Origin of the sequence: Streptomyces sp. NPDC003035, from assembly GCF_042888285.1 — a bacterium.
Classification (GTDB): Bacteria; Actinomycetota; Actinomycetes; order Streptomycetales; family Streptomycetaceae; genus Streptomyces.
In genome coordinates this window covers 56,438-140,849 of record NZ_JBIAPJ010000006.1, presented here as the reverse complement: position 1 = coordinate 140,849, position 84,412 = coordinate 56,438, and the positions used below count along the sequence as shown (strand labels likewise).

The following is an 84,412-nucleotide window of genomic DNA, read 5'->3' as shown; positions in this document are numbered from 1 at the left end:
GTTTTTGTTACCCCGGCCGGCCGCCTCGTTGCGGGGGCTCGCCCCCACACCCCCCGGGGCCCCCGGGGGGGGGCCCCCCCCCGGGCGGCGCGCCCCTGTGTGTGCCGGGCCTCAGGCCTTGGTACGCGCCGAGTTGTAGAGCTTGGCGGTCAGCTCCTCCAGCTCGGGCCGCGGTACGGAGACCTGACCCGTGACGCTGCCGGCCAGGTCCATGAGGTTGGTCGAGCCGACAGTGGAGTAGTCGGCCCACGCGCAGGTGAAGAACTCCATGGACTTGGGGCCGGGCTGCGTGGACTCCTTCGTGCTGGTCATCTTGACCTTCCCGCACTTCATGAGCGCGCCCTCGAAACCGGACGGCGTCACGCTCTCCGGACCCTCGACGAGCTCGTACTTCAAGCCCATCGTCTCGAGCTGCTTGTTGTCCTTGCCCAGGTTGTCGAAGAAGCTGTCGAGCGTCTTCTCCGGGTCGGCGACCTCGCCGTACAGACCGCTGAACGAGAGCTGCTTGCCCTTGAGCGGCTCCGTGTTGTCCTTGTACTGGGCGTTGTGCTGCGCGGCGTTCTTGATGCCCATGGCCTCGGCACGGGTCTTCTGCTCGTCCTTGAGCGGGCCGTTGGTGTCCGCACCCTGCGCGGGCACCTTCTTGTACGCGTCGACCGTCTCGGGCGCGGCGATCTTGTAGCCCTTCGTGTCGTCGCTCACCGCGCCGTTGCCGGCACCGCCGGCGAACACGAAGTACGCACCCACACCCAGCGCGGCGACCACGGCGACGCCGCCGATGATCAGGCCCGTCTTCTTCTTCGGAGCGGCCGGCGGGGGCGGCGGGTAGCCGCCGGGGCCCTGACCGTACGGGGGCTGCTGCGGGGGCTGGCCGTAGGGGCCCGGCTGCTGGGGCTGGCTGTACGGTCCGGGCTGCTGGGGCTGCTGGGGCTGCTGCGGGTAGCCGTACGGCGGCTGCTGCGGCGGCACACCCTGGGGGGCCTGCTGCGGGTACCCATAGCCGGGCTGCGGCGCTTGCGGCGGCTGGCCGTAAGGACCGGGCTGGCCCGGCTGACCGTACGGCCCGGGCTGCTGAGGCTGACCGCCGTACGGGCCCGGCTGGTTGTAGCTCATGGACAGGTTCCCCTCACAGGATGTTTACGCGTAGCCAACATCCTGTCGGAAGGCCGGGCCCGCAGGGGCGGCGGGGGGCACACCGTTACGGAACAATCGCGTTTCAGGACAACCCCGGGGCACCCCTAAACTGACCCCGTGACCGAGAACACTCAGCAGCAGCCAGCAGCCACCCCCGAACTGCCGACCCAGTACGCGCCGGCCGAAGTAGAGGGGAAGCTGTACGAGCGCTGGGTAGAGCGCGGTTACTTCGAGGCGGACGAGAAGAGCGACAAGCCGCCGTACACCATCGTCATCCCGCCGCCGAACGTCACCGGTTCGCTCCACCTGGGCCACGCCTTCGAGCACACGCTGATCGACGCCCTCACCCGCCGCAAGCGCATGCAGGGCTACGAGACGCTGTGGCAGCCGGGCATGGACCACGCCGGTATCGCGACCCAGAACGTCGTCGAGCGCGAGCTCGCCAAGGAGGGCAAGTCCCGCCACGACCTGGGACGCGAGGCGTTCGTCGAGCGTGTCTGGCAGTGGAAGGCGGAGTCCGGCGGCCAGATCTCCGGCCAGATGAAGCGCCTGGGCGACGGCGTCGCCTGGTCCCGTGAGCGCTTCACCATGGACGAGGGCCTCTCCCAGGCCGTCCAGACCATCTTCAAGAAGCTCTACGACGACGAGCTGATCTACCGCGCCGAGCGCATCATCAACTGGTGCCCGCGCTGTCTGACGGCGATCTCGGACATCGAGGTCGAGTACCAGGACGACGACGGCGAGCTCGTCTCGATCCGGTACGGCTCCGGGGACACGGAGATCGTCGTCGCGACGACGCGTGCCGAGACGATGCTCGGTGACACGGCCGTCGCCGTCCACCCGGACGACGAGCGGTACAAGCACCTGGTCGGCACCGAGATCGAACTGCCGCTCACCGGCCGCCGCATCCCGGTCGTCGCGGACGAGCACGTCGACCCCGAGTTCGGCACCGGCGCCGTCAAGGTGACCCCGGCGCACGACCCGAACGACTTCGAGATCGGCCAGCGGCACAACCTGCCCAACCTCGCGATCATGGACGAGCGCGCGGTCATCACCGCCCACGGCCCCTTCCAGGGCCTGGACCGTCTGGAGGCCCGCTCCGCCATCGTCGGCGCGCTGCGCGCCGAGGGCCGGATCGTCGCCGAGAAGCGTCCGTACGTCCACTCCGTCGGCCACTGCTCGCGCTGCAAGACCACGATCGAGCCGCGCCTGTCGATGCAGTGGTGGGTCAAGGTCGGCCCGCTCGCGAAGGCCGCCGGTGACGCGGTCCGCGACGGCCGGGTCAAGATCCATCCGCAGGAGATGGAGAAGCGGTACTTCGACTGGGTCGACAACCTGCACGACTGGTGCATCTCGCGCCAGCTGTGGTGGGGCCACCGCATCCCGGTCTGGTACGGCCCCAACGGCGAGATCGTCTGCGTCGGACCGGACGAGCAGCCGCCGACGGGCGAGGGCTGGCGCCAGGACACGGACGTCCTGGACACCTGGTTCTCCTCCGGCCTGTGGCCGTTCTCCACGCTCGGCTGGCCGGAGCGGACCGACAGCCTCGCGAAGTTCTACCCGAACTCCGTCCTGGTCACCGGCTACGACATCCTCTTCTTCTGGGTCGCCCGGATGATGATGTTCGGCCTGTACGCGATGGACGGCACCCCGCCGTTCCACACCATCGCCCTGCACGGCATGGTCCGCGACCAGTTCGGCAAGAAGATGTCGAAGTCCTTCGGCAACGCGGTCAACCCGCTGGACTGGATGGACGAGTACGGCTCCGACGCCGTCCGCTTCACCCTGGCCAACGGCGCCAACCCGGGCGTCGACGTCCCGATCGGCGAGGACTGGGTCAAGGCGTCCCGTAACTTCGCCAACAAGATCTGGAACGCCACGCGCTTCGCGCTGATGAACGGCGCGACCGTCGAGGGCCCGCTGCCGGACCCGTCGCAGATGTCCGCCACGGACCGGTGGATCCTCTCCCGTCTCAACAAGACGGTCGCCGAGGTCGACGCGTACTACGACGACTATCAGTTCGCGAAGCTCGCCGACGCGCTCTACCACTTCGCGTGGGACGAGGTCTTCGACTGGTACGTCGAGCTGTCGAAGACCACGTTCTTCGCGGGCGGCGAGCAGGCCAAGGTCTCCGGCCGGGTCCTCGGCGAGGTCCTGGACGTCATGCTGCGCCTGCTGCACCCGATCGTCCCGTTCGTCACCGAGACGCTCTGGACCACGCTCACCGGCAAGGAGTCCGTCGTCATCGCCGACTGGCCGGTCGACTCGGACTTCCGCGACGAGGCCGCCGAGAAGGAGATCGAGCTCGTCCAGCGGGTCGTCACCGAGGTGCGCCGGTTCCGCTCGGACCAGGGTCTCCAGCCCGGCCAGAAGGTCCCGGCCCGCCTGGACCTGACCGGCACCGCGCTCGCCCCGCACGAGGCGGCCATCCGTCAGCTGCTGCGCCTCCAGCCGGAGGGCGATGACTTCTCGGCCACCGCCTCCCTGCCGGTCGCCGGCGCCACCGTCGCGCTCGACCTGTCCGGCACGATCGACGTGGCGGCGGAGCGCAAGCGCCTCGCCAAGGACCTCGCGGCCGCGGAGAAGGAGAAGGCCCAGGCAAACGGGAAGCTCGGCAACGAGGCGTTCCTGGCCAAGGCGCCGGACAACGTGGTCGAGAAGATCCGTACGCGGCTCGCCAAGGCGGACGAGGACATCGCCCGCATCCAGGCCCAGCTGGAGCGGCTGCCGCAGGCGTGAGCCAGGTGAGGGGCCCGGAACCGATCGGTTCCGGGCCCCTTCGCCTGTCCCTCTCCCCCCGGCCCACGCCGGCCCCCGCGACGGTGGCCCGAAAGTCCCGAAAGGGGTGGGTCCACGGTGCTGTCGGTCCCCCTCCGTAGACTGGGGCCGTGAGTGAGCCCAGCGACCAGTTCGACGCGTCCGACCCGTCCGACCCGTTCGACGAGATCGTCGACACAGAGACCGACCGTGACCCCGACCTGGCGGTGATCGAGGCCGGCAGCCGCACGCTGCGCGCGCAGGCCGGTCCGCCCCAGGGCGACCCCGTGCCCGCCCGGCCCGCCGACCCGGAGGTGGACAAGGCGCTGCGCCAGGTCGAGACCGAGCTGGCGACCCGTTGGGGGGAGACCAAGCTGGAGCCCTCGGTGACGCGGATCGCGGCGCTGATGGACGTGCTCGGCGAGCCCCAGCGCGCGTACCCCTCGATCCACATCACGGGCACGAACGGCAAGACGTCCACGGCCCGCATCATCGAGGCCCTGCTCACCGCCTTCGACCTGCGCACCGGGCGGTACACCTCGCCGCACGTGCAGACGATCACCGAGCGGATCAGCCTGGACGGCGCCCCGATCTCCGCCGAGCGGTTCGTCGAGACGTACGAGGACATCAAGCCGTACGTCGAGCTGGTCGACGCCCGCGAGGAGTTCCGGCTCTCCTTCTTCGAGGTCCTCACCGGAATGGCGTACGCGGCCTTCGCCGACGCGCCGGTGGACGTGGCGGTCGTCGAGGTCGGCATGGGCGGTACCTGGGACGCGACGAACGTCATCGACGCCCAGGTCGCCGTCGTCACCCCGATCGACCTCGACCACACGGACCGCCTCGGCGAGACGCCCGGCGAGATCGCCGGTGAGAAGTCCGGCATCATCAAGCAGGGCGCGACGGTGATCCTGGCCCAGCAGCCGGTGGACGCCGCCCAGGTCATGCTGAAGAAGGCCGTCGGGGTCGACGCGACGGTGGCCCGCGAGGGCATGGAGTTCGGCGTGGTCTCCCGCGAGATCGCGGTCGGTGGCCAGCTGCTCACCCTGCGCGGACTCGGCGGCGAGTACGAGGACGTCTTCCTGCCGCTGTACGGCGCGCACCAGGCGCACAACGCGGCGGTCGCCCTCGCGGCGGTCGAGGCGTTCTTCGGCATCGGCGCGGAGCACGCCCGGACCCTGGACATCGACACGGTGCGCCGCGCGTTCGCCACGGTGGCCTCTCCAGGTCGCCTGGAGGTCGTCCGCACTTCCCCGACGGTGATCCTGGACGCGGCGCACAACCCGCACGGCGCGCGGGCGACGGCCGACGGCATCAGCGAGTCGTTCGGCTTCTCGCGGCTCATCGGTGTCGTCTCCACCAGCGCCGACAAGGACGCGAAGGGCCTTCTGGAGGCCTTCGAGCCGATCTTCGCGGAGGTCGTCGTCACGGCGAACTCCAGCCCCCGCGCCACGGACGTGGACACGCTCGCGGCGATCGCCGTGGAGGTCTTCGGCGACGACCGGGTGGTCGTCGAGCCGCGCCTGGACGACGCCATCGAGGCGGCGATCACGCTCGCGGAGGAAGAGGACGAGTACGCGGGCGCGGGCGTCCTGGTGACCGGTTCGATCTTCACGGTCGGGGATGCCCGGCTGCTCCTCGGAAGGCGCTGAATCCGATGCGTACGCTCTGTGCCTCGACGCTGATCGGCGAGTTCTTCGTGATCGGGTTCGCCGGTCTTGTCGCCATGAAGGACGACAGCCTGTCGATGTCCGCCGTGTGGTGGGTCTGCGGCATCGCGATGCTGGTGTCGGTGCTGCTGTGCGGGATGATCACCCGCCCGGGCGGGCTCCAGCTCGGCTGGGCGCTGCAGATCGCCCTCGTCGCGAGCGGCTTCGTGGTGCCGGTGATGTTCTTCCTGGGCGCGACCTTCGCGGTGCTGTGGTGGGCCTCGATCCACTACGGCCGCGCGATCGACGAGGCGAAGGCCCGCTGGGCCGCGCAGACCGAGGCGGGAGCGGAGACAGGGTGACACCTTTCGCCCGCTCCTCAGGGCCTGACGCTGCGTAATCGGCGGCCGTGGGCGCCCTGTAGCCTCTGAACCCCGCACACCGTATTGAAGGAGTCTCTACGTGAGCCAGCGCACGCTCGTCCTGCTCAAGCCCGACGCCGTCCGCCGTGGCCTGATCGGCGAGATCATCGGCCGTATCGAGCGCAAGGCGGGCTGGACCATCGCCGCGCTCGAACTGCGTGAGCTGAGCCAGGACACGCTGGAGCAGCACTACGGCGAGCACAAGGGCAAGCCGTTCTACGAGCCGCTCATGGGCTTCATGCAGTCCGGCCCCGTCGTCGCCCTGGTCGTCGAGGGCGAGCGCGTCATCGAGGGTCTGCGGACCCTCGCCGGCCCGACCGACCCGATCGCCGCCGCCCCCGGTTCCATTCGCGGGGATTTCGGCACCATCGTCCGCGAGAACCTCATCCACGCCTCGGACTCCGAGGAGTCCGCCATTCGGGAACTGAAGCTTTTCTTCCCCGGGCTGGCGTGACCCGCGGCTGACTCCGTGTCAGCCATACACCGCAACAAGCTGGGGCGACCGAAGGAATTTCGGTCGCCCCCGGGCATATGAATGGCGCGACCGGGAACGCATCGCAGGGTCCTACCGTCACCTATACAGAGGTGGACCACCGCGCGGTATCCCGGGAGGCGGCACTACGATGGAAAACTCCACGCCGCAGTACCGGAACACCCACCACCTCGCCGACCTGAGAAGCCGTCAACGCTCCAATTGGGAAGGCCCGACGCATCCTCATGGGAAACAAGGGGAACTCAATGTCGTTCATCGGCCGTGACATGGCTGTCGACCTCGGGACCGCCAACACGCTGGTGTACGTCAGGGGTCGAGGCATCGTTCTGAACGAGCCGTCCGTCGTCGCGATCAACACCAACACCGGCGGTATCCTCGCGGTCGGCTCCGAGGCGAAGAAGATGATCGGCCGGACGCCCGGCAACATCGTCGCCGTCCGGCCGCTGAAGGACGGTGTGATCGCCGACTTCGAGATCACCGAGCGCATGCTCCGCTACTTCATCCTCAAGATCCACAAGCGCCGCTACCTGGCCCGCCCGCGGGTCGTCGTGTGTGTGCCCTCCGGTATCACCGGGGTGGAGCGCCGCGCCGTCATCGAGGCGTCCACCCAGGCCGGCGCCCGGCAGGTGCACATCATCGAGGAGCCGATGGCCGCGGCCATCGGCGCGGGCCTCCCGGTCCACGAGGCGACCGGCAACATGGTCGTCGACATCGGTGGCGGCACCACCGAGGTCGCCGTGATCTCCCTGGGGGGAATCGTCACGGCACAGTCCATCCGGGTGGCCGGCGACGAGCTGGACAACGCGATCATCCAGCACATCAAGAAGGAGTACTCGCTCCTCCTCGGTGAGCGCACCGCCGAGCAGATCAAGATCACCATCGGCTCGGCGTACGACCTCGACAAGGACGAGCACACCGAGATCCGCGGCCGTGACCTCGTCTCCGGTCTGCCCAAGACCGTGGTCATCTCGGCCGCCGAGGTGCGCAAGGCCATCGAGGAGCCGGTCAACGCGATCGTCGACGCCGTGAAGACGACGCTCGACAAGTGCCCGCCCGAGCTGTCCGGTGACGTGATGGACCGCGGCATCGTTCTCACGGGTGGGGGCGCTCTGCTGCGCGGCCTGGACGAGCGGCTGCGCCGCGAGACCGGGATGCCGATCCACATCGCCGAGGACCCGCTGGACTCGGTGGCGCTGGGCTCGGGCAAGTGCGTGGAGGAGTTCGAGGCCCTGCAGCAGGTCCTCGACGCCCAGCCCCGCCGATGACGGATCGACGTCGATCGTCCCCCTGGGCCCTGCGGCCTGGGGGGACCCCCCGTACGGGTGGCAAGAACGCCCGTACAGCCGGTCGCTGACAGCACGACACCAACCGCACAGGACGACGAAAGGCACGGCCGCCGCACGTGAGGGACACACGAGAGAGCCGGCTGCTCCTGGTACTGCTGGTCGCCATCGCGTTCGCACTGATCACCGTGGACATCCGCGGTGGCCAGGAGTCGCCCGTCGACGGCGCCCGACAGGCCGCCGCCGCGGTCTTCGGCCCGGTGGAGAACGGTGTCGCGTCGGCCGTCGATCCCATCGGCAACGCCATAGGAGCCGTGCGCGACTCCGGCGAGCGCCACACCCGGATCGCCGCACTGGAGCATGAGAACGCCGCCCTCAAGGCCAAGCTCGGCAGCGACGACCGCAACCGCAGCCGCCTGCGCGAGCTGGACACCCTCCTCAAGACGGCCGGCGCCGGCCAGTACGGCATCAAGGCCGCGCAGGTCGTCGCCATAGGAGCGGCCCAGGGCTTCTCCTGGACCGTCACCATCGACGCGGGCGCCAACGACGGCATCCAGCGCGACATGACCGTGCTCAACGGCGCCGGTCTCGTCGGCCGCGTGACCACCGTCGGGCCCTCCACATCGACCGTGCTCCTCGCCAACGACCCCGACTTCACCGTCGGCACCCGCATGGAGAAGTCGGACGAACTCGGCTTCGCCACCGGCCAGGGCAACGGCCCGCTCCTCGTCCAGCTCCTCAACGGCAAGGCGAAGGTGAAGGCCGGCGACCGGCTGGTCACCTTCGGCTCGCAGGCGAACAAGCCCTTCGTGCCCGGCGTGCCGGTCGGCGAGGTCGTCCGCGTCGACCCGCTGGGCGGCGGCCTCACCCGTAACGTCTACGTCCGCCCGTACGTCGGCTTCTCCAAGCTCGACATCGTCGGCGTCGTCGTCCAGGCCCCGCGCACGAACCCCCGCGACCTGGTCCTGCCGCCCAAGCCCAAGCCGGCCCCGACCGTCACCGTCACGGTCACCCCGCCGCCGCCACCGGACGGAGAGCAGCAGCCGGCCGGGCAGCAACCAGGGCAGCAGCAGCCCGCGCAGCAGCCGGAACAGGGGCAGAAGCCCGAGAACGAGCAGGGGGACTGAGGCATGAAGTTCAACAGGATCCTGCTCTCCGCCGCACTCGTCGTCGTCGCCCTGGTCATCCAGGTCTCCGTCCTCGCGCGCCTCCAGCTCCCCGGCGCCGTACCGGACCTCGTCCTGCTGACCGTCCTCGGCCTCGCCCTCGTCTACGGCCCCGTCAGCGGTTGCCTCATCGGCTTCGGGGCCGGCCTCCTCGCCGACCTCGCCCCGCCCGCCGACCACGCCGCCGGCCGCTACGCCCTGGTGCTGTGCGTCATCGGCTACCTCGCCGGGCTCGCCCGCCCCGAGAACGGCCGGCTCAAGTCCGCCAGCGGCCCGATGGCCGTGGTCGTGGCCGCCGCGATCGGCACCACCCTGCTGTACGCGGGAGTGGGCGCCCTCGTCGGTGACACCGCCGCCCGCCATGTCGGCCTCGGCTTCCTGCTGTTCACCGCGGCCCTCTACGACCTGCTCCTCGCGCCCTTCACCGTGCCGCTGATCATGGCGCTGGCCCGGCGCGCGGAGAACGACCCGCTCGCCGACACCTCCGGAAGCACCGACGTCGCCTCCGGTTGGCTCTCCTCCGGCACCGGCCTGCGGATCGGCACCCAGCGCGGCGGCCTGCTCGTCAAGGCCGCCCGCACCAGGGCCTCGCGCGCCGGACGCATCAAGGGAGTCAAGCGACTGTGACCGAGGGGGCACCGGCAGCATGAGCAACATCCCGGAGACCGGACGGACCCCCCGGGTCCAGATCCGGCTCGTCATCATCCAGATCCTCGTCTTCTCCCTCCTGCTCACGCTCGGCGGGCGCCTCTGGTACCTCCAGATCCGCAACGGCAAGGAGTACACGGACGAGGCGAAGAGCAACCACGTCCAGCAGGTCGTCCAGCCCGCGGTCCGCGGCTCCATCCTCGACGCCCGCGGTGTCCCGCTCGCCGACAACGAGACCCGGCTCGTGGTCTCCGCCTCGCGCACCGACCTGATGAAGATGAAGGACGACGGCAAGGCCGTCCTCACCCGGCTCGCCGGTGTCCTGGGCATGAAGCCCCAGGACGTCATGAACAAGATCCGGCTCTGCGACTCCGAGACCCCCAAGCCCTGCTGGAACGGTTCCCCCTTCCAGCCGATCCCGGTCACCGACAAGGCCACGACCCAGCAGGCGCTGACGATCCGGGAGGCCTCCGAGGACTTCCCCGGCATCACCGCCGAACTCGCCGCCGTACGCCGCTACCCGGCGCCCGGCAAGGCGCGCACCGCACAGGTGCTCGGCTACCTCTCGCCCGTCACCGACGAGGAGATCGAGAAGGCGAAGGACACCGACTCGCCGTTCCTCCGCTCCGACCAGGTCGGCCGCTCCGGCATCGAACGCACCTACGACAAGGCGCTGCGCGGCAAGGCCGGCGTCACCCGCTACGAGGTCGACAACCTCGGCCGCGTCATGGGCCAGGCGAAGTCCGACCCGGGCGTGCCCGGCTCCACCCTCGTCACCAGCATCGACGCCCGGGTCCAGTCCGTCGCCGAGTACGAACTGCACGCGGCGATGGAGACCGTACGGAAGGAGACCGACAAGATCACCGGTCGCCCGTACGAGGCCGACGCGGGCGCCGTCGTCGTCATGGAGTCCAAGACCGGCCGGGTCGTCGCGATGGCCTCCCAGCCCGACTACGACCCCAACGCCTGGATCGGGGGCATCTCCGCCAAGGACTACGCGCGGCTCACCGACAAGAACTCCAACTACCCGCTGCTCAACCGGGCCATCCAGGGCCAGGCACCGGCCGGCTCCGTCTTCAAGGTGGTCTCCGCGAGCGCCGCCGTGCGCGCCGGCTACCCCTTCAACGACACCTACAACTGCAGCAGCTCGTACAGCATGGGCAACCGGAGCTTCGCGAACTTCGAGTCCAAGGGACACGGCCCCATCACCCTCGGGGACGCCCTCAAGTTCTCCTGCAACACCGTCTTCTACCGCCTCGGCCACCAGGAGTGGAACCGTGACGGCGGAATAAAGCCGAAGAAGAACGCCAACGACTGGTTCTACCGGACCGCCCGTGACTACGGATTCGGCTCCGAGACCGGCATCGACCTGCCGAACGAGGTCACCGGCCGCATCCCGGACCGCCAGTGGAAGCAGAGCTTCTGGGAGGCCAACAAGGACTCCTGGTGCAAGCAGGGCAAGAAGGGCGGCACGTACGTCGAGCAGATCGCGTACGAGAGCTGCCTCGAGGGCAACCAGCTGAAGGCCTTCGACAGCATCAACTTCGCCATCGGGCAGGGCGACGTGCTCATCACGCCGGTCCAGCTGGCCACCGCCTACGCCGCCATCAGCAACGGCGGCACCCTCTACAACCCCACCGTCGGCAAGGCCGTGATCAGCCCCGACGGCAAGAGGATCCAGGAGATCAAGCCCAAGGCCCACGGCAGGCTGCCGGTCGACGCACAGACGATCAGCGACCTCGACAAGGGTCTGCGCTCCGTCGTCGAGCCCGGCGGCACCGCCGCCTGGCGCTTCGGCGGCTGGCCCCAGGACAAGATCCCGATGCGGGCCAAGACGGGCACCGCCCAGGTCTACGGCAAGCAGACCACCTCCTGGTTCGCGACCTACACCGACGACTACACGATCGTCATGACGATCTCCCAGGGTGGTACGGGCTCCGGCGCCTCCGGTCCCGCGGTGCGGAACATCTACGACGCGCTCTACGGCCTCGACGACGAGGGCAACCAGGACCTCAAGCGGGCGCTGCTGCCCAAGCCGCAGCAGACGCTGCCGAAGATCCAGCCCGACGGCTCCATCGACACGCCCGAGATCAAGCCGTACGACCCGAAGTCGCAGCTGGTCGACCCGAACAAGAAGAGGGAAGGCGGGCAGGAGCCACTCGCGGGCCCGCCGCCCGTCTGGAGGGACTGACCCATGACCGCCCCCCACGGCTTCTCCGTCTCCCGGTACGCCCCCGAGCGCGGCACGCTCGCGAAGCTCACCGCCCGTGACTCGGTGCTGCGCCGGCTCGACTGGCCGATGCTGCTCTCGTCGGTCGCCCTGTCCTTCCTCGGCGCTCTGCTCGTGTGGTCCGCGACCCGCAACCGGACCGAGCTCAACGGCGGCGACCCGTACGCCTTCCTGTTCCGGCACTCGCTCAACACCGGCATCGGCCTCGTCCTGATGATCGGCACGATCTGGCTCGGCCACCGCACCCTGCGCGGCGCGGTGCCGGTCCTCTACGGCATCTCGATCCTGCTGATCCTCGCCGTCCTCACCCCGCTCGGCGCCACCATCAACGGCGCCCACGCGTGGATCCAGCTCGGCGGCGGCTTCTCGCTCCAGCCCAGCGAGTTCGTGAAGATCACGATCATCCTGATCATGGCGGTGCTGCTGGCCTCCAAGGTCGACGCGGGCGACCAGGTGCATCCCGACCACCGTACGGTCGCCAAGTCGCTGGTTCTCGCCGCGCTGCCGATGGCCATCGTCATGCTGATGCCGGACCTCGGCTCGGTCATGGTGATGGGGGTCATCGTGCTCGGCGTCCTGCTCGCCTCCGGCGCCTCCAACCGCTGGGTCCTCGGCCTCATGGGCGCCGGCCTGGGGGGCGCGGTCCTGGTCACCGTGCTCGGGCTGCTCGACGAGTACCAGATCAACCGCTTCGCCGCGTTCGCCAACCCCGAGCTCGACCCGGCAGGCGTCGGCTACAACACCAACCAGGCGCGCATCGCGATCGGCTCCGGCGGCCTCTATGGCGCGGGACTGTTCAACGGCCACCAGACCAGCGGCCAGTTCGTGCCCGAACAGCAGACCGACTTCATCTTCAGCGTCGCGGGGGAGGAGCTCGGCTTCCTCGGCGGCGGACTGATCATCGTGCTGCTCGGCGTCATCCTGTGGCGGGCCTGCCGGATCGCCCGGGAGACCACCGAGCTCTACGGCACGATCGTCGCCGCCGGCATCATCGCCTGGTTCGCCTTCCAGTCCTTCGAGAACATCGGCATGGCGCTCGGCATCATGCCCGTGGCGGGCCTCCCCCTGCCGTTCGTGTCGTACGGCGGGTCGTCGATGTTCGCGGTGTGGGTGGCGATCGGACTGCTCCAGTCCATCAAGGTGCAACGCCCGATGACGGCGTGACCGCATGGACCGGTCCTTCGGGGGCAACTAGATTCGAATGATGGCGGAGACGAAGCGCGAGATCGAGCGGAAGTACGAAGCCACCGAGCAGACCGGACTCCCCGACCTCACCACGGTCCCGGGCGTCGCGGCCGTCGTCCACCAGGGCGTCGCCGAACTCGACGCCGTCTACTACGACACGGCCGATCTGCGGCTGGCCGCCGGCTCCCTCACCCTGCGCCGCCGCACCGGCGGCGAGGACGCGGGCTGGCACCTCAAGTTCCCGGTCGCCACCGGGATCCGCGACGAGCTCAGAGCCCCGCTCGCCGACACCCTTCCGGCGGACCTGGCCGAGCTCCTGCGCTCCCGGGTCCGCGACGAGGAGGTCGTCCCCGTCGTCCGGCTCCGCTCCTCCCGGGACGTCCGCCACCTCGTGGACGACGAGGGCGCCCTGCTGGCGGAGGTGTCGGTCGACACGGTCCACGCGGAGCGCCTGACCGAGGTCGGCGGAACGACCTCCTGGACGGAGATCGAGGTCGAACTGGCGGACGACGCCGATCCTGTCGTCCTGGACGTGGTGGACAAGCGCCTGAAGAAGGCGGGGGTACGGCCCTCCGCGTCGGCGTCGAAGCTGGCGAAGGCCCTGGAGGAGACGGCACCGAAGGAGCAGGGGAGCCCGGCCGCCACAGAACGGCACCCCACCGACAACACCGACAACACTGCCGGCGGCCGCGTCCTCGCCTACGTACGCGAACAGATCGGCACGATCGTCGCCCTCGACCCCGCCGTCCGCCGCGACCTGCCCGACTCCGTCCACACGATGCGCGTCGCCACCCGCCGCCTCCGCAGCGCCTTCAAGACGTTCCGCAGGGTCCTCGACCGCACCGTCACCGACCCCCTCGGCGAGGAGCTCAAGTGGCTCGCCGGGGAACTCGGCGTCGCCCGCGACCAGGAGGTCCTCATGGCACGGCTGAACGCCCGGCTCGACGAGCTCCCCGACGTCCTGCTCCTCGGCCCCGTACGCGCCCGGCTCCGCGTCGATGCCGTCTCCCACGGCGACGAAGCCCGCACCAGGGCCATCGCCGCCCTCGACTCCGACCGGTACCTGGCGCTCCTGAACGCCCTCGACGCCCTGCTCGCCGACCCGCCCCTGCGGAAGGCCGCCGCCAAGGACCCGGCGCGCGTCCTCGCCCGGGCCGTCCTCAAGGACTACGACCGCCTCGCCGGCCGCGTCGAGCACGCCCTCGCCCTGCCCGCCGGCCACGACCGCGATCGGGCGATGCACGAGGCCCGCAAGGCCGCCAAGCGCGCCCGCTACGCCGCCGACGCCGCCAGGCCCACCCTCGGCAAACCCGCCAAGCGCTTCGCCCGGCGCGTGAAGGCCGTCCAGCGCCTCCTCGGCGACCACCAGGACAGCGTCGTCGCCCGCGATGCCCTGCGCGCCCTCGCCGTCCGCGCCCACGCGGCGGGGGAGTCCGCCTTCACCTGGGGACTTCTGTACGGGCACGAGGAGGCCACCGCCGCGGCACGGGAACGCGAGCTGCCGGAGGTCTGGGAGGAGGCGTCCGCCCCCGGAACGAGGGCGAAATTGACTCGCTGAGCACCGGGTACGCTTGAGAGTCGCCCCCTGCCAGCTCACGAAGGTTCGAGATGTCTGCTGCCGAGTCTGTCTTCCCGCAGCTCGAAGCTCTGCTCCCGCACGTGCAGAAGCCGATTCAGTACGTCGGTGGAGAGCTGAACTCCACGGTCAAGCCGTGGGAGTCCGCCGACGTCCGCTGGGCGCTGATGTACCCGGACGCGTACGAGGTCGGTCTGCCCAACCAGGGCGTCATGATCCTCTACGAGGTACTGAACGAGCGCGAGGGCGTCCTCGCCGAGCGCACGTACAGCGTGTGGCCGGACCTCGAGGAACTCATGCGGGAGCACGGCGTTCCGCAGTTCACCGTGGACAGCCACCGTCCCGTCGGCGCCTTCGACGTCTTCGGCCTGAGCTTCTCCACCGAGCTGGGCTACACCAACATGCTCACGGCCCTCGACCTGGCGGGCATCCCGCTGGAGTCCAAGGACCGCACCGTCGACCACCCGATCGTCCTCGCCGGCGGCCACGCGGCCTTCAACCCCGAGCCGATCGCGGACTTCATCGACGCGGCGATCATCGGCGACGGCGAGCAGGCCGTCCTCGACATGACCGAGATCATCCGGACCTGGAAGGCCGAGGGCCGCCCCGGCGGCCGCGAGGAGGTCCTCCTCCGGCTGGCGAAGACCGGCTCGGTCTACATCCCGGGCTTCTACGACGTCGAGTACCTGCCGGACGGCCGGATCGCCCGCGTCGTGCCCAACCGTTCCGGCGTGCCGTGGCGCGTGTCCAAGCACACCGTCATGGACCTCGACGAGTGGCCCTACCCCAAGCAGCCGCTGGTCCCGCTCGCCGAGACCGTCCACGAGCGGATGTCCGTCGAGATCTTCCGCGGCTGCACCCGCGGCTGCCGTTTCTGCCAGGCCGGCATGATCACGCGCCCCGTGCGGGAGCGAAGCATCACCGGCATCGGCGAGATGGTCGAGAAGGGTCTCAAGGCGACCGGCTTCGAGGAGGTCGGCCTCCTCTCGCTCTCCTCCGCCGACCACACCGAGATCGGTGACATCGCGAAGGGCCTCGCCGACCGGTACGAGGAGGACAAGATCGGTCTGTCCCTCCCCTCGACCCGCGTCGACGCCTTCAACGTGGACCTCGCCAACGAGCTGACCCGCAACGGCCGTCGCTCCGGTCTCACCTTCGCCCCCGAGGGCGGCTCCGAGCGCATGCGCAAGGTCATCAACAAGATGGTCTCGGAGGAGGACCTGATCCGGACCGTCTCCACGGCGTACGGCAACGGCTGGCGCCAGGTGAAGCTGTACTTCATGTGCGGCCTGCCGACCGAGACGGACGAGGACGTCCTCCAGATCGGCGACATGGCGGTCAAGGTCATCGCGGAGGGCCGCAAGGTCTCCGGCCAGAACGACATCCGCTGCACGGTCTCCATCGGCGGCTTCGTGCCCAAGCCGCACACGCCGTTCCAGTGGGCCCCGCAGCTCTCGGCGGAGGAGACGGACGCCCGTCTCACCAAGCTCCGCGACAAGATCCGCGGCGACAAGAAGTACGGCCGCTCGATCGGCTTCCGCTACCACGACGGCAAGCCCGGCATCGTCGAGGGCCTCCTCTCGCGCGGCGACCGCCGGATCGGCGCCGTCATCCGCGCGGTGTACGAGGACGGCGGCCGCTTCGACGGCTGGCGCGAGCACTTCTCGTACGACCGCTGGATGCGGTGCGCGGAGAAGACGCTGCCCGCCATGGGCGTCGACGTCGACTGGTACACCACGCGCGAGCGCACCTACGAGGAGGTCCTGCCCTGGGACCACCTGGACTCCGGTCTCGACAAGGACTGGCTCTGGGAGGACTGGCAGGACGCGCTCGACGAGACCGAGGTCGAGGACTGCCGCTGGACGCCGTGCTTCGACTGCGGTGTCTGCCCCGCGATGCAGACCGAGATCCAGGTCGGCCCCACGGGCAAGAAGCTGCTTCCGCTGACGGTCGTGAAGTAGGCCGGACGGGTAGGCCGTTCGGGTTCGATCACGTCACACTTCCACGACGGCCCGGCGCGAGGGGAAACCCTCCGCCGGGCCGTCGCGTCATTCCCGGCATGAGCATGGAGAAGCCGCAGCCCCGCCCGCCCGAGCCGGAGGGCTGCCTCACGGCGTTCATCAGGATCCCCGTCCGGATCGTGGTCCTGGTGATCGTCGTGCCCGTCCGGATGGTGTGGGACGTGCTGGTGGTCTGCGCGCGCGCCGTCGACCGGACGCTGCTGCGCCCGCTCGGGCGCGCCCTGGGCTGGATCGGCACCCAGCTGCTCGCCCCACTCGGCCACGCCCTCCTCTGGCTCGGCAAGGCGCTGTTCGTCTGGCCGTGGGTCGCCCTGTGGCGGTACGTGCTCGTGCCGATCGGCCGGTACGGGGTCGCGATCCCCGCCGCCTGGCTGTACCGGGCCGTGCTCACCCCGCTCGGCCACGCCCTCCTCTGGCTCGGCAAGGCCCTGTTCGTGTGGCCATGGGTCGCCCTGTGGCGGTACGTGCTCGTGCCGATCGGCCGGTACGGGATCGGTGTCCCGGCCGTCTGGGCGTACCGGTGGATCCTCGCCCCGCTCGGCAAGGGGCTCGCCTTCCTGGCCGTCGGCCTGTGGCGGTACGGGATCGCGATCCCGGCCGGCTGGCTGTACCGGGCCCTGCTGACCCCGCTCGGGCACGCCGTCCTCTGGCTCGGCAAGGCCCTGTTCGTGTGGCCTTGGGTCGCCCTGTGGCGGTACGTGGTGGTGCCGGTGGTCCGGTACGGGATCGTCGTCCCCCTCGGATGGCTCTGGCGGCGCGTCCTCGCGCCCCTCGGGCGGGAGATCGCCGACGCGTTCCGGGTCTGCTGGCGGGTCGCCGGACACCTCTCCCGCGCCGTCGGCCGAGCCCTCAAGTGGGCGGCCTGGAACCTGCTCGGACGGCCGGTGACCTGGTTCTATCGCGGAGTCTGCACCCCCGTCGGGCACTGGGTCCGTGGCAGCGTCTGGGCCCCCGCCCGCACGGCCGCCGTCGGGGCCGGACGCGCCGCCCGGGCCGCGCTCGCCTCCGCCCGCGCGACCGTGCGGCAGGCCCGCCGCGACGCCTGGCACGCGCTGGTCGGGGGACCCCGGATGACCGAGCCTGGGGAACCGGTGGTGGCCTCTACGCGTACTCTGGGTAGTACAACAACCGCCTCCGGCGCGGCGCCCGCACCCGAGATCTCCCTGCGAAAGCGGGGGTGAGCCGGTCGGGACCCCCAGAGGCCACCCGTATCTCGAGGGCGGCGCTCCACCGCGCCCGCCCCGCACCGAGGAGAAGAACCACTGGGCAAGCGACAGCCCGAAGGCCCGCCGCCCGCACCGGCGGTGCAGCGCATCCGACTGCGCTACACCAAGCGCGGCCGCCTCCGGTTCACCAGCCACCGTGACTTCCAGCGCGCGTTCGAGCGGGCGCTGCGCCGCGCCGAGGTGCCCATGGCGTACTCGGCCGGCTTCACCCCGCACCCCAAGGTGTCGTACGCCAACGCCGCCCCCACGGGTACGGGCTCCGAGGCCGAGTTCCTGGAGATCGCGCTCACCGAGACGCGGGATCCGGAAATGCTGCGGGTCCTGCTCGACGAGTCGCTCCCGGACGGTCTCGACATCATCGACGCCGTCGAGGCCCGGACCTCGGGACTCGCCGACCGGCTCACCGCCTCCGTGTGGGAGCTGCGGCTCGACGGCGTCACCGTCGAGGACGCGGAGAAGGCCGTTGCCGCCTTCCTCGCGGCCGAGACCGTGGAAGTCCAGCGCAAGACCAAGAACGGCATCCGCACCTTCGACACCCGCTCGGCCGTCGCCGATCTCGTCGCGGAGCATCCACAGGCGCGTCCCCAGCCTGATAGGCCGCTGGACAATGCCTGTGCGATACTGCGGCTGGTTGTTCGGCACGTGACACCTGCCGTGCGACCCGACGACGTCCTGTCCGGTCTCCGAGCTGTGGCCGACCTGGCGCCGCCGGTCCCCGCAGCGGTGACCAGGCTGGCGCAGGGGCTCTTCGACGAGGAGTCCGGCACGGTGACCGACCCGCTCGCGCCCGACCGCGAGGCAGTCACGGCCGCTCCACCCACGGCCGCCGCGACCGCCTCAGCGACGGCGCCGGGTGCCGGTACCGCGTAGGGAGCGGTCGTTGTAGCGCAGCCCTGGTACTCGGGAGCCACCTGGGTCGGGCAGCGCACTGACCAGGAGACTTTCGCCAGGCCGTACGTACAACGCGTAGGGAACCGGCGAGCCAGACATCAGCTCCCGTGCGGCGCCCGCGCCCCGGACGGCGGCACCGCGCAGATTCGCGCGATCGTGCCGCCGGACCGGAACAAGGCGCGGCGCCCGGGGGCGTGACGGGAGAACCGCCCGCATGCTCGAGCAAGAAAACAGCGAGAACAACAACGCACCTGGTGACAAGCTGCCTCCGCGCCGCAGGCGCCGAGCGGCTTCCCGCCCCGCCGGTCCGCCGGTCGCGGCGGAGGCCACCGACACCGTGGCCGAGGTCGTCGTGGAGACGCCGGCCGCCGCGCCGGAGCCCACGGAGGAGCCCGCGCCGCGTACGCGCCGCCGTGCCACCCGTAAGGCCACCTCCCCGGAGCCGGTCGTCGCGGCCGAGGCCGCCGCCGCGCCGGTCGCGGAGGAGCCCGCTTCCGCCGAGGAGCCGGCCCCGGCCCGTACGCGGCGCCGCGCCACCCGTAAGGCCACCTCCCCGGAGCCGGTCGTCGCGGCCGAGGCCGAGACCACCCCCGCGCCGGTCGCGGAGGAGACTCCCGCCGAGGAGCCCGCCCCGGCCCGTACGCGCCGCCGTGCCACCCGTAAGGCCACCTCCCCGGAGCCCGTCGTCGCGGCCGAGCCCGAGACCGCCCCCGCACCGGTCGTGGCGGAGACCCCGGTCCAGGAGTCCGCTCCCGTCGAGGAGCCGGCCCCGGCCCGTACGCGCCGTCGTGCGACCCGTAAGGCCACCTCCCCGGAGCCGGCCGCCGAGGCGGCGGGCGAGAGCCTGCCCCAGGAGACCGTCGCGCAGATCACCGCCGAAGAGGCGGAGCCCGAGGTCGTCGCCGCCGAGAAGGCCGCGACCCGTGGCCGTACCCGCCGCCGCGCCACCGCGCCGCAGTTCACCGCCGAGCCGGTCGTCGCCCCGAAGGCCGAGGAGGACACGCCTCGCGGCCGTCGCGCCGCGCGTCCCGCCGTCGCCGTCTTCCAGGCCCCGGTCTTCACCGAGCCCATGTTCCAGACCCCGGAGACCGCGGCCGCCGCCGCTGCCGCCGAGGCCGTGGAGCCGGAGGAGGAGGAAGAGGCCGCCGTCGAGACCGTGGAGGCGGTCGAGGAGGTCGTCGAGCGTCCCGAGCCCGCCGGCCGCCGTCGCCGCCGCCGTCGGGGCGAGCCCGCCGCCGAGCCCGTCGCCGTCGAGCCGGTGCCGGCCATCGTCGCGGACGAGCCCGAGGTCGAGGCCGAGGAGCCCGAGACCGAGGCCGTGGAGGCGGAGGAGTCCGACGAGTACGAGGACCGTCCGTCCCGCCGTCGCCGCCGTGGCGGCCGTCGCCGTCGTCGCGGTGAGCTCGCCGAGACGGAGGAGTCGGACGAGACCGACGAGGCGGAGGAGGCCCGCGCCGAGGACGAGGAGTCCGAGGAGGAGGCCGAGGAGTCCGACGAGTACGAGGGCGGCACGCCGTCCGCCGCCGGCTCCAGCAGCTCGCGCCGCCGTCGCCGTCGTCGCCGCCGCAGCGGGGACACCGGCGACGCCGAGGGTGGCGAGGACGACGGCGTCCGTACGGTCGTCAAGGTCCGCGAGCCCCGCCCGGCCCGCGAGAAGGCCGAGCCCGGCACGGGCGCGGACGAGGTCCAGTCGATCAAGGGCTCGACCCGTCTGGAGGCGAAGAAGCAGCGCCGCCGCGAAGGCCGCGAGCAGGGCCGCCGCCGCGTCCCGATCATCACCGAGGCCGAGTTCCTGGCCCGCCGTGAGGCCGTCGAGCGCGTCATGGTCGTCCGCCAGAACGGCGAGCGCACCCAGATCGGCGTCCTCGAGGACAACGTGCTCGTCGAGCACTACGTCAACAAGGAGCAGGCCACCTCGTACGTCGGCAACGTCTACCTGGGCAAGGTCCAGAACGTCCTGCCGTCCATGGAGGCCGCCTTCGTCGACATCGGCAAGGGCCGCAACGCCGTCCTGTACGCCGGTGAGGTCAACTTCGAGGCGCTCGGCATGGCCAACGGGCCGCGCCGCATCGAGACCGCCCTCAAGTCCGGCCAGCCGGTCCTCGTCCAGGTGACGAAGGACCCGATCGGCCACAAGGGCGCCCGTCTGACCAGCCAGGTCTCCCTGCCGGGCCGCTACCTCGTGTACGTCCCCGAGGGCTCGATGACCGGCATCAGCCGCAAGCTCCCGGACACCGAGCGCGCGCGCCTGAAGACCATCCTCAAGAAGATCGTCCCCGAGGACGCGGGCGTCATCGTGCGCACCGCCGCCGAGGGCGCGAGCGAGGACGAGCTGCGCCGTGACGTCGAGCGTCTGCAGGCGCAGTGGGAGGAGATCCAGAAGAAGGCGAAGAGCGGCAACGCCCCGACCCTTCTCTACGGTGAGCCGGACATGACCGTCCGGGTCGTCCGCGACATCTTCAACGAGGACTTCACGAAGGTCATCGTCAGCGGCGACGACGCGTGGGAGACCATCCACGGGTACGTGCACCACGTCGCCCCGGACCTGACCGACCGCCTGTCCAGGTGGACGAGCGAGGTCGACGTCTTCGCGACGTACCGGATCGACGAGCAGCTCATGAAGGCGCTGGACCGCAAGGTCTGGCTGCCGAGCGGTGGCTCGCTGGTGATCGACAAGACCGAGGCGATGATCGTCGTCGACGTCAACACCGGCAAGTTCACCGGGCAGGGCGGCAACCTCGAGGAGACCGTGACGAGGAACAACCTCGAAGCGGCCGAGGAGATCGTGCGCCAGCTGCGCCTGCGCGACCTGGGCGGCATCGTCGTCATCGACTTCATCGACATGGTCCTGGAGTCCAACCGCGACCTGGTGCTGCGCCGCCTCCTGGAGTGCCTGGGCCGTGACCGGACCAAGCACCAGGTGGCCGAGGTCACCTCGCTGGGCCTGGTCCAGATGACCCGTAAGCGGGTCGGCCAGGGCCTCCTGGAGTCCTTCTCCGAGACCTGCGTCCACTGCAACGGGCGTGGCGTGATCGTGCACATGGAGCAGCCGACCGCCCCCGGCGGCGGTGGCGGCGGCAAGCGCGCGAAGAAGCGCGGCCGTGGCGGTGCCGAGCACCACGAGCACGAGCACGTCGAGGACACCGCGGCCGTCGAGGCCGAGGCGGTGGAGCCGCTGGAGACCGAGACCGAGGCCGAGCTGGCCGCGGAGGTCGCCGCTCCGGTCGCCGTGGAGGAGCCCTTCCGCCCGGACGAGGAGCTGTACAGCAGCGCCGCCGAGGCCGAGGCCGCCGCCACGCGTGGCCGTGGTCGCCGTCGCGCCACCCGCAAGGTGTCCGCGCCGGCCGGCCCGCCGGTCGTCGCCGCGCCCGAGCCCGAGCCGGTCGTCGAGGCCGCCCCGGAGCCGGAGCCGGAGCCCGAGCCGGTCGTCGAGGCCGAGCCCGTCGCCGAGGCCCCGGCCGCCGCCGAGGAGGCCGCCCCGGCTCCTCGTGCCCGCCGCCGTGCCACCCGCAAGGCGACGGCCCCGGCCGGTTCGCCCGCCCCGGCCCCGACGCCGGAGCCGCTCGTGGAGGCCGTCCCGGCCCTGGCGCCGGAGCCGGTCGTCGCGCCGGAGCCCGAGCCCGTGGCCGAGAAGCCGGTCGTCGAGGAGGCCCCCGTGGCCGCCCCCCCGAGGGCCCGTCGTCGTGTCGTCCGTAAGGTGACCGCCCCCGCCGGCTCGCCCGCGGGCGCCGAGGAGGCCGCCGTCGTGGTCGTCGAGACCCCGGCTCCGGTCGAGACCCCGGCCCCGGTCGAGGCGCCCGCCGCGGACGTCGAGGCAGAGACCGGGACCGAGGCCGCCGCCCCGGCCAAGAAGACGGCCGCCCGCAAGACGGCCAAGAAGGCCACCGCGAAGAAGGCCGCCACCAAGAAGACGGCGACGGCCAAGAAGACCGCGGCGAAGAAGACCACTGCGAAGAAGGCCGCCACCAAGAAGACGGCCGCCCCCACGCAGGACTGACGCGGCCGGTGTGGGCCGTCCTCTAGCGGACGGCCCACACCGCCCCAGAGGTCGAAGTCACCGAATTTGACCCCTTGAGGCACCGGCCCGTAACCTTGACCGTCGGCGTGTCGTATGACGCGCCACCCCCCTGAGCACCCTCCTCCCGGTCCGCCGGGAGAGGCCGCTCGTCCACTTCCGGATCATCGCGGGCTCCGGCCCGTGTGAGCGGCTGGCATCAGGGGACCGTTCCCGAGTGAGAGAGAGATCCGCGTGTACGCCATCGTGCGCAGCGGTGGTCGCCAGCACAAGGTTGCTGTCGGCGACATCGTTGAGGTTGACAAGATTTCCACTGCCAAGGTTGGCGACACGGTCGAGCTCTCGACCCTGCTCGTTGTCGACGGCGACGCCGTGACCAGCGACCCGTGGGTGCTGGCCGGTATCAAGGTCACGGCCGAGGTCGTGGACCACCACAAGGGCGCGAAGATCGACATCCTTCGCTACAAGAACAAGACCGGCTACCGCCGTCGCCAGGGCCACCGCCAGCAGTACACGGCGATCAAGGTCACCGGCATCCCCACGGCTGCGAAGTAAGGGACTGAGGAGAGATGGCACACAAGAAGGGCGCATCGTCCACTCGGAACGGTCGCGATTCCAACGCTCAGCGGCTCGGCGTGAAGCGCTTCGGCGGTCAGGTCGTGAGCGCCGGTGAGATCCTGATCCGTCAGCGTGGCACCCACTTCCACCCGGGCGCCGGCGTCGGCCGTGGCGGCGACGACACGCTGTTCGCCCTGCAGGCCGGTTCGGTGCAGTTCGGCACCCACCGTGGCCGCAAGGTCGTGAACATCGTTCCGGTCGCCTGATCGGTTCTTTTGCGGAGGCGGACCTCACTTCCCGGCAGGGAAGCGGGTCCGCCTTTCGCGTGTTACTAGATAGACATTCCACCCAGAAGTAACTGGAGGCACCACCATGACCACCTTCGTGGACCGCGTCGAGCTGCATGTCGCCGCGGGTAACGGAGGCCACGGCTGCGCCTCCGTACACCGGGAGAAGTTCAAGCCGCTCGGCGGCCCCGACGGCGGCAACGGCGGCCGTGGCGGCGATGTGATCCTGGTCGTCGACCAGGCCGTCACCACGCTCCTCGAGTACCACCACTCTCCGCACCGCAAGGCGACCAACGGTCAGCCCGGTGCCGGCGACAACCGCTCCGGCAAGGACGGCCAGGACCTCGTCCTGACCGTGCCCGACGGCACCGTCGTCCTCGACAAGCAGGGCAACGTCCTCGCCGACCTGGTCGGCCAGGGCACCACCTTCATCGCGGGTCAGGGCGGCCGCGGCGGCCTCGGCAACGCCGCGCTGTCCTCCGCCCGCCGCAAGGCCCCCGGCTTCGCGCTCCTCGGCGAGCCCGGCGAGGCGCGGGACATCGTCCTGGAGCTGAAGACCGTCGCCGACGTGGCGCTGGTGGGTTACCCGAGCGCGGGCAAGTCCTCGCTCATCTCCGTCCTGTCGGCCGCCAAGCCGAAGATCGCGGACTACCCCTTCACCACCCTCGTGCCGAACCTGGGCGTCGTCACCGCCGGCTCGACCGTCTACACGATCGCCGACGTGCCGGGCCTGATCCCGGGCGCCAGCCAGGGCCGCGGCCTGGGCCTCGAGTTCCTGCGCCATGTGGAGCGCTGCTCGGTGCTCGTCCACGTCCTGGACACGGCGACGCTGGAGTCCGACCGTGACCCGGTCAGCGACCTCGACGTCATCGAGGAGGAGCTGCGGCAGTACGGCGGCCTCGACGACCGCCCCCGCATCGTCGTCCTCAACAAGATCGACATCCCGGACGGCCAGGACCTGGCGGACATGATCCGCCCGGACCTGGAGGCGCGCGGCTACCAGGTCTTCGAGGCCTCGGCCGTGGCCCGTACGGGTCTGAAGGAGCTGTCCTTCGCGCTGGCCGACATCGTCGCGAAGGCGCGCGCGGCCAAGCCGAAGGAGGAGTCGACGCGGATCGTCCTCCGCCCGAAGGCGGTCGACGACGCCGGCTTCACCGTCACCTACGACGAGGCCGAGGATGTCTACCGGGTGCGTGGCGAGAAGCCGGAGCGCTGGGTCCGCCAGACCGACTTCAGCAACGACGAGGCCGTCGGCTACCTGGCCGACCGCCTCAACCGCCTCGGCGTCGAGGACGCCCTGATGAAGGCGGGTGCCCGCTCGGGCGACGGCGTCGCGATCGGTGCCGAGGAGAACGCGGTCGTCTTCGACTGGGAGCCCACGATGATGGCCGGCGCCGAGATGCTCGGCCGCCGCGGCGAGGACCACCGCCTCGAGGCCCCGCGCCCGGCCGCACAGCGCCGCCGCGACCGCGACGCGGAGCGGGACGAGGCGCAGCGCGAGTTCGACGATTTCAACCCCTTCTAGGTCCTGCCGGACCGCGGGGAGCGGCCGGTCGGCGACGTCGGCCGCTCCCGTAGGATCCTCGGTGTGAGTAGCGTCCCCCCACCCACGCCAGAAGGCACGCTCGGTGTCGTGGTCATCGCCTACAACGACGAGGCGCTGGTCGGCGAAGCGATCCGGTCCGCTCTCGACCAGGGACCCGTGGTCGCGGAAGTCGTGGCCGTCGACGACTCGTCGAGCGACGGCACCGCGAAGGTCCTGGACGAGTGGGCCGCGCGCGACCCCCGTGTGCGGGTCGTCCACCGTACGGAGAACAGCGGCGGCTGCGGCACCCCCCGTAACGACGGTGTGCAGGCGGCCACCGCCCCCTACGTGATGTTCCTCGACAGCGACGACATCCTGCCCGAGGGCGCGGCCGAGGCCCTGGTCACGGCGGCCGAGCGGCACCGGACCCCCGTCGCGGTCGGTGTCTGCGTACGGCGCGAACTGCCCGAGGGCCGCGATGTGCGCTGGCAGCCCGGGCTCTACCGGGAGCCGGCCCTCCTGGAGAGCGTGACGGACCTCGCACCGCTGGTCCACGACACGCTCTGCGTCAACAAGATCTACGCCCGGTCCTTTCTGGTCGAGCACGGCATCCGGTTCCCCGACGGCCGTTTCATCTACGAGGACTTCCTCTTCACCGCCCGCGTCCTGGCCGCCGCGCCGCGCGTCGCGGTGATCCCCGACACGGTCTACGTCTGGCACGTGCGGCGCGCCGCCGAGCAGCTGTCGATCTCCCTGGACCGGGAGGGCGTCGCCAACTGGCAGGCCCGTATCGCCGCCCATCGCAAGGCCGTGGAGACCTTCTCGGAAGCCGGCCGCGCCGAGCTCGCCGCCGCCTGCCGCACCAAGTTCCTCGAACACGATCTGTGCCTGTACGCCCGCGAGTTGAGGCTCCGCGACGCCGACTACCAGTCCGAGTGGTGGGCGCTGACCCGGGACCACATCGGGGCGTTCGACGAGAGCGAGATCGCCGCCGCCGCCGCGCCCGCGCGCTGGGCGGCCCGGTTCGTACTGGCGTCCAAGGAGCCGCGTGACCTGCTCCGGCTGGCCCGGCTGGCCGCCGAGCCGGCCCGTCTGCTCCCGCCGTACGCGCGGAGCGAGGACGTCGCGGTCTGGTCGCTGGACGTCCCCGACGCGGAGCTGGACGGCATGGACACCCTGCCCCTGGCCGAGCTCCCGGTGGTCGTCGACGCGGGTCTGCACACCGGCGGGACCGGCGAGCTGCGCCTCACGGTCCGCGATCTGTACGGCCGGCTGCGCGCGGCCGGCCCCCGGACCATCGAGGTCGCGTTCCTGCCCCGCGGATCGGACGAGCCCGCCCGCACCGAGCGGACGGAACTCGCCGAGGGGGAGGGCGGCTGGACCGCCCGCGTTCCGGCCGGTCTCACCTCCCTGGCCCGGGCCGGCCGCCGCCGGAGGCGCCGGGGCATCCAGCTGTGGGACATTCGGGCCACGGTGACCTGCGCGGACGGCGGGTCCTTCACGACGGCGCTCCGGCTGCCGGACGGCGGCCAGCGTCGCTCGGTCGTCCCGAGCAGCCGGTACGGTGTACTGCTGGTGCAGCAGTACACGACGGCGAACGGCTCGCTCGCCTTGCGGCTCGCACCGGGCGCCCGTGACGGGCTCCGGGCGGTCAGGGCCAGGCTCCGTCGACTCTCCCGCAGTTCTTAGCGAAGGGATTTGGTGCGTAATGACTTTTCTGATCACCGGAGGCGCCGGATACATCGGCTCGCACGTGGTCCGCGCCATGACGCAGGCCGGCGAGCGGGTTGTCGTCCTCGACGACCTGTCCACGGGGTACGCCGAGCGGATCCCGGAGGGCGTACCCCTGGTGGTCGGTTCGACCCTGGACCGTGACGTCCTGGACCGGACCATCGCCGAGCACGGTGTGACCGGTGTGGTCCACCTGGCGGCGAAGAAGCAGGTCGGCGAGTCCGTCGAGCAGCCCCTGCACTACTACCGCGAGAACGTGCAGGGCCTGACCGTGCTCCTGGAGGCGGTGGCCGCCGCCGGTGTGCGCAACTTCCTCTTCTCCTCCTCGGCCGCGGTCTACGGCATGCCGGACGTGGACCTCGTCACGGAGGACACGCCGTGCCTGCCCATGAGCCCGTACGGCGAGACGAAGCTCGTCGGCGAGTGGCTGGCCCGCGCGGCCGGCAAGGCGCACGGCATCTCCACGGCCTGCATGCGCTACTTCAACGTGGCCGGTGCCGCGACCCCCGAGCTGGCCGACACCGGCGTGTTCAACCTGGTCCCGATGGTCTTCGAGCGGCTCGACGCCGGCGAAGCCCCGCGGATCTTCGGTGACGACTACGCCACCCCCGACGGCACGTGCATCCGCGACTACATCCACGTCGAGGACCTCGCCGACGCCCACCTCGTCGCCGCGCGCAAGCTCGCCACGTGGGCGGACGCCGGGGAGACGCGCGACCTGACCGTCAACATCGGCCGCGGCGAGGGTGTCTCCGTCCGCGAGATGATCGACCTGATCAACGAGATCACCGGCCACTCGATCGCCCCCGTCGTCACCCCGCGCCGCCCCGGCGACCCGGCCAGGGTGGTCGCCGCCGCGGACCGTATCGCCTCGGAGCTGGACTGGAAGGCCCGTCACGACGTCCGCGAGATGATCAGCTCCGCGTGGGCCGGCTGGGTCGCCCGTCGCGGGGTCTCCGTCTGACCACTGCCGTCCGAGCGCAGGAAAGAGGGCCGCCCGTCACGGGCGGCCCTCCCTTTTTCGCTCTTCGACCTAGCGGTCCAGCAGCGTGAAGAGGTTCTCCCAGCGGGCCACGATCTCGTCCGTCGAGTAACGCTGGATGTCGGTACGGGCCTGCTCGCCCATGCGGTCGCGCAGCTCCTTGTCCGAGATCAGCCGGTCGAGCTTGCGGGCGAACTCCGCGGTGTTGCCGGGTGGCACGATGAGGCCGTTCTCACCGTCCGTGATGATCTCGCGGACGCCGGGGGCGACATCGAAGGCGACACACGGCACCGCCGTGGCCATGGCCTCCATGAGCGCCAGCGGGAAGCCCTCGCCCCGGGACGACAGCGCGAACAGCGAGCTGTCCTTCAGAGCCCCCGGTACGTCACTGGTACGCCCCATGAACTCGACCGATGAGGTCAGGCCCAGCTGCTCCGTCTGCTTCCTCAGCGCCGCCTCCTCCTCGCCGGAGCCGTAGAGGCGCAGGGTCCACTCGGGGTGCCGGGGCGCCACCTCGGACCAGGCTTCGAGGAGCAGGTCGACGCCCTTCTCCTCGTGCAGACGACCGATGCTGACCACGACCTTGGCCGTGCGCGGTGACGGCTCCTCGGGGAAGAACGGCAGCGGGTTCGGCATGGCCCCGACATGGTCGAAGCGCTGCCGGATCCAGAGGTCCGCGTCCTCACGGGTCAGCGCGAGCATCCGGTCGACGTCCTTGTAGAACTGCTTGACCCGCTGGAAGCGGGACGAGTTGCGGCACGTCTCGAAGGACTCGTGGCTCATGCCGACCACGCGCAGCCCCGAGGTGTCCGCGAGAGCGACCCACTCCATGGCCCAGACCTGCGTCACGATGACGACGGATCCCGGCCGCGCGGCGCGGAAGATCGCGGTGAGCTTGGCGGCCTCCCGGCGCATGCCGGCCGCGCGAGCGGCCCTGCGCCGGCGCTCGACCAGGTCCAGCTTGCCCTTGATGCCCCGCAGCGGCTTCAAGGACGGCGGATGGACGTCGTACAGCGTCGTCGTCCGGTAGGGCAGGTCGTCACCGAGGTCGGCACGCCGCCCTTCCGGGGCGGGAACGACGCCGACCACGTGCACCGCGTGCCCGCGCTCGCTGAAGAGCCGGGCCATCTGGTGCGACCAGCTGGTGATTCCGCCGAGCTCGTCGACGCTGTTGGAGACGAGGATGATGTCGCGGGACGTGGTGGTCCGCTGGTCGGTCGTCGTCGGGGTCATCACTTCGGTCATCAACGGCTCCACCGGGAGAAGAACTGCTGCACGATGGACTGCGCGGCGTTGCCCTGGTCGTACTCGCCGAACTCGGCCACGAAGCGCTTGCGGGCGTCGCAGAACTCCCGGCCCTCGGAGTCGAGGTTCCGCACGGCCTCGTGCAGCTCCTCCTCCGTCCGGAAGACCGGGCCGGGCGCGTGCTCGAGCAGGTCGAAGTACGTGCCGCGGTCCTCGTGGACGTAGGTCTCGTAGTCGTACGTGAAGAACAGCATCGGCCGGTCGAGCAGCGCGTAGTCGAACATCACGGAGGAGTAGTCCGTGATCAGCGCGTCGGCGAGCTCCATCAGCGGCATCACGTCGTGCTCCGACGAGACGTCGATGATCTTGCCCGCCACGTTGGGCGGGAGCACCACGTGGTTGAAGTAGTGCGCGCGCACCAGCAGGACGAAGCGGTCGCCGAACTCCTCGGCGAAGCGCTCCACGTCGAAGGGCAGGGCGAACTGGCTCTCCTTGCCCGACGTACGGAACGTCGGTGCGTACAGCAGCACGGTCTTGTCCGCCGGGATCCCGAGCTTCTCGGCGAGCGGTCCGCGCACGCGGGAGCCCGCCTCCTCCTCACGCTGCCTGGCCTGGACCAGGACGTCGTTGCGCGGGTAGCCGGACCGCAGCAGCGTCTGGTCCTTCAGCCGGAAGGCCTTGGCCAACGTCCGTACGTCGTGCTCCGAACGCACCAGGAAGTGGTCGAAGCGGTCGAGGTGCTTCTGCTGAGCCTCCTGCTGCTGCCGCGTCTTCGCCTTGAGGTTGGGCTGGTCGAAGCCCATCTTCTTGAGCGCGGAGCCGTGCCAGGTCTGGATGTACGTCGTCTCGGGACGCTTGGCCAGACGCAGCGGATAGCTCTGGTTGTCCACCCAGAACTCGGCGCGCGCCAGGGCCTTCAGGTACGGCAGCGACCAGCGGCGTACCAGCTGGGCGTCCTTGGGGAAGTCCTTCGGGGTCCCCGCGTACGACCAGATGGCCTGGAAGTCCAGTCCCTGCCTGCGCATCTCCTCGTAGATCGCGCGCGGGCTGTCGCTGTACTGCTTGCCCAGCTGGCTCTCGAAGACGACCGTCCGCTTCTTGACGGGCAGTCGGCTGTAGACCTCGTGGTAGAGCCGCAGCTTGGTGTCGCCGGAGGTGAGCGTCTTGCGCAGTTCCTTGGCGCGGCGGTACCCGGACTTCACGAGCCGGCCCGGCTTGCCCTGCAGGCCGCGCTGGAGCAGCTCCTCGATCCGCTCGGTGTCGCCCTTGGTGGAGAGGCGGAAGGCGAGGTGGCCCTTGGCGGTGGGGTGAGGCTCTATGTGGTCGCCCACCAGTCGCGTCAGCCGTGGCTTGACGGGAAGCGCGCCGCCGCCCAGGTCGCTCTGCTCGACGGTGAGGCGGGTCTGGGTGCGTACCCCGTTCACCGTGAGGTTGACGCGGACGTCCCACACCGAGTCGATGATGCCGAGAGGCCGCAGCTTGGAGCTGATGTCGGCCGTGGTCGACCAGTGGAGGCTCTCGCCGTCGTGGCGCAGCGTCGTGACGGGGAAGACGAACGTCTGCAGGCTGCGGCGGCGGGCCTGGAACTCCAGCTCCGCCGTGAGCGTGTCGCCGGGCTTGACGATCTCCAGCGGGTTGGTGATCCGGCCGGCGAGCCGCGCGGTGCCGTCGGACTCCGTGTACTCGGTGAGCTCGTTGCGCAGGAACAGCTTGTTGATCGGCTTCTGGTGGTAGCCGAGGTCCGTGACGTCGAGCACCTCCCGGCCGAACGGGTCGTCGAGGTGCTCGTCGCACCAGTAGATACGACCGTCGCGCTGGACGAGAGGCGAGGAGAGCTTGTCACGGTGGATCAGGGTGTCCACGGCGGGCAGCAGGTTGTCCCAGTCGCCCTTCTCCAGAAGGTACGCGCAGATCGCCTGGATCTTGGCGGCCTTGCCGTACGCCTCACGGTCCAGCCCCTGGAGGTACGCGAGGGACACCTCGGCGAACTCGCGGCGGTACGCCTCGTCCCGGAAGGGGAGATCACGCAGATGGAGGACGAGGTCGTGCTTGAGGAACTTGACGTCCTTGGCCGCCCGCATCTCCTCCATGCCGTGCTGGTCGAGGAGCGCGTCGATACGGCGGTGGATCTCCAGCCGGTGCTGGTAGTTCCGCATCTCGTGCCGGCTGTTGGTGACCGACTTGACCTTGGCCTGCTCGTAGACGTGCCAGAAGTAGACCTGGTTGGGGATGAGGGTGATCTTCTTCGCGGCGAGGTAGGCCTCGGCGATGAACATCAGGTCCTCGTAGAACATCCCCTTGGGGAAGCGCAGCGCGTTGTCGACGAGGAAGTCGCGGCGATAGCACTTGTTCGTGGAGAGGGTGTCCCACACGAACAGGTCGGGGAGCTCGGCGACCGAGTCCAGGGTCCGGGTCGTCGAGTAGAGCCACGGGTACCACTCGTTGCGCTTCTCGTTGCGCGTGTCCTTGGTGAGGCGCACGCAGAGACCCGACACCATGTCGGCCTGCGTCTCCTCGGCGGCTGAGACCATGTTGCGGCAGGCGTTGAGCTCCAGGACGTCGTCACTGTCGAGGAACATGACGTAGCGGCCCCGCGCGTGGCCGATGCCGACGTTGCGGGGCTCGCCGCCCGCGCCGCTGTTCTCGGGCAGCTGGTAGGCCCGGACCTGCTCCGGGTGCGCGGCTGCCAGTTCCTGGGCGACTTCGAAGGTGCGGTCCTTGCTGCAGTCGTCGACGATCACGACTTCGACGCTCTGCAGTGTCTGGTCCAACACCGATCGCACGGCCGTAGGGAGACGCTCCGCGTCGTTGTAGGCGATGACGATCACTGAGACGTCAGGCACTGGCACCTCGATCCATTTGTCTTGCGCAGGCTGCCACAACGGTACCTCGCGTTCACTTTCCGACGGTCCGATGCTCCGGGGGCGTCCGGGCCGGGAGGCCGGGCCTGGGCGATCGAGCGACTCTCCTCGATCGGATTCGTCGATTTTAAGGGGCAACCCATTCGGCTCCGTCCCCGTCTAGCAGATGCGTGCAGATAAGGCCTTAGCCTCTTTCTGCGACCGTTTCATGACAGAGGGTGACGGAAAGTACATATGCTGACCAGGTGGGACATCCAGGGGGCGGGGGGCCTTCAGGAACGTGGAGCCCATGGACGGCCCCCATGCTGAATCCCGCACCTGACACGGCCGCTCGCCTCCGGAGGGCCGACGCCGCGTCTCTGGAGACACCGGCCGCCCGTGAACCCCGGTGGAACCGAAGACCCCAGCTCGCGGCGGCATGGTTCGCCGCCCTGGCGTCCATGGGGGCGTACTGCCTGGCCATGGCCGTCCAGGGCACGTACCCCTTCGGCGGCCGGTCCCGCGCGGTGAACGACCTCGGCAACCAGTTCGTGCCGTTCCACGCCCGCCTGCGTGACCTGATGCACGGCGACACCTCCGGCGACCTCGTCTTCAACTGGGCAAGCGGTTACGGCACACCGTTTCTCGCGGACTTCTTCACTTATTTGATGAACCCGTTCTCGTGGCTGGTCGGGGTCTTCCCCCGGGACGGCGTCGAGTTCCCCGTGTTCCTTGTCACTCTCCTCAGCGTCGGGCTCGCCGCGGGTCTGATGACCGTCTTCCTGGGCCGCCTCCACGCGGGCAGTCCCTGGCTCCGCGCCCTGCTCTCCGTCGGCTTCGGACTGAGCGCCTGGATGATCACGGACGGCTTCTCCGACCCCATGTGGATGTGGGGCCTGGTCGCCTTCCCGGTCCTGGGCATCGCGTACGACTGGTGTCTGGACTGCCGGCGCTGGGTGCTCGGCGCCCTGCTCGTCACCGTCTGCTGGGCGGGCAACTTCTACACCGCGGCGATGGCCACCCTCGGCATGGGGCTCGTGCTGCTCGTACGGATCCTGCTCGACGAGCGGCCGGCCGCGGCCGAGCGGCCCGCCGTGGAGCGCGGCCGCGTCCTCGCGCGCGCCGCCTCCATGACCGTCACCGGCATCCTGCTCGCCGCCCCCGTGCTCACGGTGAGCCTCAAAGCGAGCAAGCTGTCCCAGCCCGCGCCCGAGGCCGTCTACAAGGGCGCGCCGGCCGTCACCGAATACCTGGCGCACCTCTTCCCCGGCGGGCTGATCGGCCGGGCACCCCACATCTCCGTCGGCATGTTCGCGCTGCTCCTGGTCGCCACCTACCCGTTCATGGGCAGGGTGCCGCGCAAGGAGCGGCTCGCCTGGCTGGGTCTGACCGTGGCCATGGGTGTCTCCCTGGTCTGGGAGCCCACGATCCTGCTCTGGCACGGACTGGCCATGCCCAACGGCAGCCCCTACCGCGCCGCGATCGCCCTCACCGCCGTGCTCGTGTGCGTCGCCTGGCTGGCCCTCGCCCGCGGACCCCGCCCCGGGGAACTGCTCCGCGGCGCGGCGGTGGTCCTGGTCCTGGCCGCCTGCGTGAGCACCACGCGGTACATGACCCGCGGCCCCTGGCTCCTCGCCGTCGGCGGACTCGTCTGCCTCGCCCTGCTCCTCGCGCTCCACCGCTACCGGTCCGACCGCCGGGTCCACGGGGGAGTGGTCCTCGCCCTGGCCGGATACGTCTTCCTCTCCTCGGCCGTCGCCGTCCTGACCACGACGCGGCTCCGCGACTCCATGGAGTGGTGGCAGCCCAAGCGCACGTACGACAGCCGGTCGCTGGCCGCGTACAAGCAGCTGAAGGCGACGGACGCGTGGCCCGCGACCCGTACCGACCCGGGCCCGCACGCGGTCGCCAACAACGACCCCATGCTGCTCGCCGGCCAGGGCGGCGAGTACTACAGCAGCTATCTGCCGGCGACCACCGCCGACACCCTGCAGCGGCTCGGCACCGGCTGGTACATCCAGGGCCGTCACACGCGCAGCTTCAACGACCCGGTCGGCCGCGCGATCATGGGCGTGAGCAGCTACCTCGAACGCAGGCGCGGAGGCGTCGGCTTCGTCCAGCGGACCGCCACCGCCCCGCCCGTCGTCACCCTGCGTCCGGCCGGCACCGCCCTCGACGGGACCACCGGCGACCCCACGATCTTCGCCCGTCAGGAGCGGGTGCTCGGCGCGAAGCTCTACGAGGTGCCCGCGTTCGTCCCCGCCGCGGCCATAACGCCGGGCGGTACGGACACCGCGCTCGTCCCCGGCCGAGGGTGGCCGCTCAAGGCCGACCGTCCGGGCAGCAGGGGCACGACGTTCACCGCGGCCTGCACCGCGGGCACCGAGGCGTACCTCTACACGCCCTGGCTGAACGGACGGGTCCGAGTGCTCGGCAAGACCGTCAAGGTGGACGGCAAGTACGCGATGACCAGCATGCCGCTGATCCGCCTCGGGACCGTCCCGGCCGACGGCAGGATCACCGCCACGATCCACTCGGCCCGCGGCCAGTTCCTCCCGGAGCACCCGATCGGCTGCCTCGACCGCGCCGCGCTCGACCGGACCGTGCGCCATCTGCGCGACACCGGGCCCAACCGCGTCGAGACCGCCGGCCACAGCATCAGCGCCACCTTCGCGCCCGGCACCAAGGGCACCGCGGTGGTCTCCGTCCCCGCGACGCCCGGCTGGCGCTGCTCGGTCGACGGAGGCCAGGCGCGCGCCCCCCGGACGCTCGGCGGACTGATGGCCGTCGAGCTCGGAGACGGCGCCTCGGAACTGTCCTGTTCCTTCCGCACCCCCGGACTGAGGCTCGGCCTCGCCGCGAGCGGTGCCGCCGCGGCGCTGCTCCTCGCCGTGGCCGTGACCCACACCGTGCGAACCCGTACTCCTCGCCCCTCGCCCAGGAGCCAGCGCTCATGACCAAGATCTCCGTCGTTGTCCCCTGCTTCAACGAGGAAGCGGTGATCGACCAGTTCGACACCCGGATTCGTGAGGTCCTCACCGGCCTGCCCGTCGAGTACGAGCTCTGCTACGTCGACGACGGCAGCGAGGACGGCACCGCCCTCCGGCTGCGCGCCCTCGCCACCCGGTTCCCGAAGGAGACCCGCTACGTCTCCTTCAGCCGCAACTTCGGCAAGGAGGCCGCGATGCTCGCCGGGCTCCGCGAGGCCACCGGCGACGCCGTCGTGATCATGGACGCGGATCTCCAGCACCCGCCGGAGCTCATCGCGCGCATGCTCGAACTGCACGAGCGCGGCCACGACCAGATCATCGCCCGCCGCACCCGCGAGGGCGACAAGAAGGTCCGCAGCGCCCTCAGCAGGCTCTACTACCGTGCCGTCAACAAATGGGTCGACGTCGAACTCACCGACGGCGTGGGAGACTTCCGTATGCTCTCCCGCCCGGCAGTGAACGCGCTGCTGTCGCTGCCCGAGTACAACCGCTTCTCCAAGGGCCTTTTCTCCTGGATCGGCTTCGACACCGTCACGTTCGACTACCAGAACGCCGCGCGCGAGGCGGGGGAGACGAAGTGGAAGTTCGGCTCCCTGCTGAACTACGGCATGGACGGGCTGATCTCCTTCAACAACCGGCCGCTGCGCATCGCGATCTGGCTCGGCCTCACGCTCGTCGGGATCGCCGCGCTGTACGTCGCGTGGATCACGGTGACCGCCCTCACGCAGGGCGTCAGCGCCCCCGGTTACGTGACCCTCGTCGCGATCATCGTCGGTCTCGGCGGCGTCCAGATGGTCATGCTGGGGCTGATCGGTGAGTACATCGGCCGTATCTACTACGAGACCAAGCGCCGGCCGCACTTCCTGGTGAAGGAGACCCACCGCCATCTGGCGGCCCACGGCCGCGACCCTCGCCTGGACGGCGCCGCCCGCGTCCGCGCCGCGGCGACCGACCGGGAGATGTGATGCGCGGGCAGCTCATGCGCGGACAGCTCGGCCAGATCGTCCGCTTCGCCCTGGTGGGCGGCATCAACACCGGCACCTTCTACGGCTGCTATCTGCTGCTGCACCCGTGGATGCCGTACTTCGCCGCCTACTCCCTCGCCTTCGTGCTCAGCATGGTCGGCTCGTTCTTCCTGAACACCTACTTCACCTACCGCACCCGGCCCACCTGGAAGAAGTTCGCGCTCTTCCCGCTCACCAACGTCACCAACTACCTGGTGCAGAGCATCGGCCTCTACGCACTGGTGACCTGGGCCGGGATGGACGACCGGATCGCTCCGCTCGTCGCTGCCGTCGTGGCCATCCCGTTCACCTATCTGCTGTCGCGGAAGATCCTCGTGCCCGGCGGCAGGAAGCCGGCGACCGGCGCCGCCGGTGATGCCGAGGCCGCCTCCGACCCCGTCGCCAGCCGCTGACGGAAACCGCTGAGGGAAGACGCTGACGGAAACCGCTGACGGAAGACCTCGCCACGCCCTCTTCCGGCGCGGCGCGCGCACACCGCCCGCCCGTTCCATCCACCGGAATGGACGGGCGGCGGGCGTCCCGGCTCGCGTAGATTGCCGCGTGACAGCCGAATGAGGACGACGCAGGTGACGGCGGTACAGGTGACAGTGGCAAGGCAGTACGTGACGGAAGCCCGCAGGATCGTCGTCAAGGTCGGCTCGTCCTCACTGACCACCGCGGCCGGGGGCCTCGACGCGGACCGGGTCGACGCCCTCGTCGACGTCCTCGCCAAGGCCCGCAGCGGCGGCGAGAAGGAGATCGTGCTGGTCTCCTCCGGCGCCATCGCCGCCGGCCTCGCCCCGCTCGGCCTCACGCGCCGCCCCAAGGACCTCGCCCGCCAGCAGGCCGCCGCCAGTGTCGGCCAGGGCCTCCTGGTCGCCCGCTACACCGCCTCCTTCGCCCGCTACGGCGTACGCGTCGGACAGGTGCTGCTCACCACCGACGACACCAGCCGCCGCGCCCACTACCGCAACGCCTACCGGACCCTCGACCAGCTCCTCGCCATGGGCGCCCTGCCGGTCGTCAACGAGAACGACACCGTCGCCACCGACGAGATCCGCTTCGGCGACAACGACCGGCTCGCCGCCCTGGTCGCCCATCTCGTCCGCGCCGATCTGCTGGTGCTGCTCTCGGACGTCGACGGGCTCTACGACGGCGACCCGTCCAAGCCGGGCACCTCCCGGATCGCGGAGGTCACCGGTCCCGAGGACATCGCCCATGTCGAGATCGGCTCCGCGGGCAAGGCCGGGGTCGGCACCGGCGGCATGGTCACCAAGGTCGAGGCCGCCCGGATCGCCGCCGCCGCGGGCATTCCCGTGGTGCTCACCTCCGCCAGCCGCGCCGCCGACGCTCTCACCGGCCGCGACACCGGCACGTACTTCCACCGCACCGGCCGCCGCTCGGCCGACCGGCTGCTGTGGCTCGCCCACGCCTCCACCCCGCAGGGCCACCTGACCCTGGACGACGGTGCCGTACGGGCCGTCGTCGAGGGCAAGAAGTCGCTGCTCGCGGCCGGGATCGCGGCCGTCGAGGGGGAGTTCGTGGCGGGCGACCCGGTCGAGCTCCGGGACACCCACGGCCGGGCCGTCGCCCGTGGCCTCGTCAACTTCGACGCCAAGGAGATCCCCCGGATGCTCGGCCGCTCCACGCCGGAGCTCGCCAGGGACCTGGGACCGGAGTACGAGCGGGAGGTCGTCCACCGGGACGACCTGGTCGTCGTCAGGGCCTGAGACGGGGGCGCCGCGCGGTCGGTGACGAGGGCGCGGCGCGGGGTGGCGACGGGGGCGCTTGCACGGGGTGGCGCTGAGGGCGCGGCCCGGGGTGGCGTGGGGTGGGTCTCGGTGTGTGGGGAAACGGCCGAAACTCCGGCCATCCGGTAGAGACCTTTACCAAAACCGCCCCACGTGCCGCCTCGGGCTGGTCAACTTTGTCTCGGGGGCAAGACAAGGCGGGGTACAGCACCACACGCATCAAACAGGAGGCCGCCGGTGAGACGAGCGCGCCCAGGGGCACCGCCCCGCGGGACTGCCGAACGCGCCCTGACCAGTGTCGAGGCCGGAGCCGACTTCGACGAGGGCCAGGACACCGAGACAGCTGAGGCACGCGGTGAGGAGAGGGCGGTGGTCGCCTCGAAACTCTGGCACATCACCCTCAGCGTCTCGGGGGCCGAGGCCCCACTGAAGGAGGTCAGGCGCGCCCTGGAGCAGCTGGCCCACGACCATCCCTTCCTGCTGACCAGTCGCTACGCCAATGATCACGCGGAGATCCGCTACTGGGAAGAGGCCCGTGACCTGCACGATGCCGCGGCGGTCGCGCTGCGGCTGTGGGGCGAGCACCGGCAGACCGCCAAGCTGCCGCCCTGGGAGATCGTCGGCCTGGAGGTCATCGACCGCGAGACCTACCACCAGCGCATCGCCGAGGGATACGGACCCCCACCGGCCGCGCCGGTGGGGGTCCACCCGTACTGACACCCGTACGGAGGGTCGCCTCCCTCGTCGGAGGCGTCTCGGAGTGCGGGATACGTACGGGATACATGCGGGATGTCCGCAGGCGTGCCAGTACCCTGCGGACATGACCTCGCTCACGCCCCTCGACAACCTGTCCCCGGTCACCCGGGCCGCCTACCAGGCCCGCGGGGCCGCCGCCGAAATCGCGCCACTTCCGCGCGCGGCGAAGGACGACGCCCTGCTCGCCATCGCGGACGCCCTGGAGGTCCGCGCCGCCGAGATCGTCGAGGCCAACGCCGAGGACGTCGCCCGCGCCCGCGAGGCCGGCACCAGCGAGTCGATCATCGACCGCCTCACCCTCACCCCGGAGCGGGTCCGGGCCATCGCCGCCGACGTCCGGGACGTGGCCGCACTGCCCGACCCGGTCGGTGAGGTCGTCCGCGGCTCGACCCTCCCGAACGGCATCGACCTGCGCCAGGTCCGCGTCCCGCTCGGCGTCGTCGGCATCATCTACGAGGCCCGGCCGAACGTGACCGTGGACGCCGCCGCCCTCTGCCTCAAGTCCGGCAACGCCGTGCTCCTGCGTGGCTCGTCCTCCGCCTACGCCTCCAACACCGCCCTGGTGAAGGTCCTGCGCGACGCCGTCGGTGGCGCCGGCCTGCCCGCCGACGCCATCCAGCTCGTCCCCGGCGAGTCCCGCGAATCGGTACGGGAGCTGATGCGCGCCCGTGGCCTGGTGGACGTCCTCATCCCGCGCGGCGGTGCCTCGCTCATCCGCACGGTCGTCGAGGAGTCCACCGTCCCGGTCATCGAGACCGGCACCGGCAACTGCCACGTCTACGTCGACGCCCAGGCCGACCTGGACATGGCCGTCGACATCCTGATCAACTCCAAGGCCCAGCGACCCAGCGTCTGCAACGCCGCCGAGACCCTCCTCGTCCACCAGGACATCGCCGAGGCCTTCCTGCCGCGCGCGCTCGCCGCCCTGGCCGACGCCGGCGTCACCGTCCACGCCGACGAGCGGGTCCTCGCCCACGCCGAGGGCTCCAAGGCCACCGTCGTCCCGGCCACCCCGGAGGACTGGGAGACCGAGTACCTCTCCTACGACATCGCCGCCGCCGTCGTCGACTCGCTCGACAAGGCCGTCGAGCACATCCGGCTCTGGACCTCCGGTCACACCGAGGCGATCGTCACCACCTCGCAGGCCGCGGCCCGCCGCTTCACCCAGCTGGTCGACTCCACGACGGTCGCCGTCAACGCGTCCACCCGTTTCACCGACGGTGGCCAGTTCGGTTTCGGTGCCGAGATCGGCATCTCGACGCAGAAACTGCACGCCCGCGGCCCCATGGGTCTGCCCGAGCTGACCTCCACGAAGTACATCGTCACCGGCGACGGCCACATCCGGTAACGCCCCCGATTTCCCCCGTTCGGCCTCGCTCCCGCGGGGCCACGGGGGCCTCGGACGGACAGGGATGGTTCGCACTCTCCCTGCCCAAAACCACCTCCCGGGTCTACTCTGAAAAACGTGCCGGACGACGTGGGGGGCAGGCCGTTCCCGGACGGCGGGGACCCCGAGAACTCTGACAACCGCGGGGGCGCGGACGACGACTTCGCCACCGTGGTGTTCGACGAGGACTTCGTACGGGCGGCCGAGGTCCACGAGCCGACCGCCGTGGAGCGTCTCCTGGCCGCCGCACAGGCCCGCGCCGAGGCGGAGGCCGCCCGCGCCCGCGCCGGCGGGGGACAGGGCGACGACGAGCTCTACGAGGACGCGGACGGCTACGCCCCCTCGGACCCCTTCGGCAGCCCCTACGGCGACGCGTACGGCGACGACGACTCCGGGCCGTACGGACGCCACGGCGGCGCCCTGCGCCCCTACCGGGGCAGCGCCCGCTGGCACCGACCGGTCGCCTGGGTGCTCGCCCTCGTGATGGGCGTCGGCATGGTCGCCCTCGCCTTCACCGCCGTCTACCGCGGCGCCTCCGCCAACCGCCAGGACCAGGTCCCGGCCCCCGCCACCACCGGCATCGACAAGCCGCGCGCCGTCCCTCCCGCGGTCACCGCGCCCTCGGCCTCCGCGGAGTACTCCAGGCCTCCCGTCCCCGCCGTCCCCGCCGCCCCGCGCACACCTTGAACCCCCCGGGTCCGGGGAGCGCCATGCGGGGGAATTCTTCCGAACTTGTCGTGTACCTGGGCGTTTACCAGGGCTTCCGCAGACCTACTCTGAAGGTATGGCAGGGCGTGGCGACCCGCCTGAGGGGCCGGTACCCGACCCCGGCGGTGGTGAGGACGAGTACCGATCCGTCGTCTTCGACGAGTCGTTCGTCCGCGCTGCCCGGCTTCAGGAGTTCTCCGCGGAGGAGCGGATGGGCGAGCACTCCCAGGCCGTGCGCCCCCGCTCCACCTGGGAGGCCGGAAGCGGCTCACGCCAGGCCGTGCTGCTGGTTCTGGTGATCCTCCTCGCCTTCGGAACGGCCATCTATCTCGGTGTGCGCAACCCCTACCAGCCCCCGATGGACCAGCGTGCGGAACCACTGCGGATCACTCTGGTCCCGCTCGCCCCGCAGGACCCGGTGGCGGGCGGTGAGCCCGCCCAGCTGTTCGCCCGCAGCCCCGCGGCCGCGCACCGCAGCGGAGCCGCCGGCATCAACCTCCCGGTCACCGGACGCACCACCCACTTCTCGGAGAGCCAGGTGGTGACCGCCCTGACCATCGCCAAGGACTACCTCGTGGCCTCCTCGCTGGAGCCCGAGGTGCTGGCCGGCGTCACAGTCCGTCCCGCCCGGCTGCTGCTCGACCCCGACCAGCTGGCGCAGTTCGACCGGAGCGTCGAGTCCTCCCTCGACGACGGCCGCCACGCCGTGTCCGGCTGGCTCGTGCGCTTCGACCCGGCCAAGGCCGCCCTGGCCGACCCCTCGGTCCGCGTCCAGGGCACCCTCCGCTTCGCGGAGACGGGCACCGACATGCTGGAGGTCACCGCGGACCACACGTTCACCTACGCCCTGCGCCCCGCCGCCTCCGGCCCCGGTCCGGTGGGCCAGGCATCCCTCTTCACCGTCCACCGGGAGATGCACTTCCGCTTCGACCGCGAGGACCTGCGGATGCACCGTGCGGAGCTGCTGACGAGCACGGTCGAGGCCGGCCCACAGGCCTGCGGCGCCGACACCAGCGGGTCCTTCCGCCCGCTCCTGGCAGGTGAGCGGACCTCCGCCTCCGGCGACCCGACGGTCACCGACCCGTACGCCACGGGCCGGCCCGCCGTCTCCTCGCTCTGCGGGACCCTGGCCCCGAGCGCTCAGCCCTCGCTCTGACCGCCGCTGCCGTCGCTCTGACCGTCGTCGCCCTGACCGCTGCCGTTCCGGCCGCTGCTTCCGCCGCTGTCGCCGTTCTGGCCGCTGCCGTTCTGGCCGCCGCCGAACCTGCTGCGCAGCTTGCCGCCCAGGTCACCCGCCAGGTCGCCCGCCCCACCCGCTATGTCGCCGACGAGCTTCATCAGCGGATCCTTGCTGGTGCGCACCGATTCGGCGTAATGCCCGGCCGATTCCCGGAACGAGTCGGTCACCGAGGTGTCCTTGTCCTCCGACCGCCGCGGGTAGTGCCCGTCCATGATCCGCTGGTAGTCGCGGGTCTCGGACCACTTCTTCAGCTCGGCCGCCCGGACGGTGGTGAACGGGTGGGAGCGTGGCAGCACATTGAGGATCTTCAGGACGGAGTCGCGCAGGTCGCCGCCCTTCTCGTACTCGTCGGCCTGGGCGAGGAACGCGTCCACGTTCATCTCGTGGAGATGGTTGCCGCCGGCGATCTTCATCAGACCGCGCATCGAGGCATGGAGGTCCTGGCCGACCAGAAGGCCCGCCCGGTCCGCCGAGAGCTCGGACTTGCGGAACCACTCCCGCAGCGCCGTCACGATCGCCATGATCGCGACGTTGCCCAGCGGGATCCAGGCGACCTTCAGCGCCAGGTTGGTGAGGAACAGCAGGATCGTGCGGTACACCGAGTGGCCGGAGAGGGCGTGCCCCACCTCGTGGCCGACGACCGCCCGCATCTCCTCCTCGTCGAGCAGCTCCACGAGCCCGGTGGTGACCACGATGATCGGCTCGTCCAGGCCGATGCACATCGCGTTCGGCTTGGGGTCCTGGGTGACGTACATCGGCGGGACCTTCTCCAGGTCCAGGATGTAACACGCGTCCCTCAGCATGTCGTTGAGGTGCGAGAACTGCGCGTCGCTCACCCGCACGGAGTCGGAGAGGAACAGCAGTCGAAGACTGCGCTCGGGCAGCAGCCCGCTCAGGGCCTTGAAGACCGTGTCGAAACCGGTGAGCTTGCGCAGGGCGACGAGCGCCGAGCGATCGGCCGGATGCTCGTAGGCCCGTGAGGAGATGCCGGGGAAGCGCTTGCGCTGCCTGCTCGGCACGTTCCCGTTTCCGTTGTCGGTCTTCTCGGTCATGGATGCCCCCTGTTCGTACGAGACCTTGCTCGTCCCCCTGACGAATCCCAGCCTAGGCGCTGGGGTCACCACGTGCCGGAGCCTGTGGATAACTCAGGCACAGCGGACAACCGCGGGGTACGACCGCCGTGACAACGACTGAGTCGGCGTGAGCGTGCCCGGACGGCCCGCATACGATGTGCGCGAAGTCTCCGCTCCCATCCCCGATCGATTGGTCCTGCTGAAGATGAGCCTCCACAGCACCGCCGCCAACCTGGTCTCGCTCGCCGAGGGTGCCGCCGAGCACGGCGGCAACCACGACAGCCTCAACCCTTACCTCACCGGTTTCGGCGCGCTCGGCGCGCTGCTCCTGCTGCTGTGGATCACGACTCGCTTCAACCGCGACCGCTGAGCCGGCGACCGCGGATCGGACGCCCGAAGTGGTGCCAGTAGGCTCTGCACGCATGGGAGAGCAGGAAGTGCCTACTGGCGGCCGCGGCAAGCGCCGACTCGGCGTGATGGGCGGAACGTTCGATCCGATCCACCACGGACACCTGGTGGCCGCCAGTGAGGTGGCCGCCCTGTTCCACCTCGACGAGGTGGTGTTCGTGCCGACCGGGCAGCCGTGGCAGAAGAGCCACAAGGCCGTCTCGGCGCCCGAGGACCGCTATCTGATGACGGTCATCGCCACCGCGTCCAACCCGCAGTTCTCGGTGAGCCGCATCGACATCGACCGCGGCGGGCCGACGTACACCATCGACACCCTGCGGGACCTGCGCTCCCTCAACAGCGACTCGGACCTCTTCTTCATCACCGGGGCCGACGCGCTGTCGCAGATCCTGACGTGGCGCGACGCCGAGGAGCTCTTCTCGCTCGCCCACTTCATCGGCGTCACCCGGCCGGGCCACGACCTCACGGACGACGGACTGCCCAAGGGCGGGGTCTCGCTCGTGGAGATTCCCGCGCTCGCGATCTCCTCCACCGACTGCCGGGCGAGGGTCGCGCAGGGCGACCCGGTCTGGTATTTGGTGCCGGACGGCGTGGTGCGCTACATCGACAAGCGCCAGTTGTACCGCGGCGAGTGAGCCTCGGAGAGGGGCACCGGTGAACGATCAGAACCCGTACGACCCGTACTACCCGCAGCCGCAGATCATCGGCTACGACGAGTACGGGCAGCCGGTGTACCAGCAGGTCCCACCGCAGGCACAGCAGCCGTACGACCCGTACGCCCAGCAGCGTCCGGTCCAGCAGCCCGCGCAGCAGCAGCCCGTCCAGCAACAGGGGTACGGCTACGACGCCTACGGGCAGCCGATCCAACCCCAGCAGGCACAGCAAGCGCAGCAGCCGCAGCAGACCCCGTACGACCCGTACGGGCAGCAGCACGGATACGACCCGTACACCTCGTACGACACCGGGCAGCAGTGGGCCGTACAGGGAGATCCCGCGCCCGCCGCCCCGCCGCCCGCTCCCGCCCCGCCGCCCGCCCCCGCCACCGTGGCAGCTCCCGCGGGCGTGTCCGGTCAGCGCCCCGCGCCGGACGACAGCGGCGACGACCGGGCCTACCGCACCGAGCAGTTCTCGTTCATCGAGGAGCCCGACGAGGACTCCGAAGACGTCATCGACTGGCTGAAGTTCACCGAGAGCCGCTCCGAGCGGCGCGAGGAGGCCAGGCGGCGCGGCCGCAACCGGGTCGTGGCCCTGGTCGTGGCCCTTGTCCTCGCCGCCGTCGGCGGAGTCGGCTACCTCTGGTCCGCGGGCAAGCTCCCCGGCATGTCCGGCGAGGAACAGAAGCAGAACACCGCGACCGGACCGCAGAAGCGGGACACGATCGTCGTCCACCTCCACGACACCAAGGGCGGCGGCACCAGCACCGCCCTGCTCGTGGACAACACCACGACCCAGCAGGGCACCACCGTCCTGCTCCCCAACGCACTCTCCGTCGCCAACGACGAGGGCTCCGCGACCACCCTCGCCAAGTCCGTCGAGGACGACGGCTCCAGCGGCACCCGCGAGGCCATCGGCAACCTCCTCGGTGCGAAGATCACCGGCACCTGGCGGCTCGACACCCCGTACCTGGAGAACCTCGTCGAGCTGGTCAGCAACATCGACATCACCACCGACACCGAGGTGCCCAGCGGAAAGAAGGGCGAGGCCCCGCTCGTCACGAAGGGCGAGAACCAGACGCTCAACGGTCGCGCGGCCGTCGCCTACGCGACGTACCGCGGGCCCGGCGAGGCCGAGGCGAAGCAGCTCCAGCGCTTCGGGCAGGTCCTCTACGGGGTGCTGCGGAAGATGTCCGACGACCCCAAGGCCGCCACGGTCACCGTCGAGACGCTCGCCCAGATCCTCGACCCGTCCCTGCGGGAGCAGGACCTCGGAGCCTCGCTCGCCAAGCTGGCCGAGCACGCCAAGGGCGGCGACTACAAGACGGCCCTGCTCCCGGTGGAGCAGGACGGCTCGCTGAGCGAGGGCGCGGCCGACAGTGTGGTGAAGGACATCCTCGGCGGCAAGGTCAGCGCTCCTGACGAGGGCAGCGCGGTCCGGGTCTCGATCCGGGACGCCAGCGGCAAGGACGCGACCGAGGCCGCCAGGGTCGTCCTGATCAACGGAGGCTTCGCCTTCGTGGGCGGCGCCAAGGCGGAGACCGTGGAGACCTCGCAGGTCATCTACGGTGACGACGCCCAGAAGACGACCGCGGGTGAGGTGGCCAAGACCCTGGGCCTGCCGGAAAGCGCGGTCAAGAAGGGCAAGTCCGCCGGGAGCGGTGATGTCACGGTGGTTCTGGGCGAGGATTACAAGATCCCCGGGAGCCGAGAGTGACCTGCTCGTAATGGTTTGCGGGGCGGTCGGCGGTACGTGAGACCCTTGATGTGTCTCTGACCGCCGACGAAAGCCTGCTTGTGACCGCCACGGATCGCTCCATCGAGCTCGTCAACGCCGCCGCCCAGGCGGCGGCCGACCGGCTCGCGCACGACATCATCGCGTACGACGTCAGTGATGTGCTGTCGATCACCGACGCCTTCCTGCTCGCCTCCGCGCCCAACGACCGCCAGGTCAAGTCGATCGTCGACGAGATCGAGGAGCGGCTCAACAAGGAACTCGGCGCCAAGCCGGTGCGCCGTGAGGGCGACCGGGACGCCCGCTGGATCCTCCTGGACTACGTCGACATCGTCGTCCACGTCCAGCACAGCGAGGAGCGGGTCTTCTACGCTCTGGAGCGGCTCTGGAAGGACTGCCCCGAGCTGCCGCTGCCCGAGGACGCCCTGAAGACCCGCGGCAAGGCCGCCGAGCACGCCGCCCTGACGGGTGCCGCCGGGGAGACGGACGGTGAGCTGAGCTGAGCACCACCAAGGGCGGCAGCGGCCGTCGCATCGTCCTGTGGCGGCACGGCCAGACCTCGTGGAACCTGGAGCGACGTTTCCAGGGCTCCACGGACATCGAGCTGACCGAGACCGGCGTCGCCCAGGCGCGCCGGTCCGCCCGGCTGCTCGCCTCGCTGAAGCCGGACGCGATCATCGCCTCCGACCTGAAGCGGGCGGCGGCCACCGCCGGCGAGCTCGCCGGTCTCACCGGCCACCCCGTCGCGTACGACTCCGCCCTGCGCGAGACGTACGCGGGGGAGTGGCAGGGGCTGACCCACGACGAGATCGTGGCGCGCTACGGCGAGCAGTACGCCGCCTGGAAGCGCGGCGAGCCCGTGCGCCGGGGCGGCGGCGAACTGGAGACCGAGGTCGCCGACCGGGCCGCTCCGGTGGTCCTGGAGCACGTCGACAAGCTGCCCGAGGACGGCACGCTCGTCGTGGTGAGCCATGGCGGCACGATCCGCACCACCATCGGCCGGCTGCTCGGCCTGGAGGCGCATCACTGGGAGAGCCTCGGCGGGCTCTCCAACTGCTGCTGGTCCGTCCTCGGCGAGGGCGCCCGGGGCTGGCGGCTCCTGGAGCACAACGCCGGCACGCTGCCCGAGCCGGTCCTCGGCGACGACGACTGAGCGGCCTGCGGGCCCGGATTTCACTTTCCGGCAGGTCGCAGGCTAAAGTTCTTCTTGTTCGCAGCGCGGAGCGCGAAGAACACGAGGGGCTATAGCTCAGTTGGTAGAGCGCCTGCATGGCATGCAGGAGGTCAGGAGTTCAATTCTCCTTAGCTCCACAGTCACCGAATCCCGTCCCCGTCAGGGGGCGGGATTCGTCGTTTCCCCTCCTTGCTTCGCTTCGTCGTGTCCGTCAGTGTCCCCGCAGCGCCTCGATCGCTCGACGGCTCTCCTCGTCGTTGGGCGTGTACGCCACGATCCGGCACTCCGGCATCCCGTTGATCGACAGCGACACCGAGGTCATCCGGAGCTCACCCACCCGGTCGTGGCGGAAGGTCTTCACCCGGGTCCCCGGCGGCACCACGTCGCCGCTCCTCCAGAGCCGGGCGAAATCCGGGCTCGCCTCCGAGAGCCGGCGTACGAACGACTCCCAGGCGGGCTCGCCCACGTGCCGTCCATAGGCACCGCGCATCTGGGCCACCATCAGGGGCAGCTCCAGGCGTTTGTCGACCACGGGACAGACCGGGTCGGGAACCGTGAAGAGCGTCCACAGCACATTGCGTATGCCGAGCGGATTGCCCACGAGCTCCTGCGCGGAGGGCAGGAACAGCGCCTCGTACGTGGTGTTCGTCGCCAGCACGTCGTACCGGCTGTTGTAGACCACCGCCGGATGCGGGGCCAGGGCGTCCAGAATCCCCTGGATCTCGACGCTGACCGTCTCGACGGCCTCGGCGCCCCGGTCCGGCGCGAACGGCACCTCCGCCAGGTGGTACAGGTGCTCGCGCTCGGGCCGGTCGAGCCGCAGCGTGCGGGCGACCGCGTCGAGCACCTGGGCGGAGGCGTTGATCGGGCGGCCCTGCTCCAGCCATGTGTACCAGGTCACGCCGACGCCGGAGAGCTGGGCGACCTCCTCGCGGCGCAGACCCGGTGTGCGGCGGCGCAGGCCGGGCGGCATGCCCACGTCCTCCGGGGTCACCCGGGCCCGGCGGCTGCGCAGGAACGCGGCCAGTTCCGGCCGGCGGCGCTGCTGTGTCGGTGCTGCCAAAGTCGTCACACCCCCATGGTCGACTCCCCGTGCCCGCCGTTGCCAGGTGGTGCCGGTACCAGCATCGGCGGGCTCTCGTTACCCGTATCGCATCCTCGTCAGGCTGCCTCGTATGACGACGACCACAACACGTCCCGTACTCAGTAAAGACGGTGGCACCGACAACCGGCCCGGGCTGCTGCTCGGGGTGGTGCTCGCCGCCCAGTTCATGGCACTGCTCGACGTCTTCATCGTCAATGTCGCCGCCCCGACCATCCGTACCGAACTGTCCGCCTCCGGGGCGGGACTTCAGCTCGTCGTCGCCGGATACACCGTCGCCTACGCGGTCCTGCTGATCACCGGCGCACGCCTGGGCGACCGGCTCGGCCACCGCCGGATGTATCTCGGCGGACTCGCCGTCTTCACGGCGGCGTCGCTCGCCTGCGGACTCGCCGCGGGGACGGGCCAGCTCATCGCCTTCCGGCTCGTCCAGGGCGCCGGGGCGGCCCTGATGATCCCTCAGGTGCTGAGCCTCATCCAGCGGAACTTCACCGGGGAGGGCCGCGTCCGCGCGCTCGGCGCGTACTCAGCGGTGCTCGCCACGGGCGCCGCGGCCGGCCAGGTCGTCGGTGGCATCCTCGTCAGCGCGGACCTCTTCGGCAGCGGCTGGCGGCCGGTCTTCCTCGTCAATGTGCCCATCGGTCTCGTCCTGCTGGCCCTCGGCGCCCGGGTGCTGCCGCCCGACGCGCGCACCGGGGCCGGCCGCGCCCGCTCCCTCGACCTGCCCGGTCTCGTCCTGCTCGCCGCCGCCGTCTCGCTCCTCACCCTCCCCCTGGTGCTCGGGCAGGAGCAGGGCTGGCCGGTGTGGGCCTGGATCTCGCTCACGTGCTCCGCGGTCTTCCTCGCGGCCTTCGGCGTGTACGAGTCCCGGCTCGCCCGCCGGGGCGGTGCTCCGCTCATCGCCCCACGCGTCCTGCGGGCGCCGGGCATCGGCCGGGCCGCGTTCGTGATCGCCGTGGCGATGGCCGTCAACGCCGGCTTCCTCTTCACCCTCACCCTGCACCTGCAGGGAGGGCTCGGGCACACCGCCCTGCGTGCCGGGCTGACCTTCGCGCCGGCCGCCGCGGTCTTCGGGGTGGTCGGCCTCACCTGGCGCCGCTGGCCGGCCCGGGGGCAGCGTCACCTGATCCCCGGCGGCTTCCTCCTGGCCGCGCTCGCCTCGGTGGCCATGGGCGGGCTCCTCAGGGACGGTGACGCGGGCGGCTGGGGGCTCTACCCGGCGCTCGCCGCCATGGGCGCGGGGCTCGCGCTCGCCTTCAGCCCCGCCCTGACCGGAGCGCTGGCCCGCGTACGTCCCGAGGACGCCGCCGACGCCGGCGGTCTGCTCGCCACCGTCACCCAGCTCGGCCAGCTGATCGGCGTCGCGAGCTTCGGCACATTCTTCCTCGGCCGACCGCATACGCCGGGGGCGCATGACTCCGCCGACGCGCTGTGGGCGTGCGCCCTTGCGCTGGCCGCCGCATCGATCTTGGGAGCATCGGCCGGCCTGGTACGCCGAGCGCGCTGACCCCCTTGCGTGGCCATGGCAGAATCGGACGGCCGGAGGGGAACGAGGGTCCGGACGGGAGGGAGTGTGCGATGGCCGCGAGCGGTGCCGAGGGTGCCGAGACGGCTGCCGTCGCCGAGTCCGCCGAGGACCGTGCCGCGGTCCACGGGGCCGGATCCCTGCTCGACTGTCCCTCGTGCGGTTCCGCCCAGGTCGTCCATGTGCTCGGCGACGACGGCGGAGTGTCCCTCGTGTGCACGTCCTGCGGCCACAGCTGGAGCTGATTGATGGGTGCCCACAGGCGGAAGTGCGACTGGTGCGGCAGCGGTACGCCCATCGTCCGGGACATGGACCCCGTCAACGCCGAGTTCCAGTACTGGTGCGAGGAGTGCGCGCGGGCGCTGATCATAAAAGGCGACCCCATCGAGACCTACCGCGAGCTCGAGGGAGAGCCGATCTACGGACGGCTGCTCGACGAGCACTGCACCCTCAAGCGCTTCTACTCCTTCGCCACGGCCTGACGCCACCGGCTGAGGCCGTACCCCAGGAACAGGGCGGTCGCGGTCAGCGGATAGACCGCCGACAGCAGCATCTGACCGGGGTTCTGGTCCAGTTCGGGGCGACCCGGGTCGTGCGGGACCCACCACAGCGCGAACGAGGCGAAGGCCAGCGCCACCGCGGCCACCGCCCACCCGGGCCGCACACGATCGCGACGGTCCACCAGCAGGACGAGCAGCGGCACGCACCACACCCAGTGGTGCGACCACGAGATCGGGCTGATCATCAGCGCCGTCACCGCACAGACGATCACGGCCAGGGCCTTGTCCCCACGCAGCGCCGCCCGCACCGCGAGCACCATGGCGGCGCCACCGAGCACGGCCGCGACCACCGCCCACCACATGCCCGGGTCGTCGGTGTGCATCAGCCGCGCGAGCACCCCGCGCAGCGACTGGTTGGCCGTCTCCTCGGCGAAGCCGACCCGGCCGGTCTCGAAGAGCGTCTCGGTCCAGAAGCGGCGGGAGTCGTACGGCAGGATCAGCGCGCTCGTCACGGTCGCCCCGAGGAACACCGCGACGGCTGTGGCCGCCGTGCGCAGCCACTGGTTCCAGCCCTTCTCGCGGCGCCACAGGAGCAGGCCGGCGGCGAGGAGGAGGACGACGAACAGGCCGGGTGTGAGCTTCACCGCAGTTGCCAGACCGATGCCCAGGCCCGCCCAGCGGTTGCCCTCGCGGCGTGTGAAGTCCCACAGCACCGCCACCGCGACGAGCAGATTGATCTGCCCGTACCGCAGCGTCGTCCACACCGGCTCGCACCAGACCACGATCGCCGCCACCCACAGCGTCGCCTGCCAGAGCCGCGCGCGGGACAGGGAGGGGCGGACGAGCTGCAGGGAGAGCTGGACCAGCGCGACCACGAGGAGCAGGTTCCCGGCGGTCGCCAGCGTCCGCATCAGCGGAACGCCGACGAACGTGAGCGGCACGAACAGCAGCCCCGCGAAGGGCGGATACGTCATCGCGAGGTTCGCCGAGGTGGCGCGCATCGCGTAGAGGTCGCCGCCGGCCCGGACGGTCTCCCCCTCCGCCCGGTAGACCATCACGTCGAGCATGTTCACGTGGGCGAGCCGTTGCGCCACCCAGAAGGCTATGAACGACACGAGACACACCGCCGCGGCGGTGGCGAGAGGCCACTGGCGGGCACGGGTTCTGACAAGCACGGACACGGTCACAGAGGGGGACCCTACCCGCCGCCCACGGACCGCCCGAGAAACGATTTGGTGATCCTCCGGGGGGCCGGTTAATGTTCTGTCTGTCGCCGCGGGGGAAACCGGAACGGGGCGGACAGCACGGGGCTATAGCTCAGTTGGTAGAGCGCCTGCATGGCATGCAGGAGGTCAGGAGTTCAATTCTCCTTAGCTCCACAGAAGAGAAGCGGATCATCCGAATCGGATGATCCGCTTCTTCGTGTGTGGGACGGGCCTCAACCCCTGCCGCTCCCCAGCGCCTTACGGCCCGCGCCCGGAGGCAGGGCCGGCCGCTCCTGCGCCGGCTGCTCGATCCGCAGCGCCAGAGCGGGACAGCGGCGTACGGCTCGCTGCGCCCGCCCTCGCAGGTGCACCGGCACGGAGGCGTCGGCGAGCACCGGGTAGCCGTCCGGGCCCAGCCTGATCAGCTCCGGGACGATGTCCGCGCAGAGCCCGTGCCCCTGGCACAGCGTCCAGTCCACGGCCAGCCTCTCGCCGCTCGGAATCGACTCCTCCGCGTCCTGGTAACCAGGGGCGGGGAGCGGCAGCACACCGACGGTCGGGCGGCCGCAGCCACCGTCGAGGACGTGGGCGGCCAGATCGTCCGTGAAGGCCGAGAGCGTCGAGGCGAAGAAGCGTGCCGAGCCGTCCGGATGCTTGCAGGCACCCCGGCCCCTCACCGCCTGGGTGACCTCACGCAACGCCTCCAGGGCGGCCGGCCCGCCACCGTTCAGCACGTCCGAGAGGCCGCCGGCCGCCGCCGGCAGGCCGAGCCGGCACGGGCCGCACTGGCCCGCCGTCTCCGCCGCGAGCCAGTGCGCGACCCGCAGCGACTCACCGAGCGGGCACGTCCCGGGGCCGATCGGCAGGATCGCCCCGGCGCCCAGGGCGCCGCCGACAGCGGCCAGGGACGCCCGCGAGACGACGGCGTTGTCGACGGCCACGGAGTCGATCCAGTTGCCGTGGTACCCGCCCGTGAGCACGCCCTGCGGAAGCGGCGGGGCTCCGGCCAACTGGAGCACATACCGCAGCGGGACGCCCGTCGGGACCTCGACCACCATGGGGCGCGCGACCGCCCCGGAGAGCGTCAGGAGCACCGTGCCAGGCTCTGCGTCCAGACCGGTGTGGCCGTAGCGGCGCGGACCGATCCGGGCGGCCACGGCCAGCTGCGCGAACGTCTCGGCGTTGGACAGCAGTGTGGGCGCACCGCCCACCCCGGACTCCGCCGCGCGCTCGCGGCGGCCGGCCGGCAGCGCGGGGCCGCCGCCGGCCGCCCGGATCACCGCCGACGCCTCCCCGGAGACCATGCGCTCGGGAGTCCGGACGACACGCGCGCGTAGAGGCTGCCCGCGGCGGTCGGAGAGGCCCCGTTCGGCGAGGGCCGAGCGGATGGAGATCTCCGTGGAGTTACGGGTCACGGCCACGATCAGCGTCCGGGCACCGAGCGCCTCCGCCGCCAGCAGGGCGCCGTCCAGGATCAGATGCGGGGCCCGGTTGAGCAGCACGGTGTCCTTCCGGCAGGCGGGCTCACCCTCACTGCCGTTGACGACCACCACGGGGCGCACCCCACGGCGGATCGCCGCCTGGCCGACGGCCCGCAGTTTGCGGCCGAAGGGAAAACCGGCTCCACCGCGCCCGTGGAGGGATATCTCGTCCGCGAGCTGGGCGAGCCGCTCGCCGCTCATCGGATCCAGCGGCCCGTGCACCTTCAGATGCATCTCCAGACCGAGCCGCTCGACCAGGTCGAACCCCTGGGTGAGCTGCGGCAGACCGACCACGCGGACCTCGGGGACGTCGGGGAGCGGGGCGTTCACGGGCGGTCTCCTGCGGGTGCGGTCCAGGGCTCACCCGCGGGCGGCGGGCTGGAGTAGGTCGGCATCGGGGGCGAGGGAGTGGGCCAGAAGCCGGGGCGGGGGGAGGGGTCGGGGACGACGGGGATCTCCTCGGTCATGGGGATGCGCTCGGCGAGCGGAGCGCCGCCGGAGGCGTACGGGGCGTGCGGGGTATGCGGGGTGTGGGGGGTGTGCGGAGCGGGGTCGGGCGCCGGGGTCGCGCGGGACACCGCGCGGTAGGCGGCCGAGAAGCCGGCGGAGGAGACGGGGCCGGTGGTGGGGACGGCCGGGGGAGCCGGGGGAGCCGTCTCGTGGAGCGGGGGCGCGGTCTCGCAGGGCGGGGGAGGGGGCGCGTACAGCCGGCTGCTCGGCACGGGGGGTGGGACGGACGCGAGGGGAGGGAGAGGAGGGTGGCCGGCGGGTCGGTCCAGCCATTCGGCGGACATGGTGGGCCGCTCGTGGCCGCTGTCCTCCTCCTCGGCTCCGGCTGCGGCCTCGGCCGGGTTCGCCCGGCCTGCCGGGTCGTCGCCCCGAGCGGACCGATGGGAACGGGTGGACCGAGTGGACCGAGCGGTGCTTTCCAAAGACGCGAGGAGCCCGGCGAGCCGGTCGGCGAGCTCCCGCTGCGTCGGGGCGGGGAGCAGCCGGAGCGAGACCGCCGCGGCGACGGCGGTCAGTGCCAGGCAGTACATGACGACGACCCAGGTGGCGGCGGGCCTGCCCGCGTACAGACCGTGGACCAGGGCGAAGCACCACGCCGGGTACGCCAGCATGTGCAGCGGTCGCCAGCGGGCCGCGAAACGGCTTCGGCCCGCCAGAGTGCTGCGCAGGGCGCCCGTCGAGGCCGTGACGACCATGAGAAGCCCGGCGAGCGAGCCGAAGCCGATGAGGGCAGAGGTGCCCGTGATGCCGAGGCCGAAGGGGATCAGGGCGCCGATCGGCTCCACATGGCCGAGGGACACCTTGACGGTGCCGTGCAGCAGCAGGAAGCCGAGGGAGGCGACCGCCGTGGCGCGGTGCACGCCCTGTGCGATCAGCCGGTGGCGGGGGGAGAGCAGCAGCCGGTCGGTGGCGATCAGGCCCCAGGCGACCGAGGCGGTGAGGGACACCAGCGACAGGACGCCGCTGGTGAAGTCGAGCGCGGCCCGGAAACCGTCGCTGCCGCCGATGGCGAGCAGCGGAATGATCACCAGTGCCGCGACGGAAAGCCCGCCCTGAACCGGCCGGCTCAAACCGGTTCGCAGGACGGGAGAAGAGCGGATCTTGCGATGAGGGTTCATGGGGGCGACTCCGAATGGTGCGGATAAGCGGTCCCGTTGCCGCATGCTAAGTCGCTCCATACCGGCTGGTAGGTGGTTTGCCGGTTTACAAGGTCGGTGCTCTGTTACTGACTCTGGGGTTGCCCTGGATAGGGGCGATACGCGGAGTAACCCGGGCGGCTCGGGCGGCTCGGAGCCGCCGCGTGGAACGCCGGTGCGGCCCGCTCGGGCCCTGCGGTACCCTGGCGCCATGCGTGCCGTACGCCTTCTGCTTAGCGAGCCGCGCTGATCAGTCCCGACGGATGAAAGATCCGGTCGGAATCGGCGCGGCGTCCCCTCCTGTGCGAGGGGATTTTTCATTTCGTGGCAGTGCAGTTCGCGGGCAGTGGGCAGAGACGATCGATGGAGCTTCAAGGATCATGAGCGAGATGAATTCGGCTGCCGAGACGGCGGCCCCGCATCGTTATACGGCGGTCATGGCCGCCGACATCGAGGCACGCTGGCAGGACTTCTGGGACGCCGAGGGCACCTACGAGGCGCCGAACCCCACGGGTGACCTGGCGGGCGATCCGGCGGTCGCCGCCCGGCCCAAGAAGTTCATCATGGACATGTTCCCGTACCCCTCGGGCGCGGGCCTGCACGTCGGCCACCCGCTGGGCTACATCGCCACGGACGTCTTCGCCCGTCACCAGCGCATGACCGGCCACAACGTGCTGCACACCCTGGGCTTCGACGCCTTCGGCCTGCCGGCCGAGCAGTACGCCGTGCAGACGGGCACGCACCCGCGCGTGTCCACCGAGGCCAACATGGAGAACATGAAGGTCCAGCTGCGCCGGCTGGGCCTGGGCCACGACAAGCGCCGGTCGTTCGCCACGATCGACCCGGAGTACTACAAGTGGACCCAGTGGATCTTCGTGCAGATCTACAACTCCTGGTACGACGACGAGGCGAAGAAGGCCCGTCCGATCGCCGAGCTGGTCGAGCAGTTCGAGAACGGCACCCGTGAGGTACCCCGTACGCCCGGCGCCGCCTCCACGCGCGCGTGGAGCGAGCTGACCGCCGCCGAGCGCGCCGACGTCCTGGGCGAGTACCGCCTGGCCTACGCCTCCGACGCGCCGGTCAACTGGTGCCCCGGCCTGGGCACGGTCCTGGCCAACGAGGAGGTCACCGCCGACGGCCGTTCCGAGCGCGGCAACTTCCCCGTCTTCAAGGCCAAGCTGCGCCAGTGGAACATGCGCATCACCGCCTACGCGGACCGCCTGCTGGACGACCTGGACGCGCTGGACTGGCCCGAGGCCATCAAGCTGCAGCAGCGGAACTGGATCGGCCGCTCCGAGGGCGCCCGCGTCGACTTCCAGGTCGGCAAGGCCGGTGCGATCACCGTCTTCACCACCCGTCAGGACACCCTGTTCGGTGCCACCTACATGGTGCTGGCGCCGGAGCACGACCTGGTCGAGAAGATCGTCCCGGACGCGTGGCCCGCCGGCACCCACGACGTGTGGACGGGCGGACACGCCACCCCGGCCGACGCCGTCGCCGCGTACCGCAAGCAGGCCGCCTCCAAGTCCGACGTCGAGCGGCAGGCCGAGGCCAAGGACAAGACCGGCGTCTTCACCGGCGCGTACGCGACCAACCCGGTCAGCGGCGAGCAGGTTCCGGTCTTCATCGCCGACTACGTGCTGATGGGCTACGGCACCGGCGCGATCATGGCCGTCCCGGCCCACGACACCCGCGACTTCGCGTTCGCGCGCGCCTTCGAGCTGCCGATGCGCTGCGTCGTCGAGCCGTCCGACGACCGCGGCACCGACCCGTCGACGTGGGACGACGCCTTCTCCTCGTACGAGGCGAAGCTGGTCAACTCCGCGAACGACGAGATCTCCCTGGACGGCCTGGGCGTCGTCGAGGCCAAGGCGAAGATCACCGCCTGGCTGGCCGACCGCGGCATCGGCGAGGGCACCGTCAACTTCCGGCTGCGCGACTGGCTGTTCAGCCGCCAGCGCTACTGGGGCGAGCCCTTCCCGATCGTCTACGACGAGGACGGCGTCGCGCACGCGCTGCCCGAGTCGATGCTGCCGCTGGAGCTGCCGGAGGTCGAGGACTACTCCCCGCGCACCTTCGACCCCGACGACGCCGACACCCAGCCCGAGACGCCCCTCTCCCGCAACGAGGACTGGGTCAACGTCACCCTGGACCTGGGCGACGGTCCCAAGAAGTACCGCCGCGAGACCAACACCATGCCCAACTGGGCTGGTTCCTGCTGGTACGAGCTGCGCTACCTGGACCCGCACAACTCCGAGAAGCTGGTCGACCCGGCGATCGAGCAGTACTGGATGGGCCCGCGCGAGGGCATGCCGACGGGCGGCGTCGACCTGTACGTGGGCGGTGCCGAGCACGCCGTACTGCACCTGCTGTACGCGCGGTTCTGGTCCAAGGTGCTGTTCGACCTGGGTCACGTCTCCTCGGCCGAGCCGTTCCACAAGCTGTACAACCAGGGCATGATCCAGGCCTTCGTCTACCGCGACGCGCGCGGCATCGCCGTGCCGGCGGCCGAGGTCGAGGAGCGTGACGGCGGCTACTGGTACCAGGGCGAGAAGGTCAGCCGCGTCCTGGGCAAGATGGGCAAGTCCCTGAAGAACGCGGTCACCCCGGACGAGATCTGCGCCGAGTTCGGTGCGGACACCCTGCGCCTGTACGAGATGGCGATGGGCCCGCTGGACGTCTCCCGCCCGTGGGACACGCGCGCGGTGGTCGGCCAGTACCGGCTGCTGCAGCGGCTGTGGCGCAACATCGTCGACGAGGCGACGGGTGAGGTCACGGTCGTGGACTCCGAGCCTGACGAGGACACGCTGCGCGCCCTGCACAAGGCCATCGACGGTGTCTCGCAGGACATGGCGGCCATGCGCTTCAACACCGCCATCGCCAAGGTGACCGAGCTGAACAACCACCTGACCAAGGCGGGCGGCGCGGTCTCGCGCTCGGTCGCCGAGCGCCTGGTGCTGCTGGTCGCCCCGCTGGCCCCGCACATCGCCGAGGAGCTGTGGCGCAAGCTGGGCCACACCGACTCGGTCGTCCACCAGGACTTCCCGGTCGCCGACCCGGCGTACGTCGTGGACGAGACCGTGACCTGCGTCGTGCAGATCAAGGGCAAGGTCAAGGCACGTCTGGAGGTCTCCCCGTCCATCACGGACGCGGAGCTGGAGGAGCTGGCGCTGGGTGACGCGAACGTGGTCGCCGCCCTGGGCGGCGCGGAGATCCGCAAGGTGATCGTGCGCGCCCCGAAGCTGGTCAACATCGTCGCCTGACGGCCTCGGACGCATAGGGGGCATCCCCTACGGGCAGGTTGGGGGTTCCGATGGAACCCTCGGCCTGCCCGTTCCGTTTACCGTGGAGAACGACAGCCGAGGAAACTCGACCCACGCCGGAGGGGCGCACATGGAAGCCGCGATTGTGATCATGGCGCTGCTCTTCGTCGCGTTGGTGGCACTGGGGGTCTACGCGACCGTGAAGGTGGTCAAGGCCGCCAAGCGGGGCGTCGACCGCACCATCAACCAGGCCCGGCGGACGGTGGAGGACACCACGCTGCGCGCCAAGAGCTATGGACAGGGCGGGGTCGCCGGTGAGCTGGCCCAGCTGCGGCTCTCGCTGCGCACCTCGATGCGCGCGACACAGGACGCCCTGCAGGCGGGCGTCGCCGAGGACGCCTCGCTGAGGGAGTCCCTCGACCTCTTCCGCCGGCTGAGCGCCCACGGCCAGGAGCTGGACGAGGACCTGAAGCGACTGGAGCGGGAGCCGGACCGGTCGAGGGTGGCCGGACAGCTCACCGACCTCCGTAAGCGTACGGAGCAGATCACACAGTCCGCGGAGTCGCTCCGGTGGGCGGCCAGGGACCGGGCGCGGAAGTTCGCCGAGGACGACCTGTCCTCGCTGAGCGCGCAGATCGACATGGAGGCGGGCGCGTTGCGGCACTGGTCGGGGCCCGCCGCCCAGGACCCCGCGGCGGATGATTTCTCGTGGCCCGATGCGAGCGCCGCCGCGCCGGGCGCCGATCAGGGGCAGGTGTGGCCCGCGGACGCGGAGGCCGCCGCGGGTCAGCGACCGGAAGCACGACCGGATGCCCACGCGAATGGGCGACCGGACGCGCAGGCCGCCGGCGCCCAGGGACAGCAGCCGCCGCCGGCGATCACGGCGCGCGATCCGCGCCAGGCCGCCTATCCGTGGGAGAAGTCGGCGCGTCCCGAGACCACCACCTGACATCGCGGGCCGCGCTCGGACGGCGCGGGTGACCATCGATCGAGGGCCGGGCTGCCATGCGGCGGCCCCGACGGGTAACCTCCCGCTCATGTCCCGGCATGTCGCGATCGTCACCGATTCCACGGCCTACCTGCCACCCGAGGCGATGGAGCGGCACGGCATCACCGCGGTCCCGCTCACCGTCGTCATCGGCGACCAGGCCCTCGAGGAGGGGACCGAGATCTCGGCCCGCTCACTGGCCCAGGCGCTTCAGAAGCGACGGCCGGTGACCACCTCGCGGCCGAGTCCCGAGGTCTTCGCGGAGACCTACCGCGCGGCCGCCGAGGCCGGTGCGCGGGGCATCGTCTCGCTCCACCTCTCCGCCGAGTTCTCCGGTACGTACGATGCCGCCGTGCTGGCGGCGAAGAACGCCCCCGTACCGGTCCGGGTGGTCGACACGCGGATGGTGGGGATGGCCCTCGGTTTCTGCGCGCTCGCGGCGGCCGAGGTCGTGGACGCGGGCGGCTCCCTCGACGAGGCGGTCGCCGCCGCGGAGAAGCGGGCGGCGGGTACCTCCGCGTTCTTCTACGTCGACACGCTGGACTACCTCCGCAGGGGCGGCCGGATCGGCGCCGCACAGGCGATGCTCGGCTCCGCCCTCGCGGTGAAGCCGCTGCTCCAGCTCGACGGCGGGCGGATCGAGCTGCGCGAGAAGGTGCGGACGGCGTCGAAGGCGATCGCCCGCCTCGAGGAGATCGCCGTGGAGCGGACGGGTTCCGGAGCGGTGGACATCGCGGTGCACCATCTCTCCGCGCCCGAGCGCGCCGCCGTCCTGGCCGACCGGTTGCGAGAACGCGTGGCGGGGATCGAGGAGTTGCACGTCAGTGAGGTGGGTGCGGTGATCGGGGCGCACACGGGCCCCGGGCTGCTCGCCGTCGTGATCTCGCCCCGCTGACGAGTGCTGTCCCTCGTGTGAGTGACGAGTTTTTCCCCAACCGGCTGCTCGTCCACGGAAATTGAGGCGTCTCAGCGGGTTCGGACAGATGTGCCTACCGTCCTGTCCATGGCTCTTCACACGGATACCGCAGCAGACGACCCCACACGCACACGTGACGTGACGCGCGACGTGCCACACGGCGCGACCGCGGCCGCGTCCTCGGTGAGGAGGGCGGGTGCGACCAGCGGTCCGGGCCGCGCGAGCGGCTCGGACGGGCGGACCCGCGTCGGGGGGCGGGGTTCGCCTCCCGCGCGGGCGCGAGGGCGGGCGCGGGGAAGACACGCGGTCGCGGCGAGCCGTTCCGCCGTACGACGCCGAGGTGAGGCGCTCTTCCCCTCCGCCGCGGCGCCTACCGAGCCCGAACCGGCCGCGGGGTGGGGCGCGTCGGAGGTCATGGCGCCGCCCGGGGCACGGGAGGAGGAAGGCGCGCCGGGAAGGTGGGGACGGCTGAGGCTCGCGCTGCGCGACCGGCTGCCGGTGTGGGTGCAGTCCCGGTGCGGTCTCGAACCGAGGACGCTGGCCGCGCTGGCCGTGGTTCTGGTCGTGGCCGCGGGCTTCGCCGGACGGCACTTCTGGGCCGGACGGCCGGAAGCCGTCCGGGCGCCGGAGCTCGTGCGCGCGGCGCCGCTGCCGGAGAGCGGGGCGTCTCCGGCGGTGCCGGCGGTGCCGGCGGTGTTGGCGGGGTCGGCGGGGCCGACGGCCGGGGCGCCGCCGTCGGAGGTCGTGGTCGATGTGAGCGGCAAGGTGCGACGGCCCGGGGTGCTCACCCTCCCTGCCGGATCGAGGGTCGCGGACGCGCTGCGAGCGGCCGGAGGGGTCAGGCCGGGCACGGACGTCAGCGGACTCAACCGGGCCCGGGTTCTCATGGACGGCGAACAGGTGGTGGTCGGGCTGCCGGCCCCGAACGTTCCGGGTGCGGGTGCGGGTGCGGGTGCGGGTGCGGGTGCGGGTGCCGGGGCGTCGGTCGGTGTCCGGACTGGGCCGCTGAGCCTGAACTCGGCGACGGTGGAGCAGCTCGACACGCTGCCCGGGGTCGGGCCCGTGCTCGCCCAGCACATCGTCGACCACCGCCTGGAGCACGGCGGGTTCCGGTCGGTCGCCGAGCTGCGTGAGGTCAACGGGATCGGTGAACGGCGGTTCGCCGACCTCGCGCCCTTGGTCCGGCCGTGAGGACGTCCCCCGCATCCCGCGGCCTGCGTGAGGAGGGGCCGGCCGACCTTCGGCTCGTGCCACCGGCGTTGGCGGCCTGGGGAGCGGCCGCGCTGGCGGTGGGCGCCACCGGGTGGTGGGTGGTCGTGGGGGTGCTCGGCTGCCTGGCAGCGGCGGCGATCCTGCCCGTGGCTATTCGCGGACGGCCCGGTCGGCGGCTGAGGGTCACCGCTGCCGCGGCGGTGCTGCTCGGTGCCGCGGCCGGTGCCGCGTCGGGCGGTCTCCACGCGGCGGACCTGACACGCGGTCCGCTTCCGGGCCTCGCGGGGGAGTACGCCCGGGTGAGTGTGGACGTGACAGTCACTTCGGATCCGCGACTGACCCGTCCCCGGATCCGAGGCGACCGGACGGCACCGGTCTCTGTCGTCCTGAACGGGGAGGTGACCCGGGTCGAGGCGCCCGGAGGTGCGATCCACCGGACCAGGACGCCGCTCCTGGTGATCGTGCCCGCCGCCGACGCCCAGCGGGAGTGGCTGCGGACCCTGCCCTCGACCCGGCTGCGGCTCGCGGGGCGGCTCGCGCCCCCGATGCGCCCGGGAGACCGGTTCGCGGCGGTGCTGCGGGTCGACGGGGCAGGGCCGCCGCGGGTCACCAGGCCCGCGAGCAGCGTGCAGCGCACGGCAGGGGAGTTGCGGGCGGGGCTGCGGCACGCCACGGAGGACCTCGAACCGGACGCCCGGGCGCTGCTGCCCGGGCTGGTCGTCGGAGACACCTCACGGATCGAGCCGGAGCTGAGCGACGCCTTCGAGGCGACCGATCTCACCCATCTGCTCGCCGTCTCCGGGTCCAACCTCACAGTGGTTTTGCTCCTTCTCGTCGGCCGGCCGGGCGCCGCGATGCGGGCCGAACGGAGCGGGCTCGCGCCCCGGCTCGGCATCCCGCTGCGGTCCACCGCGCTGATCGGGGGAGGGCTCACACTCGCCTTCGTCATCGTCTGCCGGCCGGACCCGAGCGTGCTGCGGGCCGCGGCCTGCGGCCTGGTCGCGTTACTCGCCATCGGTACGGGGCGCCGCAGATCGCTGATTCCCGCCCTGGCCGCGGCGGTGCTGCTGCTGGTGCTGTACGACCCGTGGCTGGCACGGAGTTACGGCTTCCTCCTCTCGGTCCTGGCCACAGGGGCGCTGCTCACCATCGCGCCGCGGTGGAGCGAGGCGCTGCGGCGGCGCCGGGTGCCCGGCCGGATCGCCGAGGCGCTGGCCGCGGCCCTGGCGGCGCAGGCGGTGTGCGCGCCCGTCGTGGCGGTCTTCGCCGCGCGGGTGAGCCTGGTCGCGATCCCCAGCAATCTGCTGGCCGAACCGGCGGTCGCCCCGGCCACGGTCCTCGGGTTCGCCGTGCTCGCCCTCGCCCCCGTATGGCCGTCGGCCGCCGAGCTGGTCGCCGGGATCGCGGCCTGGCCCGCCGAGTGGATCGCGGGGGTGGCCCGCACCGGAGCGGCGCTGCCGGGTGCCGAGACCGACTGGCCGGGCGGCTGGTGGGGCGGGCTGATGCTGGCCGGCATCTTCGGCCTGCTCATGCTGGGCGCGTGGAGACTGCCGTACCGGCGGCGGATCGCCGTGGGCTGTGCCGTGCTGCTGCTCCTCGCGGTGGTCAGGCCGCCACCGCTGGCCCGGGTGGTCACCGGATGGCCGCCGCCGGGCTGGGCGTTCGCGATGTGCCAGGTCGGGCAGGGCGACGCGGCCGTGCTCGCAGCCGGTGGGGACGCCGCCGTCGTCGTGGACGCCGGACCCGATCCGGCTCTCGTGGACCGCTGCCTCCACGATCTGGGGGTCCGCCGCATCCCTCTCGTGGTGCTCACGCACTTTCATGCGGACCATGTCGCGGGGCTGCCCGGGGTGCTGCGCGGGCGGTCGGTGGGGGCGATCCAGACGACGGGGCTGGAGGAACCGAGGGGACAGGCGGAGTTCGTGCGGCGGACCGCCGCGGCGGCCGGGGTTCCGTTGGTCCGGGCCGGTCCCGGGGAGCGGCGGCGACTGGGCCCGCTGGAGTGGCAGGTGCTGTGGCCGCGAGGGGGTCCCGGTGCGGTGGAGCCGGAGGAGTCCGGGCCGAACGACGCGAGTGTCACGCTGCTCGTGCGGACCGCCGCCGGGCTGAGCCTGCTCCTCCTCGGAGACCTCGAACCACCCGCTCAGCACGGCCTGCTGAGGGCGTACCCGGCGCTCGCCCCGGTGGATGTCCTCAAGGTCGCGCACCACGGATCCGCGCACCAGGATCCCGGGCTGATACGGGCGGTCCGGCCGCGGCTGGCGCTGGTGTCGACCGGAAGCGGCAACCCGTACGGCCACCCGTCGCCGCGGACGGTGGAGGCACTGCGGGCCGGGGGAGCGGAGGTGCTCCGGACGGACCGGGACGGAGCGATCGCGGTGACCGGCGCCGGCCGCGAACTGCTGGCCGTTTCGACGGGAAGGAGCTTGTAGAGAGATCCTTGTAAAGGAGTCTTTCTAAAGATAATGAGGAGCAGAAGCAGCAGGGGAACGAAGAGCAGCCCAGGAGTATCCGCCTCACCGACCCCCGGGCCCGGGTCGTTCCAGATGGCGCTGATACCCGACGCGGTCCCGGCCCGGGTGATAGGCGCCTTCCGCACCCTCGACCACGGTTTCCGCCCCCTTGGCGCGCTGGTCGCCGGCCTGCTCAGCACAGCTGCGGGACTGCGCCCGACGCTGTGGATCGCCACCGCCGGAGCCGTACTCGCCGTGCTGTGGCTGCTGCCCTCGCCGCTGCCGGGCACCCGGGAACTGCCCGTGCCGGTCGCGGATCCGGTCCCCGCGGGCCGGCGGTCGGAGGCCGGACACCCGGGCCGGACGGGAGCCCGGCACACTTTCCGCATGAGCACTGACACCCAGCCGGTACCGGATGCGACCGTCGAGGCCTACCTGCGTCGTATCGGAGCCACGAGGCCGGACCGCCCCGACGTGGCGGCCCTGCGGGACCTGCATCTGCGGCACCTGAGGACGGTCCCCTTCGAGAACCTGTCGATCCACCTCGGCGAAGACATCGTCCTGGAGGAGAAGGCGCTGCTCGACAAGGTGGTCGGCGCCCGCAGGGGCGGGTTCTGCTACGAGATCAACGCCACGTTCGCCGTCCTCCTGCGCGAACTCGGCTTCGCCGTAACCCTCCTGCAGGCGCGCGGCTATGGCGAGGGCGGCCGGCTGGGCATTCCGTACGACCACATGGCGGTGCTGGTGGAGGTGGCAGGGGAACGGTGGCTCGCGGACGTGGGGTTCGGTGACCACACCCACTTCCCGCTGGCGCTGGACGAGCGGGGCGACCAGGCGGATCCGGGCGGCACGTTCCGCATCGTCGAGACCGAGGACGGGGATCTGGACGTGCTGCGCAACGGCAGGCCGCAGTGCCGACTGGAGACACGGAGGCGGGTGCTCGCCGACTTCACCGCAGGCGCCTGGTACCACCGCACCTCCCCGGACTCGCACTTCACCCGCTCCCTCGTCTGCTCCCGGCTCGGCGAGGAGGGCCGGATCACCCTCAGTGGCCGCAAGCTCGTCACGCACGTGAACGGCCGGCGGGCCGAGCGGCTGCTCGACAGCGACGAGGACGTCAGGGCGGCGTACCGGGACCGGTTCGGGATCGAGCTCACGGACCTGCCTGTGCCGCCGCCTCGGGCGCCACAGGCGTAACACGCTGCTCGGCCGGCGCGGCTCGGCCGACGCTACGGGGCCTCCAGCCAGCCCTCGTACTCAGCGGCGAGCTCGTCGAGCGCCGAGGAGTCCAGCCGGCCCTCCGGGTCCTCGACGACCACCAGCCACTGCGCGTCCTCGGCGTCGTCCTCCCCGGCCAGCGCGTCCCGCACGAGCTGCGGTTCCTCCGTGACGCCGAAGCGGGCGGGAAGCTCTTCGGCGACCTCCTCGGCGGAGTCGCGGTCGGGCAGTACCAGTACGTGTCGTTCGCTCACCCCGTCATTCTCGGGCATCGCTGTCAGTGGCCCGTGGGATGCTGGGACGCGATGACTCCGCCAAGAAATCAGAAGAATTCCTCCGACGACCTTCTCGCCCCCGTCACGCTCGCCGTGGGCCAGGAGGACCTGCTCCTCGACCGTGCCGTCCAGGAGGTGGTGGCGGCCGCACGTGCCGCCGACGCCGACACGGACGTACGGGACCTCACGTCCGAGCAGCTCCAGCCCGGGACGCTGGCGGAGCTGACGAGCCCGTCGCTCTTCGCCGAGCGCAAGGTCCTGGTCGTGCGGAACGCGCAGGACCTGTCCGCCGACACGATCAAGGACGTCAAGGCGTACCTCGACGCGCCCTTCGAGGAGATCACGCTCGTGCTGCTCCACGCGGGCGGCGCCAAGGGCAAGGGCCTCCTGGACGCGGCGCGGAAGGCGGGCGCGCGGGAGGTGGCCTGCCCGAAGACGACGAAGCCGGCGGAGCGGCTGACGTTCGTACGGCAGGAGTTCCGGGCGCTGGGGCGGTCCGCGACGCCCGAGGCGTGCCAGGCGCTGGTCGACTCGATCGGCAGCGACCTGCGGGAGCTGGCGTCGGCGGTGTCGCAGCTGACGGCCGACGTCGAGGGGACGATCGACGAGGCGATCGTCGGGCGGTACTACACGGGCCGGGCGGAGGCGTCATCGTTCAACGTCGCGGACCGCGCGGTGGAGGGACGGGCGGCGGAAGCGCTCGAGGCGCTGCGCTGGTCGCTCTCGACGGGTGTCCCGGCGGTCCTGATCACCAGCGCGCTGGCACAGGGCGTCCGGGCGATCGGCAAGCTGTCGTCGGCGCGGGGTGGCCGGCCGGCGGATCTGGCGCGGGAGCTGGGGATGCCGCCGTGGAAGATCGACCGGGTGCGGCAGCAGATGCGGGGCTGGACGCCGGACGGGGTCTCGATCGCGCTGCGGGCGGTGGCGGAGGCGGACGCGGGTGTGAAGGGCGGGGGGGACGACCCGGAGTACGCGCTGGAGAAGGCGGTGGTGGCGGTGGCGAGGGCGGCGCGGCTGCGTCGGTAGGGACGTTTCCCCCACCCCACCCCTTCCCGAAACCCCGCCGGGGGCTGGGGGCGGGACCTGTGCGGGGCTCCACCCCGCGCCCGCGCCCCCGTGCCGGTGGATGCGGCCGCTTCGCGCCGCCGTGGCAGGGCGCTGCAGACCACGCCGCAGGCCCCCCGCCGAGGAGCGGCTGCTTCGCGCCGCCGGTGCCCCGCCCCCTCCGGGTGTGGCTGCTTCGCGCTGCCGCTGGCCGCCGTCCGTTGTCCCGCCCACGGTAGGAGCGTGCGCGGCCAGTAGCCCCGCGTCAGCTGCGTGGCGCCGCCTGCCCGCCATCCCCCACACCCCACGCACGACGAAGGCCCCGCCGCCTCCTGGGGAAGGAGGGGGTGGGGCCTTCGTCGTGTAGATGGTGGGCTCGCGCACGCGTGGCGAACGCGTATCGCGCGCGAGTCCGGGGTGCCGGGTTGGGAGCGGGAGAGAGGGCCCGCTGGGTCCCGTCCGGCGTTACATCAGAGGAGCTCAGCCCTGCAGAGCGGCAACCTTGGTGGCCAGCGCCGACTTCTTGTTGGCGGCGGCGTTCTTGTGGATGACGCCCTTCGAGACAGCCTTGTCGAGCGCGCGGGAGGCGGCGCGAGAAGCCACGACGGCCTTCTCGACGTCACCCGCGGCGACGGCCTCGCGGGCCTTGCGGATCGCGGTCTTGAGCGAGGACTTGACGGCCTTGTTGCGCAGGCGCGCCTTCTCGTTCGTCTTGTTCCGCTTGATCTGGGACTTGATGTTCGCCACGAAAGAGCCTTTTCAGGTTCGGTGTTGTTTCTGAGGTGTGCCTCATCGCTGAGAGGGCGTACGAGACACAGCTGTCCACGGTATCAGGGGGCGTAACCTCCGCCCAAACCGAGCGGACCTCCGCAGTCGTGGGACCATGGAGCCTACGTATCGATCCGACCATCGCCCCGAGACGAGACCTTGCGTGCCCGCGACTCCTACCCACGTGCCTGAGCCGAGCCGTACCGACCCGGCGTTGATCCGCAATTTCTGCATCATCGCGCACATCGACCACGGCAAGTCCACCCTTGCCGACCGGATGCTCCAGCTGACCGGGGTGGTCGACCAGCGGCAGATGCGCGCCCAGTACCTCGACCGGATGGACATCGAGCGCGAGCGCGGCATCACGATCAAGTCCCAGGCGGTCCGTCTGCCCTGGGCCCCCAACGAGGGTCCGGACCAGGGCACCACGCACATCCTCAACATGATCGACACCCCCGGGCACGTCGACTTCACGTACGAGGTCTCGCGGTCCCTGGCGGCCTGTGAGGGCACGGTCCTGCTGGTCGACGCGGCCCAGGGCATCGAGGCGCAGACCCTCGCGAACCTGTACCTGGCGATGGAGAACGACCTCACCATCGTCCCCGTACTGAACAAGATCGACCTGCCGGCCGCCCAGCCGGAGAAGTTCTCGGAGGAGCTCGCCAACCTCATCGGCTGCCAGCCCGAGGACGTGCTCAAGGTCTCCGCCAAGACGGGTCTCGGCGTCGAGGCGCTGCTCGACCGCGTCGTCCGGGACGTTCCGGCGCCCGTCGGTGTCGCCGACGCCCCCGCCCGCGCGATGATCTTCGACTCGGTCTACGACTCCTACCGCGGCGTCGTCACGTACGTACGAGTCGTCGACGGGCAGCTCAACAAGCGCGAGCGCATCAAGATGATGTCGACCGGCGCCACCCACGAACTCCTCGAGATCGGCGTCTCGTCCCCCGAGATGACGCCGGCCGACGGGATCGGCGTCGGCGAGGTCGGCTACATCATCACCGGCGTGAAGGACGTCCGTCAGTCCAAGGTCGGTGACACGATCACCTCCCTGCACAAGGGCGCCACCGAGGCACTCGGCGGGTACAAGGACCCCAAGCCGATGGTGTTCTCCGGCCTCTACCCGCTGGACGGCTCGGAGTACCCGGACCTCCGCGAGGCCCTCGACAAGCTGCAGCTCAACGACGCCGCGCTGGTCTACGAGCCGGAGACCTCCGCCGCCCTCGGCTTCGGCTTCCGCGTCGGTTTCCTCGGCCTCCTCCACCTGGACGTGATCCGGGAGCGCCTGGAGCGCGAGTTCGGTCTCGACCTGATCGCCACCGCCCCCAACGTGGTCTACCGCGTGGTCATGGAGGACGGCAGCGAGCACACGGTCACCAACCCGAGCGAGTTCCCCGAGGGCAAGATCAACGACGTGTACGAGCCCGTCGTACGCGCCACGATCCTCGCCCCGAGCGAGTTCATCGGCGCGATCATGGAGCTCTGCCAGACCCGTCGCGGCACCCTCCTCGGAATGGACTACCTCTCCGAGGACCGGGTCGAGATCCGCTACACCCTCCCGCTCGCCGAGATCGTCTTCGACTTCTTCGACCAGCTGAAGTCCAAGACGCGGGGTTACGCCTCCCTCGACTACGAGCCCACCGGCGAGCAGGCCTCCAGCCTGGTCAAGGTCGACATCCTGCTGCACGGTGACAAGGTGGACGCCTTCTCCGCCGTCACCCACAAGGACGCGGCGTACGCTTACGGCGTGCGGCTCGTCGCCAAGCTGCGCGAGCTGATCCCGCGGCAGGCCTTCGAGGTGCCGATCCAGGCCGCCATCGGCTCCCGGGTCATCGCCCGCGAGACCATCCGCGCCATCCGCAAGGACGTCCTCGCCAAGTGCTACGGCGGTGACATCTCCCGTAAGCGGAAGCTGCTGGAGAAGCAGAAGGAAGGCAAGAAGCGGATGAAGATGGTCGGCTCCGTGGAGGTCCCGCAGGAGGCGTTCATCGCCGTCCTGTCGAGCGACGACTCCGCGGGCGGCAAGGGCAAGAAGTGACCGCGAGCTGACCGGAAGTAATCAGCCAATTAGCTGACAGATACATCGAACGGGTTCACGCGTGCACAGCGCGGGGGCCCGTTCGTTATGAAGCGGGTATGAAGAGGCGGCCCGCAGCCTCTTACGCGCCGGTCCCCGGCGCCTTACTCTGATCGCGGCTCGTAGGTTACTCGCCAGTTAGTACGCATGGAACGCACCGCCAGAACGCACCGCCGCCGCCCGGAGGACGTCGTGAGCGACACACAGACCCTGATCGAGAACCGGCCGCCTTCCGTGGCGACCCTCTTCCTTGAGCGCGTGGAGCGGACTCCGGACGCGGAGGCCTATCGCTATCCCGTCCCGGCCGCTTCGGGGCAGGGCCCGGATGACTGGAAGTCGCTCAGTTGGGCGCAGGCCGCCGACCGGGTCTACGCCATCGCGGCCGGTCTCATCGACCTCGGCGTCCAGCCCGAGGAGCGGGTCGCGCTGGCCTCCTCCACCCGGGTGGAGTGGATCCTCGCCGACCTCGGCGTGATGTGCGCGGGTGCCGCCACCACCACGGTGTACCCGCAGACCAACGCCGAGGAGTCGGCGTTCATCCTCTCCGACTCCGAGTCCAAGGTGCTGATCGCGGAGGACGCGGCCCAGGTCGCCAAGGCTGTCGAGCGCCGCGCCGACCTGCCGAACCTCCACCACGTCGTGGTCGTCGACCCCACGGGCGTGGAGACCGACGACTGGGTCCTGTCCCTCGCCGACCTGGAGGCGCGCGGCAAGGCGTACCTCGAGAAGCACGCCGACGCGGTGAAGGAGCGGGTCTCGGCCATCACCGCCGGTCAGCTCGCCACCCTCATCTACACCTCCGGCACCACCGGACGGCCCAAGGGCGTCCGCCTGCCGCACGACAACTGGTCCTACATGGCCAAGGCCATCGCGGCGACCGGCCTGGTCACCAAGGACGACGTCCAGTACCTCTGGCTGCCGCTCGCGCACGTCTTCGGCAAGGTCCTGACCTCCGGCCAGATCGAGGTCGGGCACGTCACGGCCGTCGACGGCCGCGTCGACAAGATCATCGAGAACCTGCCGGTCGTCCAGCCGACCTACATGGCCGCCGTGCCGCGCATCTTCGAGAAGGTCTACAACGGAGTCGCCGCCAAGGCCCGGGCCGGCGGCGGTGCCAAGTACAAGATCTTCCAGTGGGCGGCCGGAGTCGCCCGCGAGTACGCCAAGACCACCCAGGACAACTTCCGCCGCACCGGCACCGCCTCCGCCCCCTTCGGCCTCACCGCCAAGCACAAGGTCGCGGACGCGCTCGTCTACTCGAAGCTCCGCGAGGCCTTCGGCGGCCGGCTGCGCGCCGCCGTCTCCGGTTCCGCCGCCCTCTCGCCCGAGATCGGCTTCTTCTTCGCCGGCGCCGGCATTCACATCCTGGAGGGCTACGGCCTGACGGAGAGCAGCGCCGCCTCCTTCGTCAACCCGGGCGAGGCCTACCGCACCGGCACCGTCGGCAAGCCGCTCCCCGGCTGTGAGGTCCGCATCGCCGACGACGGCGAGATCCTGCTGCGCGGCCCCGGCATCATGGAGGGCTATCACGGTCTGCCGGAGAAGACGGCGGAGGTCCTGGAGTCCGACGGCTGGTTCCACACCGGCGACATCGGCGAACTGTCGGCCGACGGCTACCTCCGCATCACCGACCGCAAGAAGGACCTGATCAAGACGTCCGGCGGCAAGTACATCGCCCCGGCCGAGGTCGAGGGCCAGTTCAAGGCCGTCTGCCCGTTCGTCTCCAACATCCTGGTCCACGGCGCCGACCGGAACTTCTGCACGGCGCTCATCGCCCTCGACGAGCCCACCATCCTCGGCTGGGCCGCCGAGAACGGCCTCGGCGGCAGGTCCTACGCCGAGATCGTCGCCTCCCCGCAGGCCGAGAAGCTGATCCAGGGGTACGTCGACCGCCTCAACGAGGGGCTCCAGCGCTGGCAGACGATCAAGAAGTTCCGCCTGCTGCCGCGCGACCTCGACATCGAGCACGGCGAGCTGACGCCGTCGCTGAAGCTGAAGCGGCCGGTGGTGGAGCGGACGTACAAGGACCTGATCGAGGACATGTACGCGGGCTCCCGCGAGGCGTAGAGGCAACGGCCCGGGGCTCTTCCGCAGGGTTGTCCACAGGCTGAAGGCTTACCTCGGGCAGTACGGGACAATGGGTTCATGCCTTCCGTACTGCCCGATGGTGAGCCCATGCCCGAGGACGGGGCGCTGCCCGCGCACGCCCTGGAAGGGGCCGGGGAACGGCCGCTCGGGTTCTATCTGCACGTGCCGTACTGCGCCACGCGGTGCGGCTACTGCGACTTCAACACGTACACCGCGAGCGAGCTGCGCGGTGCCGGCGGCGTGCTCGCCTCCCGGGACAACTACGCCGGGCAGGTCGTGGAGGAGATACGACTCGCCCGGAAGGTCCTCGGCGACGACCCGCGGCCGGTGCGGACCGTCTTCGTGGGCGGGGGCACGCCGACGCTGCTCGCCGCCGGGGACCTCGTACGGATGCTGCGGGCGATCCGGGACGAGTTCGGGCTCGCGGACGACGCCGAGGTGACGACGGAGGCGAACCCGGAGTCGGTGGACCCGGCGTATCTGGCCGAGCTGAGGGCCGGGGGCTTCAACCGGATCTCGTTCGGCATGCAGAGCGCCCGTCAGCACGTCCTGAAGGCCCTGGATCGCACCCACACACCCGGGCGGCCCGAGGCGTGCGTCGCGGAGGCGCGGGCGGCGGGTTTCGAGCACGTCAACCTGGACCTCATCTACGGCACGCCGGGGGAGTCCGACGACGACTGGCGGGCGTCGCTCGACGCGGCGATCGGCGCGGGCCCCGACCACGTCAGCGCCTATGCGCTGATCGTCGAGGAGGGTACGCAGCTGGCGCGGCGGATCCGGCGCGGCGAGGTCCCGATGACCGACGACGACGTGCACGCGGACCGGTACCTGATCGCGGACTCGGTCTTCGCGGAGGCCGGCTTCGAGTGGTACGAGGTGTCGAACTGGGCCACCTCGGAGGCCGGGCGCTGCCTCCACAACGAGCTGTACTGGCGCGGCGCCGACTGGTGGGGCGCGGGGCCGGGGGCGCACTCGCACGTGGGCGGGGTGCGGTGGTGGAACGTGAAGCACCCGGGCGCGTACGCGGCGGCGCTGGGGGAGGGCCGGTCTCCCGGCGCGGGGCGCGAGGTGCTGTCGGCGGAGGACCGGCGCGTCGAGCGGGTGCTTCTGGAGCTCCGGCTCCGGGAGGGCGTCGAGCTGTCGCTGCTCAAGCCCGCGGGGCTTGCGGCGGCCGACAGGGCGCACGCCGACGGGCTCCTCGCGCCTGAGCCGTACGTTCGCGGGCGCGCCGTGCTGACCCTGCGGGGGCGGTTGCTCGCCGATGCGGTGGTGCGGGATCTGGTGGACTGACGAGGACGACGCCCGGCGGTAGCCGTACCCCCGCTGTCGCGGGGAGCGAGACCTGCTCGGCCGTGTAGACGAACTGATCGACGGAACACCTCCGCCCGAGTGCGGAGAAAGGGCCGGGCGTCAGTCGCCACAATGAGCCGACCGGAGGTCAGGGCACGGTCACGTGGTCGATCAGTCGTTCCACCGCGCCCAGGAGTTCCGGTTCCAGGTCCTTGTAGGAGTGGACCCGCGACAGGATGTGCTGCCAGGCCGCGCCCGTGTTCTCCGGCCAGCCCAGCGTCCGGCAGATGCCCGTCTTCCAGTCCTGGCCGTGCGGGACCGTCGGCCACGCCGCGATGCCCACGGACGACGGCTTCACCGCCTCCCAGACGTCGATGTACGGGTGGCCCACGATCAGCACGTCCGGAGACGTGACCTGCGCCGCGATGCGGGACTCCTTCGAGCCGGGGACCAGATGGTCGACCAGGATCCCCAGCCGCGCGTCCGCCGCCGGGGCGAAGTCCGCGACGATGGCCGGAAGGTCGTCGATGCCCTCCAGGTACTCCACCACCACGCCCTCGATGCGCAGGTCGTCGCCCCAGACCCGTTCCACGAGCTCGGCGTCGTGGCGGCCCTCCACGTAGATCCGGCCCGCCCGTGCGACCCGGGCCCGTGCGCCCGGGACCGCGATCGAGCCGGAGGCCGTGCGGGTGGGGCGCGCGGGGGAGGCGGAAGGGCGGACCAGGGTGACCACCCGGCCCTCCAGCAGGAACCCGCGCGGTTCCATCGGGAAGACCCGGTGCTTGCCGAAGCGGTCCTCCAGCGTCACCGTGCCCGCCTCGCAGCGGATCACCGCCCCGCAGAAGCCCGTCGACACCTCCTCGACCACGAGATCGGCCTCCGCCGGGACCTCCGGCACGGGCGCGGAGCGCTTCCAAGGGGGCGTCAGGTCCGGGTTGTAGCTGCGCATTTGGGGGACGTTATGACACTCCGAAGCGGCGTGCCAGTTCATCCCGCTGCGCGCGGACGAATGTCGCGTCCACGACCGCGCCGTGGCCCGGCACGTACACCGCGGCCTCCCCGCCCAGACCGAGGAGCCGGTCCAGGGCGTCCGGCCAGCGCGACGGCACCGCGTCCGGCCCCGCCTGCGGCTCGCCCGACTCCTCGACCAGGTCGCCGCAGAACACGATCTCCTCCGTGCCGGCCGGGACGAGGAGCACCAGGTCATGGCTCGTGTGGCCCGGCCCCACGTTCGCGAGGAGCACCTGGCGGCCGCCCAGGTCCAGCGTCCACTCGCCCGACACCGTGTGGTGGGGCGCCACCAGGACGTCGACCGCCTCCGCCGCGGCCTCCGGGTCCACCCCCTGGCGTACCGCGTCCGTGAACAGCTCCTGCCCCTCCCGCCGCAGCAGTGCGTCGACGCCCACCGCTCCGTACACCTCCGCACCCGCGAACGCCGCCGTGCCCAGCACATGATCGAAGTGGGGGTGGCTCAGTGCGATGTGCGTCACTCTCCGGCCGCCCGTCAGCGCCTCGACCTGAGCCCGCAGCTCGGCGCCCTCCCGGATCGTGGAGCCCGTGTCGTAGAGCAGCACCGCCTTCTCGCCCACCACCAGGCCCACCGTGGCGTCCCAATGGGGCAGTCGGCGCCGTCCCACCCCGTCCCCGAGCCGCTCCCAGCCGAACTCTTCCCACGCAACATCCATACCGCGACGCTATCCGCTACGACGCGACCTCCGAAGCGGCCTCCTTGCCAGGAGCGATGCCCGCCGCCGTACACTGGCCTGGGGTTTGCTGGCACTCGGGCAGGGCGAGTGCCAAAAGCGGAGCAACCCAAGCAAGCCGATACGACAGCTGGAGGTGTGCGCGATGCTCAGCGAACGCAGACTCGAGGTGCTGCGCGCCATCGTCCAGGACTATGTCGGGACGGAGGAGCCGGTGGGCTCCAAGGCGCTCACGGAGCGCCACAAGCTCGGCGTCTCGCCCGCCACCGTGCGCAACGACATGGCCGTCCTGGAGGACGAGGGCTACATCGCCCAGCCCCACACCAGCGCCGGACGCATCCCGACCGACAAGGGCTACCGCCTCTTCGTCGACCGGCTCGCCGGCGTCAAGCCGCTGTCGACGCCCGAGCGGCGCGCGATCCACAACTTCCTCGACGGCGCGGTCGACCTCGACGACGTCGTCGGCCGTACGGTCCGGCTGCTCGCGCAGCTGACCCGGCAGGTCGCCGTCGTGCAGTACCCGTCGCTGACCCGCTCGACGGTCCGGCACGTGGAGCTGCTCTCGCTCGCCCCCGCCCGCCTGATGCTCGTGCTGATCACGGACACGGGCCGGGTCGAGCAGCGGATGATCGACTGCCCCGCGCCGTTCGGCGAGACCTCGCTCGCGGACCTGCGGGCCCGGCTCAACAGCCGGGTCGTCGGCCGCCGTTTCGCGGACGTGCCGCAGCTGGTGCAAGATCTTCCGGAGTCGTTCGAGGAGACGGAGGACCGCGGCACGGTGTCGACGGTGCTCGCGACCCTGCTCGAAACCCTGGTGGAGGAGCACGAGGAGCGGCTGATGATCGGCGGCACCGCCAATCTCACCCGCTTCGGACATGACTTCCCCCTCACGATCAGGCCCGTCCTTGAAGCATTGGAGGAGCAGGTCGTGCTCCTCAAGCTGCTCGGCGAGGCCAAGGACTCGGGCATGACCGTACGGATCGGGCACGAGAACGCCCACGAAGGGCTCACCTCCACGTCCGTCGTCGCGGTCGGCTACGGTTCGGGCGACGAGGCAGTCGCCAAACTCGGCGTGGTCGGACCGACCCGCATGGACTACCCCGGAACGATGGGAGCGGTACGCGCAGTGGCACGTTACGTCGGACAGATCCTGGCGGAGTCGTAAGTGGCCACGGACTACTACGCCGTACTCGGCGTGCGCCGCGACGCGTCCCAGGACGAGATCAAGAAGGCATTCCGGCGGCTCGCGCGCGAGCTGCACCCGGATGTGAATCCCGATCCGAAGACGCAGGAGCGCTTCAAGGAGATCAACGCCGCCTACGAGGTGTTGTCGGACCCGCAGAAGAAGCAGGTCTACGACCTCGGCGGCGACCCGCTGTCCGCGTCCGGCGGTGGCGGCGGAGCCGGTGGCTTCGGCCAGGGCGGCTTCGGGAACTTCTCGGACATCATGGACGCGTTCTTCGGTACGGCGTCGCAGCGCGGGCCGCGCTCGCGCACCCGCCGCGGCCAGGACGCCATGATCCGGCTGGAGATCGACCTCAACGAGGCCGCCTTCGGCACGACCAAGGACATCCAGGTCGACACGGCCGTCGTCTGTACGACGTGTTCGGGCGAGGGCGCCGCGCCCGGCACCTCCGCGCAGACCTGTGACATGTGCCGCGGCCGCGGCGAGGTCTCGCAGGTCACCCGGTCCTTCCTGGGCCAGGTCATGACCTCCCGCCCCTGCCCCCAGTGCCAGGGCTTCGGCACGGTCGTCCCGACCCCGTGCCCGGAGTGCGCGGGCGACGGGCGGGTGCGGTCGCGCCGGACGCTGACCGTGAAGATCCCGGCCGGTGTCGACAACGGCACCCGTATCCAGCTGGCCGGCGAGGGTGAGGTCGGCCCCGGCGGCGGCCCCGCCGGTGACCTGTACGTCGAGATCCACGAGGTCCCGCACGAGACCTTCCAGCGACGGGGCGACGACCTGCACTGCACGGTCACCATCCCCATGACGGCGGGCGCACTCGGCACGAAGGTGCCGCTGCAGACGCTCGACGGCATGGAGGAGGTCGACATCCGGCCGGGCACGCAGTCCGGCCAGTCGATCCCGCTGCACGGGCGCGGCATCACGCACCTGCGCGGCGGAGGTCGCGGCGACCTGATCGTGCACGTCGAGGTCATGACCCCGTCGAAGCTGGACCCGGAGCAGGAGCGGCTGCTGCGCGAACTGGCGAAGCTGCGCGGCGAGGAGCGGCCGACGGGCCAGTTCCAGCCGGGGCAGCAGGGGCTGTTCTCGCGGCTGAAGGATGCGTTCAACGGGCGGTAGGCGGGGCTGCTGGGGGTCCGGGGGTCGGCCCCCGGGTCAGCACAGTCAGCCGGGGCAGCAGGGGCTGTTCTCGCGCCTGAAGGACGCGTTCAACGGGCGGTAGGCGTGACTGCTGGGGGTCCGGGGGTCGGTCCCCGGGTCAGCACAGTCAGCCGGGGCAGCAGGGGCTGTTCTCGCGCCTGAAGGACGCGTTCAACGGCCGGTAGGCGCGACGCGTTCGACAGCCGGTAGGCGACGGTACGGAAGGGGCGGCGCCCGCGTCATCGCGGGGGCCGCCCCTTCCCCGTACCACCGGAACCATCGATTCGGTCCCCGACCCACGTCATGAAACGATGCCCGCATGTCCACCGCACTGAGCGATCTCTCCCGTTACCCGATCGTGCAGGCCCCCATGGCGGGTGGCGCATCCTCTCCGCAGCTCGTCGGTGCCGTCTGCGAGGCCGGCGGGCTCGGGTTCCTCGCCGGGGGGTACAAGACCGCCGGCGGGCTGTACCAGGAGATCAAGCAGGTGCGCGGGCTGACCGGGCAGCCCTTCGGCGTCAACCTCTTCATGCCGCAGAGCGGACAGCCCACCGACCCCGCCGCCATCGAGGTGTACCGGCACCAGCTCGCCGGTGAGGCCACCTGGTACGAGACGCAGCTCGGCGACGCCGACAGCGGGCGGGACGACGGCTACGACGCCAAGCTCGCGATCCTCCTGGAGGACCCGGTCCCCGTCGTCTCCTTCACCTTCGGCTGCCCCGGCCGCGACACCTTCGACGCGTTCGCCCGCGCCGGTACGTTCACGATCGTCACCGTCACCTCGTTCGAGGAGGCCCAGGCCGCGCAGCGCGCCGGGGCAGACGCCGTCTGTGTGCAGGGCGTCGAGGCCGGCGGGCACCAGGGCACGCACCGCGACGACCCGGACGCCGCCCTCGCCGGGACCGGGCTCCTGACGCTCGTCACGCAGGTCCGGGAGGCCGTGCAGCTGCCGATCGTCGCGACCGGCGGGATCATGCGCGGGGCGCAGATCGCCGCCGTCCTGGCCGCCGGGGCCGACGCCGCCCAGCTCGGCACCGCGTTCCTCGTCTGCCCCGAATCGGGCGCGCACGCCCTGCACAAGCGGGCCATGACCGACCCCCTCTTCGTCCGCACCGAGCTCACCCGGGCCTTCTCCGGGCGCCCGGCGCGCGGGCTCGTCAACCGCTTCATGCGCGAGCACGGGCCGTACGCCCCCGCCGCCTACCCCGAGGTCCACCACCTCACCGCCCCCCTGCGCAAGGCCGCCGCCACCGCCGGGGACGCCCAGGGCATGGCCCTGTGGGCCGGCCAGGGCCACCGGCTGGCCCGCGAACTCCCGGCGGGACAACTGGTCGAGGTGCTGGCCGCCGAACTCGACACCGCACTCACCGCGCAGGCCCACAGGAGCGCCTCATGACCGCACCCGTCTTCGTCGTCGAGGCCGTCCCCGGCGGCCCCGGCACCTTCCTCCTCGACGGTCCCGAGGGCCGCCACGCCGTCTCCGTGAAGCGGCTGCGCGCGGGGGAGGAGCTCGTCCTCACGGACGGGCGGGGTGCCTGGGCGGAGTGTGTGGTGACCGCAGCCGAGGGCAAGGACCAGCTGACCGCCGACGTCACCGCGGTGCACGAGGACCCGGAGCCCGCGCCCCGTATCACCGTCGTCCAGGCACTGCCCAAGGGCGACCGGGGCGAACTCGCCGTCGAGATCATGACGGAGACGGGCGTCGACGCGATCGTGCCGTGGGCCGCGTCCCGCTGCATCACCCAGTGGAAGGGTGACCGCGGTCTGAAGGCCCTCGCCAAGTGGCGGGCGACCGCGCGCGAGGCCGGCAAGCAGTCGCGCCGTACCCGTTTCCCCGAGGTCGCGGACGCGATGACCACCAAGCAGGTGACGGCGCTCCTGGCGGGCGCCGACCTGGCCGTCGTCCTGCACGAGGACCGGGACCATCCCAGTGGCGCGCTCGCCGACGCCGAACTCCCCGCCGAGGGCGAGATCGTGCTGGTCGTCGGGCCCGAAGGGGGCGTGTCGCCGGAGGAGTTGGCGGCTTTCGAGTCGGCGGGCGCGAAGCCGTACCGTCTCGGCCACAGCGTGCTCCGTACCTCCACGGCCGGTACGGCGGCCACCGCACTGCTGCTGGGCCGCACGGGCCGCTGGTCCTAGCCACCCCCCAAGGCCCTAGCGGTCGTCCTCCTGAGGCGCCCGGTCGGCCACGATCGCGTCGAAGAGCGGCCAGCCGTCCTCCTCCGTCACCCCGTTCGCCACCGGAAGCAGGCCGCGCGCCACGGCCTCGTCGAGGAAGCGGCGCACCACCCCGGGCTCGTTGAGGTTGAGCCAGTGGCCCCCGCCGCCGATGATCTCGCCCTCGCCCAGGGGGAAGCCGGCCACCGCGCGGCCCTCGCCTGAGCGGAAGACCAGGCGGAGTTGGGCGTGCGGGGTGTCGGCGCGGCGCAGGGAGAGGATCTCGCGGCACTCCGGGTGCCGGTGCCGTCGGCCCCAGAGCCAGACGGTGTCGTCCACCACCAGCTTGCGCAGCACGCCCTTTCGTCGCATCCGCCCACCGTAATCTTCGGGAACCCGGTGGACCAGCGCCCGGGGGGCCTCCCTAGGCTGCTCGCATGTCCGACGAGTCTCCCCTGATCCGTAGTCTGCGCGCCGCGGTCGCCGCCGCGCCCGAAGACGTGCCCCTGCGGCTCCACTTCGCCGAACTGCTCCTCGCCGAGGGCTTCGGCGACCAGGCCGTCGCCGAGGCGGCCGTCGCGCTCCAGCACGCGCCCGGCGACGCCGCCGCCCGCGCCCTGATGGCCCGCGCGATGGGCATGCCCGCGGTGCCGAAGGAGACACCCGCCGAAGCGCCCGCCCCGGAGTCCTCGGAGGCCCCCGCCGCCCCCGCCCCGGAGACCCCCGACACCCCCCGCTTCGATTGGGCCGCCGCCGAGCAGGAGGTCGGGGACCTCGTCGGGCCCCGGTTCGTGTCCGGCGAGACCGAGCAGCCCCTCACCTCCGACGGCAGCGGCGACGCCGGTGACGTGTCCGCCTGGGACATCGACGCCCCCGGATCCGTACGCCTCGACGACGTCGGCGGCATGCAGGAGGTCAAGGACCGCCTGGAGGCCGCCTTCCTCGCCCCCATGCGCAACCCCGAACTGCGCAAGCTGTACGGCAAGTCCCTGCGCGGCGGACTCCTCCTCTACGGTCCGCCCGGCTGCGGCAAGACGTTCATCGCCCGCGCCGTCGCGGGTGAGCTCGGCGCGAGCTTCATGTCGATCTCGCTCTCCGACATCCTCGACATGTACATCGGCACGTCCGAGAAGAACGTCCACGACATCTTCGAGACCGCCCGCGCCCAGGCCCCCTGCGTCGTCTTCCTCGACGAGCTCGACGCGCTCGGCGCCAAGCGCTCCCGTACGCACCACAGCGGACTGCGCAACGTCGTCAACCAGCTCCTCACCGAGCTCGACGGCATCAACGGCGCGGAGAACGAAGGCGTCTTCGTCCTCGCCGCCACCAACGTGCCCTGGGACGTCGACCTCGCGCTGCGCCGCCCCGGCCGTCTCGACCGCACCCTGCTCGTGCTGCCGCCCGACGCCCCGGCGCGCGAGGCGATCCTCCGCTACCACCTGCGCGAGCGCCCCATCGAGTCCGTCGACCTGGGCAAACTGGTCAAGGCCACCGAGGACTTCTCGGGCGCCGACCTCGCCCACGTCTGCGAGACCGCCGCCGAGTCCGCGCTCCTCGACTCCGCCCGCACCGGCACCGTACGCATGATCAACATGAAGGATCTGCTGGGCGCGGCGAAGCAGATCAAGCCGTCCAGCGAGTCCTGGTTCGCCTCCGCCCGCAACGTGGCGATGTTCGCCAACGACGGCGGCATGTACGACGACCTGGTCGCCTACCTGAAGAAGAAGCGCAAGCTGTGAGCGCGACACCTCTGGACCCGCGGGTCGAACAGGCCGACGCGCTCTACGCCATGGAGCGGTACGAGGAGGGCCTGGCCCTCGTCGACCGGCGGCTCGCCGAGGCACCCGACGACCACGAGGCGTGGGCCACGCGCGCCCGGTGCCTCTGCGGTCTCAAGCGGTACGAGGAGGCGCTCGACGCGGCCGACGAAGCGCTGAAGCTCGAACCTGAGCTCGCCGACGGGTTCTTCATGCGCGGATTCGCCCTGCGCAGGCTGCGCCGGCTGCCGGAGGCCGACCACGCCCAGCGCGAGGCGATCCGCCTCGCGCCGCACCGCTGGGGGCCGCGCACCCAGCGCGCCGAGATGCTGATCTTCATAGGCACGAAGGAGGAGGCGCTCCAGGAGGCCATGGAGGCGGTACGGCTCGGTCCCGACGTGGTCGACACGTGGCACACCATGTACAAGGTCGCCGCGTTCAACGAGCGCTTCGACCTGGTACGGGAATCCATCCAGCAGATCCTGCGCATCGACCCGACCGACAGCCTCGCCGTCACCGAGGTCACCGAGCGGGAGGCCCGCAAACCCGGCACGTCCGCCGCCCAGGCCGCCGACCTCTACGCGAGCGGCCTCGCCACCAGCCCCGACGCCCCCGCGCTGCGCAGGGACCTCGACAAGGCCGTCTACCGCATGCTGCGCGGCACCCGGTGGCTCGCCCTGCTCTGCCTCGCCATCGCCGCCGTCACCGCCGACATCTTCCCGACCGACGGCGAGGAGCCGAAGGAGCTCCCGATCCACCTCGGCACCCGGCTCTGGGCCCTGTGCCTGATGGCGGCGGTGTGGGGATTCGGCGCGTGGCGCCGCTATCTGCGGATGCGTACCGGCGCGCAGCTGACCGTACGCGCCCTCGTGCGGCGGCTGTTCTGGCCCCGGGTGGTCCTCGGGCAGGCCACCCTCGCCACGCTGTGCGCGCTGCTGATCGTGCTCGTGCCCTGGGCCGACCGCACGATCCCCCAGGTCCTGTTCTGGCTGGGACTCGTGCCCAACCTGCTCAGCATCACGCACGATCGGGACAAAGTCTGATGAGCCATCCGGGCAACACCACCTTGGACAGGGCCGACGCGCTCTTCGACGTCGGACGCTACGAGCAGGCCGCCGCCCTCGCCGCCGAGCACCTGGCGACCGACCCGCACGACGCCACCGCGCTGGTCCTGCTGGCCCGCTGCCAGCACCGCCTCGGCCGGGAGCGGGAGGCCTTCGACTCCGTCGAGACGGCCCTGCTCGCCGAACCGGACTCGCTGCCGGGCTGGCTGATGCGTACGCACATCCTGCTGGCGCTGAAGCGGTACGAGGAAGCCGAGCTGTCCGCCCGGTACTCCGTCGAGCTCGCCCCGAACTACTGGGGCAGCCACTACGCCCTCGGCACCGTCCTCGACCGGTCCGTCCGCGTCGAGCGCCGGCGCGAGGCGTACGAGGCGGCCCGTACCGCCGTGGCCCTCGCCCCCGAGGAGAGCGACGCGCACTTCCTCGTCGGGCTCACCGCCCAGCGCAACGGAGACCACCGCGTCGCCAAGCAGGCCTACGAGACGGCCCTGCGGCTCGACCCGCAGAGCAGCGAGGCCCACAACAACCTCTCCCTGCTGCACCTGCGCCGCCGCTGGTTCCGGCCCGGGGCGTGGACGAAGGCCGCCGAGGGTTTCGTCGAGTCCGCCGCCCTCGACCTGAACGACCGGCAGGCCCGCTACAACCTGGAGACCATGGCCTGGGGCACCGCCGCGGGCGCCCGCTGGGTGGCCCTCCTCGGCTTCGTCGCGGCCGCCCTCGGCTCGGCGCCGGTGCGTACCGGGGCGTCGGGCGGTGAGGCACTCGTCCCGTACCTGATCGGCGCGGCCGTCCTCGTCGGCGGCTGGGCCGGCTGGGCGCTGTGGATCACCCGGCGCGTGCCGCCGCGGCTGCGTCGCCCGCTGCTCCTGGTGGCCCGCGGCTGCAAACCGGTCATCGCGATGGCGGCCGCCGTCGGCCTGCTCGGCCTGCACTCGGTCGTGACCCTCGCGCTGTGGAGGGCGGACGCCGGGGTGGTCGGCGGTCTGGGTACGCCGCTGTTCTGGGCGGTGGTCATCACGTACTGGGTGAGCCGCTCGGCCCTCAATCGCCGCGCCCCCACGGAGGGACGCGGGAGGTAGGGCGGGCTCGACGGGTGGGGCCGGCCTACCCCTCCCGACACCCCCTGTCCGTGACGCCCGCACCACGGCCCCGCGCGGCCGATAGCATGCCCGGGTACCTGATCATCGAAGGCGAGGAGGCCCGGGCCATGGCCGGAGAGCCGCAGAGCGACTGCCTGTTCTGCAAGATCGCGGACGGGGAGGTTCCGGCGACGATCGTGCGCGAGACGGAGACGACCGTCGCCTTCCGGGACATCAACCCCCAGGCGCCCACGCACGTGCTCGTCATCCCGCGCGTCCACTACCCCGACGCCGCGAGCCTTGCCACGGCCGCGCCCACCATCGCCGCCGACGTGCTGCGCGAGGCCGGCGAGATCGCCGCGCAGGAGAAGGTCGAGGGCAGCGGCTTCCGGATCGTCTTCAACACCGGGACCGGCGCCGGCCAGACCGTCTTCCACGCCCACGCGCACGTCCTCGGCGGCCGCGGCCTCAACTGGCCTCCGGGATAAGACGTGTCCGTACGTGAACTGGTCGTGCTCGGGACCGCCAGCCAGGTCCCGACCCGGCACCGCAACCACAACGGCTATCTGCTGCGCTGGGACGGGCAGGGCATCCTCTTCGACCCCGGCGAGGGCACCCAGCGCCAGATGCTGCGGGCGGGGGTCGCCGCCCACGACATCGACCGGATCTGCGTCACCCACTTCCACGGGGACCACTCCCTGGGCCTGGCGGGCGTGATCCAGCGGATCAACCTCGACCAGGTCCCGCACCCGGTCAGCGCGCACTACCCGGCGAGCGGGCAGCACTTCTTCGAGCGGCTGCGGTACGCGACGGCCTACCGCGAGACGGTGAAGCTGACCGAGACCCCGGTGGCCGCCGACGGCCCGCTCGCCGTCACGGAGTCGTACACCCTCGACGCGTACCGGCTCTCGCACCCGGTGGAGTCGTACGGCTACCGGCTCACCGAACCCGACGGGCGCCGCATCCTGCCCGAACGGCTCGCCGCGCACGGCATCAAGGGTCCGGACGTCGGCCGGATCCAGCGCGAGGGCGTCCTGGACGGCGTGACGCTGGAGGAGGTCAGCGAGATCCGGCGCGGGCAGCGGTTCGCCTTCGTCATGGACACCCGGCTCTGCGACGGGGTGTACGCGCTCGCCGAGGGCGCCGACATGCTGGTCATCGAGTCGACCTTCCTCGACGAGGACGTGACGCTCGCCACCGACCACGGCCATCTGACGGCCGGACAGGCCGCCGCCGTGGCCCGCGACGCGGGGGTGCGGCACCTCGTTCTCACCCACTTCTCGCAGCGCTACAGCGAGCCCGCCGAGTTCGAACGCCAGGCGCGGGCGGCCGGGTTCGACGGCGAACTGAGCATTGCCCAGGACCTGATGAGGGTCCCCCTCCCCAAGAGATAGACGAAAGACCCATGCCCCTCCGCCTCCCCAAGGCCGAACTCCACCTCCACATCGAGGGCACCCTCGAACCCGAGCTCGCGTTCGCGCTCGCCGCGCGCAACGGCGTCACGCTGCCGTACGCGGACACCGAGGAGCTGCGCAAGGCCTACCTCTTCAGCGACCTGCAGTCCTTCCTGGACCTGTACTACGGCCTGATGGCCGTCCTGCACACGGCCGAGGACTTCACCGAGCTCGCCGACGCGTACCTGGCGCGGGCGGCGGCCCAGGGGGTGCGGCACGCGGAGATCTTCTTCGACCCGCAGGCCCACACGGCCCGCGGGGTACCGATCGGCACCGTGATCGAGGGCCTGGCCGCCGCGCTCGACCGGGCCGAGGAGCGGCACGGCGTCTCGACGCGGCTCATCATGTGCTTCCTGCGCGACGACTCCGCCGAGTCGGCGATGGCGACCCTGGAGGCGGCGCGGCCGTACCTCCACCGGATCACCGGTGTCGGCCTGGACTCGGCGGAGGTCGGCCATCCGCCGTCGAAGTTCCGCGAGGTGTACGCGGCGGCCGAGGCGCTCGGGCTGCGCAAGGTCGCCCACGCGGGCGAGGAGGGTCCGCCGGCGTACATCCGCGAGGCCCTGGACGTCCTCGGCGTGGAGCGGATCGACCACGGCCTGCGCTGCATGGAGGACCCCGAGTTGGTGGAACGCCTGGTGCGCGAGAGGGTGCCGCTCACGCTCTGCCCGCTGTCGAACGTACGCCTCCGGGCGATCGACATCCTGGAGGACCACCCGCTGGCGTCGATGCTGGCCGCCGGTCTGATGGCGACGGTCAACTCCGACGACCCGGCGTACTTCGGCGGCTATGTGGGCGAGACGTTCGACGCGGTGCGGGGCGCGCTCGGTCTGGACCGGGAACAGTTGCGGACCCTGGCCCGCAACTCGTTCGAGGCGTCCTTCCTCGACGACGACGAGGAGCGCAGGGCGCGGTACCTCGCCGAGGTGGAGGCGTACGACTTCGACGCGGAGTAGCGCGCGGGGGGCTCCGGCCCACCGGAACAGCCCAGGGGGGGGGGGGGGGGGGGGGCCCCCCCCCCCCCGCGGGGGGGGGGGCCCCCCCCCCCCCCGCCCCCGGCCCCCCGGGCGGATTTTTTTGTGTC

Annotated in this window: 68 protein-coding genes and 2 tRNA genes; 57 read left to right on the top strand and 13 right to left on the bottom strand. The window is 71.3% G+C overall.

Annotated features, from left to right (window positions below; genetic code table 11):
• Positions 1–111 precede the first annotated feature (111 nt).
• On the bottom strand, positions 112–1,113 hold the full coding sequence (locus ACFYV5_RS20510) for a hypothetical protein (RefSeq protein ID WP_389170264.1): 1,002 nt from the start codon (positions 1,111–1,113) through the stop codon (positions 112–114).
• Between the two features lie 138 nt (positions 1,114–1,251).
• Here ACFYV5_RS20510 and ACFYV5_RS20505 point away from each other — a divergent pair, with 138 nt between their 5' ends.
• From ACFYV5_RS20505 to galE, 19 genes are all read left to right on the top strand, one after another.
• Complete coding sequence (locus ACFYV5_RS20505) at positions 1,252–3,873, top strand: valine--tRNA ligase (protein ID WP_389170262.1); 2,622 nt, start codon at positions 1,252–1,254, stop codon at positions 3,871–3,873.
• A gap of 149 nt (positions 3,874–4,022) precedes the next feature.
• A complete protein-coding gene (locus ACFYV5_RS20500) occupies positions 4,023–5,540 on the top strand; it encodes a folylpolyglutamate synthase/dihydrofolate synthase family protein (protein WP_355115796.1) in 1,518 nt (505 codons plus the stop codon).
• A 5-nt stretch (positions 5,541–5,545) separates the two neighbouring features.
• The gene (locus ACFYV5_RS20495) at positions 5,546–5,899 is read left to right on the top strand and encodes a DUF4233 domain-containing protein (RefSeq protein ID WP_389170257.1); all 354 of its coding nucleotides are present in this window, start codon (positions 5,546–5,548) and stop codon (positions 5,897–5,899) included.
• A gap of 100 nt (positions 5,900–5,999) precedes the next feature.
• Positions 6,000–6,413, top strand: coding sequence for a nucleoside-diphosphate kinase (gene ndk / locus ACFYV5_RS20490; RefSeq protein WP_355115800.1), 414 nt, complete (start codon positions 6,000–6,002; stop codon positions 6,411–6,413).
• Positions 6,414–6,697: 284 nt separating this feature from the next.
• Positions 6,698–7,717, top strand: coding sequence for a rod shape-determining protein (locus ACFYV5_RS20485; RefSeq protein ID WP_215065773.1), 1,020 nt, complete (start codon positions 6,698–6,700; stop codon positions 7,715–7,717).
• 137 nt (positions 7,718–7,854) lie between these two features.
• Entirely contained in the window at positions 7,855–8,862 is a 1,008-nt protein-coding gene (gene mreC / locus ACFYV5_RS20480) for a rod shape-determining protein MreC (protein WP_355115802.1), read from the top strand.
• Between the two features lie 3 nt (positions 8,863–8,865).
• On the top strand, positions 8,866–9,528 hold the full coding sequence (mreD, locus tag ACFYV5_RS20475) for a rod shape-determining protein MreD (RefSeq protein ID WP_355115804.1): 663 nt from the start codon (positions 8,866–8,868) through the stop codon (positions 9,526–9,528).
• 19 nt (positions 9,529–9,547) lie between these two features.
• Entirely contained in the window at positions 9,548–11,740 is a 2,193-nt protein-coding gene (mrdA, locus tag ACFYV5_RS20470) for a penicillin-binding protein 2 (RefSeq protein ID WP_355115806.1), read from the top strand.
• 3 nt (positions 11,741–11,743) lie between these two features.
• On the top strand, positions 11,744–12,943 hold the full coding sequence (gene rodA, locus ACFYV5_RS20465; protein ID WP_389170250.1) for a rod shape-determining protein RodA: 1,200 nt from the start codon (positions 11,744–11,746) through the stop codon (positions 12,941–12,943).
• A gap of 40 nt (positions 12,944–12,983) precedes the next feature.
• Positions 12,984–14,522 carry a CHAD domain-containing protein gene (locus ACFYV5_RS20460; protein ID WP_389170247.1) on the top strand — a complete coding sequence of 513 codons (1,539 nt, stop codon included), beginning with the start codon at positions 12,984–12,986 and terminating at the stop codon, positions 14,520–14,522.
• 50 nt (positions 14,523–14,572) lie between these two features.
• A complete protein-coding gene (locus tag ACFYV5_RS20455; RefSeq protein ID WP_355115811.1) occupies positions 14,573–16,501 on the top strand; it encodes a TIGR03960 family B12-binding radical SAM protein in 1,929 nt (642 codons plus the stop codon).
• Positions 16,502–16,599: 98 nt separating this feature from the next.
• Complete coding sequence (locus tag ACFYV5_RS20450; protein ID WP_389170244.1) at positions 16,600–17,742, top strand: hypothetical protein; 1,143 nt, start codon at positions 16,600–16,602, stop codon at positions 17,740–17,742.
• A 123-nt stretch (positions 17,743–17,865) separates the two neighbouring features.
• Entirely contained in the window at positions 17,866–18,657 is a 792-nt protein-coding gene (locus tag ACFYV5_RS20445) for a TIGR03936 family radical SAM-associated protein (protein WP_389170241.1), read from the top strand.
• Positions 18,658–18,892: 235 nt separating this feature from the next.
• The gene (locus ACFYV5_RS20440; RefSeq protein WP_389170239.1) at positions 18,893–22,675 is read left to right on the top strand and encodes an Rne/Rng family ribonuclease; all 3,783 of its coding nucleotides are present in this window, start codon (positions 18,893–18,895) and stop codon (positions 22,673–22,675) included.
• 252 nt (positions 22,676–22,927) lie between these two features.
• A complete protein-coding gene (rplU, locus tag ACFYV5_RS20435; RefSeq protein ID WP_114036861.1) occupies positions 22,928–23,248 on the top strand; it encodes a 50S ribosomal protein L21 in 321 nt (106 codons plus the stop codon).
• A 14-nt stretch (positions 23,249–23,262) separates the two neighbouring features.
• The gene (rpmA, locus tag ACFYV5_RS20430; RefSeq protein ID WP_260226291.1) at positions 23,263–23,517 is read left to right on the top strand and encodes a 50S ribosomal protein L27; all 255 of its coding nucleotides are present in this window, start codon (positions 23,263–23,265) and stop codon (positions 23,515–23,517) included.
• Between the two features lie 106 nt (positions 23,518–23,623).
• Positions 23,624–25,063 carry a GTPase ObgE gene (gene obgE, locus ACFYV5_RS20425; RefSeq protein ID WP_355115819.1) on the top strand — a complete coding sequence of 480 codons (1,440 nt, stop codon included), beginning with the start codon at positions 23,624–23,626 and terminating at the stop codon, positions 25,061–25,063.
• A gap of 63 nt (positions 25,064–25,126) precedes the next feature.
• The gene (locus tag ACFYV5_RS20420; RefSeq protein WP_389170234.1) at positions 25,127–26,752 is read left to right on the top strand and encodes a glycosyltransferase family 2 protein; all 1,626 of its coding nucleotides are present in this window, start codon (positions 25,127–25,129) and stop codon (positions 26,750–26,752) included.
• Positions 26,753–26,771: 19 nt separating this feature from the next.
• Positions 26,772–27,758: a UDP-glucose 4-epimerase GalE gene (galE, locus tag ACFYV5_RS20415; protein WP_389170232.1), complete on the top strand. Its 987-nt coding sequence runs from the start codon at positions 26,772–26,774 to the stop codon at positions 27,756–27,758.
• 69 nt (positions 27,759–27,827) lie between these two features.
• On the opposite strand, the gene ACFYV5_RS20410 is transcribed toward galE, so the two are convergent.
• Positions 27,828–29,021: a glycosyltransferase family 4 protein gene (locus tag ACFYV5_RS20410; RefSeq protein WP_355115825.1), complete on the bottom strand. Its 1,194-nt coding sequence runs from the start codon at positions 29,019–29,021 to the stop codon at positions 27,828–27,830.
• The gene (locus tag ACFYV5_RS20405; RefSeq protein WP_389170228.1) at positions 29,021–31,864 is read right to left on the bottom strand and encodes a CDP-glycerol glycerophosphotransferase family protein; all 2,844 of its coding nucleotides are present in this window, start codon (positions 31,862–31,864) and stop codon (positions 29,021–29,023) included. The genes ACFYV5_RS20410 and ACFYV5_RS20405 overlap by 1 nt, the downstream gene beginning before the upstream one ends.
• A 320-nt stretch (positions 31,865–32,184) precedes the next feature.
• Between ACFYV5_RS20405 and ACFYV5_RS20400 the strand changes: the two genes are divergently transcribed.
• The 8 genes from ACFYV5_RS20400 to ACFYV5_RS20365 all read left to right on the top strand — a co-directional run bounded on the left by ACFYV5_RS20400 (position 32,185) and on the right by ACFYV5_RS20365 (position 41,613).
• The gene (locus tag ACFYV5_RS20400) at positions 32,185–34,818 is read left to right on the top strand and encodes a YfhO family protein (protein WP_389170226.1); all 2,634 of its coding nucleotides are present in this window, start codon (positions 32,185–32,187) and stop codon (positions 34,816–34,818) included.
• A complete protein-coding gene (locus ACFYV5_RS20395; protein WP_355115831.1) occupies positions 34,815–35,816 on the top strand; it encodes a glycosyltransferase family 2 protein in 1,002 nt (333 codons plus the stop codon). Before ACFYV5_RS20400 ends, ACFYV5_RS20395 begins: the two co-directional genes overlap by 4 nt.
• Positions 35,816–36,268: a GtrA family protein gene (locus tag ACFYV5_RS20390; RefSeq protein ID WP_389170222.1), complete on the top strand. Its 453-nt coding sequence runs from the start codon at positions 35,816–35,818 to the stop codon at positions 36,266–36,268. Before ACFYV5_RS20395 ends, ACFYV5_RS20390 begins: the two co-directional genes overlap by 1 nt.
• Positions 36,269–36,457: 189 nt before the next feature.
• Positions 36,458–37,585, top strand: coding sequence for a glutamate 5-kinase (gene proB / locus ACFYV5_RS20385; RefSeq protein ID WP_355115835.1), 1,128 nt, complete (start codon positions 36,458–36,460; stop codon positions 37,583–37,585).
• A 258-nt stretch (positions 37,586–37,843) separates the two neighbouring features.
• On the top strand, positions 37,844–38,323 hold the full coding sequence (locus ACFYV5_RS20380) for a hypothetical protein (protein ID WP_389170218.1): 480 nt from the start codon (positions 37,844–37,846) through the stop codon (positions 38,321–38,323).
• Positions 38,324–38,426: 103 nt separating this feature from the next.
• A complete protein-coding gene (locus ACFYV5_RS20375) occupies positions 38,427–39,710 on the top strand; it encodes a glutamate-5-semialdehyde dehydrogenase (RefSeq protein WP_355115839.1) in 1,284 nt (427 codons plus the stop codon).
• A gap of 117 nt (positions 39,711–39,827) precedes the next feature.
• Positions 39,828–40,436, top strand: coding sequence for a hypothetical protein (locus ACFYV5_RS20370; RefSeq protein WP_389170215.1), 609 nt, complete (start codon positions 39,828–39,830; stop codon positions 40,434–40,436).
• Positions 40,437–40,533: 97 nt separating this feature from the next.
• Positions 40,534–41,613 (top strand): hypothetical protein, encoded by a 1,080-nt coding sequence (locus ACFYV5_RS20365; RefSeq protein ID WP_389170212.1) that lies wholly within the window; start codon positions 40,534–40,536, stop codon positions 41,611–41,613.
• Here the strand turns inward: ACFYV5_RS20365 and ACFYV5_RS20360 are convergent.
• Positions 41,598–42,749 carry a M48 family metallopeptidase gene (locus tag ACFYV5_RS20360; protein WP_389170209.1) on the bottom strand — a complete coding sequence of 384 codons (1,152 nt, stop codon included), beginning with the start codon at positions 42,747–42,749 and terminating at the stop codon, positions 41,598–41,600. The genes ACFYV5_RS20365 and ACFYV5_RS20360 overlap by 16 nt on opposite strands.
• A 226-nt stretch (positions 42,750–42,975) precedes the next feature.
• Between ACFYV5_RS20360 and ACFYV5_RS20355 the strand changes: the two genes are divergently transcribed.
• From ACFYV5_RS20355 to ACFYV5_RS20330, 6 genes are all read left to right on the top strand, one after another.
• On the top strand, positions 42,976–43,140 hold the full coding sequence (locus ACFYV5_RS20355) for a hypothetical protein (protein WP_329120641.1): 165 nt from the start codon (positions 42,976–42,978) through the stop codon (positions 43,138–43,140).
• A gap of 52 nt (positions 43,141–43,192) precedes the next feature.
• Positions 43,193–43,813 carry a nicotinate-nucleotide adenylyltransferase gene (gene nadD, locus ACFYV5_RS20350; RefSeq protein ID WP_355115848.1) on the top strand — a complete coding sequence of 207 codons (621 nt, stop codon included), beginning with the start codon at positions 43,193–43,195 and terminating at the stop codon, positions 43,811–43,813.
• A 19-nt stretch (positions 43,814–43,832) separates the two neighbouring features.
• Entirely contained in the window at positions 43,833–45,548 is a 1,716-nt protein-coding gene (locus ACFYV5_RS20345; RefSeq protein WP_389170204.1) for an LCP family protein, read from the top strand.
• Positions 45,549–45,628: 80 nt separating this feature from the next.
• On the top strand, positions 45,629–46,069 hold the full coding sequence (gene rsfS, locus ACFYV5_RS20340; RefSeq protein WP_355115852.1) for a ribosome silencing factor: 441 nt from the start codon (positions 45,629–45,631) through the stop codon (positions 46,067–46,069).
• Entirely contained in the window at positions 46,066–46,719 is a 654-nt protein-coding gene (locus ACFYV5_RS20335; protein WP_355115907.1) for a histidine phosphatase family protein, read from the top strand. The genes rsfS and ACFYV5_RS20335 overlap by 4 nt, the downstream gene beginning before the upstream one ends.
• An 85-nt stretch (positions 46,720–46,804) precedes the next feature.
• Positions 46,805–46,877 (top strand) — tRNA-Ala (locus tag ACFYV5_RS20330).
• Positions 46,878–46,951: 74 nt separating this feature from the next.
• On the opposite strand, the gene ACFYV5_RS20325 is transcribed toward ACFYV5_RS20330, so the two are convergent.
• A complete protein-coding gene (locus ACFYV5_RS20325) occupies positions 46,952–47,812 on the bottom strand; it encodes a helix-turn-helix transcriptional regulator (RefSeq protein ID WP_389170201.1) in 861 nt (286 codons plus the stop codon).
• Positions 47,813–47,915: 103 nt separating this feature from the next.
• On the opposite strand from ACFYV5_RS20325, the gene ACFYV5_RS20320 reads away from it, so the two are divergent.
• From ACFYV5_RS20320 to ACFYV5_RS20310, 3 genes are all read left to right on the top strand, one after another.
• Positions 47,916–49,349, top strand: a complete 1,434-nt coding sequence (locus ACFYV5_RS20320; RefSeq protein ID WP_389170198.1) for an MFS transporter — start codon at positions 47,916–47,918, stop codon at positions 49,347–49,349.
• 71 nt (positions 49,350–49,420) lie between these two features.
• The gene (locus ACFYV5_RS20315; protein ID WP_389170195.1) at positions 49,421–49,612 is read left to right on the top strand and encodes a hypothetical protein; all 192 of its coding nucleotides are present in this window, start codon (positions 49,421–49,423) and stop codon (positions 49,610–49,612) included.
• A 3-nt stretch (positions 49,613–49,615) separates the two neighbouring features.
• Positions 49,616–49,849, top strand: a complete 234-nt coding sequence (locus ACFYV5_RS20310) for a hypothetical protein (RefSeq protein WP_355115859.1) — start codon at positions 49,616–49,618, stop codon at positions 49,847–49,849.
• On the opposite strand, the gene ACFYV5_RS20305 is transcribed toward ACFYV5_RS20310, so the two are convergent.
• Entirely contained in the window at positions 49,828–51,054 is a 1,227-nt protein-coding gene (locus ACFYV5_RS20305) for a glycosyltransferase 87 family protein (protein ID WP_389170191.1), read from the bottom strand. The two genes, ACFYV5_RS20310 and ACFYV5_RS20305, sit on opposite strands and share 22 nt — an antisense overlap.
• A 119-nt stretch (positions 51,055–51,173) precedes the next feature.
• Between ACFYV5_RS20305 and ACFYV5_RS20300 the strand changes: the two genes are divergently transcribed.
• Positions 51,174–51,246 (top strand) — tRNA-Ala (locus ACFYV5_RS20300).
• Between the two features lie 59 nt (positions 51,247–51,305).
• Here the strand turns inward: ACFYV5_RS20300 and ACFYV5_RS20295 are convergent.
• A complete protein-coding gene (locus ACFYV5_RS20295) occupies positions 51,306–52,883 on the bottom strand; it encodes an NADH-ubiquinone oxidoreductase-F iron-sulfur binding region domain-containing protein (RefSeq protein WP_355115862.1) in 1,578 nt (525 codons plus the stop codon).
• Entirely contained in the window at positions 52,880–54,181 is a 1,302-nt protein-coding gene (locus tag ACFYV5_RS20290; RefSeq protein ID WP_355115864.1) for a hypothetical protein, read from the bottom strand. The genes ACFYV5_RS20295 and ACFYV5_RS20290 overlap by 4 nt, the downstream gene beginning before the upstream one ends.
• 398 nt (positions 54,182–54,579) lie before the next feature.
• On the opposite strand from ACFYV5_RS20290, the gene leuS reads away from it, so the two are divergent.
• The 6 genes from leuS to ACFYV5_RS20260 all read left to right on the top strand — a co-directional run bounded on the left by leuS (position 54,580) and on the right by ACFYV5_RS20260 (position 64,228).
• On the top strand, positions 54,580–57,462 hold the full coding sequence (leuS, locus tag ACFYV5_RS20285) for a leucine--tRNA ligase (protein ID WP_389170188.1): 2,883 nt from the start codon (positions 54,580–54,582) through the stop codon (positions 57,460–57,462).
• A gap of 130 nt (positions 57,463–57,592) precedes the next feature.
• Positions 57,593–58,411 (top strand): hypothetical protein, encoded by an 819-nt coding sequence (locus tag ACFYV5_RS20280; protein ID WP_389170185.1) that lies wholly within the window; start codon positions 57,593–57,595, stop codon positions 58,409–58,411.
• Between the two features lie 88 nt (positions 58,412–58,499).
• Positions 58,500–59,345, top strand: coding sequence for a DegV family protein (locus ACFYV5_RS20275; RefSeq protein ID WP_355115869.1), 846 nt, complete (start codon positions 58,500–58,502; stop codon positions 59,343–59,345).
• 108 nt (positions 59,346–59,453) lie between these two features.
• Positions 59,454–60,557, top strand: a complete 1,104-nt coding sequence (locus ACFYV5_RS20270; protein WP_389170181.1) for a helix-hairpin-helix domain-containing protein — start codon at positions 59,454–59,456, stop codon at positions 60,555–60,557.
• Between the two features lie 56 nt (positions 60,558–60,613).
• The gene (locus ACFYV5_RS20265; protein ID WP_389170178.1) at positions 60,614–63,010 is read left to right on the top strand and encodes a ComEC/Rec2 family competence protein; all 2,397 of its coding nucleotides are present in this window, start codon (positions 60,614–60,616) and stop codon (positions 63,008–63,010) included.
• 408 nt (positions 63,011–63,418) lie between these two features.
• Complete coding sequence (locus ACFYV5_RS20260) at positions 63,419–64,228, top strand: arylamine N-acetyltransferase (RefSeq protein WP_389171083.1); 810 nt, start codon at positions 63,419–63,421, stop codon at positions 64,226–64,228.
• A gap of 32 nt (positions 64,229–64,260) precedes the next feature.
• Here the strand turns inward: ACFYV5_RS20260 and ACFYV5_RS20255 are convergent, their stop codons facing one another.
• Positions 64,261–64,521: a hypothetical protein gene (locus ACFYV5_RS20255; RefSeq protein ID WP_389170174.1), complete on the bottom strand. Its 261-nt coding sequence runs from the start codon at positions 64,519–64,521 to the stop codon at positions 64,261–64,263.
• A gap of 33 nt (positions 64,522–64,554) precedes the next feature.
• Here ACFYV5_RS20255 and holA point away from each other — a divergent pair, with 33 nt between their 5' ends.
• The gene (holA, locus tag ACFYV5_RS20250) at positions 64,555–65,550 is read left to right on the top strand and encodes a DNA polymerase III subunit delta (protein ID WP_389170171.1); all 996 of its coding nucleotides are present in this window, start codon (positions 64,555–64,557) and stop codon (positions 65,548–65,550) included.
• A gap of 498 nt (positions 65,551–66,048) precedes the next feature.
• On the opposite strand, the gene rpsT is transcribed toward holA, so the two are convergent.
• Positions 66,049–66,315 carry a 30S ribosomal protein S20 gene (gene rpsT, locus ACFYV5_RS20245; RefSeq protein WP_137989361.1) on the bottom strand — a complete coding sequence of 89 codons (267 nt, stop codon included), beginning with the start codon at positions 66,313–66,315 and terminating at the stop codon, positions 66,049–66,051.
• Positions 66,316–66,499: 184 nt separating this feature from the next.
• Here rpsT and lepA point away from each other — a divergent pair, with 184 nt between their 5' ends.
• The 3 genes from lepA (at position 66,500) to hemW (ending at position 71,788) form a co-directional block, all read left to right on the top strand.
• Positions 66,500–68,371, top strand: coding sequence for a translation elongation factor 4 (gene lepA / locus ACFYV5_RS20240; protein WP_355115879.1), 1,872 nt, complete (start codon positions 66,500–66,502; stop codon positions 68,369–68,371).
• Between the two features lie 231 nt (positions 68,372–68,602).
• Positions 68,603–70,477, top strand: a complete 1,875-nt coding sequence (locus ACFYV5_RS20235; RefSeq protein WP_355115881.1) for an AMP-dependent synthetase/ligase — start codon at positions 68,603–68,605, stop codon at positions 70,475–70,477.
• A gap of 78 nt (positions 70,478–70,555) precedes the next feature.
• A complete protein-coding gene (gene hemW, locus ACFYV5_RS20230) occupies positions 70,556–71,788 on the top strand; it encodes a radical SAM family heme chaperone HemW (protein ID WP_389170167.1) in 1,233 nt (410 codons plus the stop codon).
• Positions 71,789–71,936: 148 nt separating this feature from the next.
• On the opposite strand, the gene ACFYV5_RS20225 is transcribed toward hemW, so the two are convergent.
• Positions 71,937–72,737: a DUF3097 domain-containing protein gene (locus ACFYV5_RS20225; RefSeq protein ID WP_389170163.1), complete on the bottom strand. Its 801-nt coding sequence runs from the start codon at positions 72,735–72,737 to the stop codon at positions 71,937–71,939.
• Between the two features lie 10 nt (positions 72,738–72,747).
• A complete protein-coding gene (locus ACFYV5_RS20220; RefSeq protein ID WP_389170160.1) occupies positions 72,748–73,473 on the bottom strand; it encodes an MBL fold metallo-hydrolase in 726 nt (241 codons plus the stop codon).
• A gap of 163 nt (positions 73,474–73,636) precedes the next feature.
• Here ACFYV5_RS20220 and hrcA point away from each other — a divergent pair, with 163 nt between their 5' ends.
• From hrcA to ACFYV5_RS20200, 4 genes are all read left to right on the top strand, one after another.
• Positions 73,637–74,656: a heat-inducible transcriptional repressor HrcA gene (hrcA, locus tag ACFYV5_RS20215; RefSeq protein WP_137989367.1), complete on the top strand. Its 1,020-nt coding sequence runs from the start codon at positions 73,637–73,639 to the stop codon at positions 74,654–74,656.
• Positions 74,657–75,796 (top strand): molecular chaperone DnaJ, encoded by a 1,140-nt coding sequence (gene dnaJ, locus ACFYV5_RS20210; RefSeq protein ID WP_355115889.1) that lies wholly within the window; start codon positions 74,657–74,659, stop codon positions 75,794–75,796. It begins immediately after the preceding gene.
• A gap of 340 nt (positions 75,797–76,136) precedes the next feature.
• Positions 76,137–77,213 (top strand): nitronate monooxygenase, encoded by a 1,077-nt coding sequence (locus tag ACFYV5_RS20205; RefSeq protein ID WP_389170155.1) that lies wholly within the window; start codon positions 76,137–76,139, stop codon positions 77,211–77,213.
• Positions 77,210–77,956 (top strand): 16S rRNA (uracil(1498)-N(3))-methyltransferase, encoded by a 747-nt coding sequence (locus tag ACFYV5_RS20200; RefSeq protein WP_389170152.1) that lies wholly within the window; start codon positions 77,210–77,212, stop codon positions 77,954–77,956. Before ACFYV5_RS20205 ends, ACFYV5_RS20200 begins: the two co-directional genes overlap by 4 nt.
• Positions 77,957–77,971: 15 nt before the next feature.
• Here ACFYV5_RS20200 and ACFYV5_RS20195 read toward each other — a convergent pair whose 3' ends face one another.
• Positions 77,972–78,346: a hypothetical protein gene (locus tag ACFYV5_RS20195; RefSeq protein WP_389170150.1), complete on the bottom strand. Its 375-nt coding sequence runs from the start codon at positions 78,344–78,346 to the stop codon at positions 77,972–77,974.
• Between the two features lie 65 nt (positions 78,347–78,411).
• Between ACFYV5_RS20195 and ACFYV5_RS20190 the strand changes: the two genes are divergently transcribed.
• The 6 genes from ACFYV5_RS20190 to ACFYV5_RS20165 all read left to right on the top strand — a co-directional run bounded on the left by ACFYV5_RS20190 (position 78,412) and on the right by ACFYV5_RS20165 (position 84,284).
• Positions 78,412–79,713 (top strand): ATP-binding protein, encoded by a 1,302-nt coding sequence (locus tag ACFYV5_RS20190; RefSeq protein ID WP_389170147.1) that lies wholly within the window; start codon positions 78,412–78,414, stop codon positions 79,711–79,713.
• A complete protein-coding gene (locus tag ACFYV5_RS20185) occupies positions 79,710–80,774 on the top strand; it encodes a tetratricopeptide repeat protein (RefSeq protein ID WP_389170144.1) in 1,065 nt (354 codons plus the stop codon). The genes ACFYV5_RS20190 and ACFYV5_RS20185 overlap by 4 nt, the downstream gene beginning before the upstream one ends.
• Positions 80,657–81,874 (top strand): tetratricopeptide repeat protein, encoded by a 1,218-nt coding sequence (locus ACFYV5_RS20180; protein ID WP_389170141.1) that lies wholly within the window; start codon positions 80,657–80,659, stop codon positions 81,872–81,874. Before ACFYV5_RS20185 ends, ACFYV5_RS20180 begins: the two co-directional genes overlap by 118 nt.
• Before the next feature lie 128 nt (positions 81,875–82,002).
• Positions 82,003–82,362: a histidine triad nucleotide-binding protein gene (locus ACFYV5_RS20175; protein ID WP_355115911.1), complete on the top strand. Its 360-nt coding sequence runs from the start codon at positions 82,003–82,005 to the stop codon at positions 82,360–82,362.
• 3 nt (positions 82,363–82,365) lie between these two features.
• Complete coding sequence (locus ACFYV5_RS20170; protein ID WP_389170138.1) at positions 82,366–83,268, top strand: ribonuclease Z; 903 nt, start codon at positions 82,366–82,368, stop codon at positions 83,266–83,268.
• An 11-nt stretch (positions 83,269–83,279) separates the two neighbouring features.
• Positions 83,280–84,284: an adenosine deaminase gene (locus tag ACFYV5_RS20165; RefSeq protein WP_389170135.1), complete on the top strand. Its 1,005-nt coding sequence runs from the start codon at positions 83,280–83,282 to the stop codon at positions 84,282–84,284.
• Positions 84,285–84,412 lie beyond the last annotated feature (128 nt).

What these genes read in the sequence shown, in the direction of transcription:
- galE (WP_389170232.1), top strand. Translation starts at nt 26,772, where the DNA reads ATGACTTTTCTGATCACCGGAGGCGCCGGATACATCGGCTCGCACGTG.
- leuS (WP_389170188.1), top strand. Translation starts at nt 54,580, where the DNA reads ATGAGCGAGATGAATTCGGCTGCCGAGACGGCGGCCCCGCATCGTTAT.
- ACFYV5_RS20190 (WP_389170147.1), top strand. Translation starts at nt 78,412, where the DNA reads ATGTCCGACGAGTCTCCCCTGATCCGTAGTCTGCGCGCCGCGGTCGCC.
- ACFYV5_RS20220 (WP_389170160.1), bottom strand. Translation starts at nt 73,473, where the DNA reads ATGGATGTTGCGTGGGAAGAGTTCGGCTGGGAGCGGCTCGGGGACGGG.
- obgE (WP_355115819.1), top strand. Translation starts at nt 23,624, where the DNA reads ATGACCACCTTCGTGGACCGCGTCGAGCTGCATGTCGCCGCGGGTAAC.
- ACFYV5_RS20460 (WP_389170247.1), top strand. Translation starts at nt 12,984, where the DNA reads ATGGCGGAGACGAAGCGCGAGATCGAGCGGAAGTACGAAGCCACCGAG.
- ACFYV5_RS20165 (WP_389170135.1), top strand. Translation starts at nt 83,280, where the DNA reads ATGCCCCTCCGCCTCCCCAAGGCCGAACTCCACCTCCACATCGAGGGC.
- ACFYV5_RS20205 (WP_389170155.1), top strand. Translation starts at nt 76,137, where the DNA reads ATGTCCACCGCACTGAGCGATCTCTCCCGTTACCCGATCGTGCAGGCC.
- ACFYV5_RS20275 (WP_355115869.1), top strand. Translation starts at nt 58,500, where the DNA reads ATGTCCCGGCATGTCGCGATCGTCACCGATTCCACGGCCTACCTGCCA.
- ACFYV5_RS20200 (WP_389170152.1), top strand. Translation starts at nt 77,210, where the DNA reads ATGACCGCACCCGTCTTCGTCGTCGAGGCCGTCCCCGGCGGCCCCGGC.
- holA (WP_389170171.1), top strand. Translation starts at nt 64,555, where the DNA reads ATGACTCCGCCAAGAAATCAGAAGAATTCCTCCGACGACCTTCTCGCC.
- ACFYV5_RS20320 (WP_389170198.1), top strand. Translation starts at nt 47,916, where the DNA reads ATGACGACGACCACAACACGTCCCGTACTCAGTAAAGACGGTGGCACC.
- ACFYV5_RS20390 (WP_389170222.1), top strand. Translation starts at nt 35,816, where the DNA reads ATGCGCGGGCAGCTCATGCGCGGACAGCTCGGCCAGATCGTCCGCTTC.
- ACFYV5_RS20355 (WP_329120641.1), top strand. Translation starts at nt 42,976, where the DNA reads ATGAGCCTCCACAGCACCGCCGCCAACCTGGTCTCGCTCGCCGAGGGT.
- ACFYV5_RS20375 (WP_355115839.1), top strand. Translation starts at nt 38,427, where the DNA reads ATGACCTCGCTCACGCCCCTCGACAACCTGTCCCCGGTCACCCGGGCC.
- ACFYV5_RS20400 (WP_389170226.1), top strand. Translation starts at nt 32,185, where the DNA reads ATGCTGAATCCCGCACCTGACACGGCCGCTCGCCTCCGGAGGGCCGAC.
- ACFYV5_RS20290 (WP_355115864.1), bottom strand. Translation starts at nt 54,181, where the DNA reads ATGAACCCTCATCGCAAGATCCGCTCTTCTCCCGTCCTGCGAACCGGT.
- ACFYV5_RS20365 (WP_389170212.1), top strand. Translation starts at nt 40,534, where the DNA reads ATGGCAGGGCGTGGCGACCCGCCTGAGGGGCCGGTACCCGACCCCGGC.
- hemW (WP_389170167.1), top strand. Translation starts at nt 70,556, where the DNA reads ATGCCTTCCGTACTGCCCGATGGTGAGCCCATGCCCGAGGACGGGGCG.
- ACFYV5_RS20310 (WP_355115859.1), top strand. Translation starts at nt 49,616, where the DNA reads ATGGGTGCCCACAGGCGGAAGTGCGACTGGTGCGGCAGCGGTACGCCC.
- hrcA (WP_137989367.1), top strand. Translation starts at nt 73,637, where the DNA reads ATGCTCAGCGAACGCAGACTCGAGGTGCTGCGCGCCATCGTCCAGGAC.
- ACFYV5_RS20440 (WP_389170239.1), top strand. Translation starts at nt 18,893, where the DNA reads ATGCTCGAGCAAGAAAACAGCGAGAACAACAACGCACCTGGTGACAAG.
- ACFYV5_RS20195 (WP_389170150.1), bottom strand. Translation starts at nt 78,346, where the DNA reads ATGCGACGAAAGGGCGTGCTGCGCAAGCTGGTGGTGGACGACACCGTC.
- ACFYV5_RS20255 (WP_389170174.1), bottom strand. Translation starts at nt 64,521, where the DNA reads ATGCCCGAGAATGACGGGGTGAGCGAACGACACGTACTGGTACTGCCC.
- ACFYV5_RS20495 (WP_389170257.1), top strand. Translation starts at nt 5,546, where the DNA reads ATGCGTACGCTCTGTGCCTCGACGCTGATCGGCGAGTTCTTCGTGATC.
- nadD (WP_355115848.1), top strand. Translation starts at nt 43,193, where the DNA reads ATGGGAGAGCAGGAAGTGCCTACTGGCGGCCGCGGCAAGCGCCGACTC.
- ACFYV5_RS20175 (WP_355115911.1), top strand. Translation starts at nt 82,003, where the DNA reads ATGGCCGGAGAGCCGCAGAGCGACTGCCTGTTCTGCAAGATCGCGGAC.
- ACFYV5_RS20315 (WP_389170195.1), top strand. Translation starts at nt 49,421, where the DNA reads ATGGCCGCGAGCGGTGCCGAGGGTGCCGAGACGGCTGCCGTCGCCGAG.
- ACFYV5_RS20450 (WP_389170244.1), top strand. Translation starts at nt 16,600, where the DNA reads ATGAGCATGGAGAAGCCGCAGCCCCGCCCGCCCGAGCCGGAGGGCTGC.
- ACFYV5_RS20280 (WP_389170185.1), top strand. Translation starts at nt 57,593, where the DNA reads ATGGAAGCCGCGATTGTGATCATGGCGCTGCTCTTCGTCGCGTTGGTG.
- ACFYV5_RS20455 (WP_355115811.1), top strand. Translation starts at nt 14,573, where the DNA reads ATGTCTGCTGCCGAGTCTGTCTTCCCGCAGCTCGAAGCTCTGCTCCCG.
- ACFYV5_RS20395 (WP_355115831.1), top strand. Translation starts at nt 34,815, where the DNA reads ATGACCAAGATCTCCGTCGTTGTCCCCTGCTTCAACGAGGAAGCGGTG.
- ACFYV5_RS20410 (WP_355115825.1), bottom strand. Translation starts at nt 29,021, where the DNA reads ATGACCGAAGTGATGACCCCGACGACGACCGACCAGCGGACCACCACG.
- ACFYV5_RS20360 (WP_389170209.1), bottom strand. Translation starts at nt 42,749, where the DNA reads ATGACCGAGAAGACCGACAACGGAAACGGGAACGTGCCGAGCAGGCAG.
- ACFYV5_RS20270 (WP_389170181.1), top strand. Translation starts at nt 59,454, where the DNA reads ATGGCTCTTCACACGGATACCGCAGCAGACGACCCCACACGCACACGT.
- ACFYV5_RS20485 (WP_215065773.1), top strand. Translation starts at nt 6,698, where the DNA reads ATGTCGTTCATCGGCCGTGACATGGCTGTCGACCTCGGGACCGCCAAC.
- mreD (WP_355115804.1), top strand. Translation starts at nt 8,866, where the DNA reads ATGAAGTTCAACAGGATCCTGCTCTCCGCCGCACTCGTCGTCGTCGCC.
- ACFYV5_RS20225 (WP_389170163.1), bottom strand. Translation starts at nt 72,737, where the DNA reads ATGCGCAGCTACAACCCGGACCTGACGCCCCCTTGGAAGCGCTCCGCG.
- rpmA (WP_260226291.1), top strand. Translation starts at nt 23,263, where the DNA reads ATGGCACACAAGAAGGGCGCATCGTCCACTCGGAACGGTCGCGATTCC.
- ACFYV5_RS20260 (WP_389171083.1), top strand. Translation starts at nt 63,419, where the DNA reads ATGAGCACTGACACCCAGCCGGTACCGGATGCGACCGTCGAGGCCTAC.
- ACFYV5_RS20510 (WP_389170264.1), bottom strand. Translation starts at nt 1,113, where the DNA reads ATGAGCTACAACCAGCCGGGCCCGTACGGCGGTCAGCCTCAGCAGCCC.
- mrdA (WP_355115806.1), top strand. Translation starts at nt 9,548, where the DNA reads ATGAGCAACATCCCGGAGACCGGACGGACCCCCCGGGTCCAGATCCGG.
- rodA (WP_389170250.1), top strand. Translation starts at nt 11,744, where the DNA reads ATGACCGCCCCCCACGGCTTCTCCGTCTCCCGGTACGCCCCCGAGCGC.